We start from the raw sequence: 91687 nt of genomic DNA on the forward strand, positions 1-91687 counted from the left end.
CGCTCGGCAGAGCCCTCCCGAGGAACCGCCATGTCCGCGAGGAGCTGGCATGCCCACGCCCTGCACCGGGCCAGTCACGCCAGGATCGCGAAACCCTGAAAAACCCGTGTTTATGTTTCCCTCGCCTCATCGTGTGCCTGGTCTCGCATCTTGCTGGTTGGCGGCTGCGACGGCGAGGGTGTAGCGGGGCCAGTGAGCGGCTGTCTTGTGAAACCAGTCGCGCGGCAGGGTGGGGCTGGAGTGGTGGTAGCGCTCGGGGAGGTCGCCATCCTGGACGACCGCGAGGATCATGAGCTGTTCGCCGGCCATTCTCCAGGGGCCTGGCTCGCGGAGCTTGGGGCCGCCGGGGCTTGCGGAAGGCTTCTCGAGCCAGGTGCGGCACTTCTCGGGCGCGCCGAGGCCAAGCCAGGGGAGCCGCAACTCGGCGGTGTAGCCGGTGTCGGCGTCGGAGGGGTCGTTGAGGGTGGAGGGCTTGCCGTCGGCGCGCGGCTTGAGGCGCACGGCCTTGGCGAGGGCGTGCGGCCCGTCGTCCTGCATCCACAGCGTGTGGCCGAAGAGGATGCCCCAGGTGGCGATGGAGAGCTGGCTGACGCGCCAGGCGGGGTCGGGCACGGTGATCCACACGTCGTTGAAGTGGTTGGCGGCGTTGTGATGGAGCTCCCAGAAGAAGCGCTCGTCGCCGAACGAGAGAAAGAACTCGACGACGTCAATCTTCTTCGCGTCGTCCCAGATGACGGCGCCCTCGCGGCGGTTGGCCGGCGGCCCCTCGAACTCGCCGGTGCCGGCAGCGACGAGGTTGCGGTCGAACGTCTCGTAGGCGATGTAGAGATAGTGGTCGTCCCAGGCGAACCGCGCGGCCAGGCGGGGCTGGTCGCTCAGGGCGCCTGTCTTGCTGAGCAGGTAGTCGGCGCGCACGATGTCCGCCTCTCTCCAGACCGGCTCGTCGAGAATGCCGTCCACTGTGATGGGCGTGGGCGTCTTCGGGATGGCACCCGCCCCCTCCGCCGCCAAGGCAAGCGGCCAATGAGCAATGACCAATGACCAAGTAAGAAAGAGCCAGCGGCCACCCGCCTTCTGAGTTGAGCCTTGGCCATGGGTCATCGGGCACTCCTTCTCATCTATGGAGGGTAGGCTCGCACCAGTTGGCGGCGTCGGACTTGTTGCCATCGCCGGCGTCGGTGACGACGAGGCGCAGGCGGTTGATGCCGGTGACGTCGAGGGCCACGTCGCGGGGGGCGTCGAGACCCGACAGGACGGGCGAGGCCCAGAGCTTGCGGCCGTCGGCGTAGGCCTCGAAGACGACGGAGCCTTTGCCCTCGGTGACGGCGTCCACGCCCACCCTGGCGGTGAAACGGGCGAACTGGCGGTTCAGCGGGTACTCGAGGAGGCAGTTGGCGAAGGTGCCGATGCCGTTGGCGAAGGCGGCCTGCCCCACGGCGAGCGGCCCGCCGACGATGTTGCGGCCGAGGCGCGGCTGGGCCACGTTCTGCTCGACGTGAATGGCGCCCACGGCGCTCAAGGGGAAATCCCCGCCGCGGTACTCGAAGACCGCAACCTCCCGCGGGCTTGAGGGCCCGCGGGAGGTTTGGGGCGCCGCACGGTCGGAGCGCAGCTCGATCTCTGCCTTCGCGACGCCAGCCAGGGCCTCGGGCGGAATCACGAAGATGCACTCGCGCGGCCCGCCCGACAGCTCGGGGGCCGAACGCGTGAGGTCCCACGTTCCGATAGCCTTGCCATTGACGGCCACCTCGGCCTTGAAGCCCTCGCCTTCGAGCACAAAGCGCTGGCGGAGCACAAGCCCCGCGCCCTGGGGCACGGCGATGGAGAAGCGTGGCGCGGCCTCCGTGGCCGCAGGACGGACCACGGCGAGCAGGCGCTGCGGCCAGGCGGGCTCAGCGCCGTCGCGCACCCACAACCTGGCGAGCGCGTCGCGCGCCCGCGCCCAGTCGCCCTCGCCCAGCACGAACGCCACGGGCACCTTGCCCACGGCGTGCCAGCCGCCCTCGGCCGGCACGGGCGAGCCGAAGACGTCCTCGGCCGCCTCGACGCCGAGGCCGGCGTGGGCGAAGGTCACAGCTCCCGCATCGTCGTTCCGCCACACGATGGCCGCCACCTTGCCGTCGCGGCGCTTCGCGGCCAGGCAGCGGGTGCGGGCGGGCACGATGTCCTGAATCTCGACTGGCTCGGCGGCCTGGAGCTGCGCGAGCCATTGCCGCGCGCGCAGCACGCCCCACCAGGCGGGCTTGAGCTGGAAGGTGGCGGGCCGCTCGGCCAGTGGGGGCACGAGCAGTTCGCGGCGATACGCCAGGCCCAGCCCCAGGCGGGCGAAGTCGTCGTTGCGAATGGCCAGCGCGGGCCGAATGCCGGCGCCGTGGAGCAACAGGTCCGAGCGGGCGAGATAGGCTGCCTGCTCGAAGGCCCCGATCCTGCCCGCCGCCGCATCGGCCGCGGCGGGGCCGCGTTCGGCGCGCTCGACCGCCCAGTCGAGGTCGGTGAGGAGGATGCTCTTCGGCTCCTTCGAGCCCTTGGCCAGGGCGTCCGCCAACTCGCGGACGTAGGCCGGCACCAGGGCGTCCTCGGGCGAGAGCCGCCCGACGTCGAGGCGCACGTTCACGCCGGTCACGCGGTCGAGCGCGCCCAGTTCGGCCAGCTTCGCGACGTAGGGCACGGCGGCGGCCCGGCTCAGGCCGCCAATGAGCAGCGGCGTCTTCGGACAGTAGCGGCGGCGCCAGGCGTCGGCCGACGCCATCATCCTGGCGAAGCGCTCGGGCTCGACGGCCAGCGCCCCTGCGTCAGGGCCGTTCCAGAGCACGAAGCCGCCCACGTCGCGCCCCGCGCCGCGCATCACCTCGCACACGTAGTGGTCCCAATCCTCGAGCCGCTCGGGCACCAGGAAGGTGTCCACCGCGTGGCCCGCGTCGCGCAGGCGGCGCTCGAAGGCGTCGGCCTTGAACTGATCGAGGCCGATGCCGGCCGCCCAGTAGGCGCTGTAGCCCAGCAACACGTGCGGCTCGCCGCCCGCGGCGGCCACGCGGCGGGCGCGCTCGCGCAGCGAGTCGAGTTGCACGTTCCCCGGGTGGTGCTCCACCCAGTCCCAGTCCTCATCCACGAACTCATAGCGGTCCCCCACGGGGGCCCGCAGTTTCCACTCGTCGCGCAGGGCGGCGAGCCAGGCATCGCCAAGCACGGGGTTGAGGTCGGCCACCAGCACGTCCTCCTCCACCGAGGCCAGCACTGCGTTCCCCTCGGTGAGTCGCAGGCGCAGGGCGTAGGCGCCGACGGGCAGGCCCTTGGCAGCGACGACGGCCTTCGCCTCGCCGGGTTGCAGGGTGAGCTTTTCGTCGAGGCCGGCCACCTGCCGCCCGCGCCAGTCGAACACACCGCCTGACAGAGCGGCCGAACGGGCCACGGAGTCCCCGTTGGCCACCGTAGCCTGCACAGCGCCACCCGGGGGCACGACGTTCGACTCGTCGGCCCGGTCCCACGCCAAGGTCAGCCGCTCGGCGGGGGGGAGGTGGGTGCGCACGACGATATCGTCCACGAAGAGGCTGCCGCGGTCGCGGTCGGCGCTTTGCGGGTCCACGGCCAGGTGCAGGCCGAGCGGATAGCTGGGCGCGAAGCCGAGGACAGGCTGCGGTTTGTCCCACGACGGCGGGATGGGGGGCAGGCGGAAATCGAGCTTCCGCCAGCCCTGCCAGTCCACCCGCACGGCGTTCGAGTAGCCGCAAGCATCCCGCTTGCGGTCCCCCTCGACAAGCGGGACGCTCGTCGCCACCGCCCTGGCCAGGAAGAGGTCGAAGTCGCGGCCGTGGCCCCCGTGGCTGACGCCGCGGGTGTCGCCGACGACCGGGTAGAAGAGCGCGCCCGAGCCGTCGCCGTGCAGCCACAGCGACAGCTCGACGGGCACGCCGGGCAGGGCGGGGTCAATCGAGGCCACGACGAGCAGGCGCGAGGGCGGCAGGCCGGGACGCTGCGGCGGGGACTTCGCCTTGTCCCACGCGAGCGCCAGCGAGCGGCGGCCGCCGTGGGCCTGCTCGGCGCTGGTGCGGGCCGCGGCCTCGCCGGCTGGCGGCGCCGTCTCGAGCGTGTGGGCTTTGAGGCCCAGGTAGCCGCGGTCGCTCTCGAAGTCGGCCAGGGCCACCGTGGTGTCGGGCTTGGCGAGAATCAGCTCGCGCGCAGCCGACACCCCGGCGTCCGCGGCGTCGGTGGCGGTGATCTGGAGCCGTAGCGGCCCCTGCCGCCGCGCGGCGTCGGGCGCGGCCTTCGCCAGGTCGAGCCGCAGCGTCTTGGCCTCGCGCGGCGCCAGGTCCAGGTCCGCCTGCCCTTTGCCGCTCACCTCGTTCGCGCGGTCGAGCATCGCCCAGATGACCCGAACCTTGCGCGCGCGGACGGGGGAGGCGTTCTGCACGGTCGCCCAGGCGCCGTGCGCGGGGTCGAAACGCCGCTCGGGGTCATCGGCGCCCGCGTGCAGGGCGAGCGCGCCCGCGGCCTCCTGCTGCGTGTGCACGATGAGGCTGCCGATGAGCACGGTGCCCTGGGCTGGCGGGGCCGCCGCCTCTTTGCCCCGCGGCGGCTCGATGCGGAAGGCGGTCAGCTCGAGCGGGAAGTCGAGTTCGGCCGTCGAGCCGCGCGGCGCGTTGCTGCCCAGGCCATCGCCAGGGAGCGGCACCTCCACGTAGCGCCAGCCCGTGAAGTCGAGGGTGCACAGCTCGCGCTCGCCGTCGTAGATGCGCTTCCAGCCGCCCTCCCAGAAGTCCGCCGAATCGGTGTAGTCGAGGAACAGAGCGTGAAGCTTCGCCCCGCTGCCGTCGCCCTTCACCCAGGCGCCGAAGCGGAAGGCGTTGCCCGGCAGGTAGCGCTCGCGGCCGCAATAGACCACGGCATCGCCCGCATAGTCCACGCGCAGGGCGAACTGGCCGAGCGGCACGGGAGATTGGGGATGGCGGGTTACGGATTGCCGACTCGCAGCCAAGTCCTCGATCCGCACGCGCGAGATGGCGGCGGCGGTCTGGGTCCAAGGGCTGGCGCGTTGGGCCTCGCCGTGGGTCCAGCTCACCCACGAGCGCGGGTTCTGCCGCACGTCGGCCGGGTAGCCGGCCGTGAACCAGCGGCCGATTGCATCGGACATGTCGTCGAAAAGGAACACGCTGTTGGCCATCACGAGCTTGTGCTCGGACTTCTGGGAGAGCTGCGGGAGGTCGCTGGACACGACGTCGCACGCGAGGGTGAAGGGGGGGAGATAGGCGTCAAGCTTTTCGGGGGCCAGCTCGAGCTTCGTTTCGCTCGACTGCCCGGCGGCAAGCGGCACGTCGAAGTCGCGGTCCGCCACCACGGTCTCGTTGCGGTCGGTCAGGGTCAGGCGGGCGCGCGCCCGGGCGGGCGCGGCCACGAAGCTGCGGACGTCGAGCGCCACGGCCACGCGGGTGCCGAAGTCGCGCGCGGGCGGCCCGATGAGGCGCGTCGCCATCGTGGCGGGCGGAGGAGCCCCCGAGGGCTCCAGCCGCAAGTCGTCGAGCAACACGATGGCCTCGGCGCGCTCGCCCTCCTTGCGGCGGCCGTGGAACTCGATGCGCTCGAGCCACATCGTGCGCCCCACGGGCACGGAGCGTAAGTCGAACGCCACCTCGCGCCATTCGGCGAAATCCAGCTTCACGCGCGGCAGAGCGAGGCGCGCGTGGTCCTTCAGACGCCGCTCGCCGCGGTCGTCGAGGAACGATTCGGCGTGATACACGGTGAGTTGCATCTCGTCGCCCGATCCGTCGGGCTTCACCCACAGCTTGAGTTGGCCGGGGCCGGAGATGCGAATGGCCTCGTTCGGAAACTGGAGCCAGACCTGCTGGGCCTTGGGCGTCAGCTCGTAGGCGAGCCGGGCGGCGGCGAGGCCCACGCGTCCGTTCTCGAAGTCCGCCTCCGCCGTCACGGTGCCGCGGCCGGGCAACGGCGCGGTGAAGTTCTCGACGAGATGGTAGCCCGCCCCGGATACGGCTGCGGCGGCCCAAAGCAAGTGCCCGAGCACGAGCCCGAGTGGCCAACCGTCGGCAATCGGCAGTCGGCAATCGGCAGCTATCACTTGGCTTCCACCTTCGGCTTCGGACCCCACACGATGGCGGCCCCTTCATAGGTCACATAGGTCCGCGGCGGGCTGCGGAAGTCCACCTCGGCCTGCGCAGCGATGAGAAACAGCCTGTCGCCGCAGGGCACGGCCGAGAGGACTTTGCCCGGGCTCTCGGGCAACACGAGGCGCGGGTCGGGCTGGCCGTCGGCCCGTCGCAGCACGAGCACGCCCCTTTCCGTAGGCACGATGGCCTGGGTCTGCGTGGCGAGCGGCTGGCCGGCAAGGCGAGCGCCGAGCGGCCGCTTCCACCGCACGGCGCCGTCGTGCGTCACGAGCGCCGCGTCGCCCTGGTCGCTGGCGAAGAGCACGCCGTCGTCGCACACGAGCGGGCAGGTCGAGATCGTACCGCCCAACTCGCCCGCCCACAGCGCCTTGCCGCTGGCGGCATCGAAGCCGAGCATCCGCCCCTCCTCGTCGCCAATGTAGACCCGCCCGTCGCGCACGGCGGGGCTGGAGCGGGTAAACGGCGCGAGCGGCGCCTTCCAGGTCAGCGTGCCCTTGTCGGCGTCCACGGCGTAGAGCGAGCCGTCCCAGGAGGCGAAGAAGACGCGGGGCAGCGACGCCCCGCCCGCAGCGATGCCGCCAAGGGCCGGCGCGCTGCGCACCTTGCCGCCCGTGGCGAACTCCCAGAGCAGGATGCCGGAGTCCACATCGAGCTTATAGAGCCGCCCGTCGTCGGACCCGAAGTACACTTCGTCGCCATCGGGTGTGGGCGCGGAGTACACACGGCCGCTCGTCTGGTACGACCAGAGGCGCATGCCGCTGTCGGCCACGGCGTGCATCTTGCCGTCGGCGGTGCCCACGAGGAGCCGCCCCGCATAGCGGGCGGGCGTGGTGGTAGGCGTGATGGTGCCGAGGCCCCACGTTGGCCCCGCCTCGACCTTCCATTTCGGACTTCGGGTTTCGGGTTTCGGATTGCCGCCCTTCGTCGCGTCGGACTCCTTCAGTTGGACCGAGCGGAGGCTGCCGCCCGCTTCGCCGTAGGCGAAGGCGCCGCCGGCCACGGTGCCGCCGACGTTGTAAGCGGGCGCGCCGATGCGCACCCGCCCCAGCTCGGCCAGTTCGCCCACCAGGTCGGCAGGCGGCTTCGCCGGCACGTGCGAGGGCGCGGCCAGGAGCATCGGCGTCGCCTCGGCATCGTCGGCGAAGCGCTTCCCCGCCCCGGCCATCTCGGGGCCGCCGGGCGGGCCGTAGACCTCGATCTCCGTGAGGCACTCCTTGCGCGAGCCGTGCAGCCCGGGCAACACCTTGAGCGAGTCGGTGTGCAGCAGCTTCGGGAAATGCACGACGACGAACCGGCGGCGGTTGCCTCGCACGAGCGAGACTGCCTCGGGGATCCGCTTCTCCATGTTGTTCGCCAGAACGCTGATCGTGCGGTATACATTGTCGGGCGTGGCGTTGTTCAGGTAGAGCACCAGGTGCGACACCCAGGCGGGGCGCGTGAGCACCACGCTGAACCCCGCGTCGTCGGGCTGGTAGAACCAGATGGGGCCGAGGTCGTCGAGGCGGCCGTTGTGCAGGAACGCCTGCTCCTGCGTGAAGCGGGTGGCGGTGGTCACGAGGCCCTGCTTGAGCACGACCACGCGGTTCCGGCTCCGGAGCTTCTCTTCGAGGCTGGGCGGGATGCGGCTGTACTGCACGCGGATGTCGCGCACGAAGGTCGGCTCGACCGCGTGCAGCTCGGCATTGGCGAGCAGGTTGGCCGAGGGGAAACGCACCGTGCGGAAGCTCGCGTCGTCCACCGCCACGGCGCCGCCTTCGGCCTCGAAGCCCACCTCGATGGACTGCGTGTCGGCCATCGTTTTCACGGCGAGGCGGCCGAAGGCCCACTCGCCGGGCCTGCCCGCGAACTTCGAGGCCGTGAGCGTCTCCTTCGCGCCCTTCAGCAGCGCCCCTGCCACTAACCTCCCGCAGGTTCTGGAGGCTGCGGGAGGTTCGGCGCGATAGAAGAACTCGAGCAGATAGGTGGCCGAGGGCACCACCTTGCGCTGAAGCGGCTGGGTGACGAGCTGGCCGGGGGCCAGGTGCAGCGCCTTGCCGCCCGAGCGGGCCGGCGCGGCGAGCCGAGTCTCGCCCTGCGTCGCGCGCCAGCCCTCGGGCGACTCGAAGCCGCCATTCGCCAGTTGTTCGAGGCCCATCCGCAGGATGCCATCGTAGTCGCCGGGCCGGTCGTCGCCAACGGGAAAGAGCTCGGCCGTGCCGTCGGGGTCACGTTCGAGCGCGGCGCGCACGTAGCCGGGGTAGTCGCCGCCCGGAACCTCGTGGTGGTCGCGGAGGCGCGTCTGCCAGAGCGCCTTGCCGTGGGTGTCGAGCCGCACGACCGTCCCGTTCTGCGCCCCGGCCACGAGGCCGTCGGCTGTCGCGCACAGCGTGGCGGCGAAGGGCAGCTTGTGCTGCCAGAGGGTTCGGCCAGTCGCGAGGTCCATGCACTGCACCAACCCGTCGCGGTCGCAGCGGTAGAGGCGCGTCTCGTCGCCGCTCACGGAGTCCAGGCCGGGCACGAAGATGCGGTCCGCCTCCACAGCCCAGCGGCTCTTGCCATCGGGAGCAAGACGCTGGGCAAGCGTCGGAGCCGTCGCCAGCTGTGCGCCGTCCTTGAGCCAGCGGCCTTCGAACGGCACGAGCGCGCCGCGGGTGCCGTCGGCGTGCAACGGCGCGGCCACGCCCTGCGTGTGCATCCAGGGCGTCTCCGAGTGCGCGGGCCAGGTGAGATGCCAGCCGGCGGCGCGGGTTTCGTTGCCGGGGTCCTCGGTGTTCTCGGCGAGCGCCCGGCCCGTGCGGGCGTCCAGAATCATTGGCACGTATTGCCACACGGGCGCGATCTTGTCGGGGGCGAGCTGGGTGGAGCCGCAGACGCGGTATTCGCCGTGGGCGAGGCGGGTGCCGTCGGGGCTGAGGGCGAAGTCGCCCACGGCCACCGACTTCCCGAAGGCGGCGCCGGCCGTCTGCACGGCCTCGGCGGGGTACGACGCGATGGCCTCGGCTCGGTCGCGGTACCACATCTTCCGCCCGTCGAAGTCCACGGCCATCAGCCCGGTGCGCCCGCCGATGAGAATCTGCCGCAGCGGGGCGTTGATGGCGAGGTCCACCTCGGTGTTGATGGCGCCTTCCTGATAGGTGTTGAAGCCGCCGTGGAAGTCGGGCCACTCGGTCGCCGCGAAGCGCCGGAGCACGCGGCCGTCGGCGCCGTCGAGCAGGAAGACGAAGAAGCCGCGGCCCGTCGCCGCCACCGCCCGCTTGCCGGCGTCGTACCAGCGGGCGACGTAGACGTTGTGCTCGGGCAGGAACTGCTTCCAGAGCAGCGTGCCCTCGCGGCTGAAGCAGAAGAGGTTGTGGCCGAAGCCCGTGGTGCCGATGAGCGCGCGGCCCGAGGCGGCGTCCACGTCCACCGCGCGCACCAGGTCCTCGCGGCTGATCATATCTCGGAAGGCGGATGGTTGGGTGGGCGGATGGGTGGATGAATGCAGGAGAGGCGCCGGCGGTGCTTCCTTCGGTTTCGGCTCTTTCGCCGCCGCCCCTCCATTCATCCATTCATCCAACCCTCTGTTCGCGAATGCACCAGTCCCTTGCGCCATGCCCTCCTCGTCGTTAGCCAGTATCGCAATAGTGTCGTGCTCGTTGGAGAAGCCGCGCCGCACCCAGGCCACGACGGCGCGGCCCGGGCCGGGGAAGCCGGCCGACACAGGCGTGTCGAGCACGTCGCGGCGCACGAGGGCCTCGATGAGCCGATTCTCGAAGCGCCTGCCCAGCAGAATGAGGGGGGCGTCCACGAACAGGCCGGGGTCCACGAGGTTGCCGCGCCACAGGCGGGCGCCGTCCAGCGTGGGCGCCTCGTCATTCCAATCGGCAGGCAGGCAGATCACCTCGGAAACACGCGCCACCCTTGCGGCGCGGCCGCTCGCGGCGAGGGCCTTGGCCAGGGCTTCGGCGTGGGGCCGCACCCAGGGCTGGTCATCGTCCACGGCGATCGTCACCGCCTCCTTGCCCGCGAGGAAGTCGCGCACCCGCTCGGCGTCGCCGATCCACACGGGGCGGGTGTCGAGCGTGGCGGAGGGCGCCTTGCCGGGCCTCACCTCGATGGCGGCCTCAGCGACGGCGCCGCTGATCAACTCACGCACCCGCAGCCGCCAGGCTCCTGCGGGGATGCTGGCCGGCAAGTGGATCGCGCTCCGGTGCTCCGGCGCCGCGGCGCGGTAGAGGGGGAAGTCGGCGGCAGGCAGGCGGCAACCGGCAGGAAGAGCGGAGGGAGGCGCGAGGGTGACCTCGATGGGAAATGCCGCATCAATGGGCGCGCCCGACTTGTCCTGGACGGCCACCTGGTACTCCAGGTCGGAGCCGGCGACCACGGCAGCCGGCGCGGCAAGCGCCACACGGCCAATCTCGGCGGGGAGGAAGGCGTAGAGCTTCCCAGGATAGTACCGCAGGTCGGCCTGGAGCGACATCCAGTCGCCTTTCGGCGTCGGCTCGCTCTTCACCGCGACCGGCTTCATCTCGAGCACGTCGTAGCACGCGGGCGGGCGCTTCGGGAAGCGCAACGTCGGCGCATCAGGGGCCTGGTAGAGGGTCTTGTAGAGACCTGTGAACTTCGTGGGCGCGAAGTTGGGCACCACCAGGTACTCGGCCTGGCCGCAACGGAGCCAGTCGGGGCCGACGAGAAGGCTGTGCTCCGCTGCGGGCGGGATGCGTTTCGACAGGAACGCCCCGACCAGCCTGGTCATCTCCTCGGTCTGGTCGAAGACGGTCTCGAACTCGAAGTCAATGTTGCGCGGGAAGGCGCCGCCGAGCTTGTCATCGTATTCATCGAGGTCGGAATCCAGCCGCACGATGCCCTCGATGGGCAGCCGGCTCGAACGCTCGACGGCCACCGTCTTGCCCGCGTCCACGAGGCGCTTGAGCGCGGCGAGCAGGTCGGGCGGCGTCTCCCCCTCGAGGGTGAAGCCGGGCGCGAACACCACCTCATAATCCATCCCCCTCCCCTCGCGAATCTGCCGGTCACAGAGGAAGTCGGCGGGGAATCCTGCCCGCACGCAGGCCACCCACAGCCCCTCGCACGTGCACGACAGGTTCTCGGGCTTGCGTGGGGCCAGATGGTCGGCTTGGCGCGAGTAGTAGATGGCCACCTTGCGGTAGCCCCTCTCCAGCCTGGTGAAGAGGTCGCCGTAGCGGGTGCACAGGGCGTCGGTGAGGTCGCGCACGACGTCGCGATTGTCAATGGCCTCGGGGTGCTCGTAGTCGTGCGGGATCGTGAAGAAGGCCAACCCGTCCACCTTCTGCGACAGGGCAAAGAAGGCCTGGCGCACGATGTGGTCGCCGAACAGCGGCGGCGCGCCGAACGTGTGAAGCTGCGTCCACACCGGCAGGCCATCACGCACGCGCATCACGTCGGCCTGCATCGGCGCGAAGACGGGGCGGTCGCCGTAGCCGCCATCCTTGTACATCACGCAGGCGGCGAGGTCGAGGTCGGCGAAGACGTCGTCGGAGGTGCCGTTGGGCGCCAGGTTGCCGCCATTGCCGCCCCAGAAGCGCTGGAGGGTGAGGTTCCGCGCGGCGGGGAGGACGGACTTGGCCGCGCGCGACATGCGGGCCGAGAAGTCGCGCCAATAGGCGTCCATGTGCTCGGCCCAGGCTCGGTAGGCCGCGAGGTCCTCCGGCTTGCGCTGGCTGGGTGGGCGCCCGACGAAGCGGTCGAGGGCCTTCACGGCGTCGGCGCTGGTCGCGCCCCTGTGCTTCTCGCGGAAGGCCACCTCTTGGGCTTTGAGGAAGATCTGCGACATGGCCGTGCCCGTGTCGGCGGTGTCGTAGAACTCGTCGTACAGGCACAGGCCCTTGAGCGCGGGGCTGTGCCGCACGGAGGCCGCTTCGAGGCTGATGTAGCGCTCGCACGCGTCGAACGTCTTCGGCTCGCGCGGGAGCATGGTGTCGTTGTAAGTGAACACGTTCTCGTAGAAGGCCAGGTTGTGGCGCACGCAGGCGTTGAGGAAGCGGTCGCGGCCGCTGGGCTGGCCGTAGCTCTCGGCGGGGCCCAGCTCGGGCCGCTCGCGCACCAGTTGCTCCAGGTCGCCGTCGCGGCGGAACACGCGGCTGATGTCGTAGGTCATGCCAACGAAGGCGTTGTAGCCCATCGCGGCGATCTCACGGGCGAGGTCCTCGGCGCCCTCCCCGGTTCGCAGCACGCGCTGATACTGGTCGCCCATGACGTTGTACTTGCCATAGAGCACGTTGGCGAAATGCGTTCGGGGCGTGGGGTCCACCATCTCGATGGAGAGCGGGCGGGTGGCGTGCCCGCCGACGCGTGCCTCGACCCGGTAGCGGCCTGGGGCGAGGGCGCGGCTGGCCGAGGCGTCCATCCGTAGGATGAAGGTCTCGCGCTTCTCGATCGCCTTCGCCGTCTTCTCGCGTAGCAGCGGAGAGCGTGCGCCGGCCGAGTCCACAAGGTCGGCCTCGATGGGCGCGCCGGCGGCGAGCGGCCGGCCGAGCGCGAGGACGCTGAGGCCGATCCAGAATGCCTCGCCGCGGAAGAATGCGTCGCGGCCCCGCTGGGTGAACAAGCCGATGCCCACGGGGCGTTCTCGCGCGACGGAGACCCACTGCTCGCTGAACAGCGGCGGCGCGCCGTCGGGCCGCACGCCCAGGCGCAGGCGGTAAACGCCGTCGGGCGTCTCCCCGATGGCCACCTTCACGGCACCGTCCTCACCTGCTTCCACCTTCAGGTCGGCCCATGGGCCGCCGTCGTACGGCTGCATCCGGGCGAAAGCCGGCGAACTGAGCCGCTCACCTGCGCTCGCGGCTCGCACGCGGGCCTGGAGGCTGCCGCCGGGGCGCAGGTGCCGGGTGGCGGACTCGACCACGACCACGCGCGGCACGCCGGTCGCCTTGTCGGGCACATCCAGTCGCAAGCTCTTCAGCGGCAGGGTGCGCAGGTCGCCGTCCACGTCGAGCGTCGGCCCCTCTTCGGAAATCCGGATGTGGTACGGTTGCTGCCTGGGATACCAGTTGGTGAGGAACCTCCGTCCCGCATCGTGGCTGCCCCACACGAACTGCTCGACGCCCGGCACGACCAGTCTTGCCCCAACGGGGCCCTCGACGGGGAAGCCGTAGAGCGGGACCTCGATGACGCCCTTCGCGACCCGCAATCCCTCGACGCTTTGGCCGCCGCCCGCGCCGGGGGATATGCCGTCCGCGCTCAGGTGAAACGTGAGACCCAAGGGGTGCGCGACGTAGCCCTTGCCCACCTGGTTGGCCGGCAGCCAGATGGTGAGCGGGGCGAACTTGTCGAATACAGGCAGTAGTTCGCGGGCTTTCGCGGTGCTGCCCCCTGTCCTTCCCTTCTCACTCTCGCCTTCAGTCTCGCTCTTCGCGTGGTCGGCCGCTTCGCGAAGCGTGAGGTCGGGCAGCGGCGTCACGCGCATCGCCATCGGCAGATCGCCCTCGTCAGGGTTCGCGCGGAAGGCTCGAATGGTAACCGGATAGCATCGGATGCGCACGACCTGCCCCTCGACGGCCAGATCGGGGTCGGCCGAGGCCACCGCGCCCTCTTTGTCTACCGTGAACACGTGATCGCCCGGCCAGATCGTGTGGTTCCCGGGTTTCAGGGCCGCTTTGGCCACAGGCACGCGGCCGATGTACTTCTTCTCGTGATAGCGCTCGAAGACCGGTTCCCCGTCGAGAAGCACGTTCCGCGCCCAGCACCCGAGGTCGAGGCCGACCTTCACGGCCTCCATGCCGCGCTCGGTGGGCACGATCTCGGTGATGGGCCGTTGGCGCTCCAGTTTGTCCACGGTCACGCCGGGCTGATCGTAGGGGACCAGGCGCAGCTCGACCTCCACCGCGCCGCCGAGGGCGGCGACGGCCATGGCCCATGACACAACGGCCAATGACCAACAGGCAAGTCGGCCGCGGCATCCCTCGTTGGTCCTTGGGCATCGGGCTCTGGCCATTCGAATCGGCCTCAATGCGTCAGGGCGAAGAGAATCCAGTTGGTCACCTGCTGGTAGATCATCTCGCGGTACCGGTTGTCGCCACCGTGGCCAATGCCCTCGCCGATGGGGTTCGAGGCGGTGGGCGGCGTGGAGATCTCCCACGCGCAGCCGTCGTCGTTCGGGCTGAAGAAGACGGCGGGCCGGTCGTCGAGAAGGAAGTAGAGCCAGGGCCTCGTGAACGCCTCGCCGGGCCAGGGCGTGGGGTAGATCATCTTGAACGCGTCGGCCACGCGCGGGTCGGTCTTAAGCAGCCAGATCGGCTCGGCGCCGGGAATGAGCTTCGAGACCTCGGGCCGCACGCTGTCGGCGAACGGGCTGCCGCGCAGGTAGCAGTCGTCGAGGTACAGCGTACCGCCGCGCTCGAGCCAGCGCTTGAGGTTCGCGGTCTCCTTTTCGTTCAGGCTCCAGCGAGTGTGCGCCGTGAGGTAGACAAGGGTGTATTCGAAGAGCTCGTCGCTGGCCAGGTCGAGGCCCTCGTTGTCGGTGTAGACGGGCAGGTCGGTGCGCTGATTCACCTGGTAGAGCAGGTAGGGAATGGCCGTAGGGTCGGCATCCCAGTCCACGCCAGGCATGGCCGGCTTGATGCGGCGGAGGGCGATCCTGTTGCGGCGCTCCTTGGCCTCCGCGGCTGAGCGTTGGCGCGCCTCCCTGGCCGAAAGCTCGGTGCGGTTCATCTCGCCGGCCCGTTCGGCCCAGGTGCTGCCGCGCGAACGGGCATCCAGGAGGAGGACAACGAGGACGGGCAGAAGCAGAGCTCTCATTGGTCACTCAACCCCGGAGAGAAGGCGGAAGTAATCCCCCACCGCGTCCTCGGCCCCGCTGGGCCAGGTCTCGTCGGCCACGCGCGACTTGAGGTCGTGCCGGGCGACCTCCTGCCGCGCCTCGGTGCGGACGGTGCGGACGGGCTCGACCAGGAGATCGGTCTCACGCTTGATCTTCACGAGTCCGCCGAGCAGGCCCTGGGCGTCGAAGCCGAAACGCTTCTCAGTGAACGCGGCCAGGTCGGGCCGGACGATGACGATCTCGACGGGCTGCGCGCGGCCCAGGCGTGGCCCGGTCTCTGTGTTGTTGTCGCGCGCCAACACGTTCAGGGTGATTCGGTCACCTGCCTCCAGCGGCGGGCTGAGGCCCTTGAACAGGTCGGCGAACCGGCCCCGCACGCGGTCGCGCGGCGGGTCGAAGCGCTGCGACTGCGAGCCCTGCCGCACCGGCCGCCCGAGCAGCGGATCCACACCCTCGACCTTGAGGTCCAAGGTCACCTCGGCCACGCCGAAGTCATCGTCGGCCGTCCACCCCAGGGCGAAGGCGGCCGCCTCTTCGGCCATCATCGTGAGCTTGCGGTTGCGCAGCAGCACCTGCACGGTCGGCGCCTCGTCGGCCTGGGTGGCCACCTCGAACGAGAGCGGCCGCTCCATCTCGAAGCCAGGGCCGCAGACCCCCGTGAGGTGCAGGCTCGCGCGCTCGGGGCGCGCCAGGGTAAACGAGAAGTGCCCGAACCGGCCGCTGACGGCCACCGGCTGGCGCGACCCATCGAGCCACTCGACCCAGCAGTGATCAGGGTGCAGGTCGGTGGTGGACGCGAAGCTCACCAGCACGTCGGTGCCCACCAGCCCCTGAAGGCGCGCCACATAGCCCACGAGCGTGCGCGGCGCTTGCCCCGTGTAGGCGGGATAGGCCAGTTCGTAGTGGATGGCGCTCACCGCCGGCAGGTCCCCCACGGTCACCGTGTGCTGGGCACTCCGTCGGCCGGCGCACTCGAACTCGTAGGTGAAAGACTCTTCCGCCCTGGCCACCTCGAAGGACGCGCTGCCCTGGGCCAGCGCGAGCACGCTGGCGATCGGCTTGGGCAGGGCCTTGTCTCTGCCCAGCTCCTGCCGCACGAGGGTCACCTGGCGCCGCCGTGCACCACGGGCCTCGACGCGGAGCGTCACGGGCCGGCCGCGCACCACCGCCACGTCGCCCGGATGCACAACGAGAGTCACAGGGAACAGGGAATCGAGGACGACGGCCCAGGCATCTCCCAACCGCTCGACACGTGCCCGCACCGCGTCCCGGGCGAACACAAGGCACAGTACACAGAGGAGAGCGGTCGAGGCCGCGACGCGTAGGAGGCGTCTGGGGCGGCGCAGGTCGAGCAGGCGGCAAAGGTCCATCTCGGCGAGCCGCCGCACCGTGCGCTCGAGAAGCGCGTGGACGAGACCCGCCGAATAGCCCAGCGGCCCCTTGGCCTCGGCCACCTCGCGCCCGAGCTGGAGCGAGCCGATGAGCTGGTTGTCGAGTTGGCCGTGGAGCGCTTCGATCAGCCGCGCCTCTCTCTCGACCTGGATTCGCCGCAGCATCGCCGGCACGAGGCGCAACGTCACGGCCCCCAGCGCGGCCAGCACCGCCAGCACGAACAGGGCCAGGAGCGGCCACGCGGGCAGCCGCACAGCCCAGTCGAGCGCGAACCACGCCAGCAGCGATCCAGGCCCCAGGATCACGACCCAGGCAAGGCCCTCGGCCATGGCCCAGCGCTTGCGCGACAGGCCGAAGCCGCGGACAGCGGCCACGACCGAGCTCAGGGGATTGCGGATTGCGGACTGCGGGTCGTGGGAACCCATGGAAGCATGACCCCGTCCCTTCGCGTCCTGGTCCGCAATCGGCGTCCCGCGCTCCAGGTTCATACCATCCCCCTCCTCTTGCGGAGGAAGCAATCGGCGGCCACGATGGCGACCATGAGGACCATCGTAACCGGCAGATTCCAGAGGGCAATGGTGGCCGTGGTGGTGAGTCGCCGTGGAGCCAACGTCAACGCGGTGGGCAGAGCGGCGGCCTCCTCGGGCGTGAAGACACGGCCGCCGGTGCCCTCCGCGAGCTCAGCCATGGCCTCGGGCTTCGCGCGCGGGTCGTCCAGCTCCTCATCGCCCTCCCCCGCCACGATCTCGTCGCGGGTGGTCCTGCCACCGAGCGTCACGGCCACCTGCCACGGACCGGGCTCGTCGAGGGTGATCGTGTACTCGTAGAGGCCGGGAGCATCACGGCCGTCGCGAGGGTAGATATGCCGCGTCCTGCCCGAGGGGCTGGTGACAGCGACCCGCAGGTCGGCCTCGCGGATGGGGTGGAATGCGGGGTCCACCAGCCGGGTCGCCAGGGTGATGGACTCGCCAACGGCGGCGCGCGACTGGTAGTGCAGCACCTGCGGCATGTTGGGCTCGAGGCGCGGGTCCGGTGCGAGGAAGCGCACCACGTTGCCCCAGAAGCGGCGGAAGTGGTCCTCGCCCTCCGCCGGCCGCATCATCTCCCAGCGCCACGTGGTGTCCATTGCGAGCGACAGCACCTTGCCCCGGCCGACGTTCTGGATGGCCATGACCGGCATTGCGGATTGCGGACTACGGGTCGCGGTTTGGGAGCCGGGCGGGCTGCTCTCGTTGAACTCCCGGACGGCGAGGAGGGTGGCGCCGGGCTTGATGCGCTCGATGCGGTTGCAGCCGTCGAGCGTCGGCAGGTCGAGCCAGGCGTCGCGGTTGGCCTGCGAGTCCCACGCGAGTTGCATGAGGGGGTGGCAGAGGCCGAGCGGCGTGGCGATGATCTTGAAGGTGCTGGCGGCCTGCGGCTGGCGCGTCGGCTCGACCGCGAAGGGCAGGATGGCAGCGAGGGGCGAGCCCTGGTACTGTCCGGCGGCGTAGACGTTCTGCCCTCCAAGCGTCACGAGCCCGCCGCCGCGGCGGGCCACGAAGTCCACGAGCCGCTGCATGCGCGTCTCCATGACGTCGCCGCCGACGCGGAAGCAGGCGCGCGGGATGTCGCCCAGGATGATCACATCGTACTGGTAAAGGTCGGCCTCGCGGTCGGGCAGGCCGTCGGCCACGTCCTTATGGCGGAGCGCGCCCTGGGCGTACCAGCCGCCCTTGGGCAGCAGCGTGAGGCTCGCCAGGTCCACCACGGGGTCGCGCGCGAGCCAGTGGGCGACGATCTTGCGCTCGTCGCGCGGAATGTCCACCAGGAGCACCCGAATCTTCGCATCCACCACCTGCACCTTGTGTTCGGCGGCCTGGAGGCGGGCGGTGGCCGGATCGCGGACCCCTTCCAGCGCAAAGCGGTACGTGCGCGTGCCGGCACGCGTGGGCCTGGCCACCAGGGGCACGGCGACAGGCTCTGTGCCGAGGCGGATGTTCTCGCGGACCGCCACGGGCTCCTGGCGGCCGTCCTCATGAAGCAGCACGCGGACCGTCTGCTCGCCCAGTTCGGTGGCCGAGAGCGAGGCCGTGAGGCGCAGTTCGTCGCCCAGGCGAACGTAGGGGGCGGCCTCGGAGACGCGGACCTTGGCCACCCTCGGGGCGCCCGGGCTGCCGAAAACCACAGGGTAGACGGGCAAGCCGCGCGCGGCGAGCAGCGGGGCAACGAGGCTGCTGCGCGTGCTCGCCGTGTCGTTGCCGTCGGTGAGAAGAACGATCGCCTGGAGGTCGCTCTCGCGGCGCGCCACCTCTTCGACCGCGGCAATGAGGCGTGTCATGCCCTGGGCCTGTGGGCGGGCCGCTTCTGCCTCGCGGGCAGCGGGAGCCTCGCCCGCATAGAGCCGCCAATCGAAGGCATAGGGCACCAGGTTCGCCCTGTGGCCCAGGCGGGCGAGAGGGCCGGCGGCAAAGGCGCGGGCGGCCTCGAGCCGGCTCTGCCCCGAGGCGTCGCGCAGGCTCATGCTCCCCGACGTGTCGGTGAGCACGGCCACGTTGGCCGGCACCGCGCGTTCGAGGGTGAGTCGGAGTTCGACCTGGCACAGCATTCCCGCCAGGAGGGCGAAGCCCGCCAGCCGCAGCGTCGCCAGGGCCACGCGCGCGCGCCAGCGGACCACGTTCTGGGGCAGCAGATTGAGGGCCGCCACCACGCCAGCAACCAGCGCGAGAACAGCCAGGAACACCCCCGCCGCCGGCCACGCCGGGTAGAGCGCCCACCGGACGGCGCGGGCCACCGTCCCAGGAGACTCGATGCCGAGCAGCCAGTAGAGAGCGCTCATTGGCTGGCCTCCTGGCTGCGCTGGCGTTCGCGGCGCGCGTTGAGCGCCCACCCGATGAGGCCCTCGAGCGCGTAGGCGATGAAGAGCAGGGCGGCCAGCAGTGGCCACAGCTCGCCGCCCGCGGGCGTCAAGCGGAGCGGCTCGCCTGCGGCCGCCACCCGAACCCCCTGCCCAAAGAGGTCCGCCAGCTCCGCCTCGGTGATGCGCTCGGTGCGGCTCTCGCGCGGGTCGTGGTTCACGGCCAGCGGACGGCCCGTCGCGGCGCGGCGTGCCGCGCCTTCCGACGGCTTCTGGAGCGCATAGTGGCCCACGGGCAGGCTGGGGACGAGGAGGGTTCTGTCGGGTCCGATGGCCAGCCGCAGCGGCGAGGCCGGCGCCCCCCGTGGCGAGAGTTCCAACTCGTCGAGGAAGGCGAATGCGGGCTCGGAGACGTCGAGCACGGCCGGCCGCGCGGCCGTGAGCACGTCGGGCCGGCGTGGCCGCAGGTCGCCCGAGAGGTACCCCAGCAACTGCCACATCAGGGCGGGGAACACCCGCGTGCGGGCGAGGTTGCCGCGGTCGAGTTCGAAACCAAAGGCCAGCAGCGCGGCCCGGCCCTGCCCCACGGCCATCTCGGCGGCCAGCGGCGCACCGTCGGTGCCGACGAGCATCGCCGAGGCCGTCGGGGCAAGCTGTCGGAGCTCCCGGACGGCGGCGAACCGCACGGCCGAGAGGTCGCCTTTGAGCCTGTCGCGGAAGGGAGCCAGCACGGGGTGCTGCGCCCCGGCAGGCCGGAGGCCGATGGGCGGGTCGAGCGTCCGCTCGTTGCCCACCTGGGCTGGGGAGAGCGAGGCGAAGGTTCGGTTGAACTTCATGGCGTGGGTGCCGCCGCCGCACACGAAGAGCAGCGCGCGCCCCTGCCGAGCGAAGGCCTCGAGGTCCTTCAGCGCCTGCTCGCTGAGCGTGCTCACGTCGTGGAGGACAATGACGTCGTACTTGCTCAGGGGCTGGCCGGCAAGGGCCTCGGGCGTCACCGCGGTGGTGTGAATCCCTGTGCCGTGGGGCTGGCCGAGTTCGCGGCCGGGGTTGAGGGCGAAGCGCAGGATGCGCACGCCGTCGAGCAGCCCCTCACTGCGGCCTGCGGACCGCGGATTGCGGATTTCAGACAGGCCTGATGGGAGACCTGGCTCGGCGCGGCCCTCCGCGGGCGGAGCGGCATCGTGAACGATGAGGACCCTGCGCGCATCGGCCACGTCGAGCGGGACGGCGAACCGGTTGTCCCCCGGCCGCCCGTCATCGCCATCGAGGCACACCTCGGCTATCGCCTGCCCCGCGCGCGTGGCGCGGAGGGTCAGGTCCACATCCGCTTCGCCGCCGGGCGCCAGGGCGATCTCCTTGATGAGGGGTTCGCGGCGCTCGCCGACGGCCAGTTGAAGCTTCGCCTTGCGCTCGGCGGTGCCCGCGTTGAGCACGCGGGCCACGATGTGCGCGTCGTCGCCCATCTGGACGCGCGAGCCGCGCACGCGGGCCTCCAGGATGGCGAGGTTGTCGGCCTGGGCCCCCGCGAGGTCGAGGAGCACTATCTCGAGCTTGCGGCCGAGTTCGGCCTGCGCGTCCCGGATGCGGCGCAGGTCCTCGCTGTTGCGCGCTTCGAAGGCGGAGGCCGCCAGATCGGTGAGGACCACGATCTGCGAGCGCGCCTCGCGCCGGCCGCGCAACAGGTCGCAGCCCGCGGCCACCGCCCGCACCAGGCCGCGCCCCGCCCCGTCGGTGGCGGCGAGGCCGGAGAGGGCGCGAATCGCCTCGTGGGGCGCCGGGTGAAGGGGAACGATCGGCTCGGCGTCCTGGGCAGCGGCGATCAGCGCACACCGGCTGGGCGCGGCCACCTCGCGCAGCAGCGCGTCGGCTTGGGCCTTCGCCAGGTCCATCAGCGGCGCAGGGCGGCCGTCGGCCGGGCGCGTGCCCAGGGCCTGCATGCTGGCCGAACAGTCCACCACGACGACCAGATTGCGCGCGGCGGGACCGAACGGCGTCCAGGCCGTGAAGAGCCGGGCCATCGCCAGCGCGAGGAGAGCCAGCACGGCGAGACGCAGGAGGAGCTGCCCCACATCCACCAGCCGCATCGCGAACACGTTCGTCCGCTCGTCGGCCCGCAGGAACTGGATGGTCGGGAAGTCCTGGACCTGGTACTTGTGGCGCGCGATCAGGTGGAGTGCGACCGGGATGGCCAGCGCCACGAGCCCGAGCAGCATGCCGGGGAACAGCAGGCTCATCGCGCCCTCTCCCTGCGGTAGAGGAGGTAGTCGCGCAGCACCAGCTCGATGGGCTGCGAGGTGTCCACGAAGCGGTAGTCGGCGCCGCACGCCACGGTGCCGCTCTCGATGCGGCGGCGGAAGCGCTCGAGGCGGTCGAGGTAGAGCGGCCGCTGGCGCAGCGGGTCGCTCATCAGGGCGGCGCCCGTCTCCATGTCGCGGAAGGTGGTAAGCGGCTTGAAGGGGAACGCCACCTCGTCATGGTCGAGGAGATGGAGGACGATCACGTCGTGCCCCCGGGCGGTCAGGTGGCGGATACCGTCCACCACGGCGCGCGCATCGCCGTAGCAGTCGCTGAGGACAAGCACGATGCCCCGGCGAGTAAGGCGCCGGCCGATGGCCTCGAGCACGCGGGCGAGGTCGGTCTGGCCCTGGGGCTCGATGGCCTCGAGCCGCGAAAGCAGGGTGTAGAGGTGGCGCTGCCCCTGCCGGGGCGGCAGGAACTCGCGCAGCGCGTCGCCGAAGGTCGCCAGGCCGGGCGAGTCCTGCTGCCGGTGCACGAGGAAGGCCACGGACGCGGCCAGATAGCTGGCGTACTCCAGCTTCGTCAACCTGTCGCGGTCCGCCGGCCGATAGCCCATCGAACGGCTGGTGTCGAGCAGGCACACGACGTTCATGTTCGATTCCATCTCGAACCGCTTGACGAAGTAGCGTTCGGTGCGGGCGAGCATCTTCCAGTCAATCGTGCGCGGCTCGTCGCCGGGCGAGTACTCGCGGTGGTCCACGAACTCGACGCTGAAGCCGTAGAACGGGCTGCGGTGGCGCGACGCGTAGAGGCCCTCGACGAGCAGGCGCGCGCGCAGCTCGATGTGGGCAAGCGAGCGGAGGATGTTCGCATCGAGGAATCGCATCGCGGGCATAGGCGCCTACGTTCTCCGGAGGCGCGCGCCTGAGGCGGCACGCGAGCCGCGCGGCGGGACCCAACCGACAGCTACTTTCTTCTCACGCATCACGCATCCCGAGTGGCGAATGACGCATCACGCCCCGGCTTCCGGCACGGCCTCCAGAATGCAATCCACCACGTGGTCGGCCTCCTTCCCTTCCGCCAGGGCCGTGTAATTGGTGACGAGGCGGTGGCGCAGGACGGCGTGGGCGACGGCGCGCACGTCGGCGATGGTGGCCTGGAGGTTGCCACGGAGGAGCGCGCGGCTCTTGGCCCCGAGCGACAGGTATTGCCCGGCCCGTGGCCCGGCGCCCCAGGCCAGGTACTTGCGGCTGGCCTCGGGAGACGCCGCGTCCTTGGGGTGCGTGGCCTCGACGAGGCGCACGATGTAGTCGAGGACGTGGTCGCTGATGGGGATCAGGCGCACGGCGTCGCGCAGGCGCAGCACCTGCGGCCCGTCGAGCACGGGCTGCGGCTCGCCCAGCCGGCCCGCCGTCGTGACCTTGATGATCTCCTTCAACTCGGCCTGCTTCGGGTAATCCACCCACACCATGAACATGAAGCGGTCGAGTTGCGCTTCGGGCAGGGGATATGTGCCCTCCTGCTCGATGGGGTTCTGCGTGGCCATGACCATGAACGGCTCGTCGAGCGCGTAGGTGGTGCGGCCGACGCTCACGTGCTTCTCCTGCATGGCCTCGAGCAGCGCGGCCTGGGTCTTCGGCGGCGTGCGGTTGATCTCATCGGCCAGCACCAGGTTGGTGAAGACCGGGCCGCGCACGAAGACGAACTGCTTGCGCCCCGTGGCGTGGTCCTCCTCCAGCACGTCGGTGCCCGTAATATCCGAGGGCATCATATCGGGCGTGAACTGGATGCGTTTGAAGCCGATCGAGAGGGTCCGCGCCAGGGTGCTCACGAGCAGCGTCTTGGCCAGCCCCGGCACGCCCACCATGAGCACGTGGCCGCCGGCGAAGAGGGCCACGAGCACCTGCTCGACGAGGTCCTCCTGTCCGACGATGACCTTGCGAATCTCCGCCAGAATGCGGTCGCGCGAGGCTCGCGCCTGCTCCACGAGTTGCACGTCCTGCGCGCTGGATGGCTGTTCGCCCATGGGCACTCCTCGAATGGCAACCTGAGGACAGGCCAGCGGCCCTCGCTCCTCCGCATGGTAGCCCGCCGGCCCGCAGAGGTCAACCCATCTCACAGTTGAAGCTCAACGCCCAGGCCGCGACGCTCGGCGTTGGCCAGCGCCTCGCACGCGGCGGCCAGGTCCTGCACGGCCACGCCCACCGACTTGAAGAGCGTGACCTGCCCGGGCGCCTGGCGCCCGGCCTTGCGGCCCGCGAGGATCTCGCCCAGCTCGGCGTGGATGTGCGCCTCGGTGATGAGGCCCTTCTGCATCGGAATCAGCAGATCGCCCGCTTCGGCCAGAGCGGCCGGGCGATGGTCCACCACGACGAGCGCGCGGCGCACCGTCTCCTCGGGCACCTCGCGCACGTGCGGCTTGTAGGACCCGATGGCGTTGACGTGGGTGCCCGGCGCGACCTCCGCATCGGCGAACACAGGCTGGCTCGACGTGGTGGCCGTGCACACGACGTCGGCCCCTGCCAGCGCCTCGGCGGCCGACCGCACCGCCCGCACGGCGATGCCAAGGCGCGTCGCCATCTCAGCGGCGAACGCCGCGGCCCGCGCGGCGTCGGGGTCGCACACGCGCGCCTCGTGGATGCCCCGCACGACGCACACCGCCTCGAGCTGGGTGCGCGCCTGAGGGCCGGCGCCGAAGATGGCCACCACGGCCGCGTCGCGCCGGGCCAACAGATCGGTGGCGGCGCCCGAGGCCGCCCCCGTGCGGATGGCCGTGAGCGACGTGCCGTCCAGGATGGCCACCGGCGTGCCCGTCGCGGCGTCCAGCACCGCCACGATCGCCTGTATGAGCGGCAGGCCCAGCGCCGCGTTGCCACCGTAGACGGTCACGATCTTCAGCCCCATGCGCCCTGCGGCGGGCATGTACGAAGGCATGAACAGCGCGTCCCCACGCGGCTCCCGCGCCTCGATGTGCACGCGGGTCGGCGCCACGGCCTCGCCGTCCGAAAGCTGGCGAAAGGCGCTCTTCATCGCCCCAATCGCCCGCGCCATCGGCAGGGCCTGAACGACGTCCCGCGCGGAAAGGAAACGCAACGTGCGACCGGCCATTGTATCCCCCACGACTCAGGAACCCCGCGCCTCGAGCGCGCGGGCCGAGGGCGCAGCTGCCAGGCCGCCGCGCGCCGTGCAGCGCAACTCGGCGGGAAGCATGCACCCGGAAGCATACACAGCATCAATCGTCTCGTCCAGCGGGATTGGGTTTTCGTACCCGCCAAGGATGAGGTCTGCGCACAGAAACGCATTCGCTGCCGCGGCAGCGTTGCGCGTGTGGCAGGGGATCTCGACGATGCCCTGCACGAGATCGCACACCGAGCCCATGGTGTTCTGGAATGCGATGGCGGCGGCGTCAGCGGCCTGGTCGGCTCGAGCGCCGACGGCGTCGGCCACGGCCGCGGCGGCCATGGCGCCCGCCGCGCCGATCTCCACCTGGCAGCCGGCCACCTCGGCCGCGAAGGTAGCCCGGTTCGCCACGACCACGCCGATCGCCCCTGCGGCGAGGAGGGCCAGCGCGGCCCGCTCGCGGCTGACGCCCAGCTCCGCCATCAGCGTGGCGAGCACGGCGGGCAGAACACCGGCCGAGCCGCCCGTGGGCGCGGCGCACACCACGCCCCCGCCGCTGCTCACGTGCATGGCGGCCAAGGCGCGGGCAGCGGCTCGCGCGTGCAGGCCGCCGGCGGCCAGCCGGCCCTCGCGCTCGGCACGCAGCACGCGGCCTGCGCTGGCGTCGAGCAGGCGCATGGCGGGCGGCGCCGTCAGACCGAGTTCGACCGCGTCCAGCATGACGTCCAGCCGGCGCCCCATCTCGGCCAGCACCGCGCTCTCTGGCAGCGCGAGGAGTCGTGCCTCGTACTCGAGGGCAGTCTGCCCAAGCGAGATGCCCTGCTGAAGGCTCATGGCGGCCATCTCGGCCGCCGATGCGAAGCCCGGTTCGCCTGCCGGCACAAAGAACACCGGCTCGCACGCCCACACGACCCGCACGCCGCGCGTCGCGGCCAGACGCTCCTGCGCCTCGTGCGCCAGCCGCTCCCGCCGCCGCGCCCACACCAGGCACAGGCCTCGGAACTCCTGGCATTGCGCCTCACCCATCAAAGCCCCGTCGGCGCCCAGCAGTGCCACGGCCTCGCTTGCCGCACACGGCTCCGCCTCGACCGCGACCTCCCAGGCATCCCCCGTGAAGCACACAGGCCAGCCGCCCAGGCGCACAAACTCCACGGCCCCTCCCCCCACCGAGTTGGCACGAGCGGAGAGCGTGCGGCCATCCGCGGCGGCCAATTCCACCTCCACGGCGTTCGGGTGGCCGGCGCCGGCCAGCGGCTGCTCCAAGAACTCCACCCGCATACCCGCCTGTGCGGCGCCAGCCAGAGCGCTCGGGAAGCGATCATCCGTGATTCGCCAGCCGAGCAGGCCCGCCGCGAACGCCTTGTCGGCTCCCTGGCTCCGATAGCACTTGGCGTATGAGCCGCCAGGGTCGAACGCGAATCGCGCACGGATGGGTGCGCGCCCCAACATCGAGCGCGCCATTGCCGCAATGTGGAACGCCCCTGCCGTGTGCGAACTCGAAGGCCCCCGCATCACGGGGCCTATCACACGGTTGAATACGCTGGCACCGCGCATGCTATCCCCTTCGGCACTGTTCACGCGATGCCCCATTGATACCCGCCATCGCAATCGCTGTCAAGGGCTACCCGTCCTGACTCGGCGCTCCGCCGGGCTCGAAGCGCAGAAGGCAATGAGGTCGCCTGGGCGGCTGGCAAGTCACCCGGCTGAGATCCCCATTGCTCGAGCCGTTCGGAGACACGACGCGGGGACCTGCCGTGATGAACAAACCCCTTGACATCTGGCGTATTCCTGGTAAAATCGGCTCTTAGGCATCGCGCGGGCGAGCCCAGAGCGGAGCGCATCTCACCGACGCTTATAGCGCGGGACGCGCTCATAGATGTAACGCATCGTGACATCAGGTGATCGGCCGCCATAGCTCATAAGCCTTTGCGACGTATACACATATGATTGTTGCTGCGCACGTGCGCATCGTATCGTTACAGTCCGCATGATTGGTGATGGTGCACCGGGATTGCGACTGGTGCCATAAGGAGCCATAACCACCAGTCAGTTCGACACTTAGAAAATCACGCTGATTTGCCGGAGTCCTTCAGACGCGGCACGCAAATTGCTCCGCTGACCTCAAGAGGTTGGGGGTGAGGGAGCAGGCAGTTCGCTGGCCGTCTGGAGGACAAGCCGTGGCCACACAGCTTCAGCAGCCCGTCGTCTCCGGTGCCCCGGCGCACGCTGATCTCGCGGCCGTGATCCGACAGCAGTTCCTCTTCGAAACCTACGAGGAGATCGCCCGGCAAGCTGCGGTGACGCCTGAAGAGGTCGAGACCCGTTTCAGGGAGTTGTTCGGCTGTGGCATCCGCCGAAAGCGCCTCGAAGTTCGACAGGCCTATATTGCAAGCGGCCCGCGCCTCACGGACGGCGAGATCGGCGAGCGGCTGGGGATCTCGCGCAAGCAAGTCGTTGAGATCCGCTCCCGGCTCCGCGCCGGCGGCCTCTATGATGGCCGAAAGCCCGGGCTCCCGACCCGCGATGGCCTGGAGCGGCGCCGCAGCCGTCACCGCTACATTCTCGAACACTATGGCGCGCAGACGAAGCAGCAGATGGCCGAGGCACTGGGCGTCTCGGCCGAGACCATCCGATTGGACTTCAATGACTTGCGTCGGCGCGGCTACGTCCAGCCCCTCTACAAGTGCCGCCTGGAGTATGTCGCCGCGCATCCGGGCGCGCCCGAGCGGCACCTTGCGCGCGACTTGGGGATCAGCATCTACGGTGTCCGGTTCATCAAGCGCAAGCTCCGAAAGCTGAGGGACACAATGAACCTCCTCCGCTGCCAGGTCGAGAAGGAAATCAAGACCCGCTATGCTCCCGCCACCGGCGAGTACATCGTCGAGTGCATGCGGAGAGCCCTCAACGTGCTCGAGCTTCCCCAACAGCTCGTGCTGCTTGAGGCCGCCGGGCGCTTCAAAGATGCGGAGCTTCAGCCCATCTTCTGGCACATTCTGCGCACCGACGTTCAGGGCCGCGCCCGCATGATCCGCAAGATCGAGTCCGGCGTCACCGACCTCAAGGAACTCGAGCGCACCAACTGAGCCCCAACCGCCCCCCGCTTGGCCCGTCCGCCCCCCAGGCAGACGGGTCAAGTCATGTTTTCGGCTCATCGCGGTCCAGCGAGCCCGACTTGGCCGCCGTCGCGCGGCTCGGAACGGGCGCTGCGCCGTCAGCCCTGCCGCCATAACCATATTCACCACAAAGTCTTACGCACCCAGGCATCGCTCCTCATATACTTGCTCATCCCACAAGTGAGCGGGAATGGCCGGAGCCACGAGAATCGCCAATCCTCGCCCATCTACCCATACTCGCTCACTTCCCCCCTCTCAGGGTTGAGCAAGTATGGCCGGAGCGCTCCCACCAGACACTCGGCAGCGCCCTCCAGCGGAGCCGCCAGGTAGGATGGACCGTCCATGCCCGCATCCCCCACCACGCCACTCGACCCAGAATCGCCAGACCCTCAAGAGCCATGCCTTGGAGGGGGCAGCCCCTGCTCTCGCCTGGCATCTCGTGGACCAACACGCGGCATCCCTGGCGGCGCGCGGCTCCACGGCGAGTGGCAGGGGTGGGCAACCGTCACTTGCAGTTTGACCCAGGACGCCTGTGCGCATAGACTGACGGTAAGGTGGGAGCATCCGGCCCCGGGCCCCCTGCGCCCATAGACGCCTGGGTTCCGAGGCTCGCCCCGCGATCTGGCCAACTATTCGAGGGCTGAGTTGTGAGAGCATCCCGCGGCCACTTGCCGTTGACGGCTGAGCGTCGAAGTTCCCGTCGGTCCCTGACGATGGAGCCTCTCGAGCCGAGAGTGCTGCTCTCGGCGTCTGACACGGCGCTCCAGCTCTTCAGCGCTTCGCCGGCGCTGTTTGCGCCCAATGAGGGGCAGTGGGCGGATGAGGCGGTGCGCTTCGTCCACAGCAGCGGGGGCGCCACTGTGGCGCTGACCGACTCCGGGCCCGTCTTCCAGCTCTTCTCTGTGGGCGGGGCGTCCCTGCCCCGCGATGGCGGGGTGAACGTCGCCCAGTTCTCCGTCGCCTTCGAGGGGGCGAATCTGGTCACGCCCGTGGGCAAGGACCCCTCGCAGGCAGTCCACAACTACTACGTCGGCGACCCGGCGACCTGGCGCACCGACGTGCCGACGTTCGAGACCGTGGCCTACCTGGGCCTCTGGGACGGGATTGATCTGTTGACGTGGGGCCGCCGCGACGGGCTGAAGTATGAGTTCCACGTCGCGCCCGGCGCGGACCCCGGGCAGATTCGGCTGCGCTATACGGGCATCGAGGGCCTGTCCCTCGACGAGAGCGGCGCGCTGCACATCGCCACGGCGCTCGGCGAGGTGGTGGACGCCGCCCCCGTCATCTACCAGGTGATTGGCAGCCAGCGCGTCGAGGTCGCGGGCGCGTTCCAACTGCTGGACCCGAGCACCTGTGCATTCATCATCACCGGCCCCTACGACCCGCAGGCCGAGCTGGTGATTGACCCGGCGATCGCCTGGTCGAGCTACCTCGGCGGGTCGGACCTGGATGTGGGCTACGGGATCGCGGTGGATGGCGGGGGGGACGTCTTCATTACTGGCACCACGTTCTCCTCGAACTTTCCCTCGGGCGGGGGCTTCGACACCTCGCGGAGCGGCACCAATGATGCCTTCGTCACCAAGGTGAGCGCGGCCGGCACCCTCCTCTGGTCCACTTTCCTCGGGGGCTCCGACTTCGAGGGCGGCTACGAGATCGCCGTGGACGCGGCGGGCGACGCCGTCATCACGGGCGAGACGTACTCGAGCAACTTCCCCACGCTGAACGCGTTCCAGGACAAGCGGAAGGGCGGCTTCGATGCGTTCGTCACCAAGGTGAGCGGGGCGGGCACCCTGCTCTGGTCCAGCTACCTGGGCGGCGGCGACGACGATGCGGGCTGGGCGATCGCCGTGGACAACGCGGGCGACGCCTTCATCACGGGCCGCACGGCCTCGTCCGGCTTCCCCGCCGATGGCGGATTCGACGACAGCTACAACGGCGGCACCTACGACGCCTTCGTCACCAAGGTGAGCAGCGCGGGAGTCTTGCTGTGGTCCAGCTTCCTCGGCGGCTCGAACCAGGACGAGGGGCGTCGCATCGCGGTGGACGCGGCGGGCAATGCCTTGCTCACGGGCCGGACCCTCTCGAAGAACTTCCCCACCCCCGGGGGCTTCGACACCTCGTATGGCGGGGGCGCGAGCTTCGACGCCTTCGTCACCAAGGTGAGCGGCGCGGGGGCACTGCTCTGGTCCAGCTTCCTGGGAGGGTCCAAAGACGATCAGGGGCGGGGCATCGCCGTGGACCCCTCGGGCAACGTCTTCATCACCGGCGACACCGCCTCGTCGGACTTCCCCACGCTCGGCGGCTTCGACACCACGCGCGGCGGCACGACCGACGCCTTCCTCACCAAGGTGAGCGCCGGCGGAGCCCTGCTCTGGTCCTCCTACCTCGGCGGGTCCAAAGACGACACGGGCAGCAGCGTCGTCACCGACCCCTTCGGCAACGTGATCGTCGCGGGCAACACGCTGTCGTCGGACTTCCCGACGCTCGCTGCGTTCGACACCACGCGGGGTGGCTCCCAGGACGCCTTCGTAACCAAAGTCACCGGCGCGGGCACCCTGCTCTGGTCCTCCTACCTCGGCGGCTCGAGCGACGACTGGGCGACCGACATCGCGATGGACGGCTCGGGCAACACCTTTGTCGCCGGCTACACGGCGTCGTCGGATTTCCCGGCCGTGGGCGGCTTCGACACCTCGCGGGGCGGCACACAAGACGCCTTCGTGACGAAGATCGCCAACTCGCCCCCGACACTGACCACGATCAGCACCCTGGCCGGCGGCGTGGAGGATGCCGACTTGGCGATCCTCTATGCGACGCTGGCCGCGGCAGCCAACGAGGCCGATGTGGACGGCGATCCGTTGAGCTTCCGCGTCGAGGCCGTGAGCACCGGCACGCTGATGAAGGGCGGCCTGCCCGTCGTGCCCGGCGTCACGCTGCTGTCGGCAGGCGAGAGCCTTGTGTGGCATCCCGACCCGAACGCTAGCGGCACCCTGCCCGCGTTCACGGTGAAGGCGTGGGACGGCAACGCGGCCTCGGCGACCCCCGTGCAGGTACGCGTGGCCGTTGCGCCGGTGGCGGATGTGCCCGGCTTCACCGACTCGCTGCCGAGCGATCCCTCGGCCGTTCTTCTCGGGCAGCTCTTCGCCTTTGATTTCAACTCGACCAATGAGGGAGTGCCGGGACAAGTCTACAGCCTGGTCTCGGGCCCCGCCTGGCTGAGCATCAGCCCGACCACGGGGCTCCTGTCGGGCACGCCGACCCAGCGCACCGACATCGGCTCGACCCTCGTGACCGTGCGCGTGGACGACGGGCTGGGCACCACGGACGACGTCACCTTCCAGTTGGACGTCCAGGGCCAGGTCATCGTGCTCGGCGCCGGGCTGCCCGTGCCCGTGACCAAGACGAGATTCACCGATGCCACGGGCGACCTGGTGGATGTGAGCGTGAAGGGCGCCGGGACGTTCTACCTGGTGCGCGCCGTGGCGCCCGACGGCGGCGCCTACAGCAACGACACCCCGGGCGACCTCGTGTCCATCGAGGCCGACGGCACCGACGCCAAGTCGAGTTTCAGCGTCAAGGTGTCGTCACCCGTCAAAGCGCCGTCGCCCGACCTGCCGGTCGGCGCCATCGTCATCAACGGCTCGCTCGGCACTTTCAGCGGGGCGCAGGTCCGCCCGCTCGGCGATGTGACGGTCGCGGGCGGAGTGTCGAAGCTCACGCTCGGCAACGTGGCGGCTCCGCACGTGATCGCGATCGGCGCCGACCCGCTCATCGCCTCGGCCAGCCTCGTGCTGGGCCGGGTGCAGGACACCACCCTCACCTCGGCCACGCCGCTGAAGTCGTTGAGCGTCATCGAGTGGCTCGACACCGATGCGACGCCCGACGTGATCACCGCGCCCTGGATTTCCAGCCTGGCCGCGAGCGGCAGCAAGGCCGCTGGCGGGCCGGTGGGCGACTTCGAGGCGAGCCTCGCCCTCAGCGGCCTGGGGGCGACGAAGGAGGCGCTGGGCAAGGCGAGCATCGCCGGCTCGGTCGTCGGAGGAGCGTGGAATGTCGCCGGCGCCGTGGGCTCCATCGCAGTGCGCGGAAACCTCACCAACTGCTCGCTCCAGGCCGACTGGCTCAAGTCGCTCAAGGTCACCGGCACGATTGATGAGGACGGCTCGGACGGCGATACCGATGTCTTCCGCGTGCTCAACGGCAGCTTCTCGGCCTCGGACGTGACGTGGAGGGGCATCATCCCGCCCGACCACTGGTTCGGCGGCCTCCGCGCCTACGTCGGTTAGCGCCGGAAATCAGGCTTGTCGCGGCGGGGCCGCGGGGGAGCCTTTCTCCCCAGGAGAGCCTCCCCCGCCTCTTTCGCCTCCTGCTCCTCGCTTCTTCCGCGGCTACGGTCCCATCGGCGGTTCGGTGGCGCGCAGGTGGGCCAGAGCGGCGGCGAAATCGCCGGGCAGCTCAGCGGTGAGTTCCAGGGGCCGGCGGCTGACGGGGTGGGTCAGGCTGAGCTTCCAGGCGTGCAGGGCGAGGCGAGGCATGATCTCCTCCAGCGGATCGGGCGAAAGGCCGCCGCGATAGTGCTTCTCGCCTATCAACGGGTGGCCGATGCTCTCGAAGTGCACGCGAATCTGGTGGCGCCGCCCCGTCTTGGGCACGACGCTCACCAGCGTGTGGGCGGCGAAGCGCTCGCGGACCTCGTAGGCCGAGAGGGCGGGACGCGCCTGCGCCGCATCGGCGGCCACCGACATCAGCCCGTAGCGCCCCGTGTGATAGCCGATGGGAACCGCGATCTGGCCGAAACGGCGCCCGAGGGCGCCGCGCACGAGGGCCAGGTACTCCTTCCTGACCGTGCGCCGCTCAAACTGCTGCGACAGGTGGACGTGCGCCTCGGGCGTCTTGGCCACGACCATGACGCCCGACGTGTCGTAGTCGAGGCGGTGCACGATGCCGGGGTTGCGCGGCCCGGGCGCGTCCCCGTAGATGTGATAGATGAGGCCGCTGGCCAGGGTGTCGTCGGTGAGCCTCTTGCCCGGGTGGCACATGATGCCGGGCGGCTTATTGATGGCCAGGATGTGCGCATCCTCGTAGAGGATGGCCAAGGGCATTTCCCGGGGCGGGATCACGCGCGGGGCCTGCGCCGGGAGCTGGAAGTCCAGCACATCGCCCGGGTTCAGCCGGTAGCTGACGTGCACGGGGCGCCCGTTGACACGCACGCGGCCCGCCTTGATGAGCTTCTGGTACTGCGCGCGCGAGAGCTGCCCGTAGCGCTGGCTCAGGAAGTTGTCGAGGCGGCGGATGGTGAGAGGGCCGCGGACCTCGAGGCGGATGTCGCGCGGGGGCAAGGCGGCGGAGAGAACATCGGCGGAGTCGTCCCCCGCGTCGTGGGGCCTCATGGCCGGCGGGACCTCATTGCGTGGCGGGCGCCTGCGCGGGGCCTTGGAGCCTTCTTCGGACCGCCTCGACCAGGTCGGCGACGGTCTTCACCGAGGCCATGTCGTCGTCCGCCACCTTGATGCCGTAGGCCTCGTCGAGAGCAAACGAGAGCTCCACCGCGGCAAACGAGTCGAGCCCGAGGTCGTGACGCAGGTCGGCCTCGGGGCGCAGCTTCTCGGGAGCAATGTCCAGGGTCGTGGTCAGGATGGATGCGATCTTCTCGTGGACCGGGTCGGGCATCCAGGGGGCTCCTTACGCTGTGAACTGCGAGAAGAGCAGGCACGCGTTCGTGTTGCCGAAGCCGAAGGAGTTCGAAAGCACAATCCGCACGCGCTGCTCGCGCGCCTGGTTGGGCACGTAGTCGAGATCGCACTCGGGGTCGGGGTTCTCGAGGTTGGCGGTCGGGTGGATCACCTGGTCGCGGATCGTGAGGCAGCAGGCCACCGCCTCGATGGCCCCTGCCGCGCCGATGCTGTGGCCGGTGACCGACTTCGTGGCCGAGATGGCCACGCGGCGCGCATGGTCGCCGAAGACGTCCTTGATCGCCTTCGTCTCCGCCGCGTCGTTGGCCGTGGTGGACGTGCCGTGGGCGTTGATGTAGTGGACGTCGCTGGGCGCGATGGCGGCGTCGCGGAGCGCCAGCGTCATGGCGGCGGCGGCGTCGTTGCCCGAGGGGTCGGGCATCACCATGTGGTGGGCGCCCGAGTTGGCGCCGTAGCCGATCACCTCGGCATAGATGCGCGCGCCGCGCCGGCGCGCGTGCTCGAGTTCCTCCAGGATGAGCGAGGCCCCGCCCTCGGCCAGCACGAACCCGTCGCGCTCGCGGTCGAACGGGCGGCTCGCCTTCTCGGGGGCGTCGTTGCGCTTCGAGAGCACCTTCAGCGCCGCATAGGCGCCGAAGGTGAAATACGTGAGCGGGGCCTCCGCGCCCCCGGTCACCACCACATCGCACTCGCCATACTGCACCTTCCGCAGCGACTCGCCGATGGCGTGGCTCGACGAGGCGCAGGCCGTGGAGATCACGACATTGGGCCCCAGCAGGCCGTTCTGTATCGCGACATGCGAGGCCACGGCGTTGGGGCTGATCCGCGGCACGCACAGCGGGTTGAGCCGGTGCGCGCCCCTCTCGTAGGCCGCGATCATCTGCTCCTCGTGGAAGATCACGCCGCCCAGCCCCGAGCCGAATACGCACCCGATGCGGCCGCGGTCCTCGCGGGCCAGTTCCAGGCCGCTGTCGGCGATCGCCATCTGTGTGGCGGCCAGGCCCAGGTGCACGTAGCGGTCCACCCGTCGCGCCACGATGGGCGGCATATACGCCAGCGGGTCCAGCCCCGCCACCTGCCCCGCCACTCTGGACTCGTAGAGCGACGCGTCGAATACGCTGATCGCGCGGACGCCGGACTGGCCCGCCAGCGTGGCCCGCCAGAACTCGTCGGTGCCGATGCCATTGGGGGCGACCACGCCCAGGCCCGTCACGACCACTCGCCGCTTGCTCATCCTCGCCTGCTCCCAATATGCAGCCCGCCCCGCGCCGACACGGGCCGCAACCACGTCGGTATGCCTGATCGGGGAACCAATCGCCAGAGGGGCCACATGGCGCGCCGGCCCTGCTGCGCCCACGACGCGCGCCCTCTACAGGTTATCACAAGCGCCTGCCATTTTCAACGGCTTTTCCGCCCGCCATGCCCTTCGATCGCAGTTGGCTGCCCAGGCCGGGAGTTGGAGGCTCAGGGGCGACGTCGCGCGGGGGGACTTCGGATGGCGAATCAGCCCTCAGGCCGGGGAGATAGGCTTCCCTGGCAGGAAGGGCCCAGGACGCGTCGGGCGACGGCCCGTCGTGCAGAGGGCGAGAGGCCGCGCTACTCCTCCTTCTTGGGCGCCTCATTGCGGAAAGCGTCGCGCACCGCCTGGCGGAACCCCTCGCGGAACGTAGGGTCGGCCAGGTAGTCGTTGAGCGTGCCCTCCTTGCGCAGCTTCTCGATGAGGGCGTGGAGCTCGGGCTGGGTCTTCGGGAAGGTGATGGCGGGCAACGCCCCCTTCACGGGAGCCTCGGCCTTGGCGGGCGGCTCGACCGCCTTTGGGGCCGGCGCCGGCCCAACGGGGGCAACGGCCTTGGGGGCCGGCGCAGCGGGCGCCGCAGGGGCAACCGGCGCAGCAGGCGCCGCGGGGGCCGCCGGCGTCGCCGAGACGATGTCGGGGCCCTTCGGCTCCTCGGCACCCTTGGGTGGGGCAGGAATGGCGCCCTGGGTGTCCTGGAGGTACTTGTGGCCGTCGGCCTCCTCGGCGGCGAACTTGGTGGGGAGGCCGGCGTCGGCGTTCTTGACGATGCGCTCGATGGTCTCGCGGGGGATGGTCTTCTCGCCCTGGTGGGTGAGGATAGTGACGGCGGCCTGGCCCGCGGCCAGGATGGTGCCGCTGATCCGGGTACCGTCGCGGAGCACCACGGCGTCGGTGTCGAGGAGCACGAGGGCGCCTTCGCCGCCTTCGTCCTCCTCGCCTTCGGCGCCCTTGGCCTTGCCCGGAGCGCCCTTGAGGGCGCCTTTCGGGGCCGTCTTGGGCGTGCCTTTGGGGGCCTGCTTGGGCGCCACAGCGGGCGCGCCCTTCGGGGCGCCTCCCTTGGCGGCACCGCCCTTGGCGCCCGGGGCATTCGCACCGGGCACTTTGCGGACCGGTGCCTCCTCCTCCTGCGCCCGGACGCTGAACACGACGAGCGCGATGCCCAGCAGAAGGCCGGCGGCTCCTGCGACGAGTTGTTTCATCTGCGTTGGCTCCTGGGCTGCGGGGGATGGGCAGCGGCTTCGAGCTGGCGGACCTCGGAGGGCCTCAGCTTCCGGCACGCACCTTCCTTGAGCAGGGGGTCGCGGATGGGACCGATGGCTACGCGCTGGAGGTCGGACACCGGGTGGCCGACCTTGGCTAGCACGCGGCGTATCTGGCGGTTGATGCCCTGGCGGAGTTCGACCTCCAGCTCGGTCGCCTCCTTGCGGCGGCGGCAGACCCGGACGCGCGAGAGCGACGTGCGGCCCTCCGAGAGGTAGACGCCGCGTTGAACCTTCTCGACGTCCTCGGGGCTCATAGCCCCGCGCACCCACACGCGGTAGAGCTTGGGCACCTCGTGGCTCGGATGGGTGAGGCGCTGGGTGAGGGCGCCATCGTTGGTCAGCAGGATCAGCCCGCGGCTGTCGGCGTCCAGGCGTCCGATGGTGTAGAGGCGGCGATGGTCGCCGCCGGGCACCAGGTCAATGGCGCGGGCGCGTCCTTCACGGCCGTCCGACGTGCAGACCACGCCGCGCGGCTTGTTGAGCAGGTAGTAGGCCGGCGCCTCCTGCCGCACGCGCACGCCGTCACAGCGGATGTCCGCCTCCGACGGGTCCACCTTGTGCCCCAGGTCGGTCACCGGCGCGCCATTCACGGTCACGCGGCCCTGCGCGATCAGCTCGTCGCAGGCGCGGCGCGAGCCGAAGCCTGCGTGAGCCAACAGCTTGTTGAGACGTTCAAGGGACATGTCCGCGCGCCTCTCTGCTCCGGGGCTGATCTTACAGGATTGCGCCGTGGTTTTCAAGGCCACTGCGCGAGCCGGCTGGACGCAATGCGGAACGCTTGCCGGCGTCGGGCCGGTCCCGCGGCACATAAGAGGCGGGGGCCCCGTTTGACTCTGCCGGCGTGTGCGAATAGGATGGCGCACATCCCCGCTGAAGCCCCGCGACCGAACAGGGAGACACCATGCCGCATCTGCCCGCCGATATCCATATGCATTCCAAGCTCTGCGGACACGCCGTCGGCGAGATTGACGACTATGTCGAGCGGGCGATTGAGCTGGCCCTGGAAGCAGTCGGTTTCTCCTTCCACCTTCCAATCACCATTCCAGTGCCGTACAAGGTCAACGTGTCCCGGGAGGAACTCGACTTTCTGGCAACCGAGATCGACCGCCTGAGAGCCAAGTACGGGAGGTCCATTCCGATCCTCTTCGGGGGCGAGGCCGACTACCTTCCCGACCGCGTGGACGAGGCGGCGGAACTGGCCCAGGCCTACCCCTTCGACTTCCTCATCGGCTCGGTGCACTTCATCGGAGACTGGGCCTTCGACCATCCCGCCAGTGTCGAGCGATTCGCCGACTGGGAGCGCCGCCACCTCTACGAGGCGCACTTCGCCCTCGTGCGCGAGGCCATGGCCACGGGCATCTTCGACATCATGGGCCACGTGGACCTCGTCAAGAAGTTCGGCCATCGCCTCGAGGGGGACTGGTCGGACCTCATCCATGAGGTGTGCGACACGGCGCGGCGCCACAACGTCTGCGTGGAGATCAACACGGCGGGCTTCGACAAGCCGGCCGGCGAGCAGTATGCCTCGGCCGACTTCCTCCGAGCGTGTGCGGAGCTGGGCGTGCCCGTCACCTTCGGCTCGGACGCCCACGCCCCGCAGGAGGTCGGCCGGCATTTCGCCCGCGCGGTGGCCCTGGCGCGCGCCGCGGGCCACACCCACTACGCCGTGTTCGCCGGGAGGCAGCGTTCGCTCCGCCCCATCAGCGCAGAAGGCTGAGGCGCAGCGGTTGGGCCGAGACAAGCTCGCCCCGGCCGCACGGCGGGCGTTCGAGGCCCCGGCAGTTCACGTGGCAGAGCGCCGTGCAGCCCTCCACGGGCGCGAACCTCCCCCCGAGCGTCTTCGCGCAGAATGGCAGCGCATGGCCTTCGCAGTTCGGGAGTCCGGAGCTATCCGTCTCGGAGGCGGCGTTCTCCTGACACGTCGCATAGGTCATCCCCGCCGCTTCGCATAGCGAGCGCAACTGCCGGTGCAGGGCCAGGCGCGTGGGCCGACGCAGCAGGTACCCCACCGAGGTCCCCGAGCGGTCGAACACATAGTCTTGTCGCATCGCCATCGCCGCCGCCGGATCGCGCGGAGCCACCAGGGCGGCGAGGCGGTCGAGAGATGCCTGCCCCTGTCCACGCCCCGGCGCCGCCGCGAGCCGGCCCGTGGAGCAGATCACATGCGTGCAACCCACGGCTGCGAACCGACGCAGGAGGGCATCGGCCTGGTCCAGCCAGTGCGGCCCGTACAGGGCCTCCCAGGCGTGCGGCAGCAGGGGGTCGAGCCGAACGGCTGTCTTCACTCCCGCTGCGGAGAGCTGGCGAACGCTCGCCATTCGCTCCGCGAAGGAAGGGGCGTGGGGCGAGAGCAGACCGAGGACCTCGGGCGGGCCCTCGATGGTCGTCGCGACGACGCAGTTCCTGTGTGACGCGAAGCCTGGCACATCGAGCAGAAACGTGGCATCGCCTTTCGTCACGATGAGGACGCTCACGCCGCGCGCGACCAGCAGTCGGACGAGGCGCGCCGTCTCACGCCGCACCTCGGCCACGGCCTGGCAAGGGTCGGTGGTGTTCGAGATGGAGACGGGAGGGCAGAGGCTGATCCGGTCGAGGTCCCGCTCCACCAGCTCGGGCAGGTTCGCGTACACCTCGAGCACGTCTCCGCTTGGCCGTGCGAAGACGGCGTCGCGCGCGTAGCAGTACACGCATCGGTGGATGCAGTGGCTTGCGCCCGGGGGCGTGACGTTCACAATCCAGCTATGGATGCACTTGCGTTGCGGGCATGCGTAGGGGAAATCGTGGAAGGTGGAGGATTTCCTGCGGACGAGCCGGACGTTCATTCCCGCTCCGCTCAGAGCCTCGTCCACGTTTTCTTGAACTCCCGCGTGCTCAGGAGCGCCACGTAGTCGTGCTGGCCCGTGCGCTGGCAGAGCTCCTGGATGATCGCTTCGCAATCGCCCTGGCTCTGCCCGTGAATCATGGCGTAGACGTTATACGGCCACTCCGGGCTGGCGGCTCGTTCGTAGCAGTGGGTGATGGCGGCCACGCGCACCGCCTCGCGGGCGAACTCCTCCACCTGCTCGGGCGGCACGCGCCAGACGCACATCACGTTGGCCACGACGCCGGCATTGCGGTGTGCGATCGAGGCGCCCAGACGCCGCACCTCGCCTCGGGCGAGCATGCCCCGCAACCGCTCCAGCAGCGCCTCGGCGGCGAGGCCCAGCCGCCCCGCCACCTCGGCGTACGGCTCGGCTACGATCGGCAGCCCGTCCTGAAGGGCCGAGATGATCCGGCGGTCCAGCTCATCCATCGTTCCCCTCCTCCGGGAAGGTGAACCGGACGCCGATCTTGAACTTCCGCAGCACCGGCAGCACGACCACAGGGAGGCGCGTGGCTTTCTCCACGGCGCCGATCGCCGCCGCGAGCGCGTCGGGGGAGTCGGCGGTGAGGGTGAACCAGAGGTTGTAGGGACACGTGCCGTGGATCGGCGCCCGCTCGTAGTTGTGGGTCACGCGCTCGATCTGGGAGACCGTGGCGGCGACCGCCTCCACGCGCCCCTCGGGCACGGTCATGGCCGCCAGCGCGCCGAGGCGGCCAACCCTGGCGGGGTCCAGCACAGGTCCGATCCGCCGGATCAGTTCGGCCTCGCACAGCGCTGCGACGCGGCGGATCACCTCGTTCTCGGGCAGCCCAAGCTCCTCGCCAAGGCGGGCGAAAGGGCGTGGCACGAGGGGGAAATCGCCTTGAATGCGGTTCAGAAGCCTGCGATCAGTATCGTCCACGATCACCTCGCACTTCGCAGCAGGCTGACGCCGCAGCGCCATCGTAGCCCGGCGCCGCGGGCTCTCGCCTCTCACACGGCCACGAGCCCGCCGTCTGCCCCGATGCCCAGAGCTGGCCGAGTACCGCACCACGGGAGCACGCCGAGCGTACCCGTATTGTACCGACAGCCGGGTTGGCCGCAAGCGCGAGCATGGCTTCCCCTTGCAGGTGAACGGGACCCGGTGTATGCTCCCGGTGGAGCGAGGAGCGCGGGCTACCCGCCCGTGCTGGGGCAACCAGGGGCCATTGCCGCCTGATGCGGCGAGGAGGCCTTGCCATCCGCTTCATCTGCGCATCTCTCCCGCCTCCGACGCGGGTTTCTGCACCCGTTGCATCTCTTGTAACCCTATGCGTCGCCACCCTTTGCGGCGCTCAGGACGAGCAACTGCGCTTTGCCGTGTATGGCGGCAGCGAAACCGCAGGCCCAGAGGCCAGAGCGGTTGTGGCGCAGATTGCGCGGCTGATGCCCGATCTGGTTGCACACGCCGGAGGCATGGTCGGCAGCACCCAGATCGCCCGGTGGCGGGACTTCGAGCAACTCACGGCTCCCCTCACAGACTTCTGCCCCTTCTACGGTTGCCGCGGCAGAGGCGAGAACAGAGCCTACATTGTCGCTCGGGATGGCTCGCCCGAGCCGCGCCTGCTGGGCGACAACCATTTTTCTTTCGACTTCCGCGGCGCGCATTTCGTCTTCCTGGATACCGAGGAACGAGTAGACAGAGATGATCCGCAGACGCGCTGGCTCAGTGCCGACCTCGCGTCGGCGGCGGGGAAGCCTATCTTCGTCTTCACGCATCGAGCCGTCTTCGGCGCCGCCGAGCGGTTCATCCTGGTGGGTGGCGAGCAGTGGTGGCACCCGCTCTTCGTGCGGCACAGAGTCCGCATCGTCTTTTCGGGGGCACGCCACCTGTACCACAGGGTGAATGAGGGCGGGGTAGCCTACGTCATCACGGGCGGCGGAGGCGGTCCGCTCGACCCCGTGATGGCTCGTCGGCAACTGGCGCCGGGCGACGTGGCTGCCTCGTTCAACCACTGCCTCGAGGTCACGCTCGCCCACGACGAGATCCGATGCAGGGCCGTGGACCCTGAGGGCCGGACGCGCGACGAGTTCGCTGTCCGCGCCTCTGGGGCTCTTGGCGAAGTGGAGTATTGACGGCGTACCTATTCTTGGGGGAACGCGCAAGGTGGCACGGGCTGGCTGACCCCAAACCCACAGACGCGGCCGCCCGTGCCACCACCCCCTGGAGAAGCTGGCGGGGTCCGGCAGCCGTATGCCGGCTATGGCTGGCGGGCGGGGCCGGCGGTCGCGCGCTCGTCCCGCGCCAGCAGCATCTCCTTCACCTTCATCAGGCGCGAGATGTCGCTGCGGGTGTACTCTTCGAGCCGTGCCTCGATGGTGCGGCGGGTGGACCGGAGATCGGGGATGACGGAGTACTCGAGCGCATTGGTGCGCCGGCGGGTCCGCTCGAGTTCGTCGGCAAGCCGCCGGATGGTATCCTCGGCCTGGGCCAGCTCGACCACGCGCGGCATCAGCTCGCGCAGACGGCGCACCGCCGCATCGAGATAAGGCGAGGTCTCGGCCAGGCTGTAGGGGCGGCTCTCGTCGGCGAGGGTGAACTCCAGGGCGGGGACCACAACCCCCATGATGCGCTCCTGGCGCGCCCGGAACACGGCGCCGGCGTAGGCGAGTGCGGCGGCCGTCTCGGTGGCGGGCGGCGACGTGGCTGCGCCGGCCTTCACGAACAGCTCGATCACCTCGGGGAACCGGGCATCGAGGTCCAGCCGCAACCGCTTCAGGGCCTCGAGGCGCTCGGTGACCTCCTTGATGATCCCCTCGAGCTTGTCCTTGAGCAGCTTGTGCCCGCGCAGGGCCATGCCGAGGCGCTTGCGGACGCGCAGCAGTTCCATCCGGGTTGGGGCGACTTTGCGCTTCACGGCTAGCCTTTCTTCCCTGCCCCCGCGGTCCGGGCCGCCACCTCCTCGGCCTCGCCGCCAACAGGTGCCCGCGCCGCCGCAGCGGCTTCCTCCGAGGGCTTGTAGTACTTGTCCAGGATCGCGGGCTTGCAGCGTTTGAGCTCGGCACGCGGCAGCATGCCCATCAGGCGCCAGCCGATGTCCAGCGTCTGCTGGATCGAGCGGTTCTCGTAGACCCCCTGGCCCACGAACTCACGCTCGAAACGGTCGGCGAACTTCACGAAGAGCAGGTCGGTGGGCGTCAGCGCGCTCTCGCCCAGCACGACGGCCAGTTCGCGGGCGTTCTTGCCGCGGGCATAGGCCGCATAGAGCTGGTTGAGCACGTTGGCATGGTCCTCGCGCGTCTTGCCCTCGCCGATGCCTTTGTCCTTCAGGCGCGAGAGCGACGGGAGCACATCAATGGGCGGGTAGACGCCCTGGATGTGCAGCGTGCGGCTGAGGAAGATCTGCCCCTCGGTGATGTAGCCGGTGAGGTCGGGGATCGGGTGGGTCTTGTCGTCGTCGGGCATGGTGAGGATGGGGATCTGGGTGATGGAGCCCTTGCGGCCGCGCATGCGCCCGGCTCGCTCGTAGAGGGTCGAGAGGTCCGTGTAGAGGTAGCCGGGATAGCCGCGACGCCCGGGCACCTCCTTGCGTGCGGCGGAGACCTCGCGGAGCGCGTCGCAGTAGTTGGTCATGTCCGTGAGGATCACGAGCACGTGCAGGCCGAGGTCGAAGGCGAGATACTCGGCGGCGGTGAGGGCCACTCGCGGGGTGGCGATGCGCTCGATGATCGGGTCGTCCGCGAGGTTGATGAACACGCAGGCGCGCGCGAGGGCGCCGGTGCGGCGGAAGTCCTCGAGGAAGTAGTTGGCTTCCTCGAAGGTGATTCCCATGGCGGCGAAGACGACGGCAAAGCCCTCGCCCGACTTGAGGGTGCGCGCCTGGCGGGCGATCTGGGCGCCGACCATGGCGTGCGGCAGCCCGGAGCCGCTGAAGACGGGCAGCTTCTGGCCGCGGACGAGCGTGTTCAGCCCGTCAATGGCCGAGATGCCGGTCTGGATGAACTCGTTGGGATAGTCGCGCGCGCAGGGGTTGATGGGGCTGCCGTTGATGTCGAGCCGCTTCACGGGCAGCACGGGCGGCCCGCCGTCAATGGGGCGGCCCGAGCCGTCGAAGGCGCGCCCGAGGATGTCGGGCGCCACGGGCAGCTCGAGGCCGCGGGCGAGGAACCGCACCTTGACGTTGTCGGGCGCGATGTCGCGGCTGCCTTCGAAGATTTGCAGGATGGCGCGGTCCTCGTTGGCCTCGAGCACCTGGCCCCGGCGCTTCTCGCCGCCCGGCAGATGCACTTCGGCGAGCTGGCCATAGCTCACCCCCTCGACGCGCTGCACGAGCATCAGGGGGCCGACGAGGTCGCGGGCTTGCTTGTACAGGGTGATCATCGGTCGTCCTCGAGTGGAATGCGCAAACGAACTGGCGTCCTCACGCCTCCTTGGGAGCCGCGGCGGCCAGGCCGGCGATCTGTTGTTCGAGCTTCCCGCGAAGCGCGTCGAGCTGGTCCACGTCGCCCTCGTCCACGCGCTTCATCTGGGCAATATCCTCCAGCGCGCCGAGGCGCGTGATCGCCTCGACGTCGGCGCCGCCCTCCAGCGCCTTCGCGGCCAGATCGTAGAAGTCCACGATGTTCCGCAGCATCAGGAATTGCTTGCGCGCCGACGTGTAGGTGTCCACCGCGTCGAAGGCGTTCTGGTGCAGGAAGTCCTCCCGCACCATCTTGGCGCCCAGCAGGATAAGGCGGTCGGAGGCCGAGAGCGAGTCGACGCCCACCAGGCGGACCAGCTCCTCGAGCTCCGCCTCGCGGTTGAGGAGCCACATGGCGCGACGCCGCACGTCGGCCCACTGCCTGTCCACGTGCTCGCCGGCGAACTTCGACGCGACGTCCTCGTAGAGCGAGTAGCTGGTGAGCCAGTTGATGGCCGGGAAGTGCCGCTGGGCCGCCAGCGCGTCGTCGAGGCCCCAGAAGACCTTCACCACGCGGAGCGTCGCCTGGACGACTGGCTCCGAGAGGTCGCCGCCGGGCGGGCTCACGGCGCCGATGAGGCTCACCGTGCCGGCCCGCCCATCGGCCCCGAGGCAGATGACGTTGCCGGCGCGCTCGTAGAAGCCTGCAATGCGGCTGGCCAGGTAGGCCGGGAAGCCCTCCTCGCCCGGCATCTCCTCGAGCCGGCCGGAGATCTCGCGCATCGCCTCGGCCCAGCGGCTCGTCGAGTCGGCCATCGTGGCCACGCTGTAGCCCATGTCGCGGAAGTACTCGGCAATGGTGATGCCGCAGAACACGCTCGCCTCGCGGGCGGCCACGGGCATATTCGAGGTGTTGGCGATCAGCACCGTGCGCTCGATCAGCGGGCGCCCCGACTGCGGGTCCTCGAGCTCGGGGAACTCGAGCAGCACGTCGGTCATCTCGTTGCCGCGCTCGCCGCAGCCGACGTAGACCACGATCTGAGCGTCGGCCCACTTCGCGAGCTGATGCTGCACCACGGTCTTGCCGCTGCCGAAGGGGCCGGGCACGCACGCGGTGCCGCCCTTGGCCACGGGGAACAGCATGTCGATCACGCGCTGGCCGGTGACCAGCAGCTCGGTGGGCGGCACGCGCCGTGCCACCGGGCGCGGCTGCCGCACGGGCCACTTCTGCATCATCGGCAGCTCGTGGCGGCCGCCCTCCCCCTCCAGCACATAGACCGGCTCGGTGACGGTGGCCTGGGTTTCGCGGATGGACACCACGCGGCCGCCGAGGCCGGGCGGCACCAGGATCTTGTGGCTCACGAGCGGCGTTTCCTGCACCGTGCCCACGACGTCGCCGGGGCCCACCTGGGCGCCCTCCTTCACGGCGGGCACGAAGTGCCACTTCTTCGAGCGGTCGAGGCCGGGCAGTTCGGCCCCGCGCACGATGAAGTCGCCGAACTTGCCGCGGATGGCCTCGAGCGGGCGCTGGATGCCGTCGTAGATGGCGGTCATGAGGCCCGGCCCTAGCTCGACGCTCAGGGGCGCGCCCGTGGGGTAGACGGGGTCGCCGGGGCCGATCCCTTCGGTGCTCTCGTAGACCTGGATGGAGTACTCGCCGGCGCGGATCTCGATGATCTCGCCGAAGAGCTTCTCCTTGCCGACCCGGGCGATCTCGTACATGCCCGACTGGTCGAGGCCCGTGGCGACGACCAGGGGGCCGGCAACCTTCTTGACCACGCCTTCTTTCATGGATGCCTCTTCCCGTAGTGGCCTAGTATTCGCCCAGAATGTTCGCCCCCGCGGCCACCTCGATGAGGGCGCGGAGGTCGTCGAGAACCGGATGGCCCTCGGCCCGCTCGGCGGGCAGCACGATCACGGCCGCGCCACGCCGGCGCAACAGCCCGATCGCCTCCTGGCACGCCACGAAGTGCTGGTCGAGCAGCACCAGCCCCGGCGCGCCGCTCGCGGCCAGGCGGCGGGCCGCCTCGGCCACGTCGGCCGGCGTCGCGCAGGCGACCGGCTCGGCGCCGATGGCCGCGAACACGCCCACGAAGTGTCTGCGCCCCAGGGCGGCAAGCTTAGCCATAGGTCTGCCTCAGGTCTCCGGCAATCGCCTCGCGGGGCAGGCCGGCGGCCCGCCCTGCGACGATGGCCTTCAGATTCAGCGCCTCGATTCGCAGCGCCCACAGGAAGGCGAAGACGGGCTCCGGTCCGAACGCCTCGCCGCGTCCCGCGCGAATCTGCTCTGTCATCGCGTTGTCAATCAGGCGCTCGACCGCCACGGGCGGCAGGGGCTCATCCTCGGCGATGCCCTGCACGCCGGGCAGCCCCAGGCTCATCAGGGGCGCCCGCCAGTCGCGGCGGCCTTCGTCGCCCATCGCCGCCAGCGCCTGCCGGGCCTCGCCCAGGCCGTCGAATGCTTCCACGGCAAGAGCGCCGCCCCACTGGTTGAACCGGCACCGCAGCGCCGCGAGCGCCAGGCGGAAGGTGAGCCAGGCGTCCACCCACCCTGCGATGGCCGCGCTGCCCGTGCCCAACGCGGCCCGCCGCACGCTGCGCGCCTCAAACACGTGCGTGATGCCATCCACGTGCTGCGGCGACCATTCGTCGCGCGGCGCGGCGTCGCGCAAGGCGGCGCCCGCCGCGGCGAAGAGGTCGTAGGGCGCCTCGGCCTCCTGGCCGGCCCAGCACTGCTCCCAGACGCTCCGAGGAACACTCGCCCCCGGCGCCGCGGCCCCCTCCAGGCCCAGGGCCTTCTCGCGCAGGAAGCCTCGATAGGCCTGCCACTCGAGAGGCAGTAGGAAGACGTCTGCCATGCTGGGCATGGGGCTGGCCTCGCCCAGCCGGCGCGTCGTAGCCGCGTAGGAGACCTGCATCGCCTCGGCCAGCTCGAACGGCTCGGCAGTCTCCGGAAGGTCGGCGAACAGAAGCGTCTGGCGCACGCGGCTGCACAGGTCGCGAAGCTCGTCGGCGCCGAGCAGCTCTGCCGTGGCCCGTTGGGTGAGCAGGCGCGTGTCCAGCGCACTCACGAGGCCGCTGACATAGGTCCAGGACATGCGGTTGAGGCGGGGGGACGCCACGGCAGGCACGAGCTAGGCTCCTGACTCCTCGGCGGCCGCGCCGAGGGAGGGGACATCGCCGAACAGGCGCTCGGCGAGCGAGACGGCGAGTTCGTCGCGCAGGTCCTCCAGAGCGGCGTCAAGCGTGAGATCCAGGTCCACGCCATCGCCGACGAGGTACACCCCGCCGCGCATCAGGCCTGGCTGGGGCGCCACGGTGAGGCCCCTGCTGCCCGCCCCCCGCACGACGGCCTCGACGGCCGCGCGGTCGCGCTCGGCGCAGTAGAGCGTGCCCGACAGCCCCTCGGCGCACGCTCGCCGCACCTGGGCGGCGAGCCAGCGGGCATAGTCGAAGCCCTGGCCCGCCAGAGCGCGGTCGGCCACAGCCCGGAAGAGGTCGTGGAAGATCTCGTTCTTGCCCTCGAGCAGCTTGAGCGAGAACTCGGCCTTGCGTGCATTGACCTGGCGCTCGGCGCTCGCCTCGGCCTCGGCCTGGGCGATGGCGCTGCGCCGGCGCTGCTCGTCGCGGAGCGCGGCGCTGCGGCGCTCGAACTCGGCCCTGGCCTCGGCCTCGGCCTGGGCGACCAGTTGGGCGGCCTCCTTGTCGGCGGAGGCCATCACCTTCTTCTCAACGTCGGCGAGCGGCACGGGCAGCCTCCTAGGCGACCTTCATCGCGGTGACCCACATGATGAAGAGAATCGAGGCGAGGAGCGCCACGACGGCATAGGTTTCGACCAGGGCGGGGATGAGGATCGAGCGCCCGCTCTCCTCGGGCCGGCGTGCGGTGAGGTTGATGGCGGCCGCCGAGGCCTCGCCCTGGTAGATGGCGCTGCGGTACTGCACGATGCCGGCGCAGATGCCCACCGCCATGAGGGCCAGGCCCATCAGCGGCGTCACCTTCAGCGCGCCGCCGAGAATGCCCGTCTGCGCGGCCATGAAGATGGCGATGATGAAGCCGTAGAAGCCCTGCGTGCCCGGGAGCGCCATGAGGACCAGCAGCTTGCCGAACAGCTCGGGCTTCTCCGACAGCACGCCGGCTGCCTGGCCGCCGGCGATGCGGATGCCTCGGGCCGAGCCCACGCCGCCGAACATCACCGCCATCATCGCGCCGATGACGGCCCAGCCCGCGCCCGTCTTCAAGAAGTACTGCGTCACGAAGTCTTCCATGCCGATCCTTCCTACAAGGGTTGACCCGAGCGGCTAGCCGGTGATCCGGATCCGGCTGCCCGTGGCGCCCAGGGGAGCGAACCGCTGGGCGCCCGGCTCGTAGAAGCGACCAAAGAACTCCACGAAGATCAGGCGGGCGGCGTGGATGAACGCCCCCAGGCCGCTGATCAGCAGATTGAACAGATGGCCCCCGGCCATGACCACGAGGAATAGCACCGTGCCGAGCACAGCGATGTCCAGCTTCACCAGCTCGGCGATGATGTTCACGGCCATGCCCACGATGGTCGTGGTCAGCCCCAGCGCCAGCAGGCGGCTGTACGACAGGGTGTCGCCGATAAACGACACGCAGCCGTACGACCCCACGATGCCGTACAGGCTCAGGAGGCCCACCACCACCTTGCCCACGACCGACTTCTCGTTCCGCCCCTGCGTGAGCACCAGCCCCGCCGCCCCTGCGGCCGCCAGCCAGCCGCCGATCGTGCCCGCGAGGGCCAGCTCGGGCGACACTTGGCCCACCAGGAGCAGCACGAGCCCCGGCAGAAGAAGGAACCACAACCCCGCGTCGAACACCGCGCCCCACTTGTCGCCCTGGAGCCAGAGGCCGCGGAACTTCATGGCGATGCCCCAGAACTGGTTCGCAATGCCCAACGCGAGGGCGATGCCGAGGGCGGCCACCGGCTTCTTCAGCGGGTCGGCCGGCCAGTTCGCGAAGACGCTCTGGCTGCCGAACACACGGGCCGGCAGGTCGGCCGCGGCCGTGGCCGTGGCCGCGCCGACCAGGAACGTGCTCACGGCGCCGTAGCACAGCAGGCCGAAGAAGTTACGCAACCCCGGGTACTCGCGGTATCGCGCCCGGAGGGCCAGGCACATGGCCAGCATCACCAGGCCGTAGATCGCGTCGCCGAGGCAGATGCCGAAGAACAACACGAAGCTCAGCATCAGGAAGGCCGAGGGGTCGAACGCGTGGTAGCTGGGCAGGCCGAACATCTCGACAAGGAACTGCGCGGGCCGGAAGAGCGCCTTGTTCGTGAGCGACACCGGCACGTTGTCGCCGGCCGCCGGGGGTTCGAGAACGAGCGAGATCTCGGGCATCTCGCGCGCCACGGCCGCCTTCAGCGCCTCGGCCTCTCTCGCGCGCACGTAGCCCACCATCACGGCGGCACGCCCGGTGGCGGCCATTTTGCTCACGGCGCGCGCGGTCTCCAGCGCGTTCTCCTCGTGGCCAAGCACCAGCTCCACCTGAGTCCGCAGCGGGCCCAGGCTCGCCAGCTCGGCCTCCACTTCGCGGGCCGCTGCCTCGCTGCTCCTGAGTTCCTCCCGGATCGCCTGCACGTAGGCGCCGAGGGTCGTGCTGCGCTCGGGCCCGGGGACGGGCTCGAAGCCTAGCTCCCTGAGCCGCGACGCCGCCATGTCGGCCTGTTCGCGGAGCGCCACACTGGCGACCAGGGCGTTGCTGCCCGCTTCGCCCAGAGCCTCGAGGACCACGCCCTCCTGCGTCGAGCCGATGGCGTCGAGCCGTTCGGCCAGCTTCGTGGGGACGAGCCACAGCACGGCCGACGACCACCGCAGGCCGCCCTCCGCCGGCACGGCCACGTCCAGCCCGCCGAACCCTTCCAGAGTCTTGAGGCGCCCCTTGGCCCGCTCGGCGGCCGCCTGGGCGGCGGCACGCTGGGCCGCCAGCTCCTTCAGTCGCGGGTGCAAGCTCTCGACATCAATCGCCTGGAGCGCCGCTTCGAGTTTCTTGTGCGTCGTCTCGATCGGCGTGGGGATGAGGTTGGAGAGCAGGTCGCGGGGGGTCTTGTGGAACTGGGAGAGAATGTCGAGGCATTCGGCGAGTTTGCGGACGCGTGCCTCGATGGCCCGCGTATCCGCCGACAGCGAGCGCAGGGCCGCCTGGTGCTCGTCGTCGGTGCGCGGCACCTCGGCGACGTGAACCAGCCCGATCCTGGCGAGCTGCTCGGGCACTTTTTCGGCGCCCGCGGCGGGGCTGATGAGCCAGACCTTGAGGACGGGGTCAATTGCCATCGGCCCGCTGCTCCAGGAGCCTCAGAAGCTCCTCCACCATCGGGGGCACCCGCTCGGTTCGCACGCGGCCCAAGGCCGCCTGTGCCGCGGCAAGCTGGCGGTCGAGTGTCTCCAGTGCTGCGGCCATCTTCCCCTCTGCTTGCCTGCGATAGCTGGCCGCCTCGTCGCTGGCCTGTCGGTCGAGTTCACGCGCGAGCGCGTCCAGGTCGGCCTGCGCCTTCTGGCGAATCTCTCGGGCGCGGGCCTTCGCGTCGTCAACGGTCCTGGCCGCTTTGGCCTCGATTGCCACGATCCCGTCGAGCACGTTCTGTTTCATTCCAGAGGTCCCACTCATCGCCGAGGGCCTTTCGCCTGTAACTGCCAGCCGCAACTGTCCTGCCATGGCAAGGCGCCCATTCCTGGGCGCCCGGTAGCTAATAGTATACGGAAATCGCGTTGCGGCGCAAGCGCGATCGGTGAGGCGAGGCGGCCTGTGCCCGGGCGCCGGCACTCGCGTGCACGCGGCGAATTGTCGCGCTTTCGCGCGAAAGAGCAATCGTCCTGCACCCTCGCCAAGAATCCACCACATGCCAGGAACGGCCACGAAGCGCCCCGGAGCGCCTGAGCGCCATACTTGCTCAACTCAGAGGGGGAGGAAAATGAGCAAGTATGGGAGGAGAGGCCGTAGAGCCGCCCGGATCGCCAAAGCGCCATACTTGCTCAACCCAGTGGGACAGGCAAGTGAGCAACTATGGGCGGCGAGGCCGTAGAGCGGCTCGGAAGGCCGAAGCGCCATACTTGCTCACCTGTCGGCGACGGCAGGGCCGAGCGGGTACGGCGACGCGGTGTCTGGTTTCCGAGACTCCGGCGACGAGTGGCGCTCGTGCCAGGGTCGCGGGCCATGCTCGTCGGGGGCGCTGCATGGCCGGGCGGGACGTTCGGGACCGGCTACACTTCGCAGAACCGGGCAGGCCCGCCCGGCCGAGCGGGCCACGGGCCGCTCGGAGGGCGACGCTGGCTCGCTACTCGGCAGACTCGAGGAACTCCTGGAGGATGGCGCTGGCGGCGGCCTTTTCGGCCTTCTTGTCGTAGGCGACGGGGTCGGATTTCTCGATGTACTGCTCGGCGCCCTGGCGGAAGAAGCTTTCCCAGCCCGGCACGGCATCGGCGGTGGGGGTCCCCAGCTCGCGCCGGGCATAGTCGAGCACCTGCTGAAGCTGGCGGCCTGCCACCTGCTGGTGATACTCGAGCGTGTCGGTGAGGGCGTAGCCGTCGTTGAAGAGCGGGCTCTGCTGTTCGCGGATGGCCTGTGCGAGGAGCTTGTTGGCGCCCTTGGTGGCGGTGGCCTCGAGGATGGCGTCGTCGAGGCACATGTCTTTGCGCGTGGCGATGAGGCGGCTGAGCGCTTTGTGGGCGGCGAGGAGTTGCTTCTCGGCCTTCTGGAGGGCCGCGAGGGACTCCTCCTTGACCTGGGTGGAGTAGCCGTTGGTGGCGGCGGCCCGCTTGGCGTCGCGCACGATGGCGAGCACGCGGTTGCAGCTCTCCTGGATGTGCTGATGGAGGTAGTTGCGCCCGAGGTCCACCAGGTCGGCCTCATAGAAGAGGCTGGCGCCGGCGGCCGGCTTGCAGGCCAGGGCGAGTGCAACGGCGGTGCGCGCGGCGCTGCTGCCGGGCGCCGAGATGCTGCCCCAACCGGTGTAGGCGCGGTAGTTCACGCCGGTTTCGGGGCGCGGGGCGCCGCGCAGGCCCTCTTTCTGGGCCTCGGCCATGGGGAAGATGGCGGCGGGTGCATATCGCCGCTGGAGGTAGTTGCTCACGGCGCGGTTCGTCTGGGCCCCTTCAGCGCGCCAGACATAGGCCGCGCCCCAGGCGAACTCCGCGCACAGGTCGTCCATCATGGGATTCACGCGGCGAAGATCGTGCCAGTTCCAGAAGCCCACGGCTTTGGGCGCGGGGATCAGGTGGTTGAAGTGGTGGAAGCAGTTGGCCAGCAGCCAGAAGCGGTTGGTGAAGAGATCGTCGTTCGGCCCGTCGCTCCACGGCACGGCGTACGCAAGCGAGCGGCCCGCCAACCGGTCGGCCGCGGTGTAGACGGTGTCGCGGTACGAACCGGCCATCCGGCTGTCAATCCGCTCGATCTCGGTGACAAACCGGAGGTCGAGCTTGCGGCGCAGCGCGCCGAGGTCGGGGTCCCAGTAGAGGAAGCCGACATCGGGGGGAAGCTGGCTGATGAAGCGGCTCCGCGCCTCGGGCGTGTTGCCCCAGGAAGGAGCTTCCCATGAGGGCACGCGGATCTGGGCCTTGGGGTCCACCTGCCGCATGGTTTCAATCGCGGCGAGGCTTCTGCTTTCGGAGGACTGGGAAGCGGCCGCCATCCTGGGCGCCGGCTCGCCACAAACCACGTAGGAGTGGTCGGTGCCGTACGTGTCCACAATGGCCTTCCACAGCTTCGCCTGGAGTTCGCGAATCCTGGGCTCCGAGGGGGCCAGAGCGCAACTGCCCCCTGCGGCGGCGGGGTAACTGGCGGGGTACGGCGGCTGCCAGGCCAGGTTCGGCATCGCCTTCCGCAGGCTCTGCTCGAACTCGCCGTAGACATATACGTAGGTGATCTTCAGGCCGAGCGTTTGCCGGGCGTAGGCGAAGACGTCCTTGAGCAAGGCCGTGGTGTACTCGGGGTTCAGGCCGTATCCCATGCGGGCGGTGACCCCGGCCTTTGCGTCCACGCCTTCCAGCACCTCGGGCCGTTGGCCCTTCGCCTCGGGGAAGGCCTGGTCGAACGCGGTGCCCCAGGCCCGGCTGACCAGGGTGAAGGGAATGGCCAGGGAGTTCATCTTCTTCTTCGCCATCCAGCGGAGGAACGGCTTCCAGTCCTCGGCATTCCACAGGGTGGCCTGGAACCGCTTCGGGCCGTAGAGGCCGAGGGGCACGTAGTAGGTGCGGTCGGTGAAGGCCGGATTGCCGAGGATGTTCTGCCGGCGGAGCACCACGTCGCTCCGCTGCGGAACGTGGTCGCCGTCTACGAAGAAGCCGCAACCGAGTTCCGCCTCCAGCAGGTCGTAGACGGCGTAGAGGGTCCCGCGAGGTTCCTTGCCGACGAGGAGGAGCGCCGGCTGCTTCGCCATGGTGCTGATGGCATAGCCATCGTCGCGGATCTGGGCAAGCTGCGACGCGGTCACGAACTCCTCGCCGGCTTCGCGCACAGTGGTCTGGCCCACCAGCACCACGGGCTGGCCACCGGCCGGGAGTTTGCCCACGATAGCGAGCTTGGCGCCGGTGGCCTTCTCGAGGAAGGCTTGCAGTTCGGCGGCAGCGAACCGCTCCGCGTCCGCCGCCTTGTCGGCCACGACGAGGGTTGCCGAGGGCTTCCCCCCCCGAATCAGCTCGAAGCCACTCGCGTTCCACGACACCAGTGCCGCGAAGACACCTGCCGCGATCAGGCGGACCTGCATGGCTCTCTCCTCCATTGGGCACAACGCCACCGTCCCGAGCGCCACAGCCGGACCTCCCTCCCAGCGTCCACAGTATAGCAACCGCTGTGGCCGTGCGCAATCCCGATCTGGCGCTGGAGAGCGCTTTGGCTTGAACGGCAGGCCGGGCGCAGGATATAATCATGGTGTTGCGCGATAGAGCCGCGGGGAATGCGACCGAACCAAGGGCGGTGCTGTGCCAAGGAAACCCAGCGAGGGGCTGCCGTTCGAGGAGCAGGTGCGCGAGCTGCGCGCCTTTCTGGCCGAGGTGGCGGGCGACACCGACACCACGCGCTTCCTCAAACAGCTTCAGGCGGCTCAGGCCAGAGTCCAGCGGGTCTCGAAGCCCGTGGCCGACGCGGCGGGCCAGGGCCCGCCCTTCGGCGGAGGCGACACGGCGGCGGTGCAGGACCGCGATGACATTCAGCGCGCGCGCACGGTGGTGAACAAGCTCCTGCCGTCGCAGCCCCCCAAGGTGCCGGGCCTCGACATCGGGCTCTACAGCCGCTCGTGCCACGAGGTCGGGGGCGACTACTTCGACTTCATCAATCTCCCCAACGATCGCCTGGCCTTCGTGATCGCCGACGTGGCCGGCAAGGGCTTCGGCGCCGCCATCGTGATGGCCATGCTGCGCGAGATCCTGCACATCGTCACCACCAGCGAGCACACGCCGGCCAGCGCGGTGAGCGCCACCAACCGCCTGCTGGTGCCCGACATGCCCCGCGGGATGTTCATCACCCTGCTCTACGGCGTTCTGGACCCCGCGACGCGCGAGATGACGCTCGTGAACGCGGGCCACTGCCCGCCCATCATCTGGCGCCCCCGGCTCACGGGCGCGCGGGTGCTGGACCTCCGCGGCCCCGCGCTGGGGGTGCTGGAGCCGCCGCGCTTCGCCGAGGCGATCCGGCAGAAGACCCTGCCGCTGGAGCCGGGCGACTGCCTGTGCTTTTTCACCGACGGGGTGTCGGAAGCGAAGGACCTGCTGGGCGAGGAGTTCGGGGGGCAGCGGCTGGCGCAGATTCTTCGCGACACGGCCAACCAGCCCGCCGCCAAGGTGGTGGACGCCATTATGGCCGCTGTGGACGAGCACACCAAGGGCGCCGCACAGCACGACGACATCACCCTGGTGGTCGTGCGAGCGCTCGGCGACGGCGGCTCCCCGCCGACGGCCTGAGAGCTCAGGTCTGGGCGTCCCCCGGGTCCCAGGCCGTTCCCCGCGCGGCATCCACCATCCTGGCCACCTGCGCCATGGCCGCCACATCGTGCACTCGCAGGATGTGCGCGCCGCGGGCAGCCCCCAGAGCGACCAGGGCCGCGGTGCCGAACACCCGCTGGTCGGCCGGCACGCCGAGGACCTTGCCGATCATGCTCTTCCGTGAGGGGCCGAGCAGAATGGGGCGGCCCAGGCTGCGCAGTTCCCCCACCCTCTCGAGCAGTTCGAGGTTGTGCGCAAGCGACTTGCCGAACCCCAGACCGGGGTCCACCACGAGTTGCTCCTCGCGCACCCCCGCCTCTACGGCGAGGGCCATGCTCGCGCGCAGGAAGGCCACGACCTCGCTCATCAGGTCCCCGTAGCGCGGGGCCTGCTGCATCGTGCGCGGGGTGCCCTGCATGTGCATGAGCACCACGGGAAAGCCGCTCTGCGCGGCCGCGGCGGCCATCTCGCGGTCGCCGCGGAGCGCCGTCACATCGTTGAGCACTGTGGCCCCGGCCTCGAACGCCTGTCGGGCGACCGCGGCCTTCGAGGTGTCAATAGACACCGGCACGCCGGCCTGGCGAGCCAGAGCGGCCACCACGGGAACGACCCGGGCGCACTCGGTAGCGGCATCCACAGGCTCCGCCCCGGGGCGAGTGGATTCGCCGCCGATGTCCAGCAGGTCGGCCCCCTCCGCCACCAGGCGGAGGCCGTGCTCGACCGCCTTGCCGGCGTCCAGGAACGCCCCGCCATCAGAGAAGGAGTCCGGGGTGACGTTGAGGATGCCCATGAGCAGCGTGCGCGGGCCCAGGTGCAGGACCTGGGTGCCGCACTGGAGGTCGAACGTGGAGCGCTCCCAGGCGGCGGTGGTGGCGCGGATGGCCTCGAGGAGTTCGCTGCCGACGCCCTCCCGGGCGAGGGCGCCGAGGAAGACGTCCACGCAGTCGCCCGGCAGCCGCACGAGCGCATCGGCGGCCCCGTCGCCAGCCTGTCGGAGCAAGGCGCCGCCGCCGTGCTTCATCGCCTGGCCCACCAGGGCGGCCGCCTGGTTCTCGCTGAGGCGTTCGAGCTTGAGGAACCAGTCTCCCACGGCGGGGCTGGCGCCGACGAAGCGGCGGATCTCGTCGGCCAGGGCGCGGTGGCCGGGCGCGACGATGACGCGCGGGTTGTGGGGCAGCTTGGCAATCACGGGACTTGCAGCTCTTCGGCCTTGGGGAGATCGTCGAGCGAGCTGAGACCGAACGTTTCGAGGAACCGCTTCGTGGTGCCGTAGAGGAAGGGGCGGCCGAGCACGTCGGCCCGCCCGACCACGCGGATCAGCCCCTGCTCCTGGAGGCTGCGGACCACGGCGTCGGCCTGCACGCCGCGGATCGCCTCGATGTCCGCCCGATGGATCGGCTGCTTGTAGGCCACGATGGCCAGGGTCTCCAGCGCCGCCTGCGACAGGCGCGCGCGCCGCTCGGCCTTGTGGAGCTGCTCGACGTACGGAGCGTACTCGCGGTTCGACAGCAGGCGGTAGCCGCCGGCCACTTCCTCGATCTGGATGCCGCGCCGGCCGGCGGCCAGTTCCTCCCGCAGTTCGTCCACCAGGCGCCGCGCCACGCGGGCATCCTCGAGGCTCAACACGTCGCGGATGTGGCGCAGGGTGAGCGGCTCATCGGAGGCGAAGAGCAGGGCTTCGAGCACGAGCTTCAGTTGGCCCTCATCGCTCACGGCTGCGCGGCCCCTTCCTGGTTCGGCGCGGGCGCCGCGCCGGCTCGCTCGCGGATGCGGCCAATGGCTTGCTGGACGGCCTTGACGACGGCGCTGGAGGTGATGGTGGCGCCCGTGATCGCGGCGATGGGCTGGTCGTCGGGCGCGCCGGGGGCGCGGTAAGGCACGCCCTTCCTGAGCTCCAGGCGCCCCAGGAGGAGGCCCTCGAACTGGGCCTGGAACCCCGGCTCCTCGCTCTTGTTGCCCAGGCCAGGCGTTTCGCTCTGCCCCACCACTTTTATCGCCCTGATCCGAGCGGCGTCGCCGACGCCGCCGGCCGCGTTCACCGACACGATGACGTCAATCCGGCTGCAATAGCCGCGCGCGCTGCCCATGGCGGCGAACATCGGGTTCCCGGTCTTCGGGTCGCTGGCCGCGAAGACGGGCGCCGGCGTGGCCCCTTTCGCGGGTGCCGTGGCCGACACCTCTCGCCAGGGACGCGTCGGGTCGCTCTCCTTGAACGGCATGCCGAACACCGCCGCGAGGCCGCGGTCCCTGTCGAGCAGCTTCTGGCGCGCGATTTCGTCGCGGGTGAGGGAGTAGGAGAAGGCCAGGCCGGCAGCCGAGCACACCGAGATCAGGCCCAGCACCAGGGGGTAGCGAACCGTGTCGGTCATTTCTTCGGCCTCTTGCCGAACACGCGCTGGCGCGTGTAGCGGTTGATGATGGGGGTGGCCGTGTTCATCAGCAGAATCGCGTAGCACACGCCCTCGGGATAGCCGCCGTAGCGGCGGATGAGCACGGTGAGGAGACCGCAGCCCACGGCGAAAATGACCTGGCCTCGGGTGGTCACGGGAGAGGTGACCATGTCGGTGGCCATGTAGAAGGCGCCCAGGAAGAGCCCTCCCGCGAAGATCTCGGCCAGCGGCTGCCCGCCGAACCACACGAGGTAGCGCGTCCCCTCGCCTTGCACGGCGATCGGCAGCGCCCACGACAGGAGCATCACGGTGCCGATGTAGAAGACGGGCATCTGCCACTTGATGTAGTTGAGGGCCACCAGCACGATGCCGCCGAGGAAGAGCAGCGCCGCGTTCACCTCGCCGAGGCAGCCCCCGGTGCGGCCGAAGTACAAGTCGTCCAGAGGCGTTCCCTCCTCGGCCTGGATCTGCCGCAGCGCCTCGCGCGCCTCGTTGGCATTCGTCGGCGCGGCCACGTTGCGGCGGTTGCCGGCGTTGAACTCGCGCAGCCGCTCCTTGAGGCGGTTGAGCGGCGTCGGGCCCGTCACCGCATCCACCTGGGCTTCCTGGCCGGCCTGTGCCGCGAGGGGGGCCGAGTGGCGCCAGCCGAACGCGGCGGACCAGTTGCCGCCCGACACCACCAGGGGCGCCCAGGCGGCCAACACGAAGGCGCGCCCCATGAGCGCGGGGTTCCACACGTTGCAGCCCAGGCCGCCGAAGAGCTGTTTCACGATCCCCAGGGCGAAGATCGAGGCCGTCATCGGCACGTACCAGGGCGCGTGCGCCGGCAGCACGAAGGCCACCAGCAGGCCGCTGAGCACGGCGCTGCCGTCGGCCACGGTGATCGGCTTGCCCCGGAACCGCTGGACCGCCGCCTCGGTGGCCACGGCGCTCGCCACGGCGATCGCCGTGAGCAGAAGGGCCTGCGGGCCGAAGACGTATACCGCCCAGGCCAGCGCCGGCAGCAGCGTGGCCGTGACGGTCCACATGATCCGCGGAATCGACTCCGGAGACCGGAGGTGCGGCGAGGACGTGACCAGGAGCCGGTCCGGGGTCGGCCCGGCCGTCTCGGGCGTTGCATCGGCGACGGTCTTGGTGTGTTCTTCAGGCATCGGGTCAGCCAACCTTCTGCTTCTGCTGCTGGGCCCTGCGCTTGGCCAGTTCGGCCTTGCCCCACTTCACCCAGTGCACGATGGGGCGCTTGGCCGGGCACACGTAGGTGCAACAGCCGCACTCGAAGCAATCCAGGATGTCCACGGCCCCCATGAGGTCGAAGTTGCGTGCCTCGCACGCGATGCTGATTTCGTTGGGCATCAGGCCCATCGGGCAGGCGTCCACGCACCGGCCGCAACTGATACAGGCCCGCCAGTCGGCCGCCTCGGCCTGCCGGAGTACCAGGATGCCCGAGGTGCCTTTGATCACCGGCACGTCGAGCGAGCTCTGGGCGATCCCCATCATCGGCCCGCCCGAGATGATCTTGCGCGCGCCGCTCCGCAGGCCCGAGGCCTCGAGCAGCGTTCGGAACGGGGTGCCCAGACGCACGACGTAGTTGGCCGGGCGCTCCACGCCGTCGCCGGTCACCGTCACGGCGCGCTCGAGGAGCGGCTTGCCGAAGCGGACCGCCTCGCGCACGGCATAGGCGGTGGCGACGTTCTGCACCACGACGCCGACGTCGAGCGGCAGGCCGCCGGCCGGCACCTTGCGCCCCGTGAGCGCGTAGATGAGCTGCTTCTCGGCTCCCTGCGGGTACTTGACCTTGCAGACCTCCACGCGCACGCCCGTGCCGTCCGCCGCCTTGCGCAGCAGCTCGGCCGCATCGGGCTTATTGGCCTCGACGCCGATCCACACGTCCTTCACGTCCATCGTCTTCGCCAGGAGCAGAAGGCCCTCGACCAGCTCGGCGGGCCTCTCCAGCATCAGGCGATAGTCGCACGTCAGATACGGCTCGCATTCGGCCGCGTTCAGGATGAGCGTGTCAATCTTCTTCTCGGGCGGCGGGCTGATCTTCACGTGGGTGGGGAAGGCGGCGCCGCCCATCCCCACGATGCCGGCCTCCTGGATGCGCGTCTTGATCGCCGCGGCGTCGAGGGACGATGGATCGGTCTCGGCCGGCAGGCCGTCGGCCCAGGCATCCTGCCCGTCGTTGTCTATCACCACGCAGGGCGCGCTCGGGCTCAGCGGCGTCGGGCGCGGCTCGATGGCCGCCACCTTGCCCGAGACGGAGGCGTGAACCGGCGCCGAGACGAATCGCCGCGGGTTCGTGGGGTCCGGCTGCCCGATCACCTGTCCCTTGCGGACGGCGTCCCCCTTCTTGACGGTGGGCACGCACGGGACGCCCAGGTGCTGGCTCATGGGCAGCACCACCTGGGCGGGTGGCGGCAGCGGGTGAAGGGGTTTGTCTTTCGCCAGTTCCTTGCGGTCGTGCGGGTGGATGCCCCCGCTGAACGTCCTCATGGGGTCTCCATCTCTTGAGACCGGCCCCCGGGAATCACGTCCGCAGCGCCCGGCGGATCTGGCGCACCGCCTGGCGGATGCGGTTCTCATTCTCCACCAGCGCGATGCGCAGGAAGCCTTCGCCCGCCTCGCCAAAGCCGCGGCCGGGGGCGACGGCGACTTCCGCGTCGCGCATCAGTTTCAGGGCGAACTCCACCGAGCCCATCGCGCGGTGCGGCTCGGGGATGGGCGCCCAGACGAACATCGTGGCCTTGGGCGGCGTGATGGCCCAGCCGCTCCGATTGAGGCCCTCGCACAGCACGTCCCGCCGCCGCTGGTAGACCAGGGCCTGCTCGCGCGCGGCCTCGCCCCCGTGGCGGAACGCGATGATGGCCGCAATCTGAATCGCCTGGAACATGCCGTAGTCGTAATAGCCCTTGATCTTGGCCAGGGCGCGCACCATTTCGGGATGCCCGGCGCAGAAGCCGATGCGCCAGCCGGCCATGCTGTACTGCTTCGACATCGTGGTGAATTCCACCGCCACGCCCTTCGCCCCCTTCACCTGGAGGATGCTGGGGGCCTTGTAGCCGTCGAACGTGGTCTCGGCGTAGGCCAGGTCGCTGATCAGCAGCACGCCGAACCGCCTGGCGACCTGCACCACCTCCTCGTAGAACCCCAGCTCCACGCACATCGTGGAGGGGTTGTTCGGGAAGTTCAGCACCATCACCTTGGGCCGCGGGTAGATGTGCTCGAGCGCCCAGACCATCTGGCGCAGGAACTCGCTCTGGTCGGGGTTCTGCGGAATGGTGATGACGTTGGCGCCCGCGAGGGCCACGGCGTACACGTGGATGGGGTACGACGGGCTGGGCACCAGGGCCGTATCGCCCGGGCCCAGGAGGGCCAGGCACAGGTGCGAGAAGCCCTCCTTCGAGCCGATCGTCGCGATCACTTCCTTCTCGGGGTCGAGGTCCACCCCCCAGAGCTTCTGGTAATGGATGGCGGCCTCGCGGCGCAGGTTGTAGATGCCCGTGGAGACCGAGTAGCGGTGATTGCGCGGGTCCTGGGCCGCCTCGCACAGCTTCTCGATGATCGCGGGGGACGGCGGGTCGTTGGGGTTGCCCATCGCCAGATCAATCACGTCGGCCCCGGCGCGCCGGAGCTGGTATTTCATCGCGTTGATCCGGCCGAACAGGTACGGCGGCAGCCGCAGGAGGCGGCTGGACACCGGGATGCTGTAGCTGTCGGTCGCGTCTATGTGAACCGTCGCCGCCTGGTCCAGGACCTCGGCGGCACGGCTCCGTCCTGGTGACTTGCCCATACGCACTGTGATCCGTCGCGGACGCGGGAATCTCGACACGGAATGTCGGGATTATAGCACAGTGCCCGTGAGCGGTCAAACGCTTTCGCGCTCAGATGAACAGGTTCACGCCCGCGGCCTCGGCGCGGTCGAGATACATCGCCACGCCCCCCTCCTCCACCCCCTCGATCAGCTCGTCCCGCTTGATGCCCATCAGGTCCATGGACATCGCGCACGCGACGAATCGCACGCCGGCCTGGCGGGCGCTCTCGATCAGTTGGGGCAGCGACGCGACGTTCTTCTTGCGCATGATGCCTTTGATCATCGCGGTGCCCATGCCGCCCATGTTCATCTTCGACAGCGTGAGCTTGCCCGCGCCGCGCGGCATCATCCAGCCGAACATCCGTTCGATCACGCTCTTCTTCACCTTCACGGGCTCGGGCTTCCGCAGCACGTTGAGGCCCCAGAATGTGAAGAACATGGTCACCTTGCTCCCCATAGCCGCGGCGCCATTCGCGATGATGAACGAGGCGGTCGCCCGGTCGAAGTCGTCGCTGAACACGATGATCGTCTTCTCCTTCGCGGCCCCCGCGGGCGCCGCCTGCGCGGCCAGGCGCGTATCGCGCTTCAGCACCGTCGCCCGCGACGTGCCGTTCCACCGCTGGACGCCGACCAGTTCGTGGCCCGTGCTGTGGCACCAGGCGCTCACGTCGGCCGCGAAGGCGGGGTCGCTGGCATCAATCGCCAGGGCCTGGCCAGCGCGCAGCTCCGCCAGCTCGGCCTTGAGCCGCATGATCGGGCCCGGGCACTGGAGGCCGGTCGCGTCCACGATCTTCACCGGCTCTGCGGGGGCGGACACAGCGTAGGCGGGCGTCGAGACTTCAGCGCCTGTGTCGGTCGTCATTTCCTTCTTCTCCTTCAGAGGCTTGTGGGCGGCGCCGGTGGCCGCCAGATAGGTCTTGTAGCCGCCGGTCAAGTTCCGACAGGCGAATCCTCGCTGCTGGAGGATGCGACAGGCCACATAACCACGGAGCCCCACTTGGCAGAAGACGAGGAGCTCCTTGTCGCGGGGCAGTTCGCCGAGGCGCTCGCGCAGTTCGTCCAGAGGAATGTGCACCGCGCCGGGGATCGTGCCCAAGGCCGCCTCGTCGGGCGTGCGCACGTCGAGGAGCTGTTGCTTGTCCGTGGGCGCGAGCACGTCGTCCACGTGGCACAGCCTCACGTCGCCGCGCAGCGCGTTGGCCGCCACGAAGCCGGCGTAGTTCACAGGGTCCTTGGCCGATCCGTAGGGCGGCGCATACGCAAGTTCAAGCTCTTCGAGATCGTACACGGTCATTCCCGCCCGGATGGCCACGGCCAGGACGTCAATCCGCTTGTCCACGCCCTTCGTGCCCACGGCCTGCGCGCCGAGCACCTTGCCGTCGCGCGGGTCGAAGAGCAGCTTTAGGGTCAACGGGCCTGCGCCCGGGTAGTAACTGGCGTGGCTTGCGGGGTGGACATAGACCTTCTCGTAGGGCGCGCCGCTGCGCCGGAGCGCCTTCTCGCTCAGGCCGGTCATCGCGATGGTCTGCGAGAACACCTTGCAGATGGCCGTGCCCTGGGTCTTCCTGTAGACGCTCGAGCGCCCGAACACGTTGTCGGCCGCGACGCGGCCCTGCCGGTTGGCTGGTCCCGCCAGGGGGATGGACATGCGCTGTCCGTTGACGAAGTGCGTCACCTCCACAGCGTCGCCCACCGCGTAGATTCGCGGGTCGCTCGTGCGCATCCCCTCGTCCACCACGATGGCGCCCTTGGGGCTCACAAGCAGGCCTGCCTCGCGGGCCAGCTTCGATTCTGGGCGCACGCCGATGGCCAGGATGGCAAGGTCACACGTCAACGTATCCCCAGTGCTCAACTGCACATGGAGCCTTCCGCTCTCCTCACGAAAGCCTGTCACCGACACGCCCAAGCGCAGCTCCACTCCGTTCGCCCTGAGTTCGGCGTGCAGGGGAGCGGCCATTTCGGGGTCGGCCGGCCCCATCACCTGGTTCTCGAGTTCCACCAGCGTGACTTCGAGGCCACGCTCTCGAAGGGCCTCGGTCATCTCGAGGCCGATGTAGCCGCCCCCCACAACCACGGCGCGCTCGGCCCTCGCGTTCGCCACTGCCTTCTTGATGCGGTCCATGTCTTCAAGGCTCCGCAGCGTATAGACATGTGGCGACTCGATGCCTGGGATTGCTGGCCGGACCGGCTCGGCGCCAGGGCTCAGGATCAGCGCATCATAGGGCTGCGCGAACTCCTTGCCAGAGGCCAGGTCCCGCACCGTCACCTCACGGCGTTCGCGGTCGATCTTCACCGCCTCGCAGCGCGTGCGGACGTTCACCCTGTAGCGCCGATGCATGCCCTCGGGTGTCTGGACCAGCAGGCGGTTGCGGTCGGCGATCGCCCCGCCGATGTGGTACGGTAAACCGCAGTTGGCAAAGGAGATATGTTCGCCGCGTTCGAGCATCGTGATTTCGGCGTCCTCGCTCAGGCGTCGCGCCCGCGCCGCCGCCGAGGCCCCCCCTGCCACGCCGCCCACGATCACCAGCCGCTTCCGATTGTCCATTGCGTGCTCCGTCTTGCTTTGTAGGGCCGTGAGGTCGGGAGGTCTTGCCTCCTGCTCACATGGACCCGCCAGCCACACGGAGGTTACACCGCCGCCTCACACTCAAGGCTCATCAGGGCCTGGCGCGCTCGACCAGACAGCGGCTGGGAGCGCGGGAGCGGTGCTTCGGCGCCGGGGATGGCGCCACGTAACAATTGGCGCTGCAATGCGTTACGCTCCCACAGCCTTCCCAGTCGCTTGCTGGCTCACCCCGCAGGTGATCGAACATGGCCGGGGCCGCGAGAACCGCCCATTCTCGCCCATCTACCCATGCTGAATCACTTCCCACCTCATAGGGTTGATACAGCATGGCCGGGCTGCGCCCGCCAGCCACTCGGCACAGCCCTCCGCGTCCAACCCCAACCTCCCGCGGGCTCGCAACCCGCGGGAGGTTCCCGCTCGGAAGAGAAGAGGCCGCGGAGCGGCCAAGAGCCCCGTCCCCACGCAGAGCGTAGGGACGAGGAGGAGAGCAGAGCGTAGGGACGAGGGAGGCCGCAGCGGTAGCCTCCCTCCCGAAGGTTCCAATGCGCTCGGGAGTGTAAGCCCCCCAGCGCTCGCCCCTCCTGTTACCCTCCCGAAGGCAGTGGAACCTTCGGGACGGAGGTCTCTCGAATTGCACCAGAGCATCGCCGCCGATGCCGCCATCCCTGGCGCCACCGCGGTGGCCACCTACCGCGCCGGCCCGCCGGGGGGCGGCCCCGCGCCCCGCTTCTCCTGCCACTTGCGGCGCAGGGTGGAATGCAGCCTCTCGCGGAACAGGATAGGAATCTCCACCACACCCTCATCCTTATACAGGCGGATCGTGTTCCGTATCGTGTCCACCACCACCTTGCACGGGTCGCAGTCCCTGAGGTGCTCCTCGAATGCCGAGCAGAACGAGGGGTCCACGTCGCCATCCACGTAGTCATTGAGCATCTTGAGCAGGTCTTTGCAGGTCATCGCGTTCGCCCCCTCGCAGGGTTCTCGTAGAGTCGGAGGAGTTCCTCCGCCGCCGTCGCATGGTCGGTGCCGCTGTGGTCGGGCGCCAGGCGGCGGGCTGGGTCGCCGAAGGCTTGCGTGAGGGCCTCGCGAAGCGCCAGCCGTGCCCGGAGCAGGCGCACCTTCACGTTGGCCTCGCTGATGCCCAGGGCCTCCGCGGCTTCGCGGACGCTCAGCCCCTCGACATCCCGCAGCACGAAGACCAGCCGGTGCCTCTCGGGCAGGGCCTCGATGGCCTCGTCGAGAATGCGCTTGAGGTCGCGCTGCGCCACCAGCTTCGCGGGGTCGCCACGCCACTCGGCGATGTAGTCGGGGTGGCGGATCTCGCCCGTCTCCGTCTCGCGCCCGCCGTCCAGCGGCACCGTGGAGAGCCCCTTGCGCTTGCGCAGCGCCTTGAGCGCCGTGTTCACCGCCACGCGGGTGATCCAGGTCGCAAACGCCGCCTCCTCGCGGAAACCCTCCAGGTGCTCGAGGGCGTTCAGGAACACCGTCTGCGTCGCGTCCTCGGCGTCCTGCCGCTGCCGCAGGATGTTCATCGCAATCGAGTACACCCGCCCCTCGTGCCGGCTCACGAGCTCCTCGAACGCCGCGAAATCGCCCCCCTTCGCCCGCGCGACGAGCGCGGCGTCGTCAGCCACCGCAGGGGCGTGCGTGTCTTGGCTCATGGCGCCAGCGTCACCTCGCCGAACCGGTCGGGCTCATGCACGTTGGACTCAGGACTCCACACGTAGACCTGCCGCCCGCCCTTGACCGAGATGACGCGGACGACGTTGAACCGGAGGACGTCGCCCGGCTTCGCGCCGCCGGGGACGAGCATGGCCAGGGGGAACGCCAGGCGCGTGGTCCAGCGATCGGGGGCCGTGGTGTCGCTCTTGACCACCACGCCGCTGTCCCACTTGCCCGCGTCCTCGCCGTGGACCAGGGCCTCGAAGGCGCCCGTCGGGCCGACGCCAAGCTGCCGGTACGGCCGCTTGGGCTTTCGGGCGACGAAGATCTCCCAGTCGTCGCCCGCCCACACCACGCCGTCGGCCACGAGCGTCCTGGGGTCAATCGCCTCTTCGAGCTGCACGTAGAGGTGCGAGCCGTCGTGGGCGAGGCGGCCTTCGAGCTTGCGGTCGGCGGCTCCGCCCTCGCGCTTGGTGAAGCCCGTGAGCACAGCGGCCTGGGCCCAGTCTATCTTCGAGGCGTCGCCCGCGGCATCGGGCACGCGCGGCACCGAGGCCCGGCCCACCTCGGCCCGGGCCCGCGCGAGGAACTTCTCCCGCCCCTGAACCATGTAGTCCCACACCTCCCTCTCGAAGAGGGCGACGCGCTGCTGCTCGGCCTCGGTGGCCGCGGCCTGTTTCGCGGCGCTCATCAACGCGGCGAAGCGCGCCATGCGCTCCTCGGTGCCCAGGTATTCCCAGGCGGCCTGCTTCGTCTGGTGCCCGAAGAAGCCGGCGGGGTAATTGGCCGGGTTCGAGTACGTCTCCTCGATGGCCAGATAGAGCTGCTTCATCGGGCCTGCGGCGGCGCCGTAGTAGCCCCGGAAGTAATCCTCGAGCAACGCGTCCACGTTCTGCGTCGGGTCGTCGAGCAGCTTGCAGGTGACGTAGTTCTCGACGTCCTGCCCCCAGCCGTTGAAGAAGGCGCCCCGCACGCCGTAGCGGTGGTAGAGCTTGAACCAGCGGCCGATGCCGTGGGCGAAGAAGCCCGGGAAGCAGTGCCACTGGCCGTTCGTCGCCACCTCCTGGGGGAAGCAGTAGTAGAGCCACAGGTAGATCGGGCGGTTCCTCTCCCTCGTGGCCCAGGCCTTGAGGATCTCGAGGTCGTTGTCCTGAATGGCCGTGTCGTGGATGTTGCGGATGTGCAGGCAGAGCTGGACCGCGATGTTGGGCTCCAGCCGCAGCCAGCGCGGGTAGCAGGCGTATTGGGCATAGGCCAGGGTGGCGAGGAACTTGTCGGGGTACGACGCCCGGATGGCCCTGGCCACCTTGTTGGCGAAGCCGAAGATGTACTCGCTCGCGTAGCCGTTCGAGAAGAAGCGGTTCTTCGCCGCCTCGTTCAGCTCGGCCTGGCAGACGTCGCACTTGCACCAGCTTCCGTTGTCCATGGGCACCAGGGCGAAGAAGTCGCCGAAGGCCACGGCGTCGGCCTTCTTGCCCTTGCCGCCGAAGTAGTCGCAGGCGTCCTGGATCACCTGCTCGATGAAGGCATCGTTCGTGTAGCACATCTGGGGCGGCCGGCCCTCGTAGCCCTTGGCGAAGAACTCGGGCCTCCGCTCGACGAAGAGCTCGGCCTGCTTGGGGTCCGCCGCCTTCTCCCAGAAGCGCGTGTAGTAGCCGTAGAACGAATGGTTGGCCTGGTACTTCTGGCCGCCGAGCCGCATGCGGTGCAGGAAGAGCCGATTCATGCTGCGCTTGGCGTGGATGTACTCCCAGCGGTTGGGAAACCGCTTGCGCAGCTCGGGGTAGCCGAGCTGGTCAATCTCGTCGAGCTGAGGCGCCGTGTCGGGCCACAGGCTGCTGACCCTGTTGTAGACCTCGCTCATGCCCATCGGCCAGCCGATGTCGCGGTAGGCGAAGGCGGGGGCGCGCCGCACGTCGCGGCCGAAGACCGCCAGCGTGGCGGTGCGAGGCGCCACCGTGCCGAACTCCGTGGGCGAGTACCAGCGCACGCCGCAGAAGCGCTCGAGGAAGTCGTAGACCGCGTAGAGCGTGCCCTGCTCGTCGAAGAGGTCGGGCCAGGTCTGGAAGCGGAACGGGTCCGCCTCGTCGTAGGTCACGGGGCCGCGTTCCTGCTTGTCGCGCCCCATCAGCACGAGCGTGCGCGGCAGGAAGCGGATCACGTATTCCTGCGCCCCCAGCCTCTCGCCCGTGAGGCCGAGGGCCGCCGTGGCGGCGCTCTCGCCGACCAGAATGCGATCGAGCCCAGGCTCGACCTGCGCGTCGTCCGTGACGATGGGCGGGACGGCGTCCGTGATTCGGTGGACGTGCCGCTGGAGTTCCATCGCGGCCAGTTTGGCCACCTTGGTGGCGTCCCTGGCGATCACGATCGCCGCGTTGGCCTGGCCGTTCACGGCCACCAGCACCACGTGTCGCCCTCGCCCGCCCAGGCCCGCGCAGCCCGCAAGGGCGAGCAGGCCGCACAATGCGATGCAGAACCACCCTCGGCTCATCGTGTGCTCCGATTCCCGCTGTGGCAGACCGCTCCCGTGCGACGCCGGCACTCCATCCGGCCGCGCTCGATTACATCATAGCCTGCCCGAGATCAATGTCAATCCGCCGCCGAATGCCGCCGCAGGCCTACCGCCGCCGAGGAGTCCACTCCGGGTCAACCAGCAGCCGCGTGCCGGCGATGTCGCGCCAGTCGTACAGCTTGAAGTTCTGGTTCCCGCCCCGATTGCTGCCGTCCTGCGCGATGAGGAAGCCGGCGGGGAACTGCTCCGACGTGGGGCGATTGGTCACGGCGATGCCGTCGGTGTCGCTCACATCGTCAATCCGCCCCTCCTTCGGGTCAATGGTGAGCACATAGCGGTTGTCGCCCTCGCGCGTGTAGACGAGGAAGGTGTTGCTCCCCTGGCTGGAGGCGATGAGATAGCCCTTGCCGCCCGCAGCGCCGTAGAGCGTCAGGCCCTCGATGTCGGCGGCGAGGCCGTGCTCACCGACCTTGGCGATGCAGACGCCGCGCGTGCCGCCCTCCGGCTCGGCGGCGAACCTCCAGATGCCCACATTCTCCTCGCCCACGTAGAGGAAGCCCAGTTCGTCGTCGGCCACACAGCCCTCGGCGATGGACGACAGCTTCATCTCGCGGACCGTGGCGGCCTTGACCGTGCCGTCCCCCGCGTCCTGAAGCTCGTGCTGCTCGATGCGGCCCGACGCGTCCACGACGAAGAAGAACGCCTTGCCGGTTTTCGCGCTGCGGTAGGTGCAGAGGCCGTAGGGCGTTCCGCCGCCGAACACGGGCAGCGTGCCGCCGGCCGTGGCGTCGGCCAGCGCGCAGGTCTCGGCGTCTATCCGCCACACCTTCACGCCGGGGGACTTCGATGCCCGCGTGGAGGCCACGGCCAGGTCCACCACGCGGCCGCCGAGTGGGAAGCCGTAGAGCACATCCACATTGTTCGGACGGCAGCCGTCCGACACCCGTTGGCGTTCCTTGCCGTCCATTCCATAGACGTGCAGGGCGCCCTGCTTATCGGTGCCCAGGATCAGGCTCCTGGCGGGCTCGGTCGGGTGGAGCCAGATGGCCGGGTCGTCGGCCGCATCGCCCTTGTGGGGCATCGGGTCCGTCGCCAGCTTCGCCTCGGGCCGGACAATGTCCGCCTCACCGGCCAGACCCGGCCGCGAAGCTACGCCGAGGCCGACCCACACAGCCAAGATGACCGATGCGAGAGGAATGCCGGTTGCTCGCATGCTGACAGACTCCTCCAGCGGGATTCGCCGCCCTCAAGAGTGCTGATGCTTGAGGTCCGTGGAGTTGTGGAGTTCGACCGCGCGCAGGGCGGCCGGGCGGTCGGATTCGGTGATCTCGATGAGGACCTTGCGGGCGGCGACCAGCGGGAAGCGGACGATGGCCTTGTGGCCGATGTTGCGGCCCTCGTGCAGGGTGGTCGGCTTGCCGCCGTGGCTCGACTGGAAACGCACGGCGAAACGACGCACCGCTTCGCCCTGAGCCAGGTCCTCCTGAACCACAACGTGGTCCACGTAGAAGGGCTCCTTGGCGGAGTACTCCCAGCCCGTGGCGGTGACGGCGCCGTCGGCGAGGGCGGCGATCGGGCGCCCGAAGCGGCGGCGGAGCTCGGCGCCAAACTCCAGCAGGCGGGCGCGGTCGGCGTCGGGCAGCAGGCCGCGGCGGTCGGGGCCGATGTTGATGAGGAGATTCGCTCCGCGGCCGACGGAGAGGTAGTAGAGGCCCATCAGCTCCTCGAGCGGCTTGACGGTGTGCTCGTCGGACTCCTCGTAGAACCAGTTGCTCCAGCGCATCATGCAGTCGCACTCGGCGGGCAGCCAGAGGGGCCGCGACGCCTTCGCCGCGTCTGCGATCATCACGGGCACCTGGCGCGCGTCCACGGTGTTCCAGTTGGGCAGGTCGGCCACGCCGCTCTCGTTGCCCACCCAGCGGAAATCGGGGTCGCCCATGTTGAAGATGAGGAGGTTCGGCTGCATGCGCCGGATCTCGCGCACGATCCGCGGCCAGTCGTAGGTGTGGCCTTCGGAGCCACAGCCGTCGAACCACAGGATGTCAATCGTCCCGTAGCCCGTGAGCAGCTCGCTGATCTGGTTCAGGAAGTGCTCGTCGTAGGCCGCGGCGTCCTTGAACTTCGGGTTGCCCCATTCCGCGGGCGAGTAGTAGTAGCCGATCCTCAGCCCGTGGCGGCGGCAGGCGTCCGTGAACTCGCGCACCACGTCTCCCCTCCCCTCCTTCCAGGGCGTCTGGCCCACACTGTAGCTGGAGAACCGCGACGGCCAGTTGGCGAAGCCATCGTGATGCTTGCACACGAGCACGGCGTACCGCATGCCCGCGCGTTTGGCCGAGGCGATCCAGTGGTCGCAGTTGAGCCCGGCGGGGCGGAACGCCTCGGGCGGCATGGGCCTGCCGTCCCAGTCGCGATGGCCCTCATAAAACGTCCGGATGCCGAAGTGGAAGAAGATGCCCATCTCCCAGTCCTGGAACTCGAGTTGGCGGGGAGATGGGAGCGCGGAGGACAGATGCAGAGGGCCAGCGCACATTCCCGTCTTCCTAACAGAGGCCGCGGCAGAGAGAGCTCCCCAAGCCGCGGCCATGCTCGGCGACTGACTACTCCGGCCGCGAAACCGCTTGCATCCTTCCGTGTAGCGACAAGCGTCTCGCTTGTCGAAAACCACCGCAAGCGGGACGCTTGCGGCTACGCCTGCCACCGCAAGCGGGGCGCGTGCGGCTACGCGCAAGGCCGTGGCCGACGCCGCGTGCTTCCCGCCACGGCAGACTGATTCGCGGCCCGAGTAGGAATCCTATCGAATCGGACGCTGAGAGGCAAGCGGGGTTTGGGTGTGGGCCGGAATTGTAGGCAGGGTGGTTCTCTCTGGAGCCTGAAGGGCTCGCATGGGATAGCCCAGGGCAACGCCCTGGGTTCAGCGGGCTCCACGGGTCCACCCCTGAAGGGGCGAGATAGAAGCTCTCGATTCCGCCCTTTCAGGGCTGCCACGGGGCGGTCTGGTTCCCAGGGCGTTGCCCTGGGCTATCCCATTTCGCTCCTTCGGAGCTCCCGCAGCCACCTGCAACTCCGGCCCACACCGGCGGGGTTTCGCCTGTTTGACTTTTCCCGGAGTCGCCTCTATACTCAAAGGATATGCGTTTTTCGGCGAAGGAGCGAAGCAGACCGTGGATACCAAGACGTGTTATGTTGGCCTCGTCGGCTTTGGCACCGTGGGCGCCGGGGTGGCCAAGATCCTCCTCAACGACGCGGCCAAGCTGCGGGCCAAGACCGGCATCCAGATCGTCCTCAAGCGCATCTGCGACATTGACCTCACGAGCGACCGCGGCGTGCGCGTGCCGGACGGCGTGCTGACGGCCGACCTCGGTTCGATTCTCAACGACCCCGACATCGAGGTCGTGATCGAACTGGTCGGCGGCACCACGGTGGCCAAGGAGATCACCCTCCGCGCCCTCGCCGCCGGCAAGCGGGTGGTCACCGCCAACAAGGCGCTCCTCGCCGAGCACGGGCGCGAGCTGTTCCGTGCCGCGCGCGAACGCGGGGTCTCGATCTCCTTCGAGGCCAGCGTGGGCGGCGGCATCCCCGTCATCGCCGCGTTGCGCGACGGGCTGATCGCCAACGATATCGAGTCGATCATCGGCATCGTTAACGGCACGTGCAACTACATCCTCACCCGCATGAGCCTGGCGGGCGCCACCTACGAGCAGGCCCTGGCCGAGGCCCAGAGCCACGGCTATGCCGAGAAGGACCCGCGCCTCGACGTCGAGGGGATCGACTCCGCCCACAAGCTGGCCATCCTGGCCGCCCTCGGCTTCGCCGCCGACTTCCACTACCACGAGATCCACGTCGAGGGCATCACCCGCCTCGAGCCGATTGACATCGCCTACGCTGCCGAATTCGGCTACGCCCTCAAGCTGCTGGCCATCGGCAAGCGCGTCAATGGGGAGCTGGAGCTGCGCGTCCACCCCACGCTGCTGCCGGTCGAGCACCCGCTGGCCGCGGTGCACGACGTCTTCAACGGCATCTTCGTGCGCGGCAACGCCGTGGGCGACACGATGTTCTACGGCCGCGGCGCCGGCCAGATGCCCACGGCCAGCGCCATTGTGTCGGATATCGTGGACATTCTCCTCGGCAAGGCCAAGCACACGTTCGAGCGCTTGCGCCTCTTCCCCGGCCGCAGCGGCAGCCTGCGCGTCCGCTCCATCGAGGAGAGCGTGTCGCGCTACTACCTCCGCTTCGCCGCGGTGGACCGTCCCGGCGTGCTGGCCAAGATTGCCGGCGAATTCGGCCGGCACGACATCAGCATCGCCTCGCTGCTCCAGAAGGAGCGCCATGCCACCCAGGCCGTGCCCCTCATCATCATGACCCATCAGGCCCGCGAGGCCAACCTGCGCCGCGCGCTGGCCGCCATCGAGCCGCAGGGCATTGTCGAGGGCAACCCGGTCGTCATCCGGGTCGAAGGTGAACATGGATGATGCGCAGCCTCAAGCCAGCGCTCCGGCACCCGGCGACGCTCTGCTGGCGCAGATTCCGCCCGAGCTGCGTCTCACGCGCCCCCTCCAGCTCCCCCCGCCCCTGGCCGAGTCGGAGCTCAACGCCCGCCTGATTGACCTGGCCTCGCCCAACACGCACCTCGACGAGGCGATCTGCTTCCTCGGCGGCGGCGCCTGGGACCACTACGTGCCTGCCATCGTGGACGCCTTGGCGGACGGCCTGCGGCTCTGCCTCGTGGCGCCGGACTCGCCCCAACCGCTCCTCCAGGCGGTGTTCGAGTTGCAGACGCTCTTCGCCGCTCTCGCGGGCCAGGAGATGGCGGCGCCGTTCGCCGACGGCCCGGCGGCCCTCGCCGAGGCCATCCGCGCCGCGGCCCGAGCCACGGGCCGCACCGAAGCGGTCGTCACGCGCTCCACGAACCCGCGCTATCGCGCCATCCTCCGCTCGTGCCTCGCACCGCTTGCCGTCCAGGAGGCCGGCTACCACGGCGGCGTCACCCGCCCCAGCGACGCGGAGCGCCTGCTCACCGAGCGCACGGCCTGCCTCGTGGTGGAGCAGCCCAACTACTTCGGCTGCTTCGAGGACCTGCCCGCCCTGGCAACGGCGGCCCGCCGATGCGGAGCGCTTCTGGTGGCCAAGGTGGACCCCATTGCCCTCGGCATCCTGGCCCCCCCGAGCGCCGACATCGTGGTGGCCGACGCCCAGCCGCTCGGCTCGCGCCCGTGGTGCGGCAGCGAGGCCCTCGGGCTCCTCGCCTGCCGCGCCGGCCTCGCCCCAGCCCTCGGCGGATGGCGCGTCGAGCGCACGCCCGACGCATTCCGCCTCCTGGGCAGGCTGGGCCGAGGCCTGCGGGCCGACCGCCTGCTGCGCCCGCTCGTCTACCTGGCAACCTGCGGAGCCGAGGGCATCGCTCGGGCAGCCCTGCTCTCGATGACCATGGCCCACGCGCTTCAACGCAGCATCACCGCCATCGAGAGCTTCGCGCTCCGCTTCCGCGCCCCGTTCTTCAAGGAGTTCGCCGTCGAATGCCACGCGGACCCCCGCGATGTAGCCGAGGCGCTCCTCGAGAGCAACCTCCTGGGCGCCTTGCCCCTCCAGGGCGACTACCCCGAGATGGAGCACTGCGCGCTCTTCGCGGCCACCGAGCGGCGGACCCCCGCCGAGATTGACCTGCTGCGCCACGCCCTCGAGTTGATGGGCGACCTGGGCGGCGAATCGGGCTTCTCTCTGGATTCCGACGATGTCTAGCCGATTGATCACCGACCTCCCGCCGCGAGCGCCCGCCGCGCGCCTCTTCCCCGAGCCGCCCGAAGCGGCCATCGCGTGCGTGGAGCAGATGCCCGCCGAACTGCGCCGCACGAGCGCGCCGCCCTTGCCGGCGCTCGATGAGACCGCCCTGCGGCAGCATCTCAGCGCCCTGGCCGCCGTGCCCCAGCCCACATGGCCCGGGGCGGCGGCCGCCGTCCGCGCAGCCGCGCTCCCCGGCCTGAGCGCGCTCCACCCGCTGCAACCGCCGCCCACCTGTCAGGGCGCGCTCGAGATCCTCCACGAGGTGGCCCGCGCACTCGCCGCTCTCACCGGCCTCGACCGCTTCAGCCTCCAGCCCGCCTGCCTGGAGGACGCCGAGCGCGCCGCGGTGCGCCTCGCCCAGGCATCCGCCGCGCGCACCCAGCCGCACAGGAACCAGGTGCTGGCGCCCGCCGGCAGCCCGGCGCTGAGCCAGGCACGCGACCTGGGCCTTGTGCCCCGGCCGCTCGGCCGCCTGCCGAGCGGCGACCTCGACACCGAGGCCCTGGCCGCGGCCGCCGGGCCCGCCACGCTGCTCGTCGTGGCGAGCTGGCTCACGCCCGCCGGCGCCTTCGACCGCGCGCTGGCCGCCGCGGGACACGTCGCTCACGCTCACGGGGCGCTGTTCGGCGTGGACGCCACAGGGCTGGCGCAACTGGCGGGGCACACGCGTCTTCGCGAGGCCGAGGCCGACCTCGGCTGGCTCAGCCTCGGCGAACTGGCCCCCGCGGCCACCAGCGCCGCGCTGGGCGTGCGCGCCGCCCTCACCGAATGCCTCCCAACCCCGCTCGTCGGCAAGGAACGCCGCGGCTACGGCCTCGACAGCGAGTTGCACAACACCATCGGGCCATTGTCCTTCGGCCCCGCGCGCCTGGCCGACGCTCTGCTGGCCTACGTGGCCCTGCGCACCCTCGGCGCCGAGGGCCTCCGCCGCCGCGCCGAGGCCCCGGCACACAACCGGCAATGAGTGACACCGCCTTGCCCCCTCCCGGAGAACCACAGAGATGAGAGTCGTCGTCAGCGACCCCCTGTCGCCGGAAGGCATCGCCATCCTGAAGCAGGCGGGCCACGAGGTCATCGAGGTGGCCCCCACCCCTCCCGAGCCGCTGCGCGAGGCCCTGGCCGAGGCCGACGCGCTGCTCGTGCGCAGCGGCACGAAGGTCACCGCCGAGCTCCTCGAGGCCGCGCCTCGTCTCAAGGTGATCGGCCGAGCCGGCGCCGGGGTGGACAACGTGGACCTGGACGCAGCCACCCGCCGCGGCATCGTGGTGATGAACACACCGGGGGGCAACACCGTCGCCGCCTGCGAGCTCACGATGGCCATGATGCTGGCGCTGGCCCGCCGCCTGCCCCAATTGAGCGCGCGCGTGAAGGCCGGCGAATGGCCCAAGAAGGGCGCCATGGGCACCGAGCTCCAGGGCAAGCGCCTCGGCATCATCGGCCTCGGGCGCATCGGCTCCGAGGTGGCGCGCCGCGCCCTCGCCTTCGGCATGGAGGTGGTGGCGCACGACCCCTTCGTGAGCGAAGAGCGCGCCCGCAGCCTCGAGGTCCGCCTCGTCTCCCTCGACGAGCTCCTGGCCACCAGCGACGTCATCACCGTGCACGCGCCGCGCACCGGCGACACCAGCCGCCTGCTGGACGCGGCGGCCTTCGCCCGCATGAAGAAGGGCGTGCTGCTCATCAACTGCGCCCGGGGCGGCATCATCGCGGAGGCCGATCTCGCCGAGGCCCTGCGCTCGGGCCAAGTGGGCGGCTGCGCCCTCGACGTCTTCGACAAGGAGCCGCCGGGCGACTCGCCCCTCCTGGCCTTCGACCAGGTGATCGCCACGCCGCACGTCGGCGCCACCACCCGCGAGGCGCAGGCCAGCGTGGCGACCCAGATCGCCCACCAGGTGGCGGCATTCCTCAGAGGCGAGGCGCCACGGAACGCCGTGAACGTGCCCTGCTTCGAGCCCGAACTGCTGGAGACGCTCGGCCCCTACGTGGACCTCGCCGGCCGCCTCGGCAGCCTCGTGGTGCAACTGGCCGAGGGCGGCATCAACCGCCTCACCGTCACCTATCGCGGCGAGATGAACGACCACGACGTCCGCCCCCTCACCACGGCCCTCCTCAAGGGCCTCCTGCGCCGCGCGGTGCCTACCGTCAACGACGTGAATGCCCCCGTGATCGCCACCGAGCGCGGCATCAAGGTGGACGTGGTGAAGTCGGGAGCGCTCGAGGATTTCGCCAACCTGATCTCGGTGGACGCCTGGGCAGGCGACCGCGCCACCTCGGTGGCCGGCTCGCTCCTCGCACGCCACACCCCTCGGATCGTGCGGATTGACAACTACCGGGTGGACGCCGCCCCTGCCGGCCATCTCCTCGTCACGCGCAACCACGACCGGCCGGGCGTGATCGCCCACGTGAGCAGCGTGCTCGCGCACCGCAACGTGAACATCGCCGACATGACCTGCGGACGCGACTACCCGGGAGGCACCTCGATGCTGGTCATCAGCATTGACAGCCCGCTGAGCGCCGAGATCCTGCGTGAGATCGAGGCTTCGCCCCTCATCCTGCGCGCTCAGCTCGTGTCGTTGTGAGCCGCCGGCTACGGCGCGTGGTACGGCAGCCCGAACGTCTCGGCCACGGCCCGGTTGGTCACCTTGCCGCACACCAGGTTCAGGGCAGCACGGATGGCCGGGCTGTCGCTCGCGGCGCGCTCGTAGCCCTTCTCGGCCAGCGTCAGCAGATACGGCAGCGTGGCGTGGGTGAGGGCGTAGGTGGAGGTGCGCCCGACGGCCCCCGGCATGTTGGTGACCCCGTAGTGCACCACCCCGTGCTTGATCCGGATGGGGTCCCTGTGAGTGGTGGGCTCCGTGGTCGCCACGCAGCCGCCCTGGTCCACCGACACGTCCACGATGACCGCCCCCGGCTGCATCGTGCGCACCATGGCCTCCGTGACGATCACGGGCGCCTTGGCGCCCTCGACCAGCACCGCGCCAATCACGAGGTCCGCCTCGCGCACCTTCTCGCGCAGCGTGTGCGCATCGGAGTACACCGTGGTCACGTTGGCCGGCAGAATGTCATCCAGGTAGCGGAGACGCTCGAGATCAATATCGGCCACGGTCACCTGCGCGCCCAGGCCCGCCGCCACCTTGGCCGCGTTGGTGCCCACGGTGCCGCCGCCGACGATCAGCACGTGAGCCGGCTCCACCCCGGGCACCCCCCCGAGCAGAATGCCCCGCCCCATCATCGGCTTCTCGAGGTACTTGGCCCCTTCCTGAATGGACATTTTGCCCGCGATCTCGCTCATGGGGGTGAGCAGCGGGTGGCGGCCGTCGGGGGTGTGGAGCGTCTCATAGGCGATGGCCACGATGCCCGAGCCCAGCAGGGCCTCGGTGAGCTCGCGCGAGGCGGCGAAGTGGAAGTAGCCGAACACCGCCTGCCCCCGCCGCAGCAGGCCGTACTCCTGCGGCAGCGGCTCCTTGACCTTCACCACGAGGTCGGCCTGCGCGTAGACGGCCGCCGCGCCGTCGGCAATCTCGGCGCCGTGCTCGGCGTACAGCCCATCGTCCACCCCGCTGCCCTCGCCGGCGCCGCGCTGCACGACCACGCGGTGCCCCTTCCGCCGCAGCTCCTCGGCGCCCACGGGCAGCAGGGCCACGCGATACTCGTCCGGCTTGATCTCCTTCGGCACACCGATGGTCACGGAGTTCCTCCTCAGCGGGTGGTTCGGGCCTCCACGGGCCGCCGGATTATAGCGTGCGGGCGCCCGCCGATCAACCTGGTTGACAAAGGCCCGCGCCTTTGCTAGATTCTTGCGCAAGCCCGACCCTCACGCCCGGGCGCGAGAAGGCCATGAAGGAACAGCAGGAGTGGTCCCGGCTCGCCTGGCACGGCATCGCGTTCGACGTGCCCGACGACTGGTGCCCCGGCAGCGTCGAGGGCGACTATGCGAACGGCTACCTGCGGGTCGAGGACGAGGCCAGCGTTCGCCTGGAGCTTCGCTGGGAGACTCCCCGGCGAGGCGCGCCCAGCGCTTCGGACCTCGTGGACAGCTACCTGAAGCAGACCCGCAAGAAGCTGCCGCGCGGCGCGCCGGAGCCGAGGGTGGACAGGGGCCGCGCGATCCGGGAGCTGGCCGGCCTCGACCACGAGGCGTTCACCTGGCGCGGCGGCTTTCGCGCGCACAGCGTGCTGCTCGTGGCGCCCGGCGCCGCTCGCGTGGTGCACGCGCGTGTCTTCTTCGAGGAGGGGAATGAAGAGAAGGCTCTGGCCCGCCGCATCTTCGGCAGCCTGCGGGTGGGGCCGCACGACGGACTCGAGGAGTGGTCGGTGTTTGGCCTGAGCTTTCGAATGCCCCAGGAGTGGCGCCTGGAGCACAGCTCGTTGCGGACGGGCTGCCTCCAGCTCGTGTTCCAGGCCGGCGGCGACCAGCTCGAGGTGGCGCGCCAGAGCCTGGCGGAGTTCACGCTTCGCAAAGCGGCCCTCGCCCAGTGGCTCGAGGGCTTCTTCGCCAAGGCGTGGAGCACCTATCGCCTGTCGAGCGAACCGGCGGAGTACCGGGGGCACCCGGCGGCGCGCTGCACCGGCGTTCAGAGCCTGCGGGCGCGCCCCCTGGCGGCCCTGCGCCGGCGGCGTCACGCCACGGCTCTGGCGTGGCACTGCCCCCAGGCCGACAAGCTCTTCGCCCTGCGGTGCGATAGCACGACGCCTGACGACCCGCGGGTGGCGGCCTGCGCCGCCACGATTGTGTGCCACTGACTCGCAGGAAAGGGCTGCGTGCTGAATTGGGCCTTCTGGCGTCGCCAACAGCCGCTCTCGCGCGAGCAGTCGCTCGCCTCGGTGCCGGTGCGCAACGCCGCCATCGAGGAGGAACGCACGGACGAAGGCGAGGTGCGGCTGGTGATCCCGTTGCGCGCCCCGCGCTGGGCGTGGCCCCTGTCGCGCCTGTTCTACGTGCCCAAGACCCGGCGCGTGGTGCTCGATGAGATCGGCGCCTATGTGTGGAGCCTGTGCGACGGGGAACGCAGCGTCCGCGAGATCATCCAGGCCCTCTCGCGGCGATACAAGCTCCACCGCAAGGAGGCCGAAGTTTCGGTGGTGGCCTACCTGCGGCAATTGGCCCGCAGGGGCCTCCTTGGCATCGCCGTGCGGAGGACCGACGCGAAGCCCGACGCACAGGAACGGTGACGGCTTCCAGCCGAGCCGGAGACCCACGGATGAATGAAGCGAGAGCGCCGCGGAACACCCAGTCGCGCATCGGCAAGCAGGTCATGCTCCCCTGGAGCAAGGCCATCGAGATCGCGCTCAAGAGCATCAAGGTGCGCTTCTGGCGCTCCATGATCACCATGAGCAGCATCATCCTCGCCATCGCCTTCCTGATGTCCATCTGGACCTCCACGGCCATCACCGCCGCGCTGCACCTGGGCCCGCAGCGTGAGATTGACGGCATCAAGGCCCGCCTGGCCACCGTGCGCGAGGCCCTCGCCGGCGCGGCGGGCGCCCTCGATAGGGCCGCGGTCGAGCAGCGCTTCGCGCGCGACCTGGCGGCCGCCCGCGGACGCAAGCAGGACGCCATTCGCGAGAAGCAGCGGGCGCTCAAGTCGGCCACCAGCGATGAGGCGAAGAAGCTCAACGCCGAGATCGAGGCCCTTCAGGCCGCACTCGCCCCGGAGAAGGCTCTCGAGCTCTTGCGCGACTACCTGGGCGACCTGCGACAGGAGACCGAGGCCGTCAAGGGCCGCCTCGACCCCATCCTCCTCCAGGAACGCGGCGCCCAGGCCGGGGAGGCTGCCGAAGGCGCGACGCCGACGCCCCAGGCCGCCTCAGGCCGCGCCCAGGCGACCGCCGGCGGCATCGCCAACTTCCTCCGCTACATGTCGCCCACCGACAAGTGGCTCGCGGTGCTCGCCCTGCTCGTGTGCTTCGTGGGGATCGTGAATGCCATGTTCATGACCGTGCAGGAGCGCTTCCGCGAGATCGGCACGATGAAGTGCCTGGGCGCGCTCGACGCCTTCATCGTGAAGATCTTCCTCATCGAGTCGGCCCTCCTCGGCTTCATCGGCACGCTCTTCGGCATCGCGGTCGGCCTCGTCTTGTCCACCATCCGCCAGACGCTCGTCTACGGCTGGCCCGTCTTCGAGTACTTCCCCCCGGGGTCCATTCTCACGGCGGTGGCGATGGCGGCCATCGTGGGCCTGTTCCTATCGGTCCTCGCGGCGATCTTCCCGGCCCGAAGGGCCGCCCGCATGGAGCCCGTGGCTGCCATGCGTATCGAGGAGTAACCCGGGCCCCGCCCCGAGAAGAGCGGAACGGAGCGCGAGTCATGCAGCAGAACATCGTCCGCACCCGCGACGTGACCAAGTGCTACCGCATGGGCAAGGTGGAGGTGCACGCCCTGCGGGGCGTGGACCTCGAGATCCGCGCCGGCGAGTACATCTCGATCATGGGCCCCTCGGGCTCCGGCAAGACCACGCTCTTCAACATGGTCGGCGGCCTCGACAAGCCCAGCACCGGGAAGGTCTACATCGAGGAGGTGGACGTGGCCCAGCTCGACGCCTACGAGCTGGCCTGGCTGCGCTGCCGCAAGATCGGCTACATCTTCCAGACCTTCAACATCATCCCCGTGATGACCGCCCTGGAGAACGTCACCCTGCCCATGGTCTTCGCGGGCCTCACCACCGACGAGGCGCGCGACAAGGGGGTGGAACTGCTCAAGGTCGTCGGCCTCGGCGACCGCCTGTCGCACAAGCCCTTCGAGCTCTCCGGCGGCCAGCAACAGCGCGTGGCCATCGCCCGCGCCATGGCCAACGACCCCAGCCTCATCCTCGCCGACGAGCCGACGGGGAACCTGGACATCAAGACCGGCACCGAGATCATCGAACTGCTCAAGCAGCTCAACAAGGAGAAGAGCGTCACCATCATCTCGGCCACCCACGACCACAAGATGCTCAGCGCCTCGGACCGCATCGTGTGGATTCGCGACGGCAAGGTGGACCGCATCGAGGAACGCCGCGACCTGAAGATCGAGGTGGGCACCATCGAGGGCGAGGACTGAGCCCCGGCCCCCCCGCGCCCGCGCCGATGCGGCCCAGAGAGGCTCCCGTGGCCACCCCAGCTTCAGGCCCCGCCTACAACCCCGAAGCCGTCCACGACACGCGGCACGCCCGGCGCCGCTCGTCGCTCATGCTCTTCAGCGTCCTCGCGCTCGCCGCGGTCGCCGCCCTCCTCACGACCGTGGCCCTGCTGATGGCCCCGCCCGACATGACCATCGGCCAGGCGCGGGCCCGCGGCCTGGGCCTGATCGCGGCCACCCTGGCGGCGGTGCTCCTCGTCGCCGCCTTCTGGCAGCGCTACCTCATCCGCGCCGCCAGCCGCGACTCCGCCATCCTCCAGCGCACGGTGGCCGCCCTGCGGCGGCGCGAGGCCTCCGACCAGGCCGAATTCACCCTGATGTCCTGCATCGGTGACCTGATCGAGGTTTTCACCCGCACCCGACACCTGGAGCCGATCCTCCACGAGGCCGCCCGAGTCCTCCAGCCCACCTTCCAGGCTGATGCCCTCGTGCTGCAACTGCACGAGCCGGAGACCGGCCGCGTCGCCCTCGCTGTGGAGCAGGGCGACCATCAGCTCGACCTGGGCGAGGAGACGCGCCGCGCGGTGATCGAAGGCGGCAAGTCCATCCTCGCCAACGAGCTCTCCGCCAGCCCGGGCTTCGGCAATCTGGCGCAGCGTGGCTACGCCTCGCTGATGGTCGCGCCGCTCGGCCGCGGCCGGCGCAGCACCGACCGCAGCATCGGCCTGGTCGCCGCCCTCGGAAGACGCGCGAGCGCCTTCACGGGGCATGAGCTGGCCCTCCTCACCCGATTCGCGCGCCACGCCGGCCTCCTCATCGAGAACGCACAGCTCTACAAGCGGGCCGAGCGCCTCGCCGAGCGCGACGGCCTGACTGACCTCTACAACCAGCGCCACTTTGTCGCCATGCTCAACGCCGAGATTGCCAAGGGCGCAAAGCTCAGCGCCCCCGTCGCGCTGCTGATGGCCGACCTCGACAACTTCAAGCAGTACAACGACGCCCACGGGCACCCCAAGGGCGACGTGGCCCTCCGCGAGGTGGCCAGGATGCTGGCCGAGAACACCCGCCAGCGCGACATCGTGGCCCGCTATGGCGGCGAGGAGTTCGTCATCATCCTGCCCGCCACCGGCCGCGCCGGCGCCCGCCGCGTGGCCGAGGCCATCCGGGCCGAGGTCGAGCGCTTCCGCTTCCCGGATGCGGAGCGGCCCGGCGCGATCACCATCACCATCGGCGTCGCCGTGTTCCCCGACGATGCCACCAACGCCGAGGCCCTCATCCAGCGCGCCGACGATGCCCTCTATCGCGGCAAGCGCGCCGGCAAGAACCGCGTCACCTGGGCCTCCGAACCCGCCGAGCCGCTGCCCCAGGACGCCGAGCCGCCGACCAGCCGAGCCTCAAGCCCCCTGCCCCCGCCCGCGGCACAATGAGGACCCCTATGAGCCCGATTCATCCAGCCGACCCGCTCGTCCCGCTGCTCCTTCTGGCGGCCGTTGCCCTGGGGGCCACAGTGGCCCACGCTGCGGACGCCTCGCCCGACTGGGCGGCTCTCGCCCTCGAACCCCCCGCGATCAACACGGCGCCCGGCCCCGAGTACGCCGACACGGCCCGCGACATGAACATGGTCATCGGCATGGACCGCACCCCCGGCGGCCGCCTCTGGGCCGCCTGGGTGAGCGGCGGCGACAGCGAACTTGCCTACTTCGTCGCGGCCACCAGCGACGACGGCGGCGACACCTGGTCGGCCCCGCGCCTGGTGATTGACCCGGCGGACTCCCCCACCGGCCTGCCGCACCGCACCCTCGTGGGCAACTTCTGGACCGACCCGAAGGGCCGACTGTGGCTCTTCTTCGACCAGGCCATGGGCTACTTCGACGGCCGCGCCGGCGCCTGGGCCATCACCTGCGACAACCCCGACGCCGAGCGCCCCGCCTGGTCGGCCCCCCGCCGCATCTGGCACGGCTGCACCCTCAACAAGCCCACCGTTCTCAAGGACGGCACGTGGCTCATGCCCATCTCGCTCTGGCGACGCGACCGCATCCACGCCTCCACCGAAAAGCACCGCCCCACCTGCAACCCCAAGGCCATCCCGCCCGGCTTCCGCGACGCCTTCCACGACCTCGACCCCGAGCGCAGGGCCCACGTCTTCGCCTCCACTGACGAGGGCAAGACCTGGGAGAAGCGCGGCGGCGTCCTCTTCCCCCGCTTCGACTTCGACGAACATATGCTGGTGGAGCTACGCGACGGCCGCCTCTGGATGCTCGCCCGCACGGGCGACGGCATCGCCGAGAGCCACTCAACCGACCAGGGCCGCACCTGGTCGCCCCCCAGAATCCGCTTCCCCAACATCAACGCCCGCTTCTTCATCCGCCGCCTCGCCTCGGGCCGCCTGCTCCTCGTCAAGCACGGCCGCATGGACGAGCGCACACCCCAGCGCTCCCACCTCACCGCCGTCCTGTCCGACGACGACGGCCAGACCTGGCGGGGCGGCCTCGTGCTCGACGAACGCGCCGGCATCTCCTACCCCGACGGCTTCCAGGCCCCCGACGGCACCCTCTCGATCATCTACGACCACAGCCGCTACGGCGCCGCCGAAATCCTCCTGGCCCGCTTCCGCGAGGACGACGTGCTCGCCGGCGCCTTCAAGTCCCCCGGCGCCAAGCCCCGCATCCTCGTCAACAAAGCCATCGCCCGCACACGCACCCCGTAGCGCCGCCAGGCTCCGCACAGCAAACCCTGCGCCATCCGGCACGCATGTCCAGACCTGCCAACTCCTTACGGCCTCCGCCCTTTGCCTGTTCGCCTCTCGCGTGCCCCCGGCCCGCCACACGCCCCGCCAATCGTAACCCCGGTCAGGCCAAGGGCGAGCGGCGGACTCTTCTCCCTCCACCCTGTACAATGACTTTCCCCCCCGAAACTGTTGGGTAATAATTTTCGTGGCACAGCGCACAATCCGCAACCGCCCGAAATTCACCGACTTACGCCGACCACAGGACTCCTATTCCTGCCCCCATTTCCGCCCCATATGAGTTATTCCCTCCTTGCGCAGTTGCCGGCGACGGGCAATGCTGACGGCCGCGTAGCCGAGGTGAAGGCACGCGGCAATGTCCCTCAGCCGCCACGGAGGCGGTTGCGATATGAACTCTGGCCCTCGCCAGGGGCACCTTCTGCGCCTGTAACCAGGCACCGCGCCCCTCCAGCGCTCGCCCTTGCTGTTCTCTGCTCTCTTTTCTCGTCCCTACGCTCTGCGTGGGGACGGGCCTATTGGCCGCTCCGCGGCCTCTTCTTCTTCGGGGAAGATTGGACGCCGGATTCAAGAACCTCCCGCGGGTTGCGAACCCGCGGGAGGTTGGGGTTGGACGCGGGAGCGTCCGGATCATCGCCCCCGTGCGGAGCATAGGGGCGAGAAGGGCGAAGAAGCGTAGGGGCGAGCATGCGATTACTGGGTACGAACGGGGCATGGGCACTCGCTATGTGTCCCCACCCGTTCACGCGTCACGCACCATGCGCTTCACTTCACCAGCGCGGCCTTGCTGCGCGACATGGTCATGTCCACCTGTGCCGCCGCGCCCGTCATATAGTGGATGGCCAGCTTCACGTCTTCCTCGATCTCTTCGCGGCTCAGGACGCCCACGGCCACGGTGTCGGTGGGCTTGATGTGCTGGTAGACGAATGAGAAGCCGGTGGGCGGCTGGATGCGGCCGGACCCCAGCGGCTTGATGCTGATGATCGGAATCGGGCACTCCTGGATCAGGCGCGCTGTCCAGTCGGTCTCCACCGAACACAGGAAGCCGTCGGAGTTGAACGGCAGGGTGAGCGTGGCGCAGTCGTAGTTCTGCTTCACCACGGCGCGCAGCGATTCGGGGCGGTGGTTGCTCAGGCCGGGCACCATGTCGAGCTTGCGGATCAACTCGGCCGCCTCGGGGTAACCGTGGATCTTCAGGTGCGCCACGTCCAGATACGCCTCGGTCCAGCACGTGTGCGGCATGCAGAACTCGGGGCCGAGGTCCTTCGCCTTTCGAATGCCTTCCTTCAGTTCCTCGAGGTTCGAGCCGCTGGGGGTGCAGAACCAGATGGTGTGGACGCCGGTGAGCTTCTTCACGGCCTCGCGGATCTTCACGAAGCGCTCCATGGGGCCGCTGATGAAGCAGTTGATGCCCAGCCGCGCCCCCGCGGCCATGATCTCGATGATCAGGTCGTCGGTGTAGACGCGGCGGATCCAGGCGTCGCGCGCCGCGCTGATGTGCGAGTAGCCGAAGAAGCTGTTGGACCCGCACATGAGCCTCGAAACCTGGTAGCCGCCAATCTCCGTCATCGGTAGAGCCACGCACATTCTCCTCGCGCACAGGGAAGCGTCACAACTCCGCATCTATCATCCTACAGGCGCCGCCGAGCGGAGTCAATCGAGCGGCGCGATCGGCGTGGGGGCCGGAATTGTGGGCGGGGTGGTTCTCTCTGGAGCCTGAAGGGCTCGCATGGGATAGCCCAGGGCAACGCCCTGGGTTCAGCGGGATTCACGGGTCCAGCCCTGAAGGGGCGAGATAGAAGCTCTCTATTCCGCCCTTTCAGGGCTGCCACGGGGCGGTCTTGTTCCCAGGGCGTTGCCCTGGGCTATCCCATTTCGCTCCTTCGGAGCTCCCGCAGCCACCTACAACTCCAGCCCACACCCGCACGATCGGCGTGGGGCAGCCCCGGACGGCTCTGGGGCGCGGTCCCCAGGAAGTCGAGCTTGCGCTCGGGAAGGAGGCGGCCTAAGATGAGTGCCGGGCCGCCGCCTGATTCACCAGAGGGCGGGGCATCGCCCTGGTCCGAGGCTGCGCAGCGCAAAGGAGGCCGGCATGGTCAAAGCCCTCGCCCACGTGTGCTTTACGGTCCGCGATCTGGACGCGTCCATCGCCTTCTACTGCGAGAAGCTCGGGCTGAGGCGCGCGTTCGACTTCGTGAACGACAAGGGGGAGCGCTTCGGCGTCTACCTGCACCTCGGCGGGCGGAACTTCATCGAGCTGTTCAGTGGCCAGGCAGGCGAGCCGGCCAAGGGCCAGAGCTTCCGCCACATCTGCATCGAGGTGGACGACGTGGCCGCCACGGTAGCCGACCTGCGCGCCAAGGGCGTGGAAGTCACCGACCCGAAGCTCGGCAGCGACCAGAGCTGGCAGGCCTGGCTGGCCGATCCCGACGGCAACCGCATCGAACTGCACGGCTACACTCCCGAGAGCTGGCAAGCGCCTCACCTGAGGTGAGCGCGGAGAGGCCGCTCGACCCTATCTACCGGAGACCGGACTGATGGGACGGCACCTTGGGGCTTTGCTTGGCATGCTACTCTGTGTCGGCGCTGCGCGCGCGGAGAACTGGCCGCAGTGGCGCGGGCCAGCGTTCAACGGCTCCTCAACCGAAACAGGGCTGCCAGCGGCCTGGGACATCGCGACGAAGTCGAATGTCGCCTGGGTGGCTCCCCTGCCCGGCCCTTCCGCCGCCACTCCCATCGTCTGGGGCGACCGCGTGTTCGTTAGTTCCGTGGATGCGGAGACCCGAGAGCTGGTCGCGCTGTGCCTGGATGCGACTTCGGGCACGCGGCTCTGGCGGAAGGCGGTTGGCAAGGACCGCAAGGCGCCGGTCGGCGGCAACAACATGGCTTGCCCCTCGCCTGTAACGGATGGCAAGACGGCCTGGTTCTACTACGGCACGGGGACGCTCGTGGCCCTCGACTCCGGGGGCAAGGAGCTCTGGGCGCGCGAGCTGGAGAAGGACTACGGCGAGTTCGTGGTCAAATACGGCTACAGCTCGAGTCCCCTGCTCTTCAAGGGCAAGCTGTACGTCCTCGTCATGCAGAACGCCAGCGCCCAGAAGTACAACCGCGCCCACGACAAGCGGGCCGAGCCCCTCGAGTCATTCCTTCTCGCGCTCGACCCGGCCACGGGGAAGACCCTGTGGCGGCACGTTCGGCCGACCGATGCGCCTGACGAATCGGTCGAGAGCTACCTCACCCCCACCCCCTACGAGGGCAGCGGCCGAGCCGAGATCATCATCCCCGGCGGCGAGTGCGTGACGGGGCATGATGCCGAAACGGGCGCCGAGCTGTGGCGGTGGTGGTATCAGCCCAATGACCGGCAAGCGTGGCAGCGCACGGTCAACTCCGCGGTGCCCGGCGACGGACTCATCTTCGCGGTGCGGCCCAAGCACCGCTCCGTCTACGCCATCAAGGGCGGCGGCAAAGGCGAACTGGGCGCGGGCGACCTCGCCTGGCGGCTCGACAAGACCGTGCCCGACGTGCTCACGCCCCTCCTCTACCAGGGCCGCCTCTATGTGGCGAACGACGCCAACCGCGTGATGGCCTGCCTCGACGCCACGACGGGCAAGGTGCTCTGGGAGCACAGCCTGGAGATGAAGGGCGTGCTCCGCGCGTCGTTCACAGCGGGCGACGGCAAGATCTACGTCATCAGCCAGAATGGCGAGGTCGCCGTCCTGGCAGCCGGCGACGAGTTCAGGGTGCTCTCCCGCGTCCAGATGGGCGAAGGCCCGTGCACGGCCTCCATCGCCATTGCGGGCGGCAAGCTGTTCATTCGCACGGCAAGGAACCTGTGGTGCATCAGGGCGGGCACGTAGCACGACAGGAATGATGAGACCGATGAAACGAGGCGGCACATTTCTTCGCGGGTCCTGTCGGCCCTCTCGGTCCTGTTCGTCCTATAGACCCCATCGGGAACGCCAACCAGGAGCCTTCGATGGAGCTCACCCGCATTTCGGCCTGCACCTACCCGCTTCGGGCCAAGCCCGCCGCCGAGGCGCTCGCGGCGATGGGCCAGGCGGGGTTCAAGAAGGTTGACCTCTGGGGCAATGTGCCCCACTTCTCCGCCGACCCTGCGCGATGCGACCCTTCCGCGCTGGAGGCCGCGGCGAGGGCGGCAGGTGTTGGCATCGCCAATCTCGGCACTTACTGCGGAGGGGACTTCGCCTCGGACTCCGAGGAGGTCCGAGCCAGGTCGCTCGCCGAGATGAAGGCGACCATTGACCTGGCGGCTCGCTTCGGCGCGCGCTCGATCCGCGTGCGCCCCGGGACGAGCGAGGACCCGGCCATCATCCCGCGCCTTGTGCCGCTCTTCGCCGAGAGCGCGGCCTACGCGGCGACCCGCGGCATCTACCTGGGGATGGAGAACCACGGCGGCAGCCTGGCGGGGAACGTCGAGGCGGCGGTCCGCCTGTGCGAGGCCGTCGGCTCGCCGCACTTCGGCATCCTCTACGAGCCCTGCAATTTGTCTCACGCGCGGGTGGACTACAGGGCGGCGTTCGAGGCATTCAAGCCCTGGATCGTCCACATCCACGTCAAGGACGGCCGCTGGGCCGCCGACAAGTTCCAGGCGACGCACCTCGGGGAGGGGGAGATTGACTATCCCTGGGTCGTTGGGAGGATGGAGGCGATGGGCTACCGCGGCGACTACGCGCTCGAGTACGAAATCTGCGACGTTGAACCGCTGGAGACGGCGCTGCCACGTTGGCTGAGCTACTTCGCTCGGCTTTGAGCGTTGAGCAGGCGAAGGACGGCATCCGGTGAGGCGACTCCTGCCTCCACCGCGAAGAGGGCCTCGGCGTTCGCGGCCCGATAGCCGTCCGCGGCGGGCGCCAGGCGCTTCGCCGCCTCCTCCGCAGGCATCGGGCGCCTGGCCGAGCCCACGGTGTCCGCCCACAGCAACGGCCGCGGTGCCCAGAGGACCAGCCACTGCGGCACGTCGCCCACCTTCAGCACATTCGGCGCGTAGGCCCATTGCGGGAGGGGCAGCGGATCGGCGATGGCGAGGGCCAGGCCTCCCATCGCGCCTTCCACCACTCCGGCGGCAAGGTCATCCGAGAGCGCCCCGGCAAGGGCGGCGATCCACCCGACGGCCCCTCGCGCGACCACAGCAACCCGCTCCGCGCCCTGCGCCTTCAGGTAGCGGGCGGCGCACAGGACATCCCAGGCCTGTTGAGCGAGAAGCGGACGGCCGAGCAGCACGGCGTCGCTGGCGCAGTGGTTGAGGTTGACGCGGCCCTCGCCGAGCGCCCGAGGCTCCAGCGCCAGCACGGGGAGGCCCGCCTCCAGCAGCCCACGAACGACCGGCGACACGCGCGCCGCCGCTTTGCCGCCGTCGTCGAGGACGATGGCGGCGGGACCATTAGCCACCACTTGCCTGGGATGGATGAGAAGCGCGGGGACCTCCAGCGGCGGCGCGACTTCGGTGGCGAGGGCAAGGCGCTCGATCTGGTGGCCCTGCCACTCGAACTTGCCCAACTCGCGAGCAGCCGGCGGAGGGGGGGCGGGCGGGCCGCCGAGCGTCTCCCAGAGCTTCGCCCGCAAGGCCTTGGCCCAAGCCGCATAGAGGGCGGGTTCGCTCGGCACCCTCGCGTAGCCGGCCGCGAGACGCTCGGCTTCGGCCCGGACCAGATCCACGTAGCTCCGGGCGCCCTCGGGCAGGCGCCCCTCCTTCAGGCAGAAGAGGTCTGGGCAGCCGGGCTTGTCGGGCGCCACCGTCGGCTCGGGCAGGGGCGAGCCGTCGCCTATGCCGAGGAGCCACCGAGCCAGCCAGCCGCAGGCGGCCTCGCGCAGCGGCTGCGCCCAGCCGTGGGGCAGTTCGGCCTCGAAGAGCCGCACGCGGTCTGCGGCGCCCGCAAAGGCGTAGAGTCTGCCTGCTCTCTCAATCGTCTGGCGGGCGCCGGCGATGGGAAAGATGCCGTCCTTCGCCCCATTCGCGGCGAGGAATGGGCGGGGCGCGTTCAGGCCGACGATCTCGAACTGCTCCATCTGGCGGAGGATGCCGGGCATGTGGTTGCAGATGCAGTGGTCGCCGCCGTCCTTCACCCAGGCGTGGTAGGAGCACACGAAGCAGCAGGCGGCCCCTGCGGCAACCCGGGGCTCCAGGGGCATGGTGTAGAAGGTGTTCTCGCCGCCGCCCGAGTTGCCCGTGAGGCCGAGGCGCTGCGGGTCAACGTCGGGCCGGCTCACCAGGTAATCCACGCAGCGAATCGTGTCCCAGGTGATGAAGCCCTCATTGGTCCAGCCCACCAGGAGCGCGGGATAGCCGACCGCGTGCGAGTAACCGGGCAGCTTCCGCTCGCCTTGCCCGATCGGGTCGTAGGAGAGAACGAGGAAGCCGTGCGCGACGAGGGCCAATTGCCCCGTGCGATAGAGCGGGTAGTTCTTGCCGTCGGGGATCGCATGGCCCGGCACCACAATGACAGCCGGCTTGCGCGCGGGGCCGCGCCTGGGCACGTAGACGTTGGCGGTGACGTAGAAGCCCGGGCGGCTCTCGAAGACCACGTTCTCGATGGTGTAGGTGTCGCGCTCCGCTCGCCCTGTCACGCGGGCGTTCAGCGGCGTGCGCTCGGGCCAGGGCTTGAGGCCGAGAGCGCGCTGAAGGGCATCGGCAGTCCCGTTGCGCCGCTCCGCCCATTCCTCTCTCGTGGCGGGGTCGGCCCTCGTGCCACACAGGGCGAGGCACGCCTCGATGTTGAAGCGTAGAGCGTCGGCCGAGGCAGGGAGCTTGCCCTCGAACACCCGCCACGTTGCATCGTCAGCCATGGTTTCCTTGTCCTTGCCTGCATCGGGTTGTGCGGCGAGCGCAACCAGCATGGGAGCGAGAAGAATCAGGGCCACTTGCGTCCACATGGCTTCCCCCTGAAGCAGTTCGCCTCATCCTTCCGCTCCGCGAGTATAGATAGGTGTCTGGTTGTGCGCAAGCGGTTTCCCCTGGTTGACATGCGGGCGGGAATCGCGAGAATCACAAGGCGCCGGCACTCGCCCCAACGCGCCTGTACAGAGGAGCCTGTCCCGCAATGAAGCTGATGCTGATCCGACACGGCGACCCCGACTATGCGAACGACGCGCTCACGCCGCTGGGGCACGAGCAGGCCCGGCAGCTCGCCGAAGCTCTGGCCAACGTTCGCCTGGATGCGCTCTTCGCCTCTCCCCTGGGGCGCGCGCAGCTCACGGCGGCTTACACGTCGCGGCGCAAAGGCATGGCCATCACCACGCTCCCCTGGCTTCGCGAGCTGAATGGCAACTACGGTGCCGCGCTGTGGGCGTGGAACCTGAGTGGCAGCGCGACTTTTGCGAACGGCCACCGCTTCACGGTGGACGACTGGCCCGCGCACGTGCCCTATGGAGCGCACATGCCGCCGGTGGCCTCAGAGTTCTGGCAGACCTTCGATGCGTTTCTGGCCACCCTCGGCTACCCGCGCAGCGGCCTCGGCTATCGCGCGGTCGAGGGAGACGAGCGCACCCTCGCCTTCTTCTGCCACGCCGGCGTGATCCTCACGCTGTTGGCCCACCTGCTCCACATCCCGCTGCCCATCGTCTACGCACAGTTCGCGTGCGACCCCGCGAGCCGCACGACTCTGCGGTTCGAGGCGGCCGATGGTTTCGGCATATTCCGTCTCGAGGCCCTCAACGACCTTTCGCATACCCTTGTGCCGCCGGTTGCGTGAGGCGTCCTGCGCCCTTACAATGCCAGGCGCTCTCATGCAGTCGCTCCCCTTGGCCCAGGAGGACATGGCAGCATGGCAAAGGAATTGCGGAACGTGTGGCTCTGGCTCTCGTCGGGCGACCTGCGCACAGAACTGCGGCAACTCGAGGACGAGGGACGCGACACCTCGCGCTTCAGGGCGAAGCTCGAGCGCCTAGCCGCCCTTGGCGACGAGCAGCTCTTCCTGCCGGCCAACCAGGAGAAGGTCGGGGCGCTGCTCGACGCCGCCCAGAAGCTCCCCATGCGGAAAGGCTACGCGTTCGACGAGCCGTCCGATCTCCCGGGCATCCGCAGGCGGCGCCCCCGCGGGCCGCGTCGCTTCGCCCAGCGGCTCTCGGATAAGGCCCTCCTCGACCGCATCATGGGCGCATGGCTCGGCCGCTGCGTGGGCTGCCTCCTCGGCAAGGCGGCGGAAGGCGTTCGCACGGGCGAGTTCTGGCCCTTCCTTCAGCTCACCGGGCAGTTCCCTATCGCCGACTATATCCGCTTCGGCGCCAGGGGGAAGGCGGCGAAGCAATTCCCGCAGTTCGCCCGCCGCGCCTGGTGCGACAACATTGACCACATGCCGATTGACGACGACACGAACTACACGACCACCGGCTATCTGATCGTGAAGCAGCACGGTGCGGACTTCACGCCGGCCGATGTGGCGCAGTTCTGGATGGGCAACCTGCCGCTCCTGGCCACCTGCACTGCCGAGAGGGTGGCCTACCGCAACTTCGCCCTCCAGGTCCAGCCGCCGGCCAGCGGCAGCTTTCGCAACCCGTACCGCGAGTGGATCGGGGCGCAGATTCGCGCCGACGCCTTCGGCTACCTCAGCGTGGGCAACCCGGAGCGTGCCGCCGAATTCGCCTGGCGCGACGCCTGCATTTCCCACATCAAGAACGGCATCTATGGGGAGATGCTCATGGCCGCGATGATCGCCGCCGCCCCGTACTGCGACGATCCCACCGTGGTCGTCCAGGTGGGCCTCTCGGAAATCCCCAAGACCAGCCGCCTCTACCGCGATCTGGCCGAGGTGTGCGACTGGTATCGCCAGGGGCTCTCCTACGACGATGCCGTTGCGATGATCCACGACAAGTGGGATGAAACGGTCGGGCACGACTGGTGCCACACGAACTCCAACGCCGCCATCTGCGTGGCCGCGCTGCTGTGGGGCGACGGCGACTTCGGCGCGAGCATCTGCCGCGCCGTCCAGCCCTGCTTCGACACCGACTGCAACGGGGCGACCGTCGGCTCCATCGTCGGCATGATGCTCGGCGCCAAGGCGCTGCCAGCGAAGTGGACCGGGAAGCTCCACAACACGCTCAAGACCAGCCTCAAAGGGCACGAGACGGTCGAGATCACAGGGATTGCGCGCGACACGTTTGACCTTTTCAAGAAGATCCAGGGCTAGGAGCCTGTCCAAGAATCCCCGTGGGCTGCGTTGCCGGCGCCAGCGGGGCG

General features: G+C 69.7%; 63 protein-coding genes and 1 pseudogene. 20 read left to right on the plus strand and 44 right to left on the minus strand.

What is annotated here, in order from left to right; genetic code table 11:
• Positions 1-126: 126 nt before the first annotated feature.
• The 11 genes from PLE19_09385 to PLE19_09435 all read right to left on the minus strand — a co-directional run bounded on the left by PLE19_09385 (position 127) and on the right by PLE19_09435 (position 25738).
• On the minus strand, positions 127-1011 hold the full coding sequence (locus PLE19_09385) for a hypothetical protein (GenBank protein HPD15152.1): 885 nt from the start codon (positions 1009-1011) through the stop codon (positions 127-129).
• A 103-nt stretch (positions 1012-1114) separates the two neighbouring features.
• A complete protein-coding gene (locus PLE19_09390; protein HPD15153.1) occupies positions 1115-6070 on the minus strand; it encodes an NPCBM/NEW2 domain-containing protein in 4956 nt (1651 codons plus the stop codon).
• A complete protein-coding gene (locus tag PLE19_09395; protein HPD15154.1) occupies positions 6067-13968 on the minus strand; it encodes a PQQ-binding-like beta-propeller repeat protein in 7902 nt (2633 codons plus the stop codon). The genes PLE19_09390 and PLE19_09395 overlap by 4 nt, the downstream gene beginning before the upstream one ends.
• A 95-nt stretch (positions 13969-14063) precedes the next feature.
• Positions 14064-14855, minus strand: a complete 792-nt coding sequence (locus PLE19_09400; GenBank protein HPD15155.1) for a DUF4159 domain-containing protein — start codon at positions 14853-14855, stop codon at positions 14064-14066.
• A 3-nt stretch (positions 14856-14858) separates the two neighbouring features.
• Positions 14859-16694 (minus strand): hypothetical protein, encoded by a 1836-nt coding sequence (locus tag PLE19_09405; protein HPD15156.1) that lies wholly within the window; start codon positions 16692-16694, stop codon positions 14859-14861.
• A 59-nt stretch (positions 16695-16753) separates the two neighbouring features.
• Positions 16754-19084 carry a hypothetical protein gene (locus tag PLE19_09410; protein HPD15157.1) on the minus strand — a complete coding sequence of 777 codons (2331 nt, stop codon included), beginning with the start codon at positions 19082-19084 and terminating at the stop codon, positions 16754-16756.
• A complete protein-coding gene (locus tag PLE19_09415; protein ID HPD15158.1) occupies positions 19081-21336 on the minus strand; it encodes a BatA domain-containing protein in 2256 nt (751 codons plus the stop codon). The genes PLE19_09410 and PLE19_09415 overlap by 4 nt, the downstream gene beginning before the upstream one ends.
• Positions 21333-22235, minus strand: a complete 903-nt coding sequence (locus PLE19_09420; protein HPD15159.1) for a DUF58 domain-containing protein — start codon at positions 22233-22235, stop codon at positions 21333-21335. The genes PLE19_09415 and PLE19_09420 overlap by 4 nt, the downstream gene beginning before the upstream one ends.
• Positions 22236-22352: 117 nt before the next feature.
• Complete coding sequence (locus PLE19_09425) at positions 22353-23366, minus strand: MoxR family ATPase (GenBank protein ID HPD15160.1); 1014 nt, start codon at positions 23364-23366, stop codon at positions 22353-22355.
• 89 nt (positions 23367-23455) lie between these two features.
• Positions 23456-24448 (minus strand): ornithine cyclodeaminase, encoded by a 993-nt coding sequence (locus PLE19_09430; GenBank protein HPD15161.1) that lies wholly within the window; start codon positions 24446-24448, stop codon positions 23456-23458.
• A gap of 15 nt (positions 24449-24463) precedes the next feature.
• Positions 24464-25738, minus strand: a complete 1275-nt coding sequence (locus tag PLE19_09435) for an L-serine ammonia-lyase, iron-sulfur-dependent, subunit alpha (protein ID HPD15162.1) — start codon at positions 25736-25738, stop codon at positions 24464-24466.
• 899 nt (positions 25739-26637) lie between these two features.
• Between PLE19_09435 and PLE19_09440 the strand changes: the two genes are divergently transcribed.
• Together PLE19_09440 and PLE19_09445 are read left to right on the plus strand one after the other, a co-directional pair.
• Entirely contained in the window at positions 26638-27543 is a 906-nt protein-coding gene (locus tag PLE19_09440; GenBank protein HPD15163.1) for a hypothetical protein, read from the plus strand.
• Between the two features lie 677 nt (positions 27544-28220).
• Positions 28221-31856, plus strand: coding sequence for an SBBP repeat-containing protein (locus PLE19_09445; protein ID HPD15164.1), 3636 nt, complete (start codon positions 28221-28223; stop codon positions 31854-31856).
• Positions 31857-31958: 102 nt separating this feature from the next.
• Here the strand turns inward: PLE19_09445 and PLE19_09450 are convergent, their stop codons facing one another.
• The 5 genes from PLE19_09450 to PLE19_09470 all read right to left on the minus strand — a co-directional run bounded on the left by PLE19_09450 (position 31959) and on the right by PLE19_09470 (position 36505).
• On the minus strand, positions 31959-32960 hold the full coding sequence (locus tag PLE19_09450) for an RluA family pseudouridine synthase (protein HPD15165.1): 1002 nt from the start codon (positions 32958-32960) through the stop codon (positions 31959-31961).
• A 13-nt stretch (positions 32961-32973) separates the two neighbouring features.
• Positions 32974-33240, minus strand: a complete 267-nt coding sequence (locus tag PLE19_09455) for an acyl carrier protein (protein HPD15166.1) — start codon at positions 33238-33240, stop codon at positions 32974-32976.
• Between the two features lie 12 nt (positions 33241-33252).
• The gene (fabF, locus tag PLE19_09460; protein ID HPD15167.1) at positions 33253-34497 is read right to left on the minus strand and encodes a beta-ketoacyl-ACP synthase II; all 1245 of its coding nucleotides are present in this window, start codon (positions 34495-34497) and stop codon (positions 33253-33255) included.
• 362 nt (positions 34498-34859) lie between these two features.
• A complete protein-coding gene (locus PLE19_09465) occupies positions 34860-35759 on the minus strand; it encodes a hypothetical protein (protein ID HPD15168.1) in 900 nt (299 codons plus the stop codon).
• Positions 35756-36505 (minus strand): pseudouridine synthase, encoded by a 750-nt coding sequence (locus PLE19_09470; protein ID HPD15169.1) that lies wholly within the window; start codon positions 36503-36505, stop codon positions 35756-35758. Before PLE19_09470 ends, PLE19_09465 begins: the two co-directional genes overlap by 4 nt.
• Positions 36506-36723: 218 nt before the next feature.
• Here PLE19_09470 and PLE19_09475 point away from each other — a divergent pair, with 218 nt between their 5' ends.
• Positions 36724-37539: a histidinol-phosphatase HisJ family protein gene (locus tag PLE19_09475; GenBank protein HPD15170.1), complete on the plus strand. Its 816-nt coding sequence runs from the start codon at positions 36724-36726 to the stop codon at positions 37537-37539.
• On the opposite strand, the gene PLE19_09480 is transcribed toward PLE19_09475, so the two are convergent.
• Genes PLE19_09480 through PLE19_09490 form a run of 3 tightly spaced genes read right to left on the minus strand, consistent with a single transcriptional unit; the run spans position 37523 to position 39628 of the window.
• Positions 37523-38644 carry a hypothetical protein gene (locus PLE19_09480; GenBank protein HPD15171.1) on the minus strand — a complete coding sequence of 374 codons (1122 nt, stop codon included), beginning with the start codon at positions 38642-38644 and terminating at the stop codon, positions 37523-37525. The two genes, PLE19_09475 and PLE19_09480, sit on opposite strands and share 17 nt — an antisense overlap.
• An 11-nt stretch (positions 38645-38655) precedes the next feature.
• The gene (locus tag PLE19_09485; GenBank protein HPD15172.1) at positions 38656-39114 is read right to left on the minus strand and encodes an AsnC family transcriptional regulator; all 459 of its coding nucleotides are present in this window, start codon (positions 39112-39114) and stop codon (positions 38656-38658) included.
• Positions 39107-39628 carry an AsnC family transcriptional regulator gene (locus PLE19_09490; GenBank protein HPD15173.1) on the minus strand — a complete coding sequence of 174 codons (522 nt, stop codon included), beginning with the start codon at positions 39626-39628 and terminating at the stop codon, positions 39107-39109. The genes PLE19_09485 and PLE19_09490 overlap by 8 nt, the downstream gene beginning before the upstream one ends.
• Before the next feature lie 440 nt (positions 39629-40068).
• Here PLE19_09490 and PLE19_09495 point away from each other — a divergent pair, with 440 nt between their 5' ends.
• Entirely contained in the window at positions 40069-40779 is a 711-nt protein-coding gene (locus tag PLE19_09495; GenBank protein HPD15174.1) for a hypothetical protein, read from the plus strand.
• Positions 40780-40904: 125 nt separating this feature from the next.
• Here the strand turns inward: PLE19_09495 and PLE19_09500 are convergent, their stop codons facing one another.
• The 10 genes and pseudogenes from PLE19_09500 to PLE19_09545 all read right to left on the minus strand — a co-directional run bounded on the left by PLE19_09500 (position 40905) and on the right by PLE19_09545 (position 52765).
• The gene (locus PLE19_09500) at positions 40905-41561 is read right to left on the minus strand and encodes a V-type ATP synthase subunit D (GenBank protein HPD15175.1); all 657 of its coding nucleotides are present in this window, start codon (positions 41559-41561) and stop codon (positions 40905-40907) included.
• An 83-nt stretch (positions 41562-41644) separates the two neighbouring features.
• Positions 41645-43024, minus strand: a pseudogene (locus PLE19_09505) (V-type ATP synthase subunit B).
• Positions 43025-43064: 40 nt separating this feature from the next.
• Positions 43065-44834: a V-type ATP synthase subunit A gene (locus tag PLE19_09510; protein ID HPD15176.1), complete on the minus strand. Its 1770-nt coding sequence runs from the start codon at positions 44832-44834 to the stop codon at positions 43065-43067.
• Between the two features lie 22 nt (positions 44835-44856).
• The gene (locus PLE19_09515; GenBank protein HPD15177.1) at positions 44857-45171 is read right to left on the minus strand and encodes a hypothetical protein; all 315 of its coding nucleotides are present in this window, start codon (positions 45169-45171) and stop codon (positions 44857-44859) included.
• Entirely contained in the window at positions 45164-46174 is a 1011-nt protein-coding gene (locus PLE19_09520) for a V-type ATPase subunit (GenBank protein HPD15178.1), read from the minus strand. The genes PLE19_09515 and PLE19_09520 overlap by 8 nt, the downstream gene beginning before the upstream one ends.
• Positions 46175-46177: 3 nt before the next feature.
• Complete coding sequence (locus PLE19_09525; GenBank protein ID HPD15179.1) at positions 46178-46792, minus strand: V-type ATP synthase subunit E; 615 nt, start codon at positions 46790-46792, stop codon at positions 46178-46180.
• Positions 46793-46802: 10 nt separating this feature from the next.
• On the minus strand, positions 46803-47312 hold the full coding sequence (locus PLE19_09530; protein ID HPD15180.1) for a V-type ATP synthase subunit K: 510 nt from the start codon (positions 47310-47312) through the stop codon (positions 46803-46805).
• A 33-nt stretch (positions 47313-47345) separates the two neighbouring features.
• A complete protein-coding gene (locus PLE19_09535; GenBank protein ID HPD15181.1) occupies positions 47346-49337 on the minus strand; it encodes a hypothetical protein in 1992 nt (663 codons plus the stop codon).
• Positions 49327-49653 carry a hypothetical protein gene (locus PLE19_09540; GenBank protein HPD15182.1) on the minus strand — a complete coding sequence of 109 codons (327 nt, stop codon included), beginning with the start codon at positions 49651-49653 and terminating at the stop codon, positions 49327-49329. Before PLE19_09540 ends, PLE19_09535 begins: the two co-directional genes overlap by 11 nt.
• Positions 49654-50338: 685 nt before the next feature.
• Complete coding sequence (locus PLE19_09545; GenBank protein HPD15183.1) at positions 50339-52765, minus strand: alpha-glucuronidase family glycosyl hydrolase; 2427 nt, start codon at positions 52763-52765, stop codon at positions 50339-50341.
• A gap of 214 nt (positions 52766-52979) precedes the next feature.
• Between PLE19_09545 and PLE19_09550 the strand changes: the two genes are divergently transcribed.
• Entirely contained in the window at positions 52980-53957 is a 978-nt protein-coding gene (locus PLE19_09550) for a PP2C family protein-serine/threonine phosphatase (GenBank protein ID HPD15184.1), read from the plus strand.
• A 4-nt stretch (positions 53958-53961) separates the two neighbouring features.
• On the opposite strand, the gene folP is transcribed toward PLE19_09550, so the two are convergent.
• The 12 genes from folP to PLE19_09610 form a co-directional block, all read right to left on the minus strand.
• Entirely contained in the window at positions 53962-55167 is a 1206-nt protein-coding gene (gene folP, locus PLE19_09555) for a dihydropteroate synthase (GenBank protein HPD15185.1), read from the minus strand.
• Positions 55164-55691, minus strand: a complete 528-nt coding sequence (scpB, locus tag PLE19_09560; protein ID HPD15186.1) for an SMC-Scp complex subunit ScpB — start codon at positions 55689-55691, stop codon at positions 55164-55166. The genes folP and scpB overlap by 4 nt, the downstream gene beginning before the upstream one ends.
• Positions 55688-56347, minus strand: coding sequence for an FMN-binding protein (locus tag PLE19_09565; protein HPD15187.1), 660 nt, complete (start codon positions 56345-56347; stop codon positions 55688-55690). Before PLE19_09565 ends, scpB begins: the two co-directional genes overlap by 4 nt.
• Positions 56344-57519, minus strand: a complete 1176-nt coding sequence (locus PLE19_09570) for an RnfABCDGE type electron transport complex subunit D (protein HPD15188.1) — start codon at positions 57517-57519, stop codon at positions 56344-56346. The genes PLE19_09565 and PLE19_09570 overlap by 4 nt, the downstream gene beginning before the upstream one ends.
• Positions 57520-57523: 4 nt before the next feature.
• Positions 57524-58861, minus strand: coding sequence for an electron transport complex subunit RsxC (gene rsxC, locus PLE19_09575; protein ID HPD15189.1), 1338 nt, complete (start codon positions 58859-58861; stop codon positions 57524-57526).
• Between the two features lie 34 nt (positions 58862-58895).
• Positions 58896-60158: an aminotransferase class I/II-fold pyridoxal phosphate-dependent enzyme gene (locus PLE19_09580; protein ID HPD15190.1), complete on the minus strand. Its 1263-nt coding sequence runs from the start codon at positions 60156-60158 to the stop codon at positions 58896-58898.
• Positions 60159-60249: 91 nt separating this feature from the next.
• The gene (locus tag PLE19_09585) at positions 60250-62724 is read right to left on the minus strand and encodes an FAD-dependent oxidoreductase (protein HPD15191.1); all 2475 of its coding nucleotides are present in this window, start codon (positions 62722-62724) and stop codon (positions 60250-60252) included.
• Between the two features lie 708 nt (positions 62725-63432).
• Positions 63433-63702: a zf-HC2 domain-containing protein gene (locus PLE19_09590; protein ID HPD15192.1), complete on the minus strand. Its 270-nt coding sequence runs from the start codon at positions 63700-63702 to the stop codon at positions 63433-63435.
• Positions 63699-64406 (minus strand): sigma-70 family RNA polymerase sigma factor, encoded by a 708-nt coding sequence (locus PLE19_09595; protein HPD15193.1) that lies wholly within the window; start codon positions 64404-64406, stop codon positions 63699-63701. The genes PLE19_09590 and PLE19_09595 overlap by 4 nt, the downstream gene beginning before the upstream one ends.
• A complete protein-coding gene (locus PLE19_09600) occupies positions 64403-66898 on the minus strand; it encodes a DUF4838 domain-containing protein (protein ID HPD15194.1) in 2496 nt (831 codons plus the stop codon). Before PLE19_09600 ends, PLE19_09595 begins: the two co-directional genes overlap by 4 nt.
• A 127-nt stretch (positions 66899-67025) precedes the next feature.
• Positions 67026-68132, minus strand: coding sequence for a phytase (locus tag PLE19_09605; GenBank protein ID HPD15195.1), 1107 nt, complete (start codon positions 68130-68132; stop codon positions 67026-67028).
• A gap of 33 nt (positions 68133-68165) precedes the next feature.
• Positions 68166-69449: an alpha-L-fucosidase gene (locus PLE19_09610; protein HPD15196.1), complete on the minus strand. Its 1284-nt coding sequence runs from the start codon at positions 69447-69449 to the stop codon at positions 68166-68168.
• Between the two features lie 631 nt (positions 69450-70080).
• Here PLE19_09610 and PLE19_09615 point away from each other — a divergent pair.
• Genes PLE19_09615 through serA form a run of 4 tightly spaced genes read left to right on the plus strand, consistent with a single transcriptional unit; the run spans position 70081 to position 75273 of the window.
• Positions 70081-71388 carry a homoserine dehydrogenase gene (locus tag PLE19_09615; protein ID HPD15197.1) on the plus strand — a complete coding sequence of 436 codons (1308 nt, stop codon included), beginning with the start codon at positions 70081-70083 and terminating at the stop codon, positions 71386-71388.
• Complete coding sequence (locus tag PLE19_09620; GenBank protein ID HPD15198.1) at positions 71381-72655, plus strand: hypothetical protein; 1275 nt, start codon at positions 71381-71383, stop codon at positions 72653-72655. Before PLE19_09615 ends, PLE19_09620 begins: the two co-directional genes overlap by 8 nt.
• Positions 72648-73661 (plus strand): hypothetical protein, encoded by a 1014-nt coding sequence (locus PLE19_09625; GenBank protein ID HPD15199.1) that lies wholly within the window; start codon positions 72648-72650, stop codon positions 73659-73661. Before PLE19_09620 ends, PLE19_09625 begins: the two co-directional genes overlap by 8 nt.
• A 37-nt stretch (positions 73662-73698) precedes the next feature.
• Positions 73699-75273 (plus strand): phosphoglycerate dehydrogenase, encoded by a 1575-nt coding sequence (serA, locus tag PLE19_09630; GenBank protein ID HPD15200.1) that lies wholly within the window; start codon positions 73699-73701, stop codon positions 75271-75273.
• Between the two features lie 8 nt (positions 75274-75281).
• On the opposite strand, the gene ald is transcribed toward serA, so the two are convergent.
• Positions 75282-76382, minus strand: coding sequence for an alanine dehydrogenase (gene ald, locus PLE19_09635; GenBank protein HPD15201.1), 1101 nt, complete (start codon positions 76380-76382; stop codon positions 75282-75284).
• A 149-nt stretch (positions 76383-76531) separates the two neighbouring features.
• Here ald and PLE19_09640 point away from each other — a divergent pair, with 149 nt between their 5' ends.
• From PLE19_09640 to PLE19_09665, 6 genes are read left to right on the plus strand one after another with little or no spacing between them, the layout of a single operon-like run.
• Positions 76532-77437, plus strand: a complete 906-nt coding sequence (locus PLE19_09640; protein HPD15202.1) for a hypothetical protein — start codon at positions 76532-76534, stop codon at positions 77435-77437.
• A gap of 18 nt (positions 77438-77455) precedes the next feature.
• The gene (locus PLE19_09645) at positions 77456-77866 is read left to right on the plus strand and encodes a PqqD family protein (GenBank protein HPD15203.1); all 411 of its coding nucleotides are present in this window, start codon (positions 77456-77458) and stop codon (positions 77864-77866) included.
• 29 nt (positions 77867-77895) lie between these two features.
• Entirely contained in the window at positions 77896-78960 is a 1065-nt protein-coding gene (locus PLE19_09650; protein ID HPD15204.1) for an FtsX-like permease family protein, read from the plus strand.
• Between the two features lie 41 nt (positions 78961-79001).
• On the plus strand, positions 79002-79733 hold the full coding sequence (locus PLE19_09655) for an ABC transporter ATP-binding protein (GenBank protein ID HPD15205.1): 732 nt from the start codon (positions 79002-79004) through the stop codon (positions 79731-79733).
• A gap of 47 nt (positions 79734-79780) precedes the next feature.
• Positions 79781-81178 carry a sensor domain-containing diguanylate cyclase gene (locus PLE19_09660; protein HPD15206.1) on the plus strand — a complete coding sequence of 466 codons (1398 nt, stop codon included), beginning with the start codon at positions 79781-79783 and terminating at the stop codon, positions 81176-81178.
• Between the two features lie 8 nt (positions 81179-81186).
• Positions 81187-82458 carry a sialidase family protein gene (locus tag PLE19_09665; protein HPD15207.1) on the plus strand — a complete coding sequence of 424 codons (1272 nt, stop codon included), beginning with the start codon at positions 81187-81189 and terminating at the stop codon, positions 82456-82458.
• Between the two features lie 801 nt (positions 82459-83259).
• Here the strand turns inward: PLE19_09665 and PLE19_09670 are convergent.
• Positions 83260-84075, minus strand: coding sequence for a hypothetical protein (locus tag PLE19_09670; protein ID HPD15208.1), 816 nt, complete (start codon positions 84073-84075; stop codon positions 83260-83262).
• Between the two features lie 511 nt (positions 84076-84586).
• Here PLE19_09670 and PLE19_09675 point away from each other — a divergent pair.
• The 3 genes from PLE19_09675 to PLE19_09685 all read left to right on the plus strand — a co-directional run bounded on the left by PLE19_09675 (position 84587) and on the right by PLE19_09685 (position 87265).
• Complete coding sequence (locus PLE19_09675) at positions 84587-84988, plus strand: VOC family protein (GenBank protein ID HPD15209.1); 402 nt, start codon at positions 84587-84589, stop codon at positions 84986-84988.
• Between the two features lie 73 nt (positions 84989-85061).
• Complete coding sequence (locus PLE19_09680) at positions 85062-86351, plus strand: PQQ-binding-like beta-propeller repeat protein (protein ID HPD15210.1); 1290 nt, start codon at positions 85062-85064, stop codon at positions 86349-86351.
• Between the two features lie 119 nt (positions 86352-86470).
• A complete protein-coding gene (locus tag PLE19_09685; protein HPD15211.1) occupies positions 86471-87265 on the plus strand; it encodes a sugar phosphate isomerase/epimerase family protein in 795 nt (264 codons plus the stop codon).
• Here PLE19_09685 and PLE19_09690 read toward each other — a convergent pair.
• Positions 87247-89298, minus strand: coding sequence for an acetylxylan esterase (locus PLE19_09690; GenBank protein ID HPD15212.1), 2052 nt, complete (start codon positions 89296-89298; stop codon positions 87247-87249). The genes PLE19_09685 and PLE19_09690 overlap by 19 nt on opposite strands.
• Positions 89299-89552: 254 nt before the next feature.
• Here PLE19_09690 and PLE19_09695 point away from each other — a divergent pair, with 254 nt between their 5' ends.
• Together PLE19_09695 and PLE19_09700 are read left to right on the plus strand one after the other, a co-directional pair.
• Positions 89553-90203, plus strand: coding sequence for a histidine phosphatase family protein (locus PLE19_09695; GenBank protein ID HPD15213.1), 651 nt, complete (start codon positions 89553-89555; stop codon positions 90201-90203).
• Between the two features lie 72 nt (positions 90204-90275).
• A complete protein-coding gene (locus PLE19_09700; GenBank protein ID HPD15214.1) occupies positions 90276-91637 on the plus strand; it encodes an ADP-ribosylglycohydrolase family protein in 1362 nt (453 codons plus the stop codon).
• Positions 91638-91687 lie beyond the last annotated feature (50 nt).

It is taken from the genome of Planctomycetota bacterium (genome assembly GCA_035384565.1).
GTDB lineage: Bacteria > Planctomycetota > PUPC01 > DSUN01 > DSUN01 > DAOOIT01.

What these genes read in the sequence shown, in the direction of transcription:
- PLE19_09395 (HPD15154.1), bottom strand. Translation starts at nt 13,968, where the DNA reads ATGGCCGTCGCCGCCCTCGGCGGCGCGGTGGAGGTCGAGCTGCGCCTG.
- PLE19_09400 (HPD15155.1), bottom strand. Translation starts at nt 14,855, where the DNA reads ATGAGAGCTCTGCTTCTGCCCGTCCTCGTTGTCCTCCTCCTGGATGCC.
- PLE19_09405 (HPD15156.1), bottom strand. Translation starts at nt 16,694, where the DNA reads ATGGGTTCCCACGACCCGCAGTCCGCAATCCGCAATCCCCTGAGCTCG.
- PLE19_09410 (HPD15157.1), bottom strand. Translation starts at nt 19,084, where the DNA reads ATGAGCGCTCTCTACTGGCTGCTCGGCATCGAGTCTCCTGGGACGGTG.
- PLE19_09415 (HPD15158.1), bottom strand. Translation starts at nt 21,336, where the DNA reads ATGAGCCTGCTGTTCCCCGGCATGCTGCTCGGGCTCGTGGCGCTGGCC.
- PLE19_09420 (HPD15159.1), bottom strand. Translation starts at nt 22,235, where the DNA reads ATGCCCGCGATGCGATTCCTCGATGCGAACATCCTCCGCTCGCTTGCC.
- PLE19_09425 (HPD15160.1), bottom strand. Translation starts at nt 23,366, where the DNA reads ATGGGCGAACAGCCATCCAGCGCGCAGGACGTGCAACTCGTGGAGCAG.
- PLE19_09430 (HPD15161.1), bottom strand. Translation starts at nt 24,448, where the DNA reads ATGGCCGGTCGCACGTTGCGTTTCCTTTCCGCGCGGGACGTCGTTCAG.
- PLE19_09435 (HPD15162.1), bottom strand. Translation starts at nt 25,738, where the DNA reads ATGCGGGTGGAGTTCTTGGAGCAGCCGCTGGCCGGCGCCGGCCACCCG.
- PLE19_09450 (HPD15165.1), bottom strand. Translation starts at nt 32,960, where the DNA reads ATGAGGCCCCACGACGCGGGGGACGACTCCGCCGATGTTCTCTCCGCC.
- PLE19_09455 (HPD15166.1), bottom strand. Translation starts at nt 33,240, where the DNA reads ATGCCCGACCCGGTCCACGAGAAGATCGCATCCATCCTGACCACGACC.
- fabF (HPD15167.1), bottom strand. Translation starts at nt 34,497, where the DNA reads ATGAGCAAGCGGCGAGTGGTCGTGACGGGCCTGGGCGTGGTCGCCCCC.
- PLE19_09465 (HPD15168.1), bottom strand. Translation starts at nt 35,759, where the DNA reads ATGAAACAACTCGTCGCAGGAGCCGCCGGCCTTCTGCTGGGCATCGCG.
- PLE19_09470 (HPD15169.1), bottom strand. Translation starts at nt 36,505, where the DNA reads ATGTCCCTTGAACGTCTCAACAAGCTGTTGGCTCACGCAGGCTTCGGC.
- PLE19_09475 (HPD15170.1), top strand. Translation starts at nt 36,724, where the DNA reads ATGCCGCATCTGCCCGCCGATATCCATATGCATTCCAAGCTCTGCGGA.
- PLE19_09480 (HPD15171.1), bottom strand. Translation starts at nt 38,644, where the DNA reads ATGAACGTCCGGCTCGTCCGCAGGAAATCCTCCACCTTCCACGATTTC.
- PLE19_09485 (HPD15172.1), bottom strand. Translation starts at nt 39,114, where the DNA reads ATGGATGAGCTGGACCGCCGGATCATCTCGGCCCTTCAGGACGGGCTG.
- PLE19_09490 (HPD15173.1), bottom strand. Translation starts at nt 39,628, where the DNA reads ATGGCGCTGCGGCGTCAGCCTGCTGCGAAGTGCGAGGTGATCGTGGAC.
- PLE19_09510 (HPD15176.1), bottom strand. Translation starts at nt 44,834, where the DNA reads ATGAAAGAAGGCGTGGTCAAGAAGGTTGCCGGCCCCCTGGTCGTCGCC.
- PLE19_09515 (HPD15177.1), bottom strand. Translation starts at nt 45,171, where the DNA reads ATGGCTAAGCTTGCCGCCCTGGGGCGCAGACACTTCGTGGGCGTGTTC.
- PLE19_09530 (HPD15180.1), bottom strand. Translation starts at nt 47,312, where the DNA reads ATGGAAGACTTCGTGACGCAGTACTTCTTGAAGACGGGCGCGGGCTGG.
- PLE19_09535 (HPD15181.1), bottom strand. Translation starts at nt 49,337, where the DNA reads ATGGCAATTGACCCCGTCCTCAAGGTCTGGCTCATCAGCCCCGCCGCG.
- PLE19_09540 (HPD15182.1), bottom strand. Translation starts at nt 49,653, where the DNA reads ATGAAACAGAACGTGCTCGACGGGATCGTGGCAATCGAGGCCAAAGCG.
- PLE19_09545 (HPD15183.1), bottom strand. Translation starts at nt 52,765, where the DNA reads ATGCAGGTCCGCCTGATCGCGGCAGGTGTCTTCGCGGCACTGGTGTCG.
- PLE19_09565 (HPD15187.1), bottom strand. Translation starts at nt 56,347, where the DNA reads ATGACCGACACGGTTCGCTACCCCCTGGTGCTGGGCCTGATCTCGGTG.
- PLE19_09570 (HPD15188.1), bottom strand. Translation starts at nt 57,519, where the DNA reads ATGCCTGAAGAACACACCAAGACCGTCGCCGATGCAACGCCCGAGACG.
- rsxC (HPD15189.1), bottom strand. Translation starts at nt 58,861, where the DNA reads ATGAGGACGTTCAGCGGGGGCATCCACCCGCACGACCGCAAGGAACTG.
- PLE19_09580 (HPD15190.1), bottom strand. Translation starts at nt 60,158, where the DNA reads ATGGGCAAGTCACCAGGACGGAGCCGTGCCGCCGAGGTCCTGGACCAG.
- PLE19_09585 (HPD15191.1), bottom strand. Translation starts at nt 62,724, where the DNA reads ATGGACAATCGGAAGCGGCTGGTGATCGTGGGCGGCGTGGCAGGGGGG.
- PLE19_09590 (HPD15192.1), bottom strand. Translation starts at nt 63,702, where the DNA reads ATGACCTGCAAAGACCTGCTCAAGATGCTCAATGACTACGTGGATGGC.
- PLE19_09595 (HPD15193.1), bottom strand. Translation starts at nt 64,406, where the DNA reads ATGAGCCAAGACACGCACGCCCCTGCGGTGGCTGACGACGCCGCGCTC.
- PLE19_09600 (HPD15194.1), bottom strand. Translation starts at nt 66,898, where the DNA reads ATGAGCCGAGGGTGGTTCTGCATCGCATTGTGCGGCCTGCTCGCCCTT.
- PLE19_09605 (HPD15195.1), bottom strand. Translation starts at nt 68,132, where the DNA reads ATGCGAGCAACCGGCATTCCTCTCGCATCGGTCATCTTGGCTGTGTGG.
- PLE19_09610 (HPD15196.1), bottom strand. Translation starts at nt 69,449, where the DNA reads ATGTGCGCTGGCCCTCTGCATCTGTCCTCCGCGCTCCCATCTCCCCGC.
- PLE19_09620 (HPD15198.1), top strand. Translation starts at nt 71,381, where the DNA reads ATGGATGATGCGCAGCCTCAAGCCAGCGCTCCGGCACCCGGCGACGCT.
- PLE19_09625 (HPD15199.1), top strand. Translation starts at nt 72,648, where the DNA reads ATGTCTAGCCGATTGATCACCGACCTCCCGCCGCGAGCGCCCGCCGCG.
- serA (HPD15200.1), top strand. Translation starts at nt 73,699, where the DNA reads ATGAGAGTCGTCGTCAGCGACCCCCTGTCGCCGGAAGGCATCGCCATC.
- PLE19_09640 (HPD15202.1), top strand. Translation starts at nt 76,532, where the DNA reads ATGAAGGAACAGCAGGAGTGGTCCCGGCTCGCCTGGCACGGCATCGCG.
- PLE19_09650 (HPD15204.1), top strand. Translation starts at nt 77,896, where the DNA reads ATGAATGAAGCGAGAGCGCCGCGGAACACCCAGTCGCGCATCGGCAAG.
- PLE19_09655 (HPD15205.1), top strand. Translation starts at nt 79,002, where the DNA reads ATGCAGCAGAACATCGTCCGCACCCGCGACGTGACCAAGTGCTACCGC.
- PLE19_09665 (HPD15207.1), top strand. Translation starts at nt 81,187, where the DNA reads ATGAGCCCGATTCATCCAGCCGACCCGCTCGTCCCGCTGCTCCTTCTG.
- PLE19_09675 (HPD15209.1), top strand. Translation starts at nt 84,587, where the DNA reads ATGGTCAAAGCCCTCGCCCACGTGTGCTTTACGGTCCGCGATCTGGAC.
- PLE19_09680 (HPD15210.1), top strand. Translation starts at nt 85,062, where the DNA reads ATGCTACTCTGTGTCGGCGCTGCGCGCGCGGAGAACTGGCCGCAGTGG.
- PLE19_09685 (HPD15211.1), top strand. Translation starts at nt 86,471, where the DNA reads ATGGAGCTCACCCGCATTTCGGCCTGCACCTACCCGCTTCGGGCCAAG.
- PLE19_09690 (HPD15212.1), bottom strand. Translation starts at nt 89,298, where the DNA reads ATGGCTGACGATGCAACGTGGCGGGTGTTCGAGGGCAAGCTCCCTGCC.
- PLE19_09695 (HPD15213.1), top strand. Translation starts at nt 89,553, where the DNA reads ATGAAGCTGATGCTGATCCGACACGGCGACCCCGACTATGCGAACGAC.
- PLE19_09700 (HPD15214.1), top strand. Translation starts at nt 90,276, where the DNA reads ATGGCAAAGGAATTGCGGAACGTGTGGCTCTGGCTCTCGTCGGGCGAC.